The sequence below is a fragment of the Colwellia sp. 5_MG-2023 genome (assembly GCF_030547795.1).
GTDB lineage: Bacteria > Pseudomonadota > Gammaproteobacteria > Enterobacterales > Alteromonadaceae > Colwellia.
This window is the reverse complement of sequence record NZ_JAUOPW010000008.1, coordinates 1-115,343: the sequence shown is the minus strand read 5'-3', so window position 1 is coordinate 115,343 and position 115,343 is coordinate 1. Positions and strand designations below refer to the sequence as shown.

The 115,343-nt window shown below is 36.1% G+C and carries 108 protein-coding genes, 1 tRNA gene, 1 other RNA gene and 1 pseudogene (1 of these 111 running past the window's edge); 87 read left to right on the top strand and 24 right to left on the bottom strand.

Going from position 1 to position 115,343, the window contains the following annotated elements; all coding sequences use genetic code 11:
* The 3 genes from oadA to Q4496_RS08340 all read left to right on the top strand — a co-directional run.
* Positions 1 to 1,448 carry the 3' portion of a sodium-extruding oxaloacetate decarboxylase subunit alpha gene (gene oadA / locus Q4496_RS08350; RefSeq protein ID WP_215971417.1) on the top strand. The gene continues 331 nt to the left of window position 1, outside the view, so 1,448 of the gene's 1,779 nt are visible here — the last part of the coding sequence; its start codon lies off the left edge, out of view; the stop codon is at positions 1,446 to 1,448.
* A gap of 8 nt (positions 1,449 to 1,456) precedes the next feature.
* On the top strand, positions 1,457 to 2,587 hold the full coding sequence (locus Q4496_RS08345) for a sodium ion-translocating decarboxylase subunit beta (protein ID WP_215971416.1): 1,131 nt from the start codon (positions 1,457 to 1,459) through the stop codon (positions 2,585 to 2,587).
* 128 nt (positions 2,588 to 2,715) lie between these two features.
* Positions 2,716 to 3,540, top strand: a complete 825-nt coding sequence (locus Q4496_RS08340) for a M48 family metallopeptidase (RefSeq protein ID WP_303603008.1) — start codon at positions 2,716 to 2,718, stop codon at positions 3,538 to 3,540.
* A 22-nt stretch (positions 3,541 to 3,562) separates the two neighbouring features.
* Here the strand turns inward: Q4496_RS08340 and Q4496_RS08335 are convergent, their stop codons facing one another.
* From Q4496_RS08335 to Q4496_RS08325, 3 genes are all read right to left on the bottom strand, one after another.
* On the bottom strand, positions 3,563 to 4,936 hold the full coding sequence (locus Q4496_RS08335; RefSeq protein ID WP_215971414.1) for a sensor histidine kinase: 1,374 nt from the start codon (positions 4,934 to 4,936) through the stop codon (positions 3,563 to 3,565).
* A 55-nt stretch (positions 4,937 to 4,991) separates the two neighbouring features.
* A complete protein-coding gene (gene pdxH, locus Q4496_RS08330; RefSeq protein WP_215971413.1) occupies positions 4,992 to 5,645 on the bottom strand; it encodes a pyridoxamine 5'-phosphate oxidase in 654 nt (217 codons plus the stop codon).
* Positions 5,646 to 5,897: 252 nt separating this feature from the next.
* Positions 5,898 to 6,098 (bottom strand): PA3496 family putative envelope integrity protein, encoded by a 201-nt coding sequence (locus tag Q4496_RS08325; RefSeq protein ID WP_215971412.1) that lies wholly within the window; start codon positions 6,096 to 6,098, stop codon positions 5,898 to 5,900.
* A gap of 151 nt (positions 6,099 to 6,249) precedes the next feature.
* On the opposite strand from Q4496_RS08325, the gene Q4496_RS08320 reads away from it, so the two are divergent.
* On the top strand, positions 6,250 to 8,469 hold the full coding sequence (locus Q4496_RS08320) for a tRNA(Met) cytidine acetyltransferase TmcA (RefSeq protein ID WP_303610225.1): 2,220 nt from the start codon (positions 6,250 to 6,252) through the stop codon (positions 8,467 to 8,469).
* 23 nt (positions 8,470 to 8,492) lie between these two features.
* On the opposite strand, the gene Q4496_RS08315 is transcribed toward Q4496_RS08320, so the two are convergent.
* Together Q4496_RS08315 and Q4496_RS08310 are read right to left on the bottom strand one after the other, a co-directional pair.
* Entirely contained in the window at positions 8,493 to 8,732 is a 240-nt protein-coding gene (locus Q4496_RS08315) for a hypothetical protein (RefSeq protein ID WP_303610224.1), read from the bottom strand.
* Positions 8,723 to 8,935: a hypothetical protein gene (locus Q4496_RS08310; protein ID WP_252727320.1), complete on the bottom strand. Its 213-nt coding sequence runs from the start codon at positions 8,933 to 8,935 to the stop codon at positions 8,723 to 8,725. Before Q4496_RS08310 ends, Q4496_RS08315 begins: the two co-directional genes overlap by 10 nt.
* A gap of 154 nt (positions 8,936 to 9,089) precedes the next feature.
* Between Q4496_RS08310 and Q4496_RS08305 the strand changes: the two genes are divergently transcribed.
* From Q4496_RS08305 to Q4496_RS08290, 4 genes are all read left to right on the top strand, one after another.
* Positions 9,090 to 9,986: an ABC transporter ATP-binding protein gene (locus Q4496_RS08305; protein ID WP_303610223.1), complete on the top strand. Its 897-nt coding sequence runs from the start codon at positions 9,090 to 9,092 to the stop codon at positions 9,984 to 9,986.
* A 6-nt stretch (positions 9,987 to 9,992) separates the two neighbouring features.
* Positions 9,993 to 11,021, top strand: a complete 1,029-nt coding sequence (locus Q4496_RS08300) for an ABC transporter permease (protein ID WP_215971409.1) — start codon at positions 9,993 to 9,995, stop codon at positions 11,019 to 11,021.
* Positions 11,022 to 11,208: 187 nt separating this feature from the next.
* Positions 11,209 to 11,847 carry a response regulator transcription factor gene (locus Q4496_RS08295; RefSeq protein ID WP_303610222.1) on the top strand — a complete coding sequence of 213 codons (639 nt, stop codon included), beginning with the start codon at positions 11,209 to 11,211 and terminating at the stop codon, positions 11,845 to 11,847.
* Between the two features lie 78 nt (positions 11,848 to 11,925).
* Entirely contained in the window at positions 11,926 to 13,656 is a 1,731-nt protein-coding gene (locus Q4496_RS08290) for a hybrid sensor histidine kinase/response regulator (protein ID WP_303610221.1), read from the top strand.
* 136 nt (positions 13,657 to 13,792) lie between these two features.
* Here Q4496_RS08290 and Q4496_RS08285 read toward each other — a convergent pair whose 3' ends face one another.
* Positions 13,793 to 14,575, bottom strand: coding sequence for a hypothetical protein (locus Q4496_RS08285; protein WP_303610220.1), 783 nt, complete (start codon positions 14,573 to 14,575; stop codon positions 13,793 to 13,795).
* Between the two features lie 156 nt (positions 14,576 to 14,731).
* On the bottom strand, positions 14,732 to 15,112 hold the full coding sequence (locus Q4496_RS08280) for a hypothetical protein (RefSeq protein ID WP_215971405.1): 381 nt from the start codon (positions 15,110 to 15,112) through the stop codon (positions 14,732 to 14,734).
* A gap of 195 nt (positions 15,113 to 15,307) precedes the next feature.
* On the opposite strand from Q4496_RS08280, the gene Q4496_RS08275 reads away from it, so the two are divergent.
* Positions 15,308 to 15,640, top strand: a complete 333-nt coding sequence (locus Q4496_RS08275; RefSeq protein WP_303610219.1) for a PBPRA1643 family SWIM/SEC-C metal-binding motif protein — start codon at positions 15,308 to 15,310, stop codon at positions 15,638 to 15,640.
* Positions 15,641 to 15,716: 76 nt separating this feature from the next.
* On the opposite strand, the gene Q4496_RS08270 is transcribed toward Q4496_RS08275, so the two are convergent.
* Positions 15,717 to 15,793, bottom strand: a tRNA-Arg gene (locus tag Q4496_RS08270).
* A 97-nt stretch (positions 15,794 to 15,890) separates the two neighbouring features.
* Positions 15,891 to 17,066 (bottom strand): flagella assembly protein FlgT, encoded by a 1,176-nt coding sequence (locus tag Q4496_RS08265; protein ID WP_252727319.1) that lies wholly within the window; start codon positions 17,064 to 17,066, stop codon positions 15,891 to 15,893.
* Positions 17,067 to 17,300: 234 nt separating this feature from the next.
* Here Q4496_RS08265 and Q4496_RS08260 point away from each other — a divergent pair, with 234 nt between their 5' ends.
* Positions 17,301 to 17,948 (top strand): FlgO family outer membrane protein, encoded by a 648-nt coding sequence (locus Q4496_RS08260; protein WP_215971402.1) that lies wholly within the window; start codon positions 17,301 to 17,303, stop codon positions 17,946 to 17,948.
* A 16-nt stretch (positions 17,949 to 17,964) separates the two neighbouring features.
* A complete protein-coding gene (locus Q4496_RS08255) occupies positions 17,965 to 18,432 on the top strand; it encodes an LPP20 family lipoprotein (RefSeq protein WP_215971401.1) in 468 nt (155 codons plus the stop codon).
* A 134-nt stretch (positions 18,433 to 18,566) separates the two neighbouring features.
* Here the strand turns inward: Q4496_RS08255 and Q4496_RS08250 are convergent, their stop codons facing one another.
* The 3 genes from Q4496_RS08250 to flgA form a co-directional block, all read right to left on the bottom strand.
* Positions 18,567 to 18,998, bottom strand: a complete 432-nt coding sequence (locus tag Q4496_RS08250) for a flagella synthesis protein FlgN (RefSeq protein ID WP_215971400.1) — start codon at positions 18,996 to 18,998, stop codon at positions 18,567 to 18,569.
* A gap of 59 nt (positions 18,999 to 19,057) precedes the next feature.
* A complete protein-coding gene (gene flgM, locus Q4496_RS08245) occupies positions 19,058 to 19,363 on the bottom strand; it encodes a flagellar biosynthesis anti-sigma factor FlgM (protein WP_215971399.1) in 306 nt (101 codons plus the stop codon).
* A gap of 139 nt (positions 19,364 to 19,502) precedes the next feature.
* Positions 19,503 to 20,195, bottom strand: coding sequence for a flagellar basal body P-ring formation chaperone FlgA (gene flgA, locus Q4496_RS08240; protein WP_215971398.1), 693 nt, complete (start codon positions 20,193 to 20,195; stop codon positions 19,503 to 19,505).
* Positions 20,196 to 20,450: 255 nt separating this feature from the next.
* Between flgA and Q4496_RS08235 the strand changes: the two genes are divergently transcribed.
* The 18 genes from Q4496_RS08235 to fliD all read left to right on the top strand — a co-directional run bounded on the left by Q4496_RS08235 (position 20,451) and on the right by fliD (position 41,682).
* Positions 20,451 to 21,380: a chemotaxis protein gene (locus Q4496_RS08235; protein WP_303610218.1), complete on the top strand. Its 930-nt coding sequence runs from the start codon at positions 20,451 to 20,453 to the stop codon at positions 21,378 to 21,380.
* 39 nt (positions 21,381 to 21,419) lie between these two features.
* Positions 21,420 to 22,250 carry a protein-glutamate O-methyltransferase CheR gene (locus Q4496_RS08230; protein ID WP_215971396.1) on the top strand — a complete coding sequence of 277 codons (831 nt, stop codon included), beginning with the start codon at positions 21,420 to 21,422 and terminating at the stop codon, positions 22,248 to 22,250.
* Positions 22,251 to 22,566: 316 nt separating this feature from the next.
* Positions 22,567 to 22,962, top strand: a complete 396-nt coding sequence (flgB, locus tag Q4496_RS08225; protein ID WP_215971395.1) for a flagellar basal body rod protein FlgB — start codon at positions 22,567 to 22,569, stop codon at positions 22,960 to 22,962.
* Between the two features lie 2 nt (positions 22,963 to 22,964).
* Positions 22,965 to 23,384 (top strand): flagellar basal body rod protein FlgC, encoded by a 420-nt coding sequence (flgC, locus tag Q4496_RS08220; protein ID WP_215971394.1) that lies wholly within the window; start codon positions 22,965 to 22,967, stop codon positions 23,382 to 23,384.
* Positions 23,385 to 23,394: 10 nt separating this feature from the next.
* Positions 23,395 to 24,081, top strand: a complete 687-nt coding sequence (locus Q4496_RS08215) for a flagellar hook assembly protein FlgD (protein ID WP_303602993.1) — start codon at positions 23,395 to 23,397, stop codon at positions 24,079 to 24,081.
* Positions 24,082 to 24,190: 109 nt separating this feature from the next.
* Positions 24,191 to 25,486: a flagellar hook protein FlgE gene (gene flgE / locus Q4496_RS08210; RefSeq protein WP_303602992.1), complete on the top strand. Its 1,296-nt coding sequence runs from the start codon at positions 24,191 to 24,193 to the stop codon at positions 25,484 to 25,486.
* A gap of 233 nt (positions 25,487 to 25,719) precedes the next feature.
* The gene (locus tag Q4496_RS08205; RefSeq protein WP_303610217.1) at positions 25,720 to 26,493 is read left to right on the top strand and encodes a flagellar basal body rod protein FlgF; all 774 of its coding nucleotides are present in this window, start codon (positions 25,720 to 25,722) and stop codon (positions 26,491 to 26,493) included.
* A 45-nt stretch (positions 26,494 to 26,538) separates the two neighbouring features.
* Complete coding sequence (flgG, locus tag Q4496_RS08200) at positions 26,539 to 27,327, top strand: flagellar basal-body rod protein FlgG (protein ID WP_215971391.1); 789 nt, start codon at positions 26,539 to 26,541, stop codon at positions 27,325 to 27,327.
* A 45-nt stretch (positions 27,328 to 27,372) separates the two neighbouring features.
* The gene (flgH, locus tag Q4496_RS08195) at positions 27,373 to 28,080 is read left to right on the top strand and encodes a flagellar basal body L-ring protein FlgH (protein WP_215971390.1); all 708 of its coding nucleotides are present in this window, start codon (positions 27,373 to 27,375) and stop codon (positions 28,078 to 28,080) included.
* A gap of 70 nt (positions 28,081 to 28,150) precedes the next feature.
* Positions 28,151 to 29,233, top strand: a complete 1,083-nt coding sequence (locus Q4496_RS08190; RefSeq protein WP_303610216.1) for a flagellar basal body P-ring protein FlgI — start codon at positions 28,151 to 28,153, stop codon at positions 29,231 to 29,233.
* Positions 29,234 to 29,245: 12 nt separating this feature from the next.
* Positions 29,246 to 30,328 carry a flagellar assembly peptidoglycan hydrolase FlgJ gene (gene flgJ, locus Q4496_RS08185; protein WP_303610215.1) on the top strand — a complete coding sequence of 361 codons (1,083 nt, stop codon included), beginning with the start codon at positions 29,246 to 29,248 and terminating at the stop codon, positions 30,326 to 30,328.
* Positions 30,329 to 30,371: 43 nt separating this feature from the next.
* Positions 30,372 to 32,360 carry a flagellar hook-associated protein FlgK gene (gene flgK, locus Q4496_RS08180; RefSeq protein ID WP_303602990.1) on the top strand — a complete coding sequence of 663 codons (1,989 nt, stop codon included), beginning with the start codon at positions 30,372 to 30,374 and terminating at the stop codon, positions 32,358 to 32,360.
* Between the two features lie 10 nt (positions 32,361 to 32,370).
* Positions 32,371 to 33,585 (top strand): flagellar hook-associated protein FlgL, encoded by a 1,215-nt coding sequence (gene flgL, locus Q4496_RS08175; protein WP_215971386.1) that lies wholly within the window; start codon positions 32,371 to 32,373, stop codon positions 33,583 to 33,585.
* Between the two features lie 125 nt (positions 33,586 to 33,710).
* On the top strand, positions 33,711 to 35,162 hold the full coding sequence (locus Q4496_RS08170; RefSeq protein ID WP_303602988.1) for a flagellin: 1,452 nt from the start codon (positions 33,711 to 33,713) through the stop codon (positions 35,160 to 35,162).
* A 410-nt stretch (positions 35,163 to 35,572) separates the two neighbouring features.
* Positions 35,573 to 37,045 (top strand): flagellin, encoded by a 1,473-nt coding sequence (locus tag Q4496_RS08165; RefSeq protein ID WP_215971384.1) that lies wholly within the window; start codon positions 35,573 to 35,575, stop codon positions 37,043 to 37,045.
* 533 nt (positions 37,046 to 37,578) lie between these two features.
* Positions 37,579 to 38,985: a flagellin gene (locus Q4496_RS08160; protein ID WP_303610214.1), complete on the top strand. Its 1,407-nt coding sequence runs from the start codon at positions 37,579 to 37,581 to the stop codon at positions 38,983 to 38,985.
* Between the two features lie 154 nt (positions 38,986 to 39,139).
* Positions 39,140 to 39,547, top strand: coding sequence for a flagellar protein FlaG (locus tag Q4496_RS08155; RefSeq protein ID WP_215973365.1), 408 nt, complete (start codon positions 39,140 to 39,142; stop codon positions 39,545 to 39,547).
* 65 nt (positions 39,548 to 39,612) lie between these two features.
* Positions 39,613 to 41,682 (top strand): flagellar filament capping protein FliD, encoded by a 2,070-nt coding sequence (fliD, locus tag Q4496_RS08150; RefSeq protein ID WP_303610213.1) that lies wholly within the window; start codon positions 39,613 to 39,615, stop codon positions 41,680 to 41,682.
* Between the two features lie 119 nt (positions 41,683 to 41,801).
* Here the strand turns inward: fliD and Q4496_RS08145 are convergent, their stop codons facing one another.
* The 3 genes from Q4496_RS08145 to Q4496_RS08135 all read right to left on the bottom strand — a co-directional run bounded on the left by Q4496_RS08145 (position 41,802) and on the right by Q4496_RS08135 (position 43,029).
* Positions 41,802 to 42,188: a hypothetical protein gene (locus Q4496_RS08145; RefSeq protein ID WP_215973363.1), complete on the bottom strand. Its 387-nt coding sequence runs from the start codon at positions 42,186 to 42,188 to the stop codon at positions 41,802 to 41,804.
* Positions 42,188 to 42,586 (bottom strand): flagellar export chaperone FliS, encoded by a 399-nt coding sequence (gene fliS, locus Q4496_RS08140; protein WP_215973362.1) that lies wholly within the window; start codon positions 42,584 to 42,586, stop codon positions 42,188 to 42,190. Before fliS ends, Q4496_RS08145 begins: the two co-directional genes overlap by 1 nt.
* 110 nt (positions 42,587 to 42,696) lie before the next feature.
* Positions 42,697 to 43,029, bottom strand: coding sequence for a hypothetical protein (locus Q4496_RS08135; protein WP_252727507.1), 333 nt, complete (start codon positions 43,027 to 43,029; stop codon positions 42,697 to 42,699).
* A gap of 237 nt (positions 43,030 to 43,266) precedes the next feature.
* Here Q4496_RS08135 and Q4496_RS08130 point away from each other — a divergent pair, with 237 nt between their 5' ends.
* The 38 genes from Q4496_RS08130 to raiA all read left to right on the top strand — a co-directional run bounded on the left by Q4496_RS08130 (position 43,267) and on the right by raiA (position 81,376).
* On the top strand, positions 43,267 to 44,802 hold the full coding sequence (locus Q4496_RS08130; protein WP_303610212.1) for a sigma-54 dependent transcriptional regulator: 1,536 nt from the start codon (positions 43,267 to 43,269) through the stop codon (positions 44,800 to 44,802).
* Positions 44,803 to 45,028: 226 nt separating this feature from the next.
* Positions 45,029 to 46,318, top strand: a complete 1,290-nt coding sequence (locus Q4496_RS08125; RefSeq protein ID WP_303610211.1) for a PAS domain-containing sensor histidine kinase — start codon at positions 45,029 to 45,031, stop codon at positions 46,316 to 46,318.
* The gene (locus Q4496_RS08120) at positions 46,305 to 47,645 is read left to right on the top strand and encodes a sigma-54 dependent transcriptional regulator (protein WP_215973359.1); all 1,341 of its coding nucleotides are present in this window, start codon (positions 46,305 to 46,307) and stop codon (positions 47,643 to 47,645) included. The genes Q4496_RS08125 and Q4496_RS08120 overlap by 14 nt, the downstream gene beginning before the upstream one ends.
* A 236-nt stretch (positions 47,646 to 47,881) precedes the next feature.
* On the top strand, positions 47,882 to 48,244 hold the full coding sequence (gene fliE / locus Q4496_RS08115) for a flagellar hook-basal body complex protein FliE (protein ID WP_303601393.1): 363 nt from the start codon (positions 47,882 to 47,884) through the stop codon (positions 48,242 to 48,244).
* A 192-nt stretch (positions 48,245 to 48,436) separates the two neighbouring features.
* Positions 48,437 to 50,137 (top strand): flagellar basal-body MS-ring/collar protein FliF, encoded by a 1,701-nt coding sequence (gene fliF, locus Q4496_RS08110; protein ID WP_215973371.1) that lies wholly within the window; start codon positions 48,437 to 48,439, stop codon positions 50,135 to 50,137.
* Entirely contained in the window at positions 50,130 to 51,185 is a 1,056-nt protein-coding gene (gene fliG, locus Q4496_RS08105) for a flagellar motor switch protein FliG (protein ID WP_215973357.1), read from the top strand. The genes fliF and fliG overlap by 8 nt, the downstream gene beginning before the upstream one ends.
* Before the next feature lie 104 nt (positions 51,186 to 51,289).
* Positions 51,290 to 52,075: a flagellar assembly protein FliH gene (gene fliH, locus Q4496_RS08100; RefSeq protein ID WP_215973356.1), complete on the top strand. Its 786-nt coding sequence runs from the start codon at positions 51,290 to 51,292 to the stop codon at positions 52,073 to 52,075.
* A 60-nt stretch (positions 52,076 to 52,135) separates the two neighbouring features.
* Entirely contained in the window at positions 52,136 to 53,485 is a 1,350-nt protein-coding gene (fliI, locus tag Q4496_RS08095; protein WP_215973355.1) for a flagellar protein export ATPase FliI, read from the top strand.
* 99 nt (positions 53,486 to 53,584) lie between these two features.
* Positions 53,585 to 54,040, top strand: a complete 456-nt coding sequence (gene fliJ, locus Q4496_RS08090) for a flagellar export protein FliJ (RefSeq protein ID WP_215973354.1) — start codon at positions 53,585 to 53,587, stop codon at positions 54,038 to 54,040.
* A gap of 314 nt (positions 54,041 to 54,354) precedes the next feature.
* Positions 54,355 to 56,418, top strand: a complete 2,064-nt coding sequence (locus tag Q4496_RS08085) for a flagellar hook-length control protein FliK (protein WP_303610210.1) — start codon at positions 54,355 to 54,357, stop codon at positions 56,416 to 56,418.
* A gap of 130 nt (positions 56,419 to 56,548) precedes the next feature.
* Complete coding sequence (fliL, locus tag Q4496_RS08080) at positions 56,549 to 57,091, top strand: flagellar basal body-associated protein FliL (RefSeq protein WP_215973352.1); 543 nt, start codon at positions 56,549 to 56,551, stop codon at positions 57,089 to 57,091.
* A 124-nt stretch (positions 57,092 to 57,215) separates the two neighbouring features.
* On the top strand, positions 57,216 to 58,280 hold the full coding sequence (fliM, locus tag Q4496_RS08075; protein ID WP_215973351.1) for a flagellar motor switch protein FliM: 1,065 nt from the start codon (positions 57,216 to 57,218) through the stop codon (positions 58,278 to 58,280).
* Between the two features lie 54 nt (positions 58,281 to 58,334).
* Complete coding sequence (gene fliN, locus Q4496_RS08070; protein WP_215973350.1) at positions 58,335 to 58,742, top strand: flagellar motor switch protein FliN; 408 nt, start codon at positions 58,335 to 58,337, stop codon at positions 58,740 to 58,742.
* Positions 58,742 to 59,362 (top strand): flagellar biosynthetic protein FliO, encoded by a 621-nt coding sequence (fliO, locus tag Q4496_RS08065; protein ID WP_215973349.1) that lies wholly within the window; start codon positions 58,742 to 58,744, stop codon positions 59,360 to 59,362. The genes fliN and fliO overlap by 1 nt, the downstream gene beginning before the upstream one ends.
* A gap of 6 nt (positions 59,363 to 59,368) precedes the next feature.
* Positions 59,369 to 60,130 carry a flagellar type III secretion system pore protein FliP gene (fliP, locus tag Q4496_RS08060; protein ID WP_215973348.1) on the top strand — a complete coding sequence of 254 codons (762 nt, stop codon included), beginning with the start codon at positions 59,369 to 59,371 and terminating at the stop codon, positions 60,128 to 60,130.
* A gap of 29 nt (positions 60,131 to 60,159) precedes the next feature.
* Positions 60,160 to 60,429 (top strand): flagellar biosynthesis protein FliQ, encoded by a 270-nt coding sequence (fliQ, locus tag Q4496_RS08055; RefSeq protein ID WP_215973347.1) that lies wholly within the window; start codon positions 60,160 to 60,162, stop codon positions 60,427 to 60,429.
* Positions 60,429 to 61,211, top strand: a complete 783-nt coding sequence (gene fliR / locus Q4496_RS08050) for a flagellar biosynthetic protein FliR (protein ID WP_215973346.1) — start codon at positions 60,429 to 60,431, stop codon at positions 61,209 to 61,211. Before fliQ ends, fliR begins: the two co-directional genes overlap by 1 nt.
* A 300-nt stretch (positions 61,212 to 61,511) precedes the next feature.
* The gene (gene flhB, locus Q4496_RS08045) at positions 61,512 to 62,642 is read left to right on the top strand and encodes a flagellar biosynthesis protein FlhB (protein WP_215973345.1); all 1,131 of its coding nucleotides are present in this window, start codon (positions 61,512 to 61,514) and stop codon (positions 62,640 to 62,642) included.
* Between the two features lie 84 nt (positions 62,643 to 62,726).
* Entirely contained in the window at positions 62,727 to 64,829 is a 2,103-nt protein-coding gene (gene flhA, locus Q4496_RS08040) for a flagellar biosynthesis protein FlhA (RefSeq protein WP_215973344.1), read from the top strand.
* A gap of 114 nt (positions 64,830 to 64,943) precedes the next feature.
* On the top strand, positions 64,944 to 66,542 hold the full coding sequence (flhF, locus tag Q4496_RS08035; protein ID WP_303610209.1) for a flagellar biosynthesis protein FlhF: 1,599 nt from the start codon (positions 64,944 to 64,946) through the stop codon (positions 66,540 to 66,542).
* Positions 66,543 to 66,601: 59 nt separating this feature from the next.
* A complete protein-coding gene (locus tag Q4496_RS08030; RefSeq protein WP_215973342.1) occupies positions 66,602 to 67,444 on the top strand; it encodes a MinD/ParA family protein in 843 nt (280 codons plus the stop codon).
* Between the two features lie 79 nt (positions 67,445 to 67,523).
* Positions 67,524 to 68,243, top strand: a complete 720-nt coding sequence (locus Q4496_RS08025; protein WP_215973341.1) for an RNA polymerase sigma factor FliA — start codon at positions 67,524 to 67,526, stop codon at positions 68,241 to 68,243.
* A 57-nt stretch (positions 68,244 to 68,300) separates the two neighbouring features.
* Positions 68,301 to 68,684 (top strand): chemotaxis response regulator CheY, encoded by a 384-nt coding sequence (gene cheY, locus Q4496_RS08020; protein WP_159818383.1) that lies wholly within the window; start codon positions 68,301 to 68,303, stop codon positions 68,682 to 68,684.
* A 72-nt stretch (positions 68,685 to 68,756) separates the two neighbouring features.
* Positions 68,757 to 69,500 carry a protein phosphatase CheZ gene (locus Q4496_RS08015; protein WP_215973340.1) on the top strand — a complete coding sequence of 248 codons (744 nt, stop codon included), beginning with the start codon at positions 68,757 to 68,759 and terminating at the stop codon, positions 69,498 to 69,500.
* 13 nt (positions 69,501 to 69,513) lie between these two features.
* Entirely contained in the window at positions 69,514 to 71,643 is a 2,130-nt protein-coding gene (locus Q4496_RS08010; RefSeq protein ID WP_215973339.1) for a chemotaxis protein CheA, read from the top strand.
* Positions 71,644 to 71,674: 31 nt separating this feature from the next.
* Positions 71,675 to 72,808 (top strand): chemotaxis response regulator protein-glutamate methylesterase, encoded by a 1,134-nt coding sequence (locus Q4496_RS08005; RefSeq protein WP_215973338.1) that lies wholly within the window; start codon positions 71,675 to 71,677, stop codon positions 72,806 to 72,808.
* Entirely contained in the window at positions 72,801 to 73,547 is a 747-nt protein-coding gene (locus Q4496_RS08000; protein WP_215973337.1) for a flagellar motor protein, read from the top strand. The genes Q4496_RS08005 and Q4496_RS08000 overlap by 8 nt, the downstream gene beginning before the upstream one ends.
* The gene (locus tag Q4496_RS07995; RefSeq protein WP_215973336.1) at positions 73,544 to 74,551 is read left to right on the top strand and encodes a flagellar motor protein MotB; all 1,008 of its coding nucleotides are present in this window, start codon (positions 73,544 to 73,546) and stop codon (positions 74,549 to 74,551) included. Before Q4496_RS08000 ends, Q4496_RS07995 begins: the two co-directional genes overlap by 4 nt.
* 15 nt (positions 74,552 to 74,566) lie before the next feature.
* Complete coding sequence (locus Q4496_RS07990; protein WP_303610208.1) at positions 74,567 to 75,346, top strand: ParA family protein; 780 nt, start codon at positions 74,567 to 74,569, stop codon at positions 75,344 to 75,346.
* Positions 75,347 to 76,135: a chemotaxis protein CheW gene (locus Q4496_RS07985; protein ID WP_303610207.1), complete on the top strand. Its 789-nt coding sequence runs from the start codon at positions 75,347 to 75,349 to the stop codon at positions 76,133 to 76,135.
* Positions 76,136 to 76,229: 94 nt separating this feature from the next.
* Positions 76,230 to 76,724, top strand: a complete 495-nt coding sequence (locus Q4496_RS07980; RefSeq protein WP_215973334.1) for a chemotaxis protein CheW — start codon at positions 76,230 to 76,232, stop codon at positions 76,722 to 76,724.
* A 192-nt stretch (positions 76,725 to 76,916) separates the two neighbouring features.
* Positions 76,917 to 77,384: a DUF2802 domain-containing protein gene (locus tag Q4496_RS07975; protein WP_303610206.1), complete on the top strand. Its 468-nt coding sequence runs from the start codon at positions 76,917 to 76,919 to the stop codon at positions 77,382 to 77,384.
* 108 nt (positions 77,385 to 77,492) lie between these two features.
* Positions 77,493 to 78,263 (top strand): VacJ family lipoprotein, encoded by a 771-nt coding sequence (locus Q4496_RS07970; protein WP_215973332.1) that lies wholly within the window; start codon positions 77,493 to 77,495, stop codon positions 78,261 to 78,263.
* Positions 78,264 to 78,406: 143 nt separating this feature from the next.
* The gene (gene ribE, locus Q4496_RS07965; protein ID WP_159818403.1) at positions 78,407 to 78,871 is read left to right on the top strand and encodes a 6,7-dimethyl-8-ribityllumazine synthase; all 465 of its coding nucleotides are present in this window, start codon (positions 78,407 to 78,409) and stop codon (positions 78,869 to 78,871) included.
* Between the two features lie 10 nt (positions 78,872 to 78,881).
* On the top strand, positions 78,882 to 79,298 hold the full coding sequence (nusB, locus tag Q4496_RS07960; protein ID WP_215973331.1) for a transcription antitermination factor NusB: 417 nt from the start codon (positions 78,882 to 78,884) through the stop codon (positions 79,296 to 79,298).
* 35 nt (positions 79,299 to 79,333) lie between these two features.
* Entirely contained in the window at positions 79,334 to 80,299 is a 966-nt protein-coding gene (thiL, locus tag Q4496_RS07955) for a thiamine-phosphate kinase (RefSeq protein ID WP_215973330.1), read from the top strand.
* A 27-nt stretch (positions 80,300 to 80,326) separates the two neighbouring features.
* Complete coding sequence (locus tag Q4496_RS07950) at positions 80,327 to 80,800, top strand: phosphatidylglycerophosphatase A (RefSeq protein ID WP_303610205.1); 474 nt, start codon at positions 80,327 to 80,329, stop codon at positions 80,798 to 80,800.
* Positions 80,801 to 81,019: 219 nt separating this feature from the next.
* Positions 81,020 to 81,376 carry a ribosome-associated translation inhibitor RaiA gene (gene raiA / locus Q4496_RS07945; RefSeq protein ID WP_215973328.1) on the top strand — a complete coding sequence of 119 codons (357 nt, stop codon included), beginning with the start codon at positions 81,020 to 81,022 and terminating at the stop codon, positions 81,374 to 81,376.
* Between the two features lie 82 nt (positions 81,377 to 81,458).
* Here raiA and Q4496_RS07940 read toward each other — a convergent pair whose 3' ends face one another.
* Positions 81,459 to 81,617 (bottom strand): DUF2986 domain-containing protein, encoded by a 159-nt coding sequence (locus Q4496_RS07940; protein ID WP_215973327.1) that lies wholly within the window; start codon positions 81,615 to 81,617, stop codon positions 81,459 to 81,461.
* Positions 81,618 to 81,741: 124 nt separating this feature from the next.
* Between Q4496_RS07940 and dbpA the strand changes: the two genes are divergently transcribed.
* The 4 genes from dbpA (at position 81,742) to Q4496_RS07920 (ending at position 86,434) form a co-directional block, all read left to right on the top strand.
* Positions 81,742 to 83,178, top strand: a complete 1,437-nt coding sequence (dbpA, locus tag Q4496_RS07935) for an ATP-dependent RNA helicase DbpA (protein WP_215973326.1) — start codon at positions 81,742 to 81,744, stop codon at positions 83,176 to 83,178.
* A 47-nt stretch (positions 83,179 to 83,225) separates the two neighbouring features.
* On the top strand, positions 83,226 to 84,446 hold the full coding sequence (gene zapE / locus Q4496_RS07930; RefSeq protein ID WP_303610204.1) for a cell division protein ZapE: 1,221 nt from the start codon (positions 83,226 to 83,228) through the stop codon (positions 84,444 to 84,446).
* 277 nt (positions 84,447 to 84,723) lie between these two features.
* Entirely contained in the window at positions 84,724 to 85,572 is an 849-nt protein-coding gene (locus Q4496_RS07925) for a DUF2884 family protein (protein WP_215973324.1), read from the top strand.
* 94 nt (positions 85,573 to 85,666) lie between these two features.
* Positions 85,667 to 86,434 (top strand): tRNA-uridine aminocarboxypropyltransferase, encoded by a 768-nt coding sequence (locus Q4496_RS07920; protein ID WP_303610203.1) that lies wholly within the window; start codon positions 85,667 to 85,669, stop codon positions 86,432 to 86,434.
* A gap of 83 nt (positions 86,435 to 86,517) precedes the next feature.
* Here Q4496_RS07920 and Q4496_RS07915 read toward each other — a convergent pair whose 3' ends face one another.
* Positions 86,518 to 88,020 (bottom strand): CoA-acylating methylmalonate-semialdehyde dehydrogenase, encoded by a 1,503-nt coding sequence (locus Q4496_RS07915; protein WP_215973322.1) that lies wholly within the window; start codon positions 88,018 to 88,020, stop codon positions 86,518 to 86,520.
* A 132-nt stretch (positions 88,021 to 88,152) separates the two neighbouring features.
* On the opposite strand from Q4496_RS07915, the gene Q4496_RS07910 reads away from it, so the two are divergent.
* From Q4496_RS07910 to Q4496_RS07890, 5 genes are all read left to right on the top strand, one after another.
* Complete coding sequence (locus Q4496_RS07910) at positions 88,153 to 89,043, top strand: LysR family transcriptional regulator (RefSeq protein ID WP_215973321.1); 891 nt, start codon at positions 88,153 to 88,155, stop codon at positions 89,041 to 89,043.
* 40 nt (positions 89,044 to 89,083) lie between these two features.
* On the top strand, positions 89,084 to 90,004 hold the full coding sequence (locus tag Q4496_RS07905; RefSeq protein ID WP_215973320.1) for a DUF3014 domain-containing protein: 921 nt from the start codon (positions 89,084 to 89,086) through the stop codon (positions 90,002 to 90,004).
* 216 nt (positions 90,005 to 90,220) lie between these two features.
* Positions 90,221 to 90,317, top strand: an RNA gene (ffs, locus tag Q4496_RS07900) — signal recognition particle sRNA small type.
* Between the two features lie 70 nt (positions 90,318 to 90,387).
* On the top strand, positions 90,388 to 90,534 hold the full coding sequence (locus tag Q4496_RS07895) for a hypothetical protein (protein WP_303601383.1): 147 nt from the start codon (positions 90,388 to 90,390) through the stop codon (positions 90,532 to 90,534).
* Positions 90,535 to 90,902: 368 nt separating this feature from the next.
* Entirely contained in the window at positions 90,903 to 93,350 is a 2,448-nt protein-coding gene (locus Q4496_RS07890) for a diguanylate cyclase (protein ID WP_303610202.1), read from the top strand.
* Between the two features lie 180 nt (positions 93,351 to 93,530).
* On the opposite strand, the gene Q4496_RS07885 is transcribed toward Q4496_RS07890, so the two are convergent.
* Both Q4496_RS07885 and priC read right to left on the bottom strand, forming a co-directional pair.
* Positions 93,531 to 93,803 (bottom strand): late competence development ComFB family protein, encoded by a 273-nt coding sequence (locus tag Q4496_RS07885; RefSeq protein WP_215973292.1) that lies wholly within the window; start codon positions 93,801 to 93,803, stop codon positions 93,531 to 93,533.
* 94 nt (positions 93,804 to 93,897) lie between these two features.
* Positions 93,898 to 94,530 (bottom strand): primosomal replication protein PriC, encoded by a 633-nt coding sequence (gene priC / locus Q4496_RS07880; protein ID WP_215973291.1) that lies wholly within the window; start codon positions 94,528 to 94,530, stop codon positions 93,898 to 93,900.
* A gap of 639 nt (positions 94,531 to 95,169) precedes the next feature.
* Between priC and Q4496_RS07875 the strand changes: the two genes are divergently transcribed.
* The 9 genes from Q4496_RS07875 (at position 95,170) to maiA (ending at position 106,982) form a co-directional block, all read left to right on the top strand.
* Positions 95,170 to 97,800, top strand: coding sequence for a TonB-dependent receptor (locus Q4496_RS07875; protein WP_303610201.1), 2,631 nt, complete (start codon positions 95,170 to 95,172; stop codon positions 97,798 to 97,800).
* A 94-nt stretch (positions 97,801 to 97,894) separates the two neighbouring features.
* The gene (locus tag Q4496_RS07870; protein ID WP_303610200.1) at positions 97,895 to 98,854 is read left to right on the top strand and encodes a class I SAM-dependent methyltransferase; all 960 of its coding nucleotides are present in this window, start codon (positions 97,895 to 97,897) and stop codon (positions 98,852 to 98,854) included.
* A 174-nt stretch (positions 98,855 to 99,028) separates the two neighbouring features.
* Positions 99,029 to 100,519: a YcjX family protein gene (locus tag Q4496_RS07865; protein WP_303610199.1), complete on the top strand. Its 1,491-nt coding sequence runs from the start codon at positions 99,029 to 99,031 to the stop codon at positions 100,517 to 100,519.
* A complete protein-coding gene (locus tag Q4496_RS07860) occupies positions 100,516 to 101,622 on the top strand; it encodes a YcjF family protein (protein WP_303610198.1) in 1,107 nt (368 codons plus the stop codon). The genes Q4496_RS07865 and Q4496_RS07860 overlap by 4 nt, the downstream gene beginning before the upstream one ends.
* Positions 101,623 to 102,019: 397 nt before the next feature.
* Positions 102,020 to 102,832, top strand: a complete 813-nt coding sequence (phhA, locus tag Q4496_RS07855; RefSeq protein WP_215973287.1) for a phenylalanine 4-monooxygenase — start codon at positions 102,020 to 102,022, stop codon at positions 102,830 to 102,832.
* Between the two features lie 115 nt (positions 102,833 to 102,947).
* Positions 102,948 to 103,292 (top strand): 4a-hydroxytetrahydrobiopterin dehydratase, encoded by a 345-nt coding sequence (locus Q4496_RS07850; protein ID WP_215973286.1) that lies wholly within the window; start codon positions 102,948 to 102,950, stop codon positions 103,290 to 103,292.
* A gap of 157 nt (positions 103,293 to 103,449) precedes the next feature.
* On the top strand, positions 103,450 to 105,015 hold the full coding sequence (tyrR, locus tag Q4496_RS07845; RefSeq protein ID WP_215973285.1) for a transcriptional regulator TyrR: 1,566 nt from the start codon (positions 103,450 to 103,452) through the stop codon (positions 105,013 to 105,015).
* 295 nt (positions 105,016 to 105,310) lie between these two features.
* Positions 105,311 to 106,312, top strand: a complete 1,002-nt coding sequence (locus Q4496_RS07840) for a fumarylacetoacetate hydrolase family protein (RefSeq protein WP_303610197.1) — start codon at positions 105,311 to 105,313, stop codon at positions 106,310 to 106,312.
* A 28-nt stretch (positions 106,313 to 106,340) separates the two neighbouring features.
* Positions 106,341 to 106,982, top strand: coding sequence for a maleylacetoacetate isomerase (gene maiA / locus Q4496_RS07835; RefSeq protein WP_303610196.1), 642 nt, complete (start codon positions 106,341 to 106,343; stop codon positions 106,980 to 106,982).
* Positions 106,983 to 107,178: 196 nt separating this feature from the next.
* Here the strand turns inward: maiA and serA are convergent, their stop codons facing one another.
* From serA to Q4496_RS07815, 4 genes are all read right to left on the bottom strand, one after another.
* Complete coding sequence (serA, locus tag Q4496_RS07830; RefSeq protein WP_215973282.1) at positions 107,179 to 108,429, bottom strand: phosphoglycerate dehydrogenase; 1,251 nt, start codon at positions 108,427 to 108,429, stop codon at positions 107,179 to 107,181.
* Positions 108,430 to 108,723: 294 nt separating this feature from the next.
* Positions 108,724 to 109,380, bottom strand: a complete 657-nt coding sequence (gene rpiA, locus Q4496_RS07825) for a ribose-5-phosphate isomerase RpiA (RefSeq protein WP_215973281.1) — start codon at positions 109,378 to 109,380, stop codon at positions 108,724 to 108,726.
* A 119-nt stretch (positions 109,381 to 109,499) separates the two neighbouring features.
* Positions 109,500 to 110,138 (bottom strand): 5-formyltetrahydrofolate cyclo-ligase, encoded by a 639-nt coding sequence (locus tag Q4496_RS07820; protein WP_303610195.1) that lies wholly within the window; start codon positions 110,136 to 110,138, stop codon positions 109,500 to 109,502.
* Positions 110,139 to 110,207: 69 nt separating this feature from the next.
* A complete protein-coding gene (locus Q4496_RS07815; protein WP_215973279.1) occupies positions 110,208 to 111,731 on the bottom strand; it encodes a peptide MFS transporter in 1,524 nt (507 codons plus the stop codon).
* Positions 111,732 to 112,174: 443 nt separating this feature from the next.
* On the opposite strand from Q4496_RS07815, the gene tviB reads away from it, so the two are divergent.
* Positions 112,175 to 113,455: a Vi polysaccharide biosynthesis UDP-N-acetylglucosamine C-6 dehydrogenase TviB gene (gene tviB / locus Q4496_RS07810; RefSeq protein WP_303610194.1), complete on the top strand. Its 1,281-nt coding sequence runs from the start codon at positions 112,175 to 112,177 to the stop codon at positions 113,453 to 113,455.
* A 234-nt stretch (positions 113,456 to 113,689) separates the two neighbouring features.
* Positions 113,690 to 114,730 carry an NAD-dependent epimerase/dehydratase family protein gene (locus Q4496_RS07805; RefSeq protein WP_303610193.1) on the top strand — a complete coding sequence of 347 codons (1,041 nt, stop codon included), beginning with the start codon at positions 113,690 to 113,692 and terminating at the stop codon, positions 114,728 to 114,730.
* A 29-nt stretch (positions 114,731 to 114,759) separates the two neighbouring features.
* On the opposite strand, the pseudogene Q4496_RS07800 reads toward Q4496_RS07805, so the two are convergent.
* Positions 114,760 to 115,343 (bottom strand): annotated as a pseudogene (locus Q4496_RS07800) (IS982 family transposase); the annotation flags it as partial.

Genomic DNA, 115,343 nt, shown 5'->3' with positions numbered 1-115,343 from the left:
TTGATGTTTTCCGTATTTTTGATGCGATGAATGATGTTCGTAACCTTAAAACATCTATTAAAGCTGCAGTTAAAGTTGGTGCACATGCTCAAGGTACATTAAGTTATACCGAAAGCCCTGTACATACACTTGAAGGTTGGTTAACTATGGCTAAGCAACTTGAAGATATGGGTGCACACTCTTTATGTATTAAAGATATGTCAGGGTTGTTAAAACCATACAATGCCGCAGAATTAATTACTCGTCTTAAAGAAACGGTTGCTTTACCTATTGCGTTGCACTGTCATGCAACAACAGGGTTAAGTGTAGCAACTCAAATGAAAGCAATTGACAGTGATATTGATGTAATCGATACCTCTATTTCTTCTATGAGTATGACTTACGGCCATTCACCAACAGAAACAATTGCTTCTATTGTTGAGGGTAGCGCACGTGATACTGGTTTAAACATTGAAAAAATGGCTGAAGTTGCAGCTTATTTCCGTGATGTTCGTGAAAAATATGCTGAATTTGAAGGTAGTTTGAAAGGGGTAGATGCAAGAATATTGACGGCGCAAGTACCTGGTGGCATGTTAACTAACATGGAAAACCAACTTAAAGAGCAAGGTGCTGCAGATAAATTCGATGAAGTGTTAACTGAGATTCCTAAAGTACGTAAAGATTTAGGTTATATTCCACTCGTTACTCCAACATCTCAGATTGTTGGTACACAAGCAGTACTTAATATACTTACAGGTGAGCGTTACAAGTCTATTACAAAAGAAACTGCAGGCGTACTTAAAGGTGAGTATGGTGCAACTGCTGCTCCTGTTAATGCGGAATTACAAGCACGTGTGTTAGATGGTGATGAAGTCATTACTTGTCGTCCTGCTGATTTAATTGATCCAGAGTTAGATAAGTTATCAACAGAATTACAGCTGTTAGCTAAAGAGAAGAATATTGATTTAGCTAATGACGTTATTGACGATGTATTAACTTATGCTTTATTTCCACAAATAGGTTTGAAGTTTTTAGAGAACAGAAATAACCCGTCAGCATTTGAACCAATCCCAACAAAAGCAAGTGCTAAGACAGTTGAATCATCTGAGCCAAAAGATACAACAGCACCAGAAAGTTACGATGTTAGCGTTGATGGTAAAGTTTATAATGTTGTTGTCGCTCCAGGTGGCTCTATCGACTCGATTACATTACCAGCGGGTGATGATGCGATTAAACAGTCAACCTCTATTTCTGCTGAAGAAACGCTGAATGCACCACTTTCAGGTAATATATTTAAAGTACTTGTTAATGAAGGTGATTCTGTTGAAGCCGGTGATGTTGTCATCATTATGGAAGCCATGAAAATGGAAACAGAAATTCGTGCAGTTCATGCCGGTGTTATTACTAGTTTGCATACCAAAGAAGGTGACTCTGTTGCTGTTGGTGATGCTTTACTTAGCTTTTCGTAGAGGATCTTATGGATTCATTAACTAAATTATGGCTATCAACAGGCTTAGCTAACTTTGAGCTAGGGCAAGTCATCATGATGTTGGTTGGCTGTGGCTTGTTGTATCTTGCTATTGCAAGAAATTTCGAACCGTTATTACTCCTTCCTATGGGCTTTGGGGCTATATTAACGAATATTCCAGTTGCTGGGTTTTCTGAAGTAGGTGGCTTACTACACTATATTTATTATGCAGGGATAGATACAGGCATATTCCCATTAATAATCTTTATGGGAGTCGGTGCTATGACCGACTTTGGCGCCTTGATTGCGAACCCTAAAACTTTATTGTTAGGAGCGTCAGCGCAATTTGGTATTTTTGCTACGTTATTTGGTGCTATTGCTTTAAATGGTATACCAGGAATTGAGTTTAGTTTAAAAGATGCTTCAGCGATTGCTATTATTGGTGGTGCTGATGGACCTACAGCAATATTTTTGGCTTCAAAATTAGCACCTGAATTACTTGGCGCAATTGCGGTTGCAGCATATTCATACATGGCATTAGTACCTATTATTCAACCGCCTATTATGAAAGCTTTAACAACAGAAGATGAACGTAAAATTGAAATGGCGCAACTTCGTCCAGTAACGAAAGTAGAAAAAATTATTTTCCCACTGGGTGTGTTGTTAATGACTATTTTCTTTTTACCATCAGCAACGCCTTTAGTCGGGATGTTCTGTTTAGGTAACTTGATGCGTGAGTCGGGTGTGGTTGACCGTTTAAGCTCTACTTCGCAAAATGAGTTAATTAACATTACAACTATATTTTTAGGTTTAGGTGTTGGTTCAAAGTTAAGTGCAGAAGCTTTCTTAAATGTTCAAACATTGGGTATTTTAGGCCTTGGCGCAGTAGCTTTTTCTATCGGTACTGCTTCTGGGGTACTAATGGCTAAACTAATGAATAAGTTTTCTAAAGAGAAAGTTAACCCATTAATTGGTGCTGCTGGTGTTTCTGCGGTTCCTATGGCGGCTCGTGTTGCTAATAAAGTTGGTTTAGAGGCTAACCCTCATAACTTCTTGCTTATGCATGCTATGGGTCCAAATGTGGCTGGGGTACTTGGTTCAGCTGTAGCCGCAGGTATATTACTTGCTCTTGTAGGTTAAGCTTCCCTAATGCTATGTCTCCTTATGCAGAGATAAACTTGATTTATATTAAAAAAAACCGAGCATGTCTCGGTTTTTTTATGTGCAAATGCTAATATTAGTTTTTATCCAAATGATACCTAACCCATATGAAATATTTTCTTATTATATGTTTTGCACTTGTTAGTTTGTCAGGCTGTTCTACGTCTTCAACTGGCCGTAATCAAGTAGCGCTTTATTCTGATTCTGAGTTAAATAAAATGGGGGTAACTTCATTTGAACAAATGAAGCAAGAAATACCTATTAGTACAGACCGAGCAACTAATGACTTTGTCTTATGTGTTGCTGAAGCTATTATTGGCAATGTGCCAGAATCTGTATTTCCTGGTGAATGGGAAGTGGTTGTATTTGATTCAGCACAAGTAAATGCTTTTGCTTTACCTGGTGGAAAAATAGGTGTTTACACTGGTATTTTGAATGTTACAGAAGATCAAGATCAACTCGCTGCAATTATGGGACACGAAGTAGGGCATGTGCTCGAAAGGCACTCTAATGAGCGCTTATCTGCCAGTCAGCTCTCGAATGTTGGCTTAGCTGTTGCCACTATTGCGCTTGGGGCAAGCGACATTGATAATAAAGGGTTATGGGTTGCAGGTTTAGGGATCGGCGTTCAATATGGTGTTATTATGCCTTATAGCCGCTCCCATGAAAGTGAAGCTGATATTGTTGGCCAAGATTTAATGGCTCGTTCTGGTTTTGCACCCGAGGCTAGTGTTCAGTTATGGAAAAACATGTCGAAGTTGAATAGTGCGGAGTCACCAGAGTTTATGTCGACTCATCCATCAAATGAAACGCGCATTAAACAACTCACTGATCACTTAACCGTTTCTAAGCCTTATTATTTAGCTAAAAAAAGTGCTAATACGCTACCTAAATGTGTAAAACCTAATGTTATTCCAAAGCCCAAGAGTTAAACACTAAGGTTTATTGTATTGTTTATTGTCTCGGGAAGTTTATATGGAAGCAGGTTCCTTTCCCTAGGTTACTAGAACATGTGATATTTCCATGGAGTGATTGGGTTACTAAATTGTAAACGATATGCATACCTAAACCACTACCTCCTTGACCACGTTTGGTAGTGAAGAATGGTTCAAAGATTTTACCTAGATTTTCCGTTGGTATGCCACACCCAGAATCTTTGAATTGCATGTTTATTTGCTGATCTTTCTGTTCTATATTAATGGTGATTGTGCCACCTTTTTCTTGTTCAAAGGCATGAGTAATCGCGTTTATCACTAAATTGGTAATAATTTGTGCTATCGCTCCTGGAGAGGTTTTGATAACTAAATCATCAGGACTATTCAGATTAACTTGAATACCACTACGTGCTATTTTAGGACGTAAACTTGACAACACATCATTGATATAAGCTTTTAATTTGAACTCTCTAATTTCTTCATTTGATTGATCTATAGCGACTTCTTTAAAACCTTGAATTAAATCAGCGGCTCTATTTAAGTTTGATTGTAATAATTTTGAGCTAGCAGTAGCTGTTTCAACGTAGTTAACGAGCGCTTTTTTGGTAATATTGTCATTTTGATAAAGTTTATAAAAATCATTGGTCGCATCTTCTAAGTGTGATGATGCTGTAATGGTAATTCCTATCGGCGTATTAATTTCATGTGCTACCCCCGCGACTAAGCGACCAAGAGATGCCATTTTTTCTGTTTGAATTAATTGTTCTTGCGTATTTTTGAGGTTATTGATTGATTGTTCTAGTTCTATTGTTCGTTGTTTAACACGGTTTTCTAATTCATTCTTATTGTCTATTAATGCTTGATTAGTCTGTTTTATTTCTACAGCAATAAGCCAAGCAATATAGCTGATAAAGCTTAATATAATGATTAGTAAAATAGCGGAATGTATATCACTTTCTTTAGTCTCATTATGGATGTATCCCATCTCGTTTAGGTAACCAATAGATAAAAGGTTAATAGCAACTAAGATATAGAGAAAAAAAGCTAAACGATGGCTACCTTTTAGTAGAGATATCATTATAAGCGCAGGGAAAGCAAAGAGTATTTCGTCTCTTAAACCGTTATATATCCAAACAAAGGCAAGTAATATAACCGTTAAAAGTAAAAGAAGTATATTTGTGCCTAATTCAAGTTTATTTCTTTGGGCTAAAAAATAAACGGGCATGATGATAATAATAGTGAATATAATGGCATAGATTATTTGCTGGTTATCAGTAAATAAGTATTGTATGGCAATTATTGCGAGAGCAGATTGAACGGCCCAAAATAGTTTAATTAACCTATTTTTAGGTATGTTTAGTGAGTCGATATCTACCGGGGTTACTTTATCCATATAATACTTCTGTGTTTGAAAATCATATTACTAAATACGTTTAGTCAAAAGCTTGTTAAGGGTGTAGTTTAAAATTAACCCATTCATTGTTTTGTTTTTCAAAACACACACGATCATGTAAGCGGTTTGAGCGTCCTTGCCAAAATTCAATATATGTTGGTTTTACTCGCCAACCACCCCAGAATTCTGGATGTGGCACTTCGCCTGTCGCGTACTTATCACTAAAAATAGCCATTCGTTTTTTTAGTTCGTCGTCATCAGTTAATTTCTGGCTCTGCTTTGACGCCCAAGCACCTACTTGACTACCTCGATCTCGGCTATGAAAATAGTCTGCAGACTCTTGTGTTGAAACTTTTTCAACAGTTCCTTCAATGCGTATTTGTCGCTGTAATACATTCCAATGAAATAGTAAGGCGACTTTATCATTTTCATTCAATTCCTGACTTTTTCTACTGCCATAATTGGTGAAAAATACAAAACCTTGCTCGTCGAATTTTTTTAATAGCACCATTCGAGAGCTGGGTTGGCCATTGTGGCCACAAGTACTCACCGACACAGCTTCAGGAAGTAATATTCCTGACTTATTGGCATCTTCAAACCATTGCTTAAATAATGGGAAAGGAGTTGAGTTGGTAGGTATCTCAGGTAAAGGCAAGGCTACACCTTGCCCAAAAGTAAGTAAGCAACGAAGTTTTTCAAATAAAGTCATAAGGCTAATAAGTTATCTTTGAAATAAAATCTATGTTATCAGCATTTACAGTAAAAAAAAGTGATAATTTTCAATTGATAATGCTCATTTTAGTGACATTACCTATATTCATTATAATCAAATACTATATTGGCGGGGGGCCGGGCATTATGCTCTGGATTTATTCGTTGCATTATTGTTATAAAAGCGTCTTTATTTTTTATATAAAGACATGATATTTCTTGTTAATAAACTAAAGTTATTTTGGTGCAATTACCAATCATTTTCATCGTCTAATAATTCTTTTAGTCTTTTTTTCTCCATTAATTCATCGATACGTTTACGAGCGAGCAAGTTTCTTTGTGCTTGTTCTGCTGCTGTTTTTTCGGTGAGTTCAACTGACTCAATATCAATATTTTTATTGAGTGTTTCATCGTCGTCATTTATGTCATCTAAAAAGTCATCTTCTACCATTGTCTTCGCTCTTAAAAAAATCTTGTATTCAATATCAACATAGGGGGCTAATGATACTATTTCAAACTTTTTTTGGAAGAACTTTCTATTTTATTTTATTGGTGTGCTAGCAATTGCTTGATAAACTATTGGGCTATATAGAATTAATGATATGAACTTATCTTATATGCAAAGTCTCGATTTTTCTTCTTGGTTTAATTGTTATCAACAACAAGCGTTGATGTTAAATGAGCGCCGTCTAATTGTATTGGTGGGAGATAATGCTTGGTCGAATTCTATATTAAAAAGTATTGATAGTGCTGATGAGAAAAATAGTAGTGACAGTAAGTGGCTGATTTACGGTGATAGCGATAATATTGAAGCAAATATTGCTAAGCAGCGTTTTCGCGATAAATTAGGTAGCGAAAGCAATTTTGTCATTTTTCAAGATCCAGACTTATCTATTGATGCTTTTGCTTGTTTGTCAGGCACACTAGTGGCAGGCGGTATATTTTTTCTATTAATAAACGATAGATCACAGATAGCAGAGAGCCTTTTTTATCAGCGATTTTTTGACTTATTAAAAAGTTTTCCTGAACATGTGATTATTGAAAAAAACCAATTTGTATTACCTACTTTGCTACCAACGCAAACAACGGGTAATACATTTGAACGTAATGACTCTTTATTACCCTATAATTGTGTTACTCAAGAACAAGTACTTGCCGTTGATTCAATTATAAAGGTGTTTAAGGGTAAGCGTAATAAACCTTTAGTATTAACGGCTGATAGAGGTAGAGGGAAGTCTACTGCTTTAGCAATTGCGTGCGCCGAGTTGTTGAAATCGGCAACTAAAGAATATCACTTGCGGTTAGTTATTACGTCAGCAGATATAGAGTCATTAACCGTTTTCTTCAACCACTTGATTCGTTGCTTGCCTGAAGGCGAGTTTCAAAAGCGTAAGTTTACAATGTTACATGGTTCAGTTGAGTTTATTGCTGTTGACCAATTAATTAAACAACCGGTAAATGCTAGTTTGTTGCTAGTTGATGAAGCAGCGGCTATTCCTATCTATTTGCTCGAACAGTTATTGTCGAATAATTCGCGCTTGGTGTTTGCTACCACTATTCATGGTTACGAAGGGGCAGGTCGTGGCTTTACCTTAAAGTTTCAAGGTACGCTAGCGGCTCAATATCCTCATTGGCAAAGTTTACATATTAATGAGCCTATTCGATGGCGAATTAATGACCCACTTGAACAATTAGTTTTTGATGCCTGTTTGTTGAATGCTGAACTGCCAAGTATCGCGGAGGACTCATCAATAAATAGCTTGTCTTCGCTAGTATTTAAGCAATTTAGCGCGACTGAATTAGCCCACGACGAGTCATTGTTTAAACAAGTTTTTTCGGTGCTCGTGACTGCACATTATCAAACTAAGCCTAGTGATGTAAAAATGCTTTTAGATAATGAGCAAGTACAGCTTGTTTGTTTATTGTCTAAAGAATTAACGAAGCTAAATGTAGTCGCGGTTGCACTCTTAATTAATGAAGGTAGTTTCAACTCTAACTCTAACTCTAACTCTAACTCTAACTCTAGCGCTAGCGCTAGCTCAGATCCTATTGTTATCGATAGTGAATTAGTGAATGCGATTCAGCAATCTAAAAGGCGCTTAAAAAATCATTTTGTGCCGCAATCACTATTAACTCAATGTGGAATTGAATATGCCTTTGATTATCACTACATCAGAATAATGCGAATAGCAGTACATCCACAACTACAGCAGCAAGGCGTTGGCAGTTATTTTTTAGATAAAATAGAAAATTTTGCCGCATTACAAAATGTTGATTTTTTAGCGTCTAGTTTTGGTGCGACTAAGCCGTTACTTTCTTTTTGGCTAGTAAACTACTTTAAGTTAGCGCGTATAGGTTTCCAAAAAGATAAAGCAAGCGGTGAACAATCTGCACTCGTACTTAAAGCGTTGTCTTCAAAAGCTACGGTGGCACTTACGGATATAAATTCAACGTTCTACCGCAGTTTTGAATACCTATTAACAGATGAGTATAAGTATTTATCTGCCAAGTTAGTAGCATTAATCATGTGTAACTCACCTAAGTTAACTTGTGTTGAATTGAGCGAGCGTGATCAAGCAAATATTGTTGATTTTGCTAAGGGATATGGTCAGTATTCAAGTTGTGTTTTTAGTTTACATTTATGGCTGAAAATGGTTCTTTCTGATGTGAAATATGCTGAAGATCAAGACTTGCTAGTATTTATCAGTCGCATCTTCCAGAAACATAGCATTAATGATGTTTGTAACACCTATGGTTTTACTGGTAAAAAAGCGCTTGAACAATTTTTGAGAGCAAAAGTTAAACTATTATTAAGTCGTTAGCTGTTAATCAGTAGAATAGTTGATTAGCTTCTTGCCTGCCATTCCCAGAACTTTTTCATACTCAAATACTCACAGCGTTTATCATTACCGCTTTCCCCAGGCTTTTGGTCGCAAAGGTGAATATCTTCATGATGCAATAAGCGATCTACGTAATAATTGATTGTTTTAGCTAATCCGTAAGTTGGGTAGTCTTTATAGGTTTCAATTAAAATAGTTAACCAGCGTTCAAGCTGTAAAAATTCTCCAGAGGTTTTTAAGCGCATAGATATTGCTCCACATTTATTCCATCATCTGTACTGGCTGCTAATAAGGCTTGCCACAGAACTTTTTTGGCACTTGCGTTTAAGCATTTACAATCGCCACCGTGTAGTACTCCTGATTTAAGCAATTGATGTAACATATTACTTGATAATTCAACTTGAACCTTCGTGTCATTAATGTCGGCGCTAGAAATTTCAGAAGTCATATTTCATCCTTTAATGTACATTTTCTTAATCCTTAAAATAAACCAACTACAAATTAAATGCAAATGATAATTATTACTGTTTGTGAGAAATCTAATGTTTTTTTGAGTAAGTGCAGTACAATAAAGTTAAGAGCAGTATAAGGATCAATAAACTATGAGTGTTGCAATTTGTGTTGAGGCACTAACTAAGAAGTATAAAGATGTTATTGCGGTCAATAATATCAGCTTCAATGTTAAACAAGGTCATTGTTTTGGGCTTTTAGGGCCTAATGGTGCCGGCAAGACAACGACGATAGAAATTATGGAAGGAATTATTTCGGCTAGTTCAGGCTCAGTTGTTTATAAAAACCATGAGAAACAACCAAAAGAAGTCGATAATTATATTTCCCAGCAAATAGGAATTCAGTTTCAACATACCGCTTTACAAGACTTTTTAACTGTCAAAGAAACATTGAATTTGTTTTCTGCTTTTTATGAACATACATTATCGCAACAAAAAATTATTGAGCTCTGCGATTTAGGTGATTTTTTAGATCGAGATAATCGATTATTATCAGGCGGGCAAAGACAACGTTTATTACTTGCCTTAGCATTAATTAATGACCCTGAAATTATTTTTTTAGATGAACCAACAACGGGGTTAGATCCACAAGCAAGACGAAACTTTTGGCAATTAATAAAAAATATTAAAGCACAAAACAAAACTATTATTCTGACAACACATTATATGGATGAAGCTGAGCAGCTTTGTGATGATATTGTGATTATGGCTGAAGGGAAAGTTATTGAATCCGGCTCACCACAACAACTCTTAAGTAAACACTTTAAAGAAGTATTTATTTACTTACCAGCACAACAAGTTCCGGCCTCGCTAATTCAAACTTATCAATGGAAAATAGTGTCAGATAGGGTTGAAATTACTACAAGTAATGTCGAGCAAACATTATTAATGCTGATACAAAATCAGGTTTCATTAGAAGGCCTTCATGTAAAGTCTGCTAATTTAGATGATTTATTTTTACATTTAACTGGCCAGTCTTTAAGAGAATAGAGCAATATGAATATAAAGCGTTTTTATGCGGTGTTCAAAGCCCGCAACATTGAATTTTTTCGTGATAGATCATCGCTAGGCTGGAACTTAATATTTCCTGTGTTATTACTTATCGGTTTTTCGGTTATTTTTTCAGGGGATGGGCGTCCAGCATATAAAGTTGGCATTATTAATAGTGTGACCGAAGGCAAGGCTCAAGCAGAAAGTGTACAAGATTCATTTAAAAATATTCGGTTTATTGATTATATTAATTACGACACTGTAGAGCTTGCTAATAAAAAGTTAAGTCATCACACCATAGATTTAGTGATTGATGTTTCAACAAGCCAATATTGGGTTAATAACGAATCATCTAAGAGCTATCTAGTAGAAAAAATACTTAATGTCCCATTAAAAAACTATATCCGTTTAGAAACGGTAGGAAAAGAAATTCGTTATATAGACTGGGTATTACCCGGAATTTTAGGCATGAATATGATGTTTAGTTGTTTATTTGGTGTTGGTTACGTCATTGTACGCTACCGTAAAAATGCCGTATTAAAACGCTTAAAGGCAACACCTCTATCGGCTTTTGAGTTTGTCTCAGCGCAGTTATTATCTCGTTTATTTATCGTGATATTTATATCTACTGTAGTGTATAGCGGCTGTAACTTTTTATTTGATTTTTTAATGCTCGGTAGCTATTTCGATTTAATTATTATTGGCATGTTAGGCGCTTTTTGTTTAATCAGTTTGGGTTTATTAGTTGCTAGTAGAAGTAAAAGTGAAGAGCTTATTGGGGGCTTATTAAATCTAACTTCTTGGCCTATGATGATGCTTTCAGGTGTCTGGTTTAGCTTAGAAGGGGCACCATCAGCGTTAAAAACCGTAGCAGACTTTTTACCTTTAACACACTTAGTGGCTGGTGCTAGGCAAATAATTACTGAAGGCGCTACTTTAGGTGACATTAGTTATCATGTTACGAGTTTATTAGTGATGAGTGCGATATTTTTGTCTCTTGGTGCTTACTTTTTTAGTTGGAATACTGAGCGTTAACACAGTTGTATTATCTCCTTTGCCCAATTAATAATAAATTGGTAACTTGAACGTTTGATTATCATTAAATAATGATAATCAAACGTAATTTATTATAGGTTTTTGAACTTTTAATATTAAATTGCTATAAAAATATATATTCTAGCTTTATGTCTTTTATAGCAAACTTACCCATTAAGAATTTATAATGAAAATATTGAGCTTGGATGATCACCCTATCTTTAGCCAAGGGTTGAAAGCGTCTTTGTCTGCCTATATGCAGGAATGTGATATTACCTCAGCCTTAAATGCACAACAAGCACTAGCACTTTTAAAAAAAAATACCGACTTTGATTTGTTGATATTAGACTTATCCATGCCAGACATGAATGGTGTTTCTTTTATGAAATCACTTATCTCCAGAAAAATTGATATCCCTGTGGTGATTATGTCTGCAAAAGAAGATTTAGTGACCTTATCAGAGTGTTTAAGTCTTGGCGCATTAGGCTTTCTCCCTAAAACATGGACGGTAAATCAATTAAGTGAAGCATTAACTAAAATCATCAATGGTGAGATTGTTATTCCTGATCATATTGCCAACTCCTTAGCAATAATGTCGAAAAACTCCATAGAAAATACTCAGTCATCACTTAGCGAAAGGCAATTAGAAATATTGAAAATGGTACAGTCTGGGTTAACAAATGCAGGTATTGCTGCTGTTTTGTATATCAGTGAAGCAACGGTAAAGTCACATTTACAGCGAATATTCAAAATATTAGGCGCTAAAAATAGAATGGACTGTATCCGTAAAGCAGAACATTTAAGAGTACTGCCAGCGCTTAGATAAACTTATTGGAATTGGTATAACCAAGCTGATACTGAAAATTGAACAAAATAAATATCATTTTGATAAAGGCTATTAACATTGCTTACATTAGATCTTGAACAAAAAATAAATACAGAGTTAATTCAAAAAGAAAGTTTCTCTTTATACATGAAAGAAATGTTGAGGATTTACATAGGCTCTATCATTGTTGGTTTACCGCTTTACTACTTTATTTTTAAAGCGCAAACATCAGAAAATTCTATCAACATATGGTTTACCCTCGATGCCATATTATTGGTAAGTGTGCTCGTTACTTTTTATCTGTTTTATAAATATCCTGCTAAATTTAATCCTTCTTCTTGGGTAAACCTTAGCGATATTCCTCTGCTTATTTTTAGTGCATATATAGCTTCTGCTCCTTGGTTACTATTACATTCAGAAACTGATATTTATTTGTATACCATGCTTATTATGATCATTGCATTAACGGGAACGATAGCGCATGCACTTGCTTATTATTTTTATCGAGTAGTCTTTTTTTCGATATTGCCTTTATTATCATTGGTTATTAAGTTGTATATGATGGAAGTAGATCATGGTGTCGATATTTATATCGCATTAATTTTGGTTTGGACTGGGTTAATGGCCTTTTTCCATGGTGTTAATAAATCATTAATAGACGCAATTTTTTTAAAGTTTGAACATGTACAGGCACGAGCAAATGCTGAGCGACTTAATGCCGAAAAGTCGCAATTTATTGCGGCGGCAAGTCATGATATTCGCCAACCACTGCAAGCGGTTAATCTTATTGTGAATACGCTTAAGTCAGGAAATAGCAATCCTAAAGATGATGTATTATTTGAACGTTTAGAAAGTAGTGTTAATAGTATGTCTGAATTACTGAATAGCTTGCTTGATGTTTCTGAATTAGATGCACAGGTTATTATTCCTAAGCCACAGCATTTATGTTTAAGAACCTTCTTGGTTAAATTACAAGGAGAGTTTGAACCACTAGCCAAAAAGAAAGGAATTACTGTAGAGCTTGATGTTGAAGACTGCACGGTGTTGGCGGATCCTGTTTTATTAAAACAAGTATTAAATAATTTGGTATCAAATGCTATTCGTTATACAAATGTTGGCGGTGTTAAACTCTTTGTCACTAAAGATTCAGAGGGAGTTAAGCTTAGTATAAAAGATACTGGTGTAGGGATATGCGTCGAAGATCAAGAGGTTATATTTTTAGAGTTTCGACAACTGCACAATCCAGAACGTGATCAAAATAAAGGTTTAGGTTTAGGTTTATCTATTGTTAAACGCTTATGTGAATTGCAACATTGGCCGTTATCACTTAACTCTGAACTGGGCACTGGCAGTTGTTTTAGTATTAACATACCTGAGGGGGATAACAAGCAGGTTGAAGTTGCCGATATCGTTGATATGAATAAAAATTTGAGTGCTATAGATATCATTGTTATAGATGATCATGAAGGTATTCGTTTTAGTTTAAGCCATACTCTGGCGAATTGGGGCTGTAAAGTGCGCGCTTTTGAATCTGCAGAAGAGGCTTGTCGCGCCATTAACGGTTTACCTGATTGGGCTCCTAATTTACTGATATCCGATTATCGATTACGCAATCACAAGACAGGCATTGCGGCTATAAAGCAGGTTAAATTAACCTTAAATTATCCGATTAAATCAATATTAATGAGTGGTGATACCTCGCCAGAGGTAATAAAAGCGATAGAAGCCGAAGGCGTGAGTTGGTTACATAAACCGATTAAACCGGCAAAATTGAGAGTGGTGATTACACGAAAAATGAAAGATCTATAGTGACTTGATGACATTTCTTTTCTATTAAGCTTTTTCTATCAGTTTTTTCTACGAAGGTTTAGTCGCACTGAGAGGGGATAGTGAATTAACTGTCTCTAGTTGCATGAACGTTGCAACTAGAGACATTAAAAGCATATTAGTTATTTAATCTTAAGTATTCAAAAGCAAATAAACTTTTTCCAGACGTTTGATTATAGTATTGGCAGTATAGTTTTTCACCTTGTTTAGGGGCTAACGAACTTGTGTTAGCGTGAACGCTTAACATTGTTTTTCCTTTAGCCTTAAGTTTTTTATCCCATATACCGCTTCGAGAACTATTACTTCCTTCGGCGCATTCTTCTATCCCTTCAGAGTTACCACAATGAAGTAACATAGCTTTACCTGTGATAAAGTCTACGCTGTATGAATATTCATCTTTTCGTTCAGTTTCGCCTAATGCACCAGCACCAGGGTTAGCTGATCTAATACACTGCATAGACCAATCATTTGAATTACCTAATGCTTCATATTTTTTTGTGTCAACTTCCATATAAGCTACTTGACGTGATTCAAGTGAAGGTAAAATACAACCGTTAGTTAATTCGGCTGGCTTTCTATTTAACAAACCTGTACGTTTCTCTTTAGAAAACCCTTTCTGAAATGTATATGTACCTAGGTTACCTATTATTATATTTTCAGGTTTAAAATCAGTACAAGTCGTCATTGATGTTAAGCTTGCATCTGGTCCGCCTTCTAAACTTGGGCCTGCAACATTGCTAACACTAGCGCTTTCATTGGTTGATTTAGCCGTTTTCTGTACTTCTTTTTTAGCTTCACCGGTTAGCTTGTTTTTTAAACTACCAAAAAGGTCTGCATGAGCACTTGCAACGCTTAATGACATTGCCAAACCCATTAAAATAGATACTTTACTTAACTTCATTGTTTTATTCCTTGTTACTACGGGTAATTATTTCGAATAACTATATATAAATAAAAGTAGTATCAGGGAAAATTTCATACTTTAGTATGAACCTGATTATCATTATAGTTTTTTGTTTACATTAACTTTTATAAGAAATGATACTAATTGAAAAGATTAAGTTAGTGTTGCTAACCATTGCATAGCATCTTCTTCATTATCAAAATTCTTACTTTGTTGTGATTGTCTAGAAGGGGAGAGCAAGTTAATAATATCAAGAGTCGTAATAGAAGATATTACCATTGCTTTGGCAACTAAATTTTGCGTGTTTAGCCATTGATTATATTTTTCAAGTTCTTCATATGCCTCTGGAGTACCACCTAATACTTCCAGATTATTGATTAAAATAGAAAAAGGTTTTCCTTGAAAGGTATCAATTATTTGTTTTACACCAACAGTATACTTTTTCGCACCAAATTCGTTAAAAGCGCCTTCTAGCTTTACTATAATAATATTTTTATCAACAGTAATTGTTACTTCTCCGTGTTCTATCTCCATTATTATTAGGGCTCCTTGGTGCATTTATTGATGCTATGGTTTATTAACTGTAGTGTTATATTTGCTGTAATTCAAATATAAAAAATTGATAATAAAACTTATCATTAATTCAATAGTCGACTATTCACCGCGTTACGTTATACTGCCGCGATAAAATGAACGTATTAAATACAGAATTAAAATAGCGGAGATATTGTGCACAATTTATATTATAAAGGTCGAATTCACACTAGAGAAAACCATGTAAAAACAGGGTTTAAAAATGAACGCAATGCTAAGCTAGGGACAGAAAAAAATCCATTAACGCTAGTTGTTGGTAGTGAAATAAGAAAAACAGAAGTTGAGGCTATTGTTACGGAAAATAAATTTTATGCTAATATCAGTGTTGATGACTCTGTTGATGAGAATATTAGCGAGCTTGATGCAGTATTAAATACACCAAAGACGACTACCTTTGAGAAAACACCTAACCGTAACGATCCATGTTCGTGTGATAGTGGCAAAAAATATAAAAAGTGTTGTGGTTAAATACTACCCCTTTTATAGAATAAATAGTTTATTCGTTTTTTCGTCGTAGGTGTGTTTTTTAAATTTTTGATTTTTATGGCGCCTTTGAGAAGATTCGAACTTCCGACCTAGCGCTTAGGAGGCGCTTGCTCTATCCAACTGAGCTACAAAGGCGTTTTGAAGTGGTAAATTAATGACCTAACTTTATGGTGCATATTCTATTGCTTTATGAGCATAAAGTTAAGCTTTACCTTTGCTTTATATACTTTTTTTAATATCGTACTGCTACATCATTTATTTGAATATTATCTAGTAAATCATTATTCAACGTTTTTGCTGTTGCACTTTGTGATGTGAGTTTGGTTACTTTAACTTTATGAGGGCTAATATTGTAACCCGTATAGCTTTTTCCTTGTTGACTAACGAAAGTGCTACTATGGAGTAACGTGAACTCATCACCAATTTTCACGCCATGATTTTTACCTAAATTTATTGTAATTTGGTTGCCTTGGACTTGTATTATTTTTCCTTCATTCGGCTCACACATAACATTTTCGTCAATATCATTTATTGTTCGACTAAGTAAAGCATCAATCATATTACCGTAATCGCTCTGCCAAAAGGTGGTGGCGTGTACATCAATACTTCTTCTTTTATTGAAATCCCAAACCGCAGAGTCTTGGTAATTACCTTGCCATATTTGTTCGCCACTAAAACCATTGTATAAATAAAGGGTAAAATCGAAATTTCTAGGGTAGGTCGGTTGTTGCCATACTTTTAATGAATTTGTTCTTTGCTCTTGCAAAGACATATCGTTAATTTCACTAAAAAGAACATATTGGCTGTCGGTATTTTCAGCTAGAGAGATTGTGAGTTGTTTTATTTTTTCTTCATTGAAACTATTATTTAAACGCGAGAATTCTGTTGAGCTTTTAAGTAATAATTTACCCCCGCTATAGCTACTTTGATTTTTAAGTTTTTTATTTAGCTGTTTGATCATGGCGGAATCAATTTGATATATTTTGCCAAGGTTTGCGTGTTCTCTTTGAAGTAAGTGGCTTTTGGTGATCAAAATTGATTTTTTGTAATCTAACGAGAAACACTTTTTTTCTTGAGGAAAAATATCGGCACGTATAGTAACGCTAATCATATCGTTACTATGAAGCTCTTCTATTAATTCAATTGAATTCACACTGCCACTAGCACGTATACTTATTTGATCTTGAGTGAGCAACCCATTCACTACTTGTTGAATACTTGAAACGCTAGCACCAGCGACAAGTAATGCTTTTTTTAACGCATTTTCCATTGCCTTAGTTCGCGCTACTTCAACCGAGTCTTTAGCTGTTGATGCATAGCCTTGAGCCTCATACCATTGTGCATTAGTAATAGCGCTAGTTACCATTAAGCTGATAGATAAAATGATTTTTTTAGATATAGTATACATATACTCTCTCATGAAAATGAAAAGCCTGTTTTAGGCATAGTGCAATTTACAAGGAACTTTACTATAGAGCTTATGCACAATGTGTGCCTGTTTATTTTAACTAACCTTGTACTTGAAGCTTAATTGGCTTGAAATGTGCATTGTTTTATAGCAATAAATAATCGAATAGATAAAAAGTTCATTGCTTAAGCTAGCGAAATATAGCATAAATGTTGAATTATTAAGGGGTTCACTATGATAAAGTGGCTGATACCATTACTGCTGCCGACTCTTTTATCTTGTAGCAATACAGTAAAAGAAGATAACTTTTATAAGATAAAGCAAACAGATAAAAGTGAGATAGATAGTTATAACTTACCTAAGCATGCCATTAATGATTTAGTAAAAGGTTTAGCGTATCAAATGTTAGCAAATAGTAGTTTTGTTAACGCGAAAACGCCGGTGGCTGTTGCTTCGTTTGTGAATTTAGAGGATCTTGAGTCAACTAATTGGCTAGGAAATCAAATAGCAGAAAGCTTTGTGCATGAATTACAGAGTCATGGTTTGGTCATTATTGACTACAAGGCTACAGGTCATATTCGTGTTACAAAAGCAGGCGACTATGTTTTTAGTCGTGATTGGGAAGAGCTTCCTGAACGTCAGATTATTGACTATGTAGTCACAGGAACTATGATGGAGCAAGAAGACGGGATTATCGTTAATGCACGTATGATTGGCATTCAATCTCATGTTGTTGTTGCTACAGCACAATCTTTTATTCCTAAATGGGTTGTAGGTGCAGAAAAAAATCATGGTGAACATGTCATAATGAAAGACGGTATGATGATTCGCAGTAATCATAAATTAATTAAAGAGCAGCGCGCTGTTGCTATTCAACAGTAATTTAAGAGGTGAAATAATGATAAATGCACGCTTTAAAATAATAACTGCTGTTGTAAGTTTACTGTTTATTGCTTCTTGCACAAGCATGTACGATAAGCATGTACAATGGCAAGTAGTTGAACCACAAGTATTTCCTATTATTCACGGTATTGGTTACGCACCAATAAGTTTACAAAAATCTGATAACAAAACTCAACGGATGCTAATGGCCATTAAAGCGTCGAAAATTGCCGCTTATTCAGAGTTAGCAGAGCAAGTTTATGGGCAACAAATTAGTAGTTCAACAACTATGGCTGATATGTTAATTGAAAATCAACAATTAGTTTCATCTATAAAAGGCTTAATTAGAGGCGCTAAAGTCGTAAAAAGTTATCCGGTAGGGGATACTTATACAACAGAATTACAGCTTGATTTCAAAGACGTGTATGAAATATATCAAGCAAATTTACAGCGAAAAGAAATTAAGAAGGTCGAATACTTTTAAACGTAGGGTACACTCGATTCAACCAAGCTTCATTATAGAGGCTTGTTTTGTATTAATGAAATATTGACTTGAGGTTATTTTGAGTCAGTTATTCTAATAGCTAATAATTTGAATAACTGAAGTATATGACTTATCTAAGCTTTCATCTCTATGCTGCTTAATCCACCAGATTTCTTACCTTTACTATCATAAGTCATTGATGATTTATTGTTATTTTCTAATAACGTTGTTTTCATACGCTGAACAGCTAGCTGAGATTGCGCTATTATTTGGCCATTTATTTTGTTTTTTTGTTGGCAAAGGTGTAATAGATCTTCAATTTCAGTGAGTTTTTCATCAAGAACCCCGGCTTTTTTATCTATTGAGAAAGCTTGGTTAAGACTAATTTTTTTATCTAAATCTTGAATAGCAACCAACAATAAGTTTTTTTGCTCACTAATTTCTAGTAATGCGTCAGGTTGATGTTGCTGTAAAATAAGTTTTTCACTACTAATAATTTGCTCTAGTTCTTGTAATTGAGCAAATTGTTGAGAAATTAACTCTATTGATTGAGGGGAAGCTGACATTAAGTACACCTTTATTATAGCAAAGGGTGATTATCACCCAGTCCCACGGTTATATCAAATTATAACGTAAATTCAAACTTAGCCATGCTAGCAGCAAGCTTTTGCGGATCTATTTTATACTCACCAGAGGCAATTGTTTTTTTCAGCTCTTCAATTTTCTCTTGATTGATCACAGGTGCATCAGCTGATTTTTTTTGTAATTCTTTGAACTGTTGCGCTTGTGGCGTCAAGGAAACAGAGTCGCGAGCAACATGTTTAGTTTGTGGGCTATGTGCTGTAGTTTGAGCCACATCTTGTTTAGCATGAGACTGCTTATTTTGGTTGATCTGTGCTTGGTTATTTAAGTTATTGATATTTATAGTCATAATATTACCCTACGGTAAAAAGTTCTTCTAAAGTTTATTCATTAACTTTATATCGGCAAAAAGTAAGATAACTTAAATAAAATACACTAAAAATTTTAGGGTAAAATAATTTCCGACGGTAAAGATTAGATCTTAAAAATTATAGGTTAATAGTAACCTGATTAACAGCACTAATTTGAGGCTTAATTATTCGACCAGAACGTGAGTTTTTAACCTCAATCTGTTCATGTAAATTACCTGAGCTTAGTGCAGTACCTTTTGTTTTAATTAAAAAGTTATCGTTTTTTGCAATAATAGTAATAACGTCTCCTTTACAAACTAAACATATGTTTGATTTAGTAATGGTGCGTTCATTGCCGATTCTTTTTTCTGCTTTACTACCCAACACTGAGTTTATATCGGTAATCCTCTCACCACGTATTTTGTTTGTGGCAATGTAATCTATTGCAATATTCTCTTTAGTGAGCACTTCACCTTTCTCAATCGTACTCGTTGTAACAACAACTGCAAAGGTTCTTTCAATTTTAGCAGGTAAGTATAATTGCCAAGGAGTTGCATCATCACAAGTTATATTAACATTAACATTCCTACGATTGGTATTTTCAGGTATATTTGCTTTAATAGGTACTTGGCAAGGTTTTATTATTATTCTTGTATCTATATTGGTAACATTAAAGGATATTCGTCCATCAGCTGGCGCAGGTATATTGGCTTCTAGGTATTTTTTTGCAAATGACTCTATATAAGCTCTATCCCATGTTGTCGCTAAACTGATGGAGGGTAAAAGCATTAATAAGCAGATAAAAGAAAGATAAACGATACTTGTACGCATGATTTTTTGCCATATATTTTTAGGTTAATTCAAATACTCGACTATGCTCTTAACTAGGGTAACATAGTTATTGGCACATTAAGTTTATACTATGAGTATATTAATTATATTCATTACTTATAATATAGTGACATACTAAGCATCAGTTTTTTGTCACTTATTTTGACATACAGTAAATACAATCAAGAATTGTGCCTTTTTGTTCTATTCAATATAGGATTAATGATAGCGCTCTTGATTATAAATGAGGTTTTTATGGCAGGTATATTAGACTCGGTCAATCAGCGAACACAATTGGTTGGTCAAAATAGATTGGAATTACTACTTTTTAAATTGGTAGGTCGCCAACGTTTTGGAATTAACGTTTTTAAAGTAAGGGAAGTATTACAGTGTCCTAAATTAACCATGATTCCTAAACAAGACTCTTTTATTAAAGGGGTTGCTCATATTCGTGGACAAACTATTTCAGTTATTGATATGAGTAAAGCTATTGGTGGGCCAGCGATAACGCAAACTGAAGATTCTTTTATTATTATTGCTGAATATAATCGTAGTATTCAAGGCTTTCTAGTGGCAGGTGTTGAGCGGATTGTTACGTTAAGCTGGAAAGACATGATGCCACCTCCTGAAGGAACAGGGAAGTCTAGCTATTTAACTGCTGTTACTGAAATTGACAATCAAATGGTTTCTATTTTAGATGTAGAAAAAATATTGAATGAAATTAGCCCTGTTTCAACTGATTTAAGTGATGGTGTTGTTGATAAAAGTGTGGGCGAAGATCTCGGTGAACGAATAGTGATGATAGCGGATGATTCAACCGTGGCACGTAATCAAGTAAAAAGAGCATTAGAGCCATTAGGTATTAAAATGGCGTTAGCAAAAAATGGGCAAGAGGCATTAGAGCAACTCATTGCTATTGCTGAAACGTGTGAGCATAGCATTACTGAGAAAGTAGCTTTAATGGTTTCTGATATCGAAATGCCAGAAATGGATGGCTATACACTAACCGCTGAAGTGAAAGGTAATGAACGTATGGCTAAAATGCCAATTATTTTGCATACATCACTGAGCGGTGTGTTTAACAATGCCATGGTTCAAAAAGTTGGTGCTGATGATTTTATTGCTAAATTTCATCCAGATGAACTAGCAACAGCGGTTAAAAAGTGGCTAAACCATCCATTATAAAAATAGTCACCATATAAAATAAATTAGGAAGTAGTACTAGTGTCAGTAAGACAACTTGACGATAAAAGTTATCATCAATTTAGAGTTTTTTTAGAGCAACAGTGTGGCATTGTACTAGGTGAAAGTAAGCAATATCTAGTTAAAAGCCGCTTAGCTCCGTTAATGAGCAAGTTTGGTGTTAATTCGCTTGGAGAATTAGTGACTCGAACGTTGTCACCCGTAGAGCGACAACTACGAGCTGCAGTGATCGATGCCATGACGACTAATGAAACACTATGGTTTCGTGATGATTACCCTTTTAAGCTATTAAAAAGTAAAATATTGCCCGAATTAGCTCAACGTAAAACGCCTGTCAAAATTTGGTCAGCAGCGAGTTCGTCTGGGCAAGAAGCATACTCTATTGCGATGTCAATTTTAGAGTATCAAAAAAGTAATCCTGGCAGCTTCTCAAGAGGTATACAAATTATTGGTACTGATATTTCAAGTACTATGCTGGAACACTGCAAATATGGCCATTATGATTCACTTGCGTTAGCACGTGGTTTGTCTGAAGAAAGAAAAAGACAGTTTTTTGAAAATGGTGATAATGGCATGCTGAAGGTAAAAGATGAAGTGAAAAAAATGGTAAGTTTTCGCCCGCTTAATTTACTTAATAGCTATAGTTTGATGGGACGTTTTGATGTTGTTTTCTGTCGAAATGTGCTGATTTATTTTTCAACAGAAATCAAAACTCAAATAATAAGTCAAATTCATGGCACTTTGAATGAAAGAGGGTATTTGTTTTTAGGTGCTTCGGAATCACTTTCTGGATTAAATGCTGATTTTGAGATGCTGCGTTGTAACCCAGGTATTATTTATCAAAAAAAATAAAAAGGGAATAATCTCCTTTTATTATTAATGTGCTGTAACCACTATAGTTGTGAAATTTACAATAAATAGAAGTTAGATAAACTTCACAACTTAGTATTTACTTAATCTACAACCTGCTATTTCACTGGATATTAACTTTACAAACCACATACTCCCCCCTTATTTATCCCTGCAACATACTTTCATTGCTTAATACTTTTTTATTTACTACTAGTAAGGTCGTTGGCAGCAATTTACTTTCTTTTTAATTTGTATCATCTTTATTGGCATAATTATTGAATGACTCAATGTTAAATATAATTAATGGTGAGTTATTATGGCTATTAGCTTTGATAAAGGTTTTGAACTTCACGCAAAGGGAATGCTTTTGCGATCTCAGCGAGCGGAAGTGATCGCTAGCAATATTGCTAATGCTGATACCCCTGGTTATAAAGCAAAGGGCATGGACTTTCAAAAAGCGATGCAACAAGCTGGTCAACAACAAATTGGCATGAGTAAAACTCACGCTAAACACTTTGATGTGCGTACTGAAATAAATAATAACATTGCTTTTCGCAATCCAGATCAGCCCGATACCGGAGACGGTAACACGGTAGATGTACAAGTGGAACGAAACTTGTATCTAGAAAACACATTAGAGTATCAAGCTGGGGTTCAGTTTCTTAACGGAAAAATAAAAGCCCTGAAAAATGTCATCTCAGGAGGTGCTTAATAATGAGCCTTTTTAACGTATTTAACATCACAGGTAGTGGTATGAGTGCGCAGTCAATGCGTTTAAATACCACGGCAAGTAACATTGCTAATGCTGACAGTGTTAGTTCAAGTGTAAGTGAAACATATCGTGCTAGGCATCCAGTTTTTGCCGCTGCTATGCAAAAAGCTGCCGGGGGACAAGAAAGTAGTGTTGGTGTACAAGTATTAGGGATAGTTGAAAGTAACAAACCTCTAAATGTTGAATACGCACCTGAACACCCTATGTCAGACAAAGACGGTTATATTTATAAACCTAATGTTAATGTTATTGAAGAAATGACCAATATGATTTCTGCGTCTCGTTCATATCAAACTAATGTGCAATTAGCAGAGTCAGCAAAAAACATGTTAACTAAAACACTGCAACTTGGTCAGTCATAAGGAGTAGGAAATGGAAACTGTTAGTGGTACAAATGGCCTTGACTCTCTTTATTGGCAAAAAGAAGAATATGAAACTGCTGATAGTGGTGGCAATGGCATGCTCACACAGGCTGATTTTTTTGCGTTGTTAACACAAGAATTAGCAAACCAAGATCCAACCGAACCTGCAGATAACAATGAAATGATCTCTCAAATGACCGCATTCTCTACAACAGACGGTGTAAGTCAGTTGAATGAATCTTTTGCTGGTTTTGCTAGTTCGATGACTTCAAGTCAAGCCTTACAAGCCTCATCTTTGGTAGGTCGAAGTGTTTTAGTTGAAGATAATGTTTTTGGCATGAGCGAAGGCGATTCAGTTCAAGGGAAAATAGTTACTACTGAGGCGGCAAGTAATATCACTATTTACGTTGAAAACGTTGCAGGTGAAATTGTTCAAACGGTACCTGTTGGCGATATGGCTGAAGGTGGTGCCGCCTTTACTTGGGATGGCCAAACGTCTGAAGGGGAAGCCGCAACTACTGGGGCTTATCGTTTTAGAGTTGTTGGTCTTGTTGATGGACAAGCGTCTGAATTGCAAGCAATGACTTATCGTAAGGTAGATAGTGTTACGCTTGCCGGTTCAAACGGTATTGTACTTAATCTTAATGGTGGTAGTGCGATGAAATTAGAAGATGTAGTTGAAGTTGCAGAAGGTTAATTGATTGGGGCAAAACTCAACAAAAAGATAAATTTTACAGGTTAGCATTAGAATGAATTAGAATGAAATGTAGCCTAATAAAGCAATGAATTTTTAAGAGGATTAAATTATGTCATTTAATATAGCATTAAGTGGGTTAAACGCAGCACAAAAAGATTTAGATGTTACGTCTAACAATATAGCTAACGTTAATACCACGGGCTTTAAAGAATCGCGTGCTGAATTTGTAGATGTATATGCAACATCTTTATTGTCATCAAGTAAAACAAAAGTGGGTGATGGTGTCTTAACATCTGAAGTTGCTCAACAATTCTCACAAGGTAGTATCGCTTTTACGACTAACTCGCTTGATTTAGCAATTACGGGGAATGGTTTCTTTGCAACAGTACCTGATATTGGTAGCTTAGAAACATCTTATACGCGAGCGGGTGAATATAAATTAAATAAAAGTAACTTTGTTGTTAACTCGGCTGGCGAATATTTGTTAGCGTTTGATGTTAACTCAGACGGCTCGTCTTCATCGGTTGCCTTAAGTACTGCATCACCACTACAAATACCTACTTCATCAGGTGCGCCAACCCCAACCAGTGAAGTAGACATCAAAATGAACTTACCTGCAAGCGCAGAGATTATTACTGCTCCTTTTGATATAAATGATAGTTCAACATTTTCAGAGTCAACCGCATCCAACATTTTTGATTCGCTAGGTCAAAGTCATATTGTGACGTATTATTTCGCAAAAACAGCGGATAATACTTGGGATATGTATACAGCAGTAGATGGTGACTTAGTCGATATACCAGGCGGGCCAGTTAATAATGGTGCTGGTATTAATGGAGCACAATTAGTGTTCAATTCTAGTGGTGGTTTTACAAGTCAAGATCCTGCTTTGATTGAAACGGCAGCATTAGGTGGAGCTATATTAAACAATGGCGCAGATCCTCTTCAACAAATAATTATTGATTTTAATTTAGGTGTATCTGGTGAAGAACCAACACAATGGACAGGTGAATTTTCACTTAATGGATTAGAAGACGATGGTTTAGCGGTTGGTCGATTAACCGGTATTGAGATAGGTACTGATGGTTTAGTAGAAGCTACCTATAGTAATGGTACGGCAGAGGCTTTAGCACGTATAGCATTAGTGAGTTTTGCTAACGAACAGGGCTTAACTCAAATAGGTGGTACATCTTGGAAAGAAAGTATTACTTCTGGTGACCCGATAGCGGGTGAGGCGGGCTCGGGTACGTTTGGTGAAATTAACTCATCAGCCTTAGAACAGTCAAATGTCAATCTAACCACAGAGTTGATTGATTTAATTTCAGCACAACGAAACTTCCAAGCTAACTCTCGTTCGTTAGAAGTGGATAATGATTTAAATAATACTATTTTACAAATTAGATAGTTAAGCAGTGATTTTATTTTAACTGTTGTATTATTGAACAAAATTATCTTTAAGCTGCTAGCTCTCGATGACTATGTTATTGGGGGCAGCAGCTTTTTCTTTTATTCTCTTATCTATTTCCTCTATATATTTCTTTTCAAAGTGCAGAAAAACATAGCATAAACTTCTTAATACATCTTTGGCATTGTCCTTGCATTTATTAACGTAACAATTTTTATTTTCTGGAAACCATTATGGATAAGATGCTTTATGTCGCCATGAGCGGTGCCAAACAAAATATGCAGGCGCTAGCAATTAACGCTAATAACCTCGCAAATGCCAAAACTACAGGCTTTAAAGCTGATTTAGCACAAGCGCGAACCATGCAAGCGTTTGGTGAAGGTCAACCAACACGTGTTTTTGCCATGACTGAACGCGCAAGCCAAAATTTTGACTCTGGCTCTTTATTAACGACTGGACGCCCGCTTGATATCGCAATCAAAGGCGACGGTTGGTTTGCTGTACAGACGCCGCAAGTAATGAATAGTGCCGTTGATCCTTTTGGACAAAGTGAAGCTTATAGTAGGCAAGGACATTTACGTTTAACAGAAAATGGCACCTTAGAAACGACCAGTGGTGAAGTTGTATTAGGAGACAATGGTCCTATTATTGTTCCTTTACCGGTTAGCAATATTCAAATCTCATCTGATGGAACTATTATGGTTCAGCCTGAAGGGGCGCCAAGTAGTGTACAGGAAGAAATTGGCCGCATTAAATTAGTTGACCCTGATGTTCGTTTATTAGAAAAAGGCGCTGATGGCCTATTTAGACGTAAAGATGGTCAAGCAGAACTGGCTAGTGTCGATGTACAAGTCCAAGGCGGTGCTCTTGAGTCAAGTAATGTTAATCCTTTGTCTGAAATGACAGACATGATCGCATTACAAAGACAATTTGAAATGCACTTAAAATTAATGAAAACAGCAGAAGAAATTGATTCAAGCAGTTCTTCATTATTACGTGCATTCTAGTCTTAAAGAAATGCATGAAAGCAATAAAATTTTTAGAGGTGATGTATGAACCCAGCATTATGGATAAGTAAAACAGGTTTAGACGCTCAAACCAAAGATATCGCAGTTATTTCTAATAACTTAGCGAATGCCAGCACTGTTGGTTTTAAAAAGAGCAGAGCAGTATTTGAAGATTTGCTTTACCAAAACATAAACCAACCAGGTGGACGAACGGCTAATGATAGTGAAGCACCTTCAGGTTTAATGCTAGGTGCAGGTACTAAAGTTGTTGCTACGCAAAAAATCCATACGCAAGGCGATATGCTAACAACAGATAATTCGTTAGATCTTATGATTCAAGGTGAAGGCTTCTTTGAAATTTTGTTACCTGACGGTTCATCTGCTTACAGCCGTAATGGTCAATTTACCATGGATGAAGAAGGTAATATGGTTACGCCAGGCGCTGGTTATGCGTTACAGCCACAGATTACTATCCCTGAGGACGCAATCAGTATTGTCATCTCACAAGACGGTGAAGTGTCAGTAACACAACAAGGCCAGGCAGAGCCTGCGGTAATTGGACAAATTAACACGGTTAATTTTGTTAACCCAACAGGGCTTGAGCCAATAGGACAAAACTTATTTACTGAAACCGCTGTAAGTGGTGCTCCACAAGAAGGTATTCCAGGTCTAGAGGGCTACGGTATGCTAGTGCAAGGCGCTTTAGAAACCTCTAACGTAAATACTACCGAAGAGCTGGTGAACTTAATCGAGTCTCAACGTGTTTACGAAATGAATTCGAAAGTAATTTCTGCTGTTGATGAAATGTTAAGTTATATCAACCAACAACTGTAATTTATTTTTAGTTTAAACAGGTAGGAAATAAGGTAGGAGGCAATAATGAAAAACAAACTATACAAATGTAGCTTTAATTTAATTGTAATGATGTTAATAGCGCTGTTAAGTGCTTGTAGTAACACTGTGGAATTAAGTAAAGTCTTACCTAATGATCCTGATTTTGCGCCTATTTTACCTGAGGAAGAAGAAGCAGCAATTATTCCGACAGGTTCGTTATTTAAAGCAAATTACGTTAACAATATTTATTCTGATTCTAAAGCACACCGTACTGGCGATATCATTTCGGTGATCTTAAGTGAAAGTACTCAAGCAAATAAAAATGCGAAAACAGAGCTGAAAAAAGAAAACAGCAGTGAGCTTGATACTGTTATGGGCTTAGGTGGCAATCCATTTACACTTAATGGTAATACATTAGAATTTGGCTTGAATCAAAACTCTAACTTTAAAGGCGATTCAAAAGCTGATCAGGGTAATAGCTTAAGTGGTGATATTTCGGTACATGTTTTAAAAGTTCTTCCTAACGGTAACTTAATGATACGTGGAGAAAAATGGCTTACGTTAAATAATGGCGATGAATACATCAGGTTAACAGGTGTTATTCGTCCTAAAGATATCAATTCAAACAACACTATTTTATCAACCAAAGTTGCTAATGCTCGCATTCAATATGCTGGTACTGGTAGTTTTGCCGATGCCAACGAGCAAGGTTGGTTAACTAAATTCTTTAATAGTTCATGGTGGCCATTATAGGTGTGAACTATCCTGCTGAGTTATGAAAAATTTGTCAGTAGATAATCCTATAATTAAAAAAGGTAATATTATGAAAGCAGTATTTACAATTATCATTATGTTGATGGCCTTTTCCAGTCATGCGCAGCGTATTAAAGATTTAACTGATGTTGCAGGCGTACGATCTAATCAACTTGTTGGTTATGGATTAGTGGTGGGGTTACCGGGGACAGGTGAGCAAAGTCCTTTTACCGAGCAAAGCTTCAAAACAATGTTAAGTAATTTCGGAATTACTATGCCTGAAGATCTTAAACCAAAGATTAAAAACGTCGCTGCTGTCGCTGTTCATGCAGAATTAACAGCTTTTGCCAAAGCAGGACAAACTATTGATGTAACTGTTTCCAGTATGGGGAGTGCCGAAAGTTTACGTGGTGGTACATTATTACAAACCATGATGATGGGGCTTGATGGTAATGCTTACGCTGTCGCACAAGGCAGTTTAGTGGTCAGTGGTTTAGGTGCTGGTGGTCTTGATGGTTCAAAAATATTAGTAAATACACCAACTGTAGGGCGTATAGCCAATGGCGCGACAGTTGAACGTGAAATTAAATCACCTTTTTCAATGGGGGATCATATCACTTTTAATTTACATAAATCAGACTTTACCACGGCCAAACGACTGTCTGATACTATTAATGACCTTATTGCGGGCTCAGCAAAAGCAATTGATGCAACGTCGGTACAAGTAACAGCACCAAGAGATATTGCTGACAGAGTTAGTTTCTTGTCGGTATTAGAAAATTTAGAATTTGAACCTGCATCACCTGCCGCTAAAATTATCGTTAATTCTCGTACAGGCACTATTGTTATTGGATCTGAAGTTCAATTACTTGCTGCGGCTATTACCCATGGTGGTATTACGGTTACGATAAATGAAGTGCAAAATGTCGTACAACCAGGGGCTTTTGCCGAAGGCGAAACTGCAATTGCTAACGAATCTAGTGTTAATGTTACACAAGAAGATGCACGTATGTTTGTCTTTGAACCAGGCGTATCGCTTGATACCTTAGTGAGAGCCATAAATGAAGTTGGTGCAGGGCCAGGTGATGTTATGGCTATTTTAGAAGCGTTAGATCAAGCGGGCGCAATTCGCGGCCAGCTTATCGTTATTTAACGGTAGAAATATATGGCTGATAATTTAATAAACTCCTCTAACTTTGAGCAATCGAGAAACTTTCTAGAGCTGAATGGCTTGAATGCTATTCGTCAGCAGTCGAAAGAAACCGATGGTGACAGTAAAAAAGCAGCCTTACAAGAAGCCGCACAGCAGTTTGAAGCTATTTTTATGCAAATGCTATTGAAAAGCATGCGTAAAGCACAAGATGTGTTGGAATCTGACAGCCCTTTTAACTCTGAATCAACAAAGTTTTACCGAGACATGAACGACCAACAAATGGCGGTCGAATTATCTTCAAATGGCTCGTTAGGGCTAACTGATCTTATTGTTCGTCAGTTAGGTGGTGGTGATGATAATTTTACCCCAAGAACGGTATTACGTAATGATGCTAATCTTGAAAATATAAATTTAACGCGTGAACCTGCTAGTACTCATTTACCTAATGCTAATCCTTTTGCAATATTCTCTGAAGATAATCAATCTGCTGGAAGTAAAGCAACCTCAAATATAGCGACACAAACATCAAATGATAGTTTGAGCCAAGCGCCATTTAGACCATTAAAAATGACGACAGAGGGACCATCAGGTGACGATAAAAGCGTCAATTTTTCAACGCCATCGTTTGCCGAGCCTAAAGATTTTGTTACTGCTTTAATAGAGCCAGCAAAAAAAGTAGAAGAAAAAATAGGGGTACCTTTCCAAGTTGTTATTGCTCAAGCCGCACTTGAAACTGGTTGGGGACAAAAGATAATTAAAGATCAGCAAGGCAGTAGTTCAAATAATTTATTTAATATAAAGGCTGATAATCGCTGGGATGGCGAGCATATTCAAAAAGATACTTTAGAATTTGAACAAGGTGCCATGGTAAAAAAATCAGCACCATTTAGAGCTTACGAATCGCTTAATGATAGTTTTAATGATTACGCTAATTTTCTGACCAATAACGACAGATATCAAGGTGCATTACAAAACTCTGGCAATGTGGAGCACTTTTTGCAAGGTTTACAGCAGGCAGGCTATGCGACCGATCCACAATACGCCAATAAAATAATGGCAACGCTTCGTACAGTCTCAAATTTAATCACCAAATAAATATAAATCGTAGGCTACTACGGTAAATGTTGAGACTATCATTATGTCAGTAAGTTTATATCAAAGCGGCGTGAGTGGCTTGTCAGCAGCCCAACAACAGTTGGCTACTACAAGCAATAACATTGCTAATGTAAATACTGAGGGCTATAACCGACAGCGTGCTGAACAAGATGCATCAATGGGGTTAGTCACCGGTGGTAATTACATTGGTACTGGTACTTATGTTCAAGACATTACCCGAGTATACGATGAATTCTCGTACAAAGAACAAACGCTCAGTCAAAGTAATTTAAGTAACGCTGATTTATTTGATAGGCGTTTAACACAGCTTGATCAAATTATGAATACCGGCGGTGGTGCTGTTGTTACTTCTTTAGAGAACTTTTATCAAGCAGTTAATAGTATTGCAGATAATCCTGGCGATGCTGGTTTACGTAGCATAGTACTTAATCAAGCCAATATTTTAAGTAACGATTTTAATGAGTTGAGCGATACTTTTGATAAAATGACAGATGCAGTAAATGGTGAGATTACACAAGTTGCGACTAGAATCTCTGAGATTTCATATGAATTAGCTAAGTTGAATGAAACTATGGCGCATTCACAAGGTGTCTCAGGTCAACCTAATGACTTACTTGATAAACGTGATCAATTAATTACAGAACTAAGTAGTTATACAAAAGTGACCACGCTCGAAGATCAGTATGGTGTTCAAACAGTAATGATCGGCCAGGGTACAACGTTAGTGGCAGGAATTACCCCTTTTACTTTGCAAGTTAATGTTGGTGATCCTGATGTAAAGCAAACACAAATAAGTTTAGTGAGTGGTGCTATTAGTGTATCGCTTGATGCTCAAAAGTTAGGTGGCTCATTAGGGGCTAATTTTGAATTTAGAGATGAAGATTTAAGAGAGATAGGAGTAGAAATTGATCGTTTAGCTATGGCCATTTCTTCAACATTGAATGACACGCAAGCCAGTGGTTTAGATTTAAATGGTCTGCAAGGTGCCAACATGTTCACTGACATCAATACTACTCAGCTACAGCAAAGTAGAGTGTTATCGCCTTCTTCTAATACCGGTACAACATCAGCACAAGTTACTATTAATGACGTGTCATTAGTAACAACTGATGAGTTTGAAGTACGTTTTGATGGTACTGATTTTACAATACACAATTTAACTACAGGTGGTAGCGAAAATTTAGGCCCTCCAGGTGGGGGAACCCCTGCAGGCACACATACCCCGACTAATCCAGATTATGGTTTTTCATTTGTGGAAACTGGTACACCGGTTGCTGGAGATGTGTTCATTATCGAGCCAACAAGAAATAGTGCGGCATTAATGCAAACAACACTAACTGATGGTACAGGCATTGCTGCAAGTAGTGCCGTTGCTGTTACAGCAAGTACTAATAACGTTAGTGATGGCACAATAGCAATAACCAATGTGATAGACCCAGAAGTTGCGAGAACTTACGACGTCACCGTTGATGTTTATGAAAGTACACCTGGTACTTTTAGCTATCGTGTTTATGACAGTAGCACACCACCACCTGCACCTACGATTGCTTCAGGTAGTTATGTTGCTGGTGCTAGTGCAACGGTTGATATTCCGTCAGGCTCACCTGTTTTTCAAATTGAAATTACAGGAGACCTTGCTGGTGAAGGTGTTAATGCTCGTGAAACCTTTACGATAGGTGATGCATTTGGTGTTGGTAATGCTACACACGCTCTTGCTATGGCAAAAACACAAGAAGAAGGGGTTACTGACGGAGGCGAAGAAACTTTTAGTCAAAGTTTGGCTACGTCAACTGCTGTTGTTGGGGCGAAAGCGAGTAATGCAGAATTAGTCGCAGATACTGCGCAAGCATTATACACACAAGCTTATAATAGAAACCAAGCAACATCAGGCGTTAACCTTGATGAAGAAGCCGCTAATCTTCTGAAATTTCAACAGGCTTATCAAGCGGCATCACAAATAATTACTACGGCAAATACTATTTTTGACACCATTTTAGCTGCCGTAAGGTAAGGAGTTTTTCATGCGTGTATCTACAGCTCAATTTTACTTTCAAAGCTCTCAGATGATGAGCCAAAAAACATCGGAAGTAAGTGATCAAATGGCACATATATCGAGTGGTTTACGTGTACATACTGCGAAAGATGATGCGGTTTCTTATGGCACATTATCAGGTTTGAAAGATGATTTAGCTAATATTGATAAATATAAACGTAATATTATTATGGCTGAAAGTGACAATAACTTACAAGAAGTTGTTTTTGCTGATGCCGAGCTCGTGTTAAACCGAATAACAGAAGATCTGTTATTGGCTAATAATGGTCGTATGTCTACTGAAGACTTACAAACGTTAGCAAATCAATTAAAAGATAGTTTTGATCAATTACTTGATATCGCTAATACACAAAATGAAAATGGAGACTATATATTTGCAGGTTTCCAGAATAATTTACAACCTTTTAGTCAAAATACTGACGGCTCGGTTGTTTATAGTGGCGACACCGGTATAAATGAATTGCAAATATCTAAAAATATTACCATAGAAACCAATCAAACCGGTGATGCAGCTTTTTTAAACATTGCAAATGCTATTGGTGACTTTACTGCTGATTATACTACGAATACTTCAGGAGTCGCTGTTGAAAGTGCCAAAGTTGCTGATCGCAATCTATATAACGCAGCGGTTACACCACATGATTATACTTTCTCTTTTGATGCCGTTACCAATGATTTAACGGTAACAGATAGTAGTGGCGGCATTGTTTTTCCTGCTGCACCTTATACTGCGGGGCAAACTATTACCTTTGATGGCGTTGACGTAACGTTAAGCGGCAATCCATTGCCGGGTGATAGTTTTGTTATTAGCGAAGAAGAAGAGATTAGTATTTTTGAAACCATTAGCGGTGCCATTGAGTGGATGGAACGTGGTGTGGTATCAGATGATCAAAACCCGGAGCAACATCAAGTAGATTACAGCACATTACTTACTCAAGTTAATTCAGCTACAAGTCATATGACTTCTAGACGGGTAGATGCTGGTGTTCGTTTGCAAGTGCTTGAAACTCAAGAAAACAGGCATCTAGATACTGAGTTGGCCACAACGACAAATTTAGGGCAATTGCAAGATTTAGATTACGCAAAAGCTATCTCAGAATTTGAGCAATCACAAATAGCCTTGCAAGCTTCTCAGCAAACGTTTACCACTGTGCAAGGTCTAAGTTTATTTAACTATATTTAATTAAATATATTAATTTTTTAAAACTGGCATTATTTATGCTTCATTCTTAATCAATAATAGAAAGTACCAGTAAGAGGCTTGCAGTACAAGCTTCTAATAAATAATTGACACATTAGGAGTTTATTATGGCTTTATCAGTAGTCACGAATACAGCATCAATTAATGCACAACGTAACCTAACTAAATCTGGCGATGGACTTGCGACTTCAATGCAGCGTTTATCTTCAGGTATGCGTATTAACAGCGCTAAAGATGATGCTGCGGGGATGCAAATTGCTAATCGTTTAACGTCACAAGTAAATGGTTTAGGTGTAGCACAACGTAATGCTAACGACGGTATTTCAATGGCGCAAACGGCTGAAGGTGCGATGCAAGAGTCGTCAGCTATTTTACAGCGTATGCGTGATTTAGCCTTACAATCAGCAAATGGTTCGAATGGCGCTGAAGATAGAGCAGCCCTGCAAAAAGAAGTAGGTGCGCTACAACAAGAATTAACTCGTATAGCTGAAACGACTAAGTTTGGTGCTACTAGTTTACTTGATGGTAGCTTTGGTACGAAACAATTTCAAGTTGGTGCCAATGCCAATGAAACTATTAATGTTTCTTTAGGAAATATGGCAGCTGATGCGATTGGTGCTTATGAAGTTAATGATTCTGCAACTGTGCTAGGTAATGCGGCTACTGCAACAGGGCTATTATCGGCAACTACAGGCGCTGTTGCTACGGCAGATTTAAACATTAATGGTACTGATATTCCTAATGCTGGTGTAACAGGTAAAGGTGCTGCGGAAATAGCGGATACGATTAATGACGCATCTGCAGGCGTAATAGCTACAGCTAAATTAGATGTAACCCTTGCGGGCTTAACTTCAGCTGATGATAGTACCTTAACTTTTCAAAAAGCAGGTAGTGCTGTAGATACCTATGAATTAGCAAGCTTTGGTGGTGATTTAGATCGTCTAGCTGAAGAGATGCTAGCGGATGGGTATGATGCCATTGTTGAAGGTGACACTTTAGTCGTTAAAGCAACAGACGTTGATGGTATTCAAATGTCGGGTACCGCAGGTACAGCAACATTAGCAAATAATGCTACTGGTGGTGCTGCTGTAGCTGGTGGTGCAACTAATAATGATATTAGTATATCATCTACGTTAACGTTATCATCATCTCAAAAAATTGGTATGTCGGGTACTGATGTTGATGACATTATGGCAGAAGGGACAACTATAACGGCTACTGGTGGAACAGGCGTTCTAACAACTGTAGAGGACCTTGATATATCAGGAACGACTTCTGCAGGTGCACAAGATGCAATAACCGTAATTGATGCTGCTTTAGCACAAATTGATAGTTCACGAGCCGCTTTAGGTGCGGTGCAAAACCGTTTTTCTCATACTATCAGTAATTTAGCTAACGTTGCAGAAAACGTATCAGCATCACGGAGTCGTATAGAAGATACTGATTTTGCCGCAGAAACAGCGACCATGACTAAGAATCAAATACTGCAACAAGCGGGTACAACTATGTTGTCACAAGCTAACCAAATACCTCAAGCTGCCTTGACATTACTCGGATAATATTGATGTTATTCCTATACAATTGTGAGTATTTAAAACTATAAATTAGCAGTTTATTTGATTTATTTATTGAAAGGAAACCTTATAAGGTTTCCTTTTTTGCTTTATTTGATAGCAAAAAATAATCAAAATATACTTAATTATTCATGACTTGCCAATTATTTGACTTTAATAACCGTCAGATAAGAGTATTCCATACATACCGATCTAATATGCTTTTACTTTCTAATAATATCTATGCATGCTGTTGTTTTTTATGTGTTTTATTTTTTGTTTGTCACCTGGGTTAAGGTTGGCTTACTTCTTGAATTACTTAAATAAAGAACAAAAGTAAGTACGTTCAGTAAATAAAAAGGTAAGGAGGCTTTTACTATTAATAAGCTTCTAACGATAATTAGTAGGAGTTTATTATGGCTTTATCAGTAATCACAAATATTTCATCACTTAACGCCCAAAGAAATCTAACTAAATCAGGTGATGGCTTAGCAACATCTATGCAACGTTTATCTTCAGGTATGCGTATTAATAGCGCCAAAGATGATGCGGCTGGTATGCAAATAGCTAACCGATTAACGTCACAAGTAAATGGTTTGGCGGTAGCTCAACGTAATGCTAACGATGGTATTTCAATGGCGCAAACTGCTGAAGGTGCAATGCAAGAATCATCAGCTATTTTACAACGTATGCGTGATTTAGCTTTGCAATCAGCGAATGGTTCAAATTCTTCAGATGATAGAGATTCATTACAAAAAGAAATAGGGGCTCTACAACAAGAGCTGACACGTATCGCTGAGACGACAAAATTTGGTACAACGAGTTTGCTTGATGGTAGCTTTGGCACTAAGCAATTTCAAGTAGGTGCTAATGCGAATGAAACTATCAATGTTACTTTAGGTAATACAGCTGCAGATGCTATTGGTGCTCATCAAATTAACGGGGCTGGTACCTCAGCTACGGCAACAAATAATATCGGTGATGCTGAAGCGTCTTTATTAGCAGCTAATATGGGAACATCAGGAGATACTTGGAATATTAATGGGACAGATGTATCTTTTAATGGTGGTGATGGTGCTTCTACTATCGCTGCAAATATTAATGATGAATCCACAGGTGTGACAGCTCAAGCTGTATTAACCACTCGCATACAGGGCTTATCCGCTTCCGATTCAGGCACATTTAACATTTATAAGGAAGGTGCTATTGAAGATACATTTGAGCTAGCTTCATACGGTGGTGATATGGAGCGCCTTACTGAAGATCTACAAGCGGCTGGTTACAATGCTGTATTTGATCAAGATTTAAACTCTGGATCTGGTGGTATAGATGTTATCGCAACAGATATCGATGGTTTTGAGATTACCGCTTCTCCTACGGGTACTGTAGAAATGGGGCCAGCAGGTGCTTTACTAGCATCAGGAACTGGCGCTTTATCCCACTCTGCAGAACTGCATTTATCATCAGCAGAAAAAATTGGTATCTCAGGTACTACTGTTAATGAAATTCTTGGGCAGGGTTTTGATGGTAACAATATTGCAGCTAGTGGTGGGGCAAGTGCTTTAAATTCGGTAGAAGATATAGATATTTCAGGTGTTACTGCAGTTAACTCTCAGGCAGCTATTGAAGTTATAGATGCTGCATTAGCACAGATAGACTCGAACCGCGCGGGCTTAGGTGCGGTACAAAATCGCTTCACGCATACTATTAGTAACCTAGCGAATGTTCAAGAAAACGTTTCAGCGTCTAGAAGTCGTATTCAAGATACTGACTTTGCACAGGAAACAGCTGTAATGACCAAAAACCAAATACTACAACAAGCAGGCACCACTATTTTAGCGCAAGCGAATCAGATACCACAAGCGGCGATTAGTTTACTAGGTGGATAAGTTAAATAGGGAGATGCATTAAAATATTGTAGAAGGGCTAGGTTTGACAAACTTAGCCTTTTTAATATTCGTCGTTCCGTAGTTGTAAAGCCTATCATTCCGTAGATTACTTAATACGGAATCCCACGCGTGTGGTCGTATAATCTGTGAAATATTGAACCGAAAAGACTACGTAGTATAACGATTAAGATTCTAAATCGAGTTCAGAATGACAAGTGAGAGTTTAGGCGGAAAAGAACGCCGTCATTCTTAGGTGGCTTAATACAGGATCTGATAATAACAATTAATAAAATAATACATTCCGAATAAAAATTAAATTATTTATCTTTATTTAACAATGTATTAATTCCTTATTTGTTTTTTTATCATTTTTTTCATAAAAAAAAACATCAAGTTAATTTTAGCTCAGCCGTTAACATATTTAGTACAGAGCTGCTTTGGTTAATTTGTTTGTAACTTTCTTATGGGTTAATTAACAGCTTCTGGTTAATACAACTAACTAAATCATTACATTATGTAATCAGGAGTTCATCATGGCTTTATCAGTAATTACGAATAGCTCGTCAATTAACGCACAACGTAACTTAAGTAAATCAAGTGAAGGTTTGGCTACATCAATGCAACGTTTATCTTCAGGTATGCGTATTAATAGCGCAAAAGATGATGCTGCGGGTATGCAAATTGCTAACCGTTTAACTTCTCAGGTTAATGGTTTAGGTGTAGCGCAACGTAATGCTAATGACGGTATTTCAATGGCGCAAACAGCTGAAGGTGCAATGCAAGAATCGTCAGCTATTTTACAACGTATGCGTGATTTAGCCTTACAATCAGCTAACGGCTCAAATGGTGCAGATGACCGTGCCGCGCTTCAAAAAGAAGTAGGTGCACTGCAACAAGAATTAACCCGTATTTCTGAAACCACTAAGTTTGGTGCTACAGCATTGCTTGATGGTAGTTTTGGTACAAAACAATTCCAAGTAGGTTCAAATGCGAATGAAACCATTAATGTTTCGTTAGGTAATATGGCAGCAGACTCTATAGGAGCTTATGAAGTCACAGGGGGAGGTACAGCAGCAGCAGCAGCGACAAATCTTGGTGATGCAGAAGATGCAACTCTTGCTAGTAACCACGGCACTACCACAGATAATTGGAGTTTAAATGGTAAAGCAGTAGCTATTGCTACTGGTGATGGTGCTGCTGATATTGCAGATACTATCAACGCAGCTGCGACAGGAGTTACCGCTACTGCCTCTCTAGAGGCAACATTAGACAATTTAGACTCAGCTTCTGGTGGTGATTTAAAAATTGGTGGGGATACCTATGACTTAGCGACTTATGGTGGCGATGCAGCACGATTAGCTGAAGATATGGTTGCAGATGGTTATGATGTTGTTGAGAGTGGTGGTAGTTTAACGATTAAAGCGACTGGCGTTAACGGTATTGAGCTTGAAGCTTATGCTACAGGAACTGCAACATTAAGCGGTGGTACTGCAGCGGGTGTTCAGTCGGTGTCTTCTGAACTACATTTATCTTCACCTGATAAAATTGGTGTGTCGGGTGCTTCTGTTAATGAAATATTAGGTGGTAGTATGGCTGCAACAGGTGGTACAGCTGCCTTAACGTCAGTTGAAGATGTTGATATATCTGGTACAACAAGTGTTGGTGCACAATCTGCAATACAAACTATTGATGCAGCGTTAGCACAAATTGATAGTCAACGTGCTGATTTAGGTGCGGTTCAAAACCGTTTTAGCCACACTATCAGTAACTTGTCTAATGTAGCAGAAAATGTATCAGCGTCACGAAGCCGTATTGAAGATACTGATTTTGCTTCAGAAACAGCAACAATGACGAAAAACCAAATATTGCAACAAGCAGGTACTACTATATTGGCTCAGTCTAACCAATTACCACAAGCTGCATTAAGCCTTCTTGGTTAATAAATGGAAAATTTTGATTATACTTAAATGACGAAAGGGAATGGGTCTCAGCTCTTTCCTTTTCGTTTTGATAAACTGATCACGATAATTTATACTGATTCTTACGGTAAGTTGTTCATTGTAAAAGTACGTGGTGATTTAAAAGGAGTATGCTATGAATGTCCAAAATGGTAATGACCTGGGGTTAACAGGTTTAGCGTCAGAATATAAACGTACTAGTGATACAATTACCCAAAAGAATGCAATAGACCAAAGTACTGGTGAAACTATTACTGAAGATAAGCAAGTAAATAATACACAAAAATTATCAGAAAATATTGTTGATCATGAGCCCCTAAATGTTGAACAGTTAGATAAGGTGGCTCAACAATTGCAAGATTTTATAGGTGATTTAAATCGAAATATAAAATTTGTGGTTGATGAAGATTCTGGCCGAGATGTTATTAAAGTTATCGATAAGACTTCAGGGGATTTAATTAAACAATATCCTTCTGAAGAAGTCTTAACCTTAGTCTCAAAACTGTCAGAGATGGTTGGTGGTTTTGTTGATGCAAAAGTTTAATTAATTTTTAGTTAAATTTTACGTGCAGTATATTCTCAATTTTATAGGTTAAAGGAGAAATTTTCATGACAGGTATTTCATTTACCGGGATAGGATCTGGCCTTGAAGTCTCTACTATCGTAGATGCAATGGTTAGTGCTGAAAGTGTGCCTTATGAGTCGAGAATGGCTACGCTGCAAGGTGCATATACTACCGATATATCTGCAGTGGGGGCGCTAAAGTCAGCTTTAGAAGATGTGACCGCATCTTTTGGAGCTCTTGGTGATGAAGATGAATACCAACAGCGTACTATTTCAGGGCGAGATGATTTTGTTAGTTTATCATCAGATAAAGAAGCTGAAGTAGGGAATTATTCTGTAGAAGTTTTAGCTTTAGCTACCCAACATAAATTGTTGTCTTCTGCTATTGATGGCGATGAGGCGGTAGGAGAGGGAACCCTTTCATTTGCGTCAGGTGATAATACTTTTGATATCGTTGTTTCTGATACGGATACGTTGAGTGATATTCGTGACGCGATTAATGATAGCAGTAGTAATTCATCTGTTAGCGCAACTATTATTACTGACTCGTCAGGTCAGCACCTTGTGTTAAATAGTAAAAAAACAGGCCTAGATAATGCCATTACGGTCAATGCTACTGAACAAAGCAATAAATTAACCTCAGTCGCTGGGTTTACTTCAACTGATACTGTCGGCTCTGGTACATTATCTTTTGCTTCAGGTAGTAATAATTTTGATATTGCTGTTGGTGCTACCGACACGTTGTCAGATATTGTAACAGCTATTAATGATAGTGAAGATAATACCTCAGTTGTTGCTAGGATTGTTACCGATGGTACTGGCCAACATTTAGTGTTTAATTCTATTGAGCCTGGAACTGCTAACGCGGTTACTGTTACTGCTGCTGATAGTGATGGTAGTAATGGTGATTTAAATGGTATTTCTCAGTTTGCATCTGTAAATATGGATGTGCCAAGTGTCAGTAATAGCGATATGACAGGTTTATCTCGATTATCTTCAGATACTACAAACAAATTAACCTCAGTGAATGGTTTTGATTCAAACGATACCGTAGGATCTGGTACATTATCATTTAGCTCTGACGGCAATAGTTTTGATGTAAATATTAGCGCAACAGACAAATTAGATGACATTGTTGATGCGATTAATAACAATGGTGACAATACCTCTATTAAAGCGAGTATTGTCATTGATGATGCTGGTGATGAACACTTGATGTTTAGTAGTCGACAGTCAGGTGATGTTCACGCTATTACGGTAACCGCACTAGATGATGATGGTGACGATAATGACATGTCAGGTATATCGCAGTTTAGCTCTGTTAATCAAACTGCGACCGCAAATATTGGACATATGTCAGAGGTTGATGCAGCCGCAGATGCATCAATTATAATTGATGGTACTATTGCTGTTACTAATAGTGAGAATACTTTTAAAGATGTTATTGATGGTGTGACTATTACTGCGAATAAAGTACATGATGTTGGTGATGATATTAGTAGAATAACAATTACCGAAGATAATGATAATGTAGCTGCAGGCATTAACACTTTTGTTGAAAGTTTCAATGCTTTAGTTGCTTTAAGTGATCAATTAGGAAGTTCAAGTGAAAGCGGCGGTGGTGCTTTATCAGGTGACTCTTTACTTCGTGGGGTTATGACTAAAATTCGTAGCCAATTCAATCAAGCATTTGATTCAGGTAATGACACTACGTTAACGTTATCACAATTAGGTATTCGTACCGAACGTGATGGAACACTAAGTTTTGAGCAAGATACGCTTGATGATTTAATTGAAGAGTCTCCTGATAGGGTACAAACATTTTTTTTAGGAGCTGAAGGCGATAATGGCTTTGTTAATAATATGGATGAGTTTCTTGGCTTTTATACTGACAGTGACGGTATAATACAACAACGAATGGATGGAAAAACAGCTCAATTAGATAAGTTAGACACTGAATATGAGGCTTTTCAGTTAAAAATGGAGTCATTAGAAGCAAGATTGTTATCACAATATAATGCGATGGACCTTATTGTCGCACAGCTGAGCTCAACTGGATCATATTTACTAGCCCAATTAGAGAATATGCCTGGAGTCGTTAAATCTAGCAGCTAGCCTATAGTTAATAAAGCTATGAGTTAATCAGTACTATTATTCTGAGAAACACTACTAGACACTTTACTTTTAAAGTGTTTATTGGTGTTTTTTTTTCAGTGTGATTTAGTTGATTATAATTAATATTTATTATAAAGATCTCTTACTTTACTGCTTTTTTTTAGTTTTGTTACTTGTGTTGCTAATGCTTGCTTATTCTTTTGTGATAACGAGGTTAATTTTTGATCTAAGGTGATCATCTCATTAATCATTGTTAGTTCGACGCTAAGTTGCTTTTGTGTGTAGTTTTCAAATAACTGGCTAATAAGTGCTTGACGTTTAGCGAGCAAATTAAGTAATTGTTCGCTGTTTAGTTGATATTGAACTTCATTAATTGATAGATTATCAGTTAATATATTTTCATCATTTGACGTAATTGTATTCTTTACTTGAATTTCAAGCTGCAACAGTGCTTGTCGCGATATTTCTACAATGTTTTCAAGGCGAGTTTTTAGTTTATTTGGCATTAAAAACTGACCTTGCCTTGTTCTTCTGGAGGTATTGAGTCCCAACCTGATTTTATTGGAATAATAATAAGTGCTATTTCATTTAATAATTCAATATCGTTATTTGTGCTCGCTTCAAATAATTTTTCAGAGCTAAATGTATATAAAGCAGATAAATTTTCTGAAATATCACCACCTTGACTATGGTCAAGAGACCCCTCTAAAACACCTAGAATAGCAATAGCATTTGATATTTGAGCACCTTTTTTGGCATAGTCTTTTTGAGCGATAGCACCTTTAGCAGTTGCAATATTGTCCAATAATTTTTGAAACAACATAGCAACTAATTGATAGGGTGTTGCTTCTCCTGCATTACTTACCGTTGTTTGCTGGTATTTTTTTAGTGAAACATGGGCCATTACTTACTCCAAAGATAATAACACTGACTAGGTGTTAAATAATAAATGTACATTTTGTAAGTCAACCGATATATTTTTACATGTTGCATACATTTTATACATATTCTACATTAGTTACTTTCTATAGCGTTGTTATTTACAACAACTGAAAGTCCCTCGTGTTGCGCTTTTTTAAATGCTTCTATTAATATAGCATGGTTTATACCTTCAATATTTTCAATAAGGCCATTATCGGTAATTTCAATGTTATCCCAGCCTCTATCGACAAGATATTTTTCTATATCGGCTAATTGAGAATTTAAATCATCTTTCTTTACAAATATATTAAAGCCATATCGACTGCCTTGAACATGCTCGTTATTTGTTAACATATACTCAGCACTACCATTTAAAATTAGCATTTTACTTTCCATTAAGTTAATAGGTTTATCATCACTATTCATATATTGTGCCAGTATTTTTTGACAGTTAATGATAAGCCTAAAAATTTTTAATAAGTAGCAGTTAAGTTAATACTTATTATCGGCTGAATGTATATTTTCTAAATACATTTATTTATTTAATCGATTAACTAAGTGACAAAATAATGACTTCTAGTGTCAATTTTTTGTTGCCTATTTAATACTAGTTGATAGAATCATGAATAGTATAATTCTAATCGGTATAATTAACAGTTGCTTATGAACTCAATACATCATACTCAAGGTCACAAAAAAATCCTTATTATTGATAATGATGTGGGTAGATCTCATCAAATGGCAACAGTATTGTCCTTTATTGGTGAACATTTTATACAATGTCCTCCAAATATCATAGAAGAGTGTCTTAAAGAAAGTGAGTATATATTAACGATAATTCTTTCTGGGGATGTGTCATCTGAAACCATAAAGTTAGTTGAAAATAACCCTAAGATACCTTTTCTGTTACACGATGTTGTCGATGCTAATATTTTAGATGGTTATTTTAATGTTATTGCGAGCTTGACTATGCCGTTAAACTACGCCCAATTAACTGAACTTATCCATCATTGTCATCAATACCACAATAAATTACCCCGAACAGGGCCTAAGCTTAATTCGAGTGCTTTATTTCGCTCCTTGGTGGGTACAAGTAAGTTAATGAATGATGTTCGCTTTTTAATTGAACAAGTGGCAAGAAATCCTGCAAGCGTGTTGGTACTTGGTGAATCAGGAACAGGGAAAGAGGTGGTTGCACGTAATATTCATGATTTGTCTGAACGTGCAAATGGCGCTTTTGTCCCTGTTAATTGTGGTGCTATTCCTGCTGAATTATTAGAAAGTGAGTTGTTTGGGCATGAAAAAGGAGCTTTTACTGGCGCAATTTCAACACGAAAAGGTCGTTTTGAATTGGCTGAAGGCGGTACTTTATTTTTAGATGAAATCGGCGATATGCCACAACCAATGCAAGTGAAGTTATTGCGTGTTTTACAAGAGCGTACTTTTGAACGTGTTGGTGGTAGTAAAAGTTTAAGAGCAGATGTGCGTATTATTGCAGCAACCCATCAAAATTTAGAAGATATGATTAAAACTGGTGACTTTCGCGAAGATTTATTTTATCGCTTAAATGTTTTTCCTATTGAAACACCAGCATTACGAGAACGAAAAGAAGATATTCCTCTATTATTAAAAGAGTTACTTGCTCGCTTTGAACAAGAGCAAAAAAGAACAGTTCGTTTTACTGATAAAGCTATTGAGTCATTAATGGAACATTCTTGGGGAGGGAATGTTCGTGAATTGTCTAACCTAATTGAACGTATGCTAATTATGTATGGTGATCAAATTGTCGACGTAGCTGAATTACCGCAAAAATATCAACATATTGATGCCGAAGTATATACACCTGAGTATCCAGAAGAACTACGAGAAAGAGAGGCTATTAATGAGTTATTTGCTGGCTTCGATTACGAGGATGATAACGATGACGATATCACCGATAAAGATGGTATTGATGGCCTTAATCAAAGTGAAACTCAGACGTTAGTAGCCGAAAATCATAACGCTATTTCAAATGCGAGTGTCTTGCCAAACGAAGGAGTCAATCTGAAAGAATACCTCGCTGAGTTAGAAGTATCACTCATTTCTCAGTCCTTAGTTAAACATCAATATGTTGTAGCACGTGCCGCAGAAACCTTAGGCATGCGCAGAACAACTTTGGTTGAGAAAATGCGTAAATATAATTTACATAAACCGGGCTAACTATACTGCTAATGCAAACTGTTATAGATGAAATTTGGCCCCTTCATGTGTTTTTAAATAACAGTTTAAACTCGGAATAACCTTACGAGTCAAGCTAATGCCAATCATTTGACAGTGTGGTTTTAGTAAAAATAACACTTTAAGGTATTGATAAATAATAATAAAAACTGTGGCACGTATAATGCTTTAGTCAACGTGATATAAATTTATTTTGGACGTTGATTTTATGGCACTTGCACAGCATTTTATTGCTAATAATGGTTTTAACTCTGTAAAAATCCCACTGCCAACGAATGCATTGGCAGACTCAACTTTATTAGAAAAAGAGGCTTTTCCTGGCGAATTAGCGTCATTACGAGCGCAATTGTCTCAAAATAAGTCTACTCCAAATGAAGTTAACCCACAAAAAAAAACACACCCTGGCCTAAACTTTCTGCAACAAAAAAATCGACATTCAAATTACACTGAAATGGCTGATCAGTTGATTGAAATGATGCCGACCGGTTTGGTTATGCTTGACGGTAATGGTGTGGTTGTAAAAATTAATAAAGTGGCTAGAGCTTTACTTGATGAACCTATTTTAGGACAACCTTGGTTTAGTGTGATTGCTCGTTCGTTTAAACCTCGTGCCGATGATTGGCATGAAGTATCTCTTAAAGATGGTCGTCGTGTTAAATTAGAGATAGCGAGTTTAGGTGAACAACCAGGACAGTTAATCATGATAACTGATTTAACTGAGACCCGCTTATTACAAGATAAAGTCGGTCAAATGCAACGACTGTCATCATTGGGGCGAATGGTCTCAACTTTAGCTCATCAAATTAGAACACCACTTTCTGCAGCTATGTTATATAGCGCTAATTTATTGAATAAAAGTATTTCTGATGAGTCTCGTGTTAGTTTCCAAGAGAAGTTAAGTTCACGGTTGCATGATTTAGAGCAGCAAGTTAATGACATGCTGTTATTTTCTAAAAGTGGTAATGAGCAAGTTGTTAAATCGTTGTCAGTTAATGAGCTGATTAATGATGCAACCCAATCAATGGATGCATTAATTATTAAAGCGAACGCGAAACTTAATATTCACTTACCTGATAATGATCATTTTATTTTAGCGAATAAAAATGCGTTAACTGGTGCCATTCAGAATCTAATTCATAATTCATTACAAGCAACAGATGCAAACAAAGTTAAACAACCTGTGATTAACATTCAAATTTATAGTCAGCATAATACTGTTTATATTAGTGTTAAAGATAATGGCGCAGGTATTAATACTAAACATATCGATAAAATATTTGAACCATTTTATACCTCTAGCCATAAGGGAACAGGGCTTGGGTTAGCGGTAGTGAAATCAGTTATGGAAGCACATCAAGGTAAAGTTAATTATTTAAGTAAGCCGGGAGAAGGCGCACATTTTTGTCTTAAATTACCGTTACTAAATAAGGCTAGTGAAACACAATATGAATCAGTACAAAACATAAACCAACAGGAGAAGTCTCATGAGTCATCATAAAATATTGGTTGTTGAAGATGATGCTGGTTTACGAGAAGCATTGATTGATACTATCACATTAGCTAATTATCAATGCATTGAAGCCGATTCAGCCGAAAGTGCGTTGCTTTTATTGAAAAACTATAGTGTTGATATTGTCATTAGTGATGTGCAAATGGGTGGTATGTCAGGACTTTCTTTATTAAAAAATATTAAAAAAAATCATCCTAATTTACCGGTATTATTGATGACAGCCTATGGCACTATTGATGATGCTGTTGAAGCAATGAAACATGGTGCTTGTAATTATATTGCTAAACCTTTCTCGCCAGAAGTATTGTTAAATATGGTAAGCCAATATATACCATTATCAGAGATTGATAAAAATACGCCGATTGTTGCGGATAAAAGCAGTGTTGAGTTATTAAGTTTAGCACGTAAAGTTGCCACAACGGAGGCATCGGTTATGGTGCTTGGTCCTAGTGGCTCAGGTAAAGAAGTGTTAGCGCAGTATGTGCATAATAATTCACCTAGATCTCAACAACCTTTTATTGCAATTAACTGTGCTGCAATTCCTGAAAATATGCTAGAAGCCACTTTATTTGGCTATGAAAAAGGCGCTTTTACCGGAGCAATTCAAGCGTGCCCTGGAAAATTTGAACAGGCACAAGGAGGGACAATCTTACTTGATGAAATCACCGAGATGGATTTAGGCTTACAAGCTAAAATTTTACGTGTATTGCAAGAGCGTGAAGTAGAGCGTTTAGGTGGTAGAAAAACAATAAAATTGGACGTGCGTGTTATAGCAACGAGTAATCGTAATCTTAAGGAATCTGTCAAACAGGGTGATTTTAGAGAAGATTTATATTATCGTTTAAATGTTTTCCCGTTAACTTGGCTGCCTTTAGCACAACGTCCAGATGATATTATACCGTTGGCTCAGCATATGGTGGCGAGTTACTGTCAAAAAACTGGCGAACAAGTTGCTGAATTTACAGCGGCAGCCCGAAGTAAATTAAATGCCTATAGTTGGCCGGGTAATGTACGTGAACTGGATAACGTTATTCAAAGAGCTTTAATTTTACAAAGCAATCAAGTGATTGATGCAAATAACTTAATGATTGAAAACTTTGAAACATCAAGTGTTAATGAAGTTGATAATATTATTGCACCTGAAGATAAATTAGGTAGCGAATTAAAGCTGCAAGAAAATCAAATTATTCTTGATACCTTACAAGCTTGTCACGGTAGTAGAAAAGAAGTTGCTGAACGTTTAGGTATTAGCCCGCGAACCCTGCGTTATAAAATTGCCAAAATGCGCGATTCAGGTATTAAAATTCCTGCATAAATTATGTTTTCTATTTTCAATGTCAGCTGTTCATTTAGGCAGCTGACGTTATTTTGTCTTAAACACCCCTCATTCTTAATTATTCTATATTTTTAACCTATTGTTTTAATTTGGTTTATAATTATCTTGTCTGTGTATTCTATATTTGCAATCTATTGGCACTATGCTTGCAGAATTACTAGTTATATATAATTTTTATTGCGTTATAGCAAAAAATTGACACAAGTGAGACTACTATGGACATCAGTACTAATTCTTTATTCGCACAAATGCAAAGTATGTCATTACAAGCGTCTGGTAATAGGATTCCAGCCGTTGGTGGTGATATGGAAGGTATGCCAGGTGTTAATTCAGCAGGGAAAATTAACTCATCAAGTAATGATTTTGGTAATTTACTCACTGATGCATTAAAAACAGTTCATGAATTACAGCAAGATACCGGTGCTAAAAAAATGGCTTTTGAAATGGGAGATCGCAGTGTTTCGCTAGGTGATGTCATGATTGCATCGTCAAAATCTGGTATTGCTTTAGATGCTACAGTTCAAGTACGTAATAAATTTGTTGAAGCATATAAAGAAATTATGAGCATGCCAGTGTAATTTAAGCGGATCAAATAACCAATAGCGGCGTTGCTTTCAATCGCAATAGGCCAGCTATTACTCATTCAAGCGCCTTGCTCTTGATGATTTACTCTCACTTAAATGTGAGTATGAAAAATAAATAGCAGTAGTAAGCGGAGAAGTAAAGTGGCAGATACAAATTCAATGGTAGCAACAGATAATAATAGTTCCATGATTGCCAATGATTATGGTGATGATAACGCTATTGAAGAAAAAAAATCAGGCTTTGCCGCTGCTTTAGGTAATGCTGATACCTTACGTCAAATCACCTTAGTTGTCGCGCTATCAATCTGTTTAGCTATTTCTGTTTTTGTCATTATCCTCGCGAACGAACCTGAATACCGCTTTTTAGCGAAGCAACCTACAGAGCAACTTATTAAAACAATGGATTTTCTTGATGCCAATAAAGTTGATTATCGTCAAGAAAATAACACTCTCTCAGTACCAACCGATGAATATCAAACCATAAAGTTATTATTAGCCCGCGAAGGTTTATCAGCTGAAGCGACAGAAGGCGAAGATATGGTAATGCAAGATATGGGCTTTGGTGTTAGTCAACGTTTAGAACAAGAACGTTTAAAGTATGGTAGAGAACAACGCATCGCTAATACTATTGAAGAATTACAAAGTGTTTCACGCGCGAAAGTATTACTTGCTATTCCAAAAGAGAATATTTTTGCTCGCCGCGAGAAAAATCCTTCAGCGACAATAGTACTGACTTTACAGCGAGGACGTTTACTTTCGGCTGAAGAAGTTGATGCTGTTGTTGATATTGTTGCCTCATCAGTTCAAGGAATGAGTCCTAATCGTGTAACGGTAACAGATCAAAATGGTCGTTTATTAAATTCAGGCAGCCAAAATTCAGTGTCTGCTCGTTCGCGTAATGAATTAGATATTGAACAAAAGCGCGAACAAGAATATATGGATAAAATTTCTAATATACTCATTCCTATCGTTGGCCTAGGTAATTACACTGCGCAAGTGGATGTAACCATGGATTTTACCAATGTAGAAGAAACCGCTCGTCGTTATAACTCTGATTTACCTGCGCTGCGCAGCGAAATGAAAGTTGAAGATAGCACTATTGGTGGTTTATTAGGTGGTATTCCTGGTGCTTTAACTAACCAACCACCACTTGAATCAAGCATTCCAGAAGATGCAGAAGGTCAACAGGTGAAGTCAACACCAACCAGAAAGCATAGTGAATCAACTAAAAATTATGAACTTGATGAGGCGATCAGTCACACCAAACAGCAAACAGGGGTTGTTCGCAGAGTGAGTGTGTCAGTCGCACTTGATTATGTTGATGGCGTCGCACCTGCAGTTGACCCTGAAGCTGAAGAAACAGCCGTTGCAGCGGTTGCTAAAATACCAAGAAGTGTTGCTGAAATAGCTTCTATTCGACGTTTATTACAAGGAAGTATTGGTTTTGATTTACAAAGAGGGGATGTTTTAGAAGTTATTACTATTCCTTTTAATCGTATTGATCTTGGTGAAGCAGATGTGTTGCCAATGTGGGAACAGTTATGGTTTTTGAAATTATCAAAACTTCTGATGGCGGCTGTAGTAATTATAGTGCTAATTATGGCTGTTGTTCGTCCGATGTTGAAACGTTTAATTTACCCAGATAGTTCACCAGATGATTATGGCGATAAATCCCTTGATAGTCATATAGATCTTGGTGATGAAACCATGGATATGCTAACGTCAGACTTCGATGCAGGTAATGTTGGTTTTGCTCCTGATGGTAGCTTACAATTACCAGACCTTCATCGTGATGAAGATATATTAAAAGCGGTTCGAGCATTAGTTGCTAATGAACCTGAATTGTCGTCTCAAGTAGTTAAAAGTTGGTTGACCGAAGATGAGTGATGAATTAAACACAGGCGGAGAGCTTACCGCAACAAAACCAAGTTTTGATATTAGTAAATTAGAAGGCAGTGAGAAGGCTGCGATTCTATTGTTAAGCCTATCTGAAGAGGATGCTGCACAAATATTGAAGCATCTAGAGCCTAAGCAAGTACAACAAGTCGGTACTGTTATGGCGGCAATGGAAGACTTCACACAAGAGAAGATTACCGCAGTACATAAACAGTTTATTCATGATATTCAAAACTTTTCTACTATTGGTTTTCAAAGTGAAGATTTTGTTCGTAAAGCCTTAACGGCCGCTTTAGGTGAAGATAAAGCTGGCAATCTCATTGATCAAATTATTATGGGCGGGGCGTCAAAAGGTTTAGACTCTTTAAAATGGATGGACTCTAAGCAAGTGGCAAATATTATAAGAAATGAACATCCCCAAATTCAAACGATTGTACTGTCTTATTTAGCACCAGAGCAATCTGCTGAAATTATGAGCCAGTTTACAGATAAAGTGCGTTTAGACTTGATGATGCGTATTGCTAACTTAGAAGAAGTACAACCTGCCGCACTTCAAGAATTAAATGAGATTATGGAAAAACAATTTGCTGGCCAAGCAGGTGCTCAAGCAGCCAAAATGGGTGGTTTGAAAGCTGCAGCAGATATCATGAATTATCTTGATACTAACGTTGAAGGTACACTGATGGACTCGATGCGAGAAAACGACGAAGAAATGAGTCAACAAATTCAAGATTTAATGTTCATTTTTGAAAACTTAGCAGATGTTGATGATAGAGGCATGCAGGCAATTTTACGAGAAGTTGAACAAGACGCGCTAATGAAAGCTATTAAAGGTGCAGATGAAGCTCTCAGAGAAAAATTCCTTAGTAATATGTCGAAACGTGCTGCTGAAATGCTAGTAGATGATCTTGACGCAATGGGGCCTGTACGTATTAGTGAAGTAGAAGTTGCACAAAAAGAAATTCTTGCCGTTGCTCGTCGATTATCTGACGCAGGTGAAATTATGCTTGGTGGTGGCGGTGGCGATGAGTTCTTATAATTGTCATTGATGATAGTAAAATACTTATTTGCTGTTTGGGCTTTATACTTATTTGATTTATTAAGTATTCGTTTAACAAGTTACCAACCCGTTTTGAGAAAAATATGAATAAAACATCACCCCGCATTATAAAAGCAAAAGAATCAGAAGAATTAGATGTTTGGTCTTATCCAAATGTGCAAGCAGAAGTGGTTGAAAACCAAGAAAGTCATACGAATGCTTTAGGAAAAAAGAGCACATGGCGCTTTGAACCGCCAGAAGAAGAAATTGAAGAGCCTGAGCCGCTTACCGCAGAAGAAATTGAAGAAATAAGACAAGCAGCACATGATGAAGGCTTTAGTCAAGGCAAGGAAGAAGGGTTTGGCAAAGGTTATGAAGAAGGCAAAGCACAAGGCATTGAAGAAGGTACTATTCAAGGTATTGAAGTAGGTACAGAGCAAGGTTTAGCTCAAGGTAAAGAAACGATTGACACGTTAAGTGACAATTGGAAAAGTTTAATTGAACAGTTAGACAAGCCCTTAGCGAGTGTTGAAAAAAATATAGAAGAACAACTGCTAAATTTAGTTGTGCAATTAACAGAAGCTGTTGTTTTACAAGAAGCTAAAACCAATCCCGATATTTTGATGGCTGCTATCAATGCCGGTATCAAATCATTACCTAGTAATGAATCTACAACGCAAATATATTTAAACCCTGAAGATATTAAACGCGTAGAACAGCAGTTTGGTGCATCTCACATTCAAGAAAGTGGATGGAAATTGCTGCCGGCACCACAATTAAGTGTCGGAAGCTGCCAAATAGAAAATAGCACTTCTAACATTGATTTACAGATGAAGTCTCGTTTAAAGCAAGTATTGGAATCTTTCTTGCAGGATGCTTTACATCAATAATTTTTTGACTAGTTAGGCGTAAGTAAATTTACGCTTTTATCTCATGTTGAAGGGTAAATAATGGTCGATAGCCAACGTATTAGTGATAGATTAAAAAACAGTCAAAAATTTATACACCCATTTAAAGAGCCTGTTGCTGGTCGCCTAGTACGTGTTGTGGGTTTAACCTTAGAGGCTGTTGGTGTAAAAGCGCATATAGGTAGCCAATGTTTAGTTGAAACCGCTCATGGTGATTTATTAGCCGAAGTTGTTGGTTTTGCACAAGAGATAACTTACCTTATGCCGGAAGAGAGCCTGCGTGGTGTGTTACCCGGTGCTAGGGTACTTCCAATATCAGCTAAAATGCACCTTCCTTTGTCAATGAATTTACTTGGGCGAGTAATTAACGGCATAGGAAAGCCGCTTGATGGGAAAGGACCTATTACAAATGATGATGACTATAAATTAAATACTAGCCCTATTAATCCTTTATCACGTCGAGCCATTACTGAACCACTTGATGTTGGTGTACGCTCAATTAATAGCTTTATTACCGTTGGTAAAGGCCAGCGTATGGGGTTATTTGCAGGCTCAGGTGTTGGTAAAAGTGTACTCATGGGTATGATGACACGAGGAACAACAGCTGACGTTATTGTCGTTGGCTTAGTTGGAGAGCGTGGGCGAGAAGTAAAAGAGTTTATTGAAGAGATCTTAGGTGAAGAAGGGCGCGCTCGCTCTGTTGTGGTCGCTGCACCGGCAGATAACTCTCCTTTAATGCGGTTAAAGGGTTGTGAAACCGCAGTACAGATAAGTGAATATTTTCGCGATCAAGGATTAGATGTTTTACTACTTTTAGATTCATTAACTCGATACGCGCAAGCACAACGAGAAATAGCGTTAGCAGTGGGAGAGCCTCCTGCAACAAAAGGTTATCCACCGTCAGTTTTTTCTAAATTACCACAACTTGTTGAACGAGCTGGTAATGGTGGGGAAGGGCAAGGATCAATTACTGCTTTTTATACCGTATTAACAGAAGGTGATGATCTGCAAGATCCTATCGCTGATGCCTCTCGTGCTATTTTAGATGGCCATATTGTCTTATCGCGAGAACTTGCAGATGCAGGACATTATCCAGCTATTGATATTGAAGGGTCAATTTCTCGTGTAATGCCAATGGTCACTAATGTTGAACATCAACAACTAGCCCGTCAGCTGAAACAGATTTATTCTGTTTATCAACAAAACAAAGATTTAATTGCTATCGGTGCTTACACTAAAGGAAATGATCCTCGGATTGATCAAGCGATAAATGTTCAGCCAGTTATTAACTTTTTTTTACAACAACAGATTCAAGAAGTAATACCTTTTGAACAAAGTGTACAGCAATTACAAGAAATAATAGCTGCTGCTACGGCTAATGCGAAGCGTTAATTAAAAGAATTAATTGAGCGCGTTAAGTCTTAGCATTAAATGTTCAAGACTAATAAGTTAAGTATCTTCAACATGCTAACCGTTTAAGGAATACATATTATGGCGGCAAATAATAACAAGCAGTTACTCACGCTATTAAAGTTTGAGCAAAGTAAGGAAGAGAAGGCGGAGAATGCACTGCGCAATGCTGAAAATGATTATCAGCAAAATTTAACTCGCTTACAAAGTGTGTCTGATTATCGATTAGAATATATGTCGCGTTTAAGTGAACGAACAGCGCTTGGCTTGGATAGCGCTACTTATAATCACTATCATGCTTTCATTAATAAGCTCGATAATGCAGCAGAACAAGTTAAAATTGCGATGAATCAAGCTAAAGCGTTAGTTGAACAAAGTAAAGAGTTGTGGATCAAACAAAGACAAAAAGTACAGGCTGTCGAAATGCTTACTGATAAGCGTAATGCAGCGTTAATGAAGATTGAAAGCAAGAAAGAACAAAGTATGTTTGATGAAATATCTACCCAACAATTTTTACGTCGAAAATCGAATTATTAATCGAGTTGGACATACTTATTAGACTCGATAAAACGTGTACCTTAAATTGCAATTTATACGCTAATTTTGACCTAGGAGTTTAATCCTAAATAACAAACGGTAGTAAGTTTGCGTAAGTGAATATTCAAGCGATAAAACTAGCGTCATCACTACTAAAATTATTTGTACACTATATTCACTCGTTATAGGCATTTTAAAGCTAACTGGAATGATTATTGCTTATCTAAAGCTGTTAAGGAGTTTTTTCTTAATTTATAGTTTGGTTAAAGTGTCGTTATACTTTAGTTATATCAATTTTAGCAATTGGGGCTATTATGCAACAACTCAATGTTTTATCCATGAAAGTATCACAAGGTATCGAAAATAAAGACGATGCAGGTGCTTTAAATTCCGCTTCACCAAAGGATAAATTTTCCCAGCATATAGACATACAGCTCTCTAAAAATAAGCAACATACTAAGTCTGAAAATAATCCCCCTAATGATAGAATCGTCTCTAATGAAAAAGCTTCTTCGAAAACGAGTAAGCCAGCTATTGAGCAAAAAAATATAAGTAGGGATGATAAAATCCAAGATAGATCCGAATATCATCAGGCTGTAGTTGATAACGCTGATCCGGCAACAAATATGCAAGAAGTTGCCGCTCTTGGCAATCAAGATGAACCTGATACAAGTATAGTAAATGCTGATGATAAAAAAATTGTTGATGAATCAGAATTACTTATGACTTTTTTAACAAAGGTTGATCAAACGCTAGTGACTGAGGCTTCTTCCGATAAAGCAGTGCCTTCAATAGTGGATGCTTCAGCAGTGAATGTTAATGAAATGCCTGACGAGAAAACAACAAAACTTAATACTGAAACATCTTTAAAAAACAAAGGTTTATCGACTGGGTTGTCAAGTGTTGCTAAGGCTGTTTCCTCAACCACAGAGGTGAGAACGGATGCTATTCAAGGACCAGATAAGTTAATTAATTCATTAATTTCTGAAGATAAAAACCCAGAAATTGGTAAAGGGAGTAACATTAACGAAAATATTATGGCTAATCAGGCGAGTAGTACACTATTAATTGATGGTGAAAGTCCAACTGATGAAACGTTGGCTACAGAAAAATTAGTGAATAGTGCTCAAGATAAAGTGAGTAAGGGGAGTGCTAATAACCTAGAAACTGATTTAACTAAATTAGCTGAAAAAAATGTTATGGCTAATAATAAAATAGCAGAACAAGTGGAAATAAATCCTCAGGATGAAAATACCTCTCCTCAGAAGTTTGTAGATACAGCTATAGCAAGCCAAAGTACAATACCAGTAGGCACTGAAGTAAAAAGCGATAATTTACAGCAAAACCTTATGACGGCTAGCAAAGAAGTTAACCCGAATAATATCAGTGGATCGGTAAGAGAGGTGTTAGGAACTTCAATTGGAGCTGATGATGGTAGCGACAGTGAAGTAAAATCAACAATTAATGAAAAGCTAATGAAAACTGATAATGGGGTTAGCGTTTTAAAAAATGAGTTAACCACAGCTGAAGTTGATACTGTTGTTGAAAGTAGTAAAACTCAAAGTGGCATAGTAAAAAATAATGATAATTTAACTTCACAGGTTATCAATAAAAATGCAGTGCCTACTAATTTAGGACAAGCTTCAGTTGCGTCTAGCATGGAAGAAGCTAGTACGTTTGAGCCTGAAGAAGTCTTGAATGAACAGTCAATTGATAAACTTATTGGGCAAAATAAAATAGTAGATGCTGATGGTAATAAGAGCGTAAATAATAAGGCTAGTACTACAGCAGATATTATTGAACCGAATAATCGTAGTAATTTTATTGGTGAGGCGAGTAAGACAACACAAGATGCTTACGATAGAGTAGAGCAACAATCATCTGATGCATTGGCATTAACAGCCAATGGCGAAGTAGTACAAAGTCAAAAAACTAACATCCAATTACATCAGGAAACTATTTCAATTTTTAGACGAGATTTTGCCGACGCAGTAAAAGATAAAGTGATGTTAGTTATTTCACAAAAATTACAGCAATTTGATATTACACTCGACCCGCCTGAATTAGGTAACGTGCAAGTAAGAGTTAACTTGCAAGGTGAACAAGCAACTGTTAATTTTGTTGTTCAAAATCAACAGGCTAAAGAAGCTTTTGAGCAAAACATGCATAAGTTAAGAGATCTATTAGCTGAACAAGGTGTTGATGTTGGAGATGCGAATGTTGAGCAACAGTCTCAGCAATCAGATGCTGAAGCAAGTAGTGGAGGTAACCACAGTCAATTCTCACAAAACACGGCAGATGCTAGTGATGTGGTAGAACATAGTTTATCAGCTAGAATATCGGATACCTCAACTAAAGTTATCGATTATTATGCATAAAAAAAATATATGAATAAAATTGCAGATAAATTAGGCTAAATATCACTAAGTTGATGAAAACACATTGGCTAGAGTGCTATTCAAGGATATAGTTTACTAATGTTTACTAATAAATAGCTAAAGGTAAGTTATGGCTGACGAAAAAGGTAAAAAAAACGAACTAGAATTAGATGGCGGCGGCAAAAAGAAAAAAATGATCATTATTATTGCGATCATAGCCGTAGTATTAATCGCTGGTGGCGGCTATTACTTTTTTATGGGGAACAATGGAGGCGATACATCAGAGCAAGCTAAATCTAGCCAAGGCTCCTCTAATGAAGCTAATGCTGATGAAAATGCACCTGCTCAAGTTGGTTCAGCACTTTATGTTCCTATGCCAAGACCATTTCGCTTTAATATTCCAGGTGCTACTCGTGATCGTTTTATTGAAATACGTGTACAATTGTTGGTTCGAGGTGCTGATAATGAAGAGAATGCTAAAATGCATATACCTTTAATTGAAAGTACTTTATTAAATATTTTTTCACAAGCCAATGCTGACGATTTAGCAACTAGTGTAGGTAAGGAAGTATTGAAAGATCAATCACTTTCTGCAGTACAACTAGTAATGAAAGATCTTAAAGGAAATGAGACGGTTGAAAAAGTTCTGTTTACCGGCTTTATAATGCAATAATTTTTTGAAAAAGCAGCGAATAATTGGCTGCTAGTTTACAATGACAGTGACCGTTGATAGTGTTCATATGAATGTATATTAACTAGGTTAAATGAAGCCAATATGGGCGAAAAGAGTATGACGCGTGAGTGATTTATTATCCCAAGACGAAATTGATGCGCTTTTACATGGTGTTGATGATGTTGAAGAAGAACAAATAGTTGAAGATTCCCCAACTCGAGAGGATGGCAGTTCTGACTATGATTTTTCTTCGCAAGATCGCATTGTTCGTGGTCGTATGCCGACGTTGGAAATGGTGAACGAACGGTTTGCTCGTCATATGCGTATTAGCTTATTTAATATGATGCGTAGAACCGCTGAAGTATCGATAAACGGCATTCAAATGATAAAGTTTGGTGAATATATACATACTTTATTTGTGCCTACAAGTTTAAACATGGTACGTTTTCGTCCCTTAAAAGGCACTGGCCTTATTACCATGGAAGCACGCTTAGTTTTCATTTTAGTTGACAACTTTTTTGGCGGAGATGGTCGCTATCACGCGAAAATTGAAGGTCGAGAATTTACTCCGACCGAGCGTCGTATTATTCAAATGTTATTAAAATTAATTTTTGAAGATTATAAAGAATCTTGGTCGCCTGTGATGGATGTTTCTTTTGAGTATTTAGACTCAGAAGTGAACCCATCAATGGCAAACATTGCAAGCCCAACAGAAGTGGTTGTTATCAGCTCTTTCCATATTGAGCTTGATGGTGGAGGAGGGGATTTTCATATTGCTCTGCCTTACGCAATGCTTGAGCCTATTCGAGAATTACTTGATGCGGGTGTGCAAAGTGATAAAGAAGATACAGATATGCGCTGGTCTAAGGCATTGCGTGATGAAATTATGGATGTGCCTGTTGCACTAAATACTAAATTTTTAGAAGTAGACATACCATTAAATCAGTTAATGGAGCTACAAGCAGGCGATATTATTCCGATAGAAATGCCTGAATATATTACGGTCTTAATTGAAGACTTACCTACCTTTAGAGCTAAGCTAGGCCGTAGTCGTGAAAATATAGCGTTAAAAATAGAAGAAAAAATTAAACGTCCTGAATCTGTTAAATCGGAATTAACTATTTTGACTAAAGGCGGCAAGCGCCTTGACAGCGACGCAGAACTGGAACTTTTAGAAGATGATTTGTAATACTTATCGGGTATAGAACATTAATTGTAAAGAATTGACATTGAGGCAAGCGGTATGAGCGATGATAATGAAGAAGATTTAAGTATGTGGGATGAGGCATTAGATGAGCAAGCTGAAGCGTCTGCAGAAAAAGCTAATCAAGCAAAAAAAGTTGAATTAGAAGAATTGACCGAAGACGAAAGACCAATCACAGGTGAAGAAAAACGTAAGCTGGATACTATTTTAGATATTCCAGTGACTATCTCTATGGAAGTTGGTCGAAGTAATCTTAGTATTCGAAATTTATTACAGCTTAATCAAGGCTCTGTGGTTGAGCTAGATCGCGTAGCTGGTGAAGCACTTGATGTTTTGGTTAATGGTACCCTGATAGCTCATGGTGAAGTTGTGGTGGTTAATGATAAATTTGGTATTCGTTTAACGGATGTAATTAGTCAGATAGAACGAATTAAGAAGTTAAAATAATGGTTAAAATAATCGTTTTATTTTTTTGTGCTTTGGTTGTGTTTACTCCGGTATCTTTTGCACAAGAAGTGACTGATAATAAAGTTTTTAATAAGACATCGAACAGTGAGGAAACTTCTCAGGTTGATCTTGAAGTGGGTAAAAAGAGTGAGATTGAAAATGCTGAAAACGTAGATTCAGCGAATGTAAACGAAACGGCCGTTACAGAAAAAGCGCCAGAAGTCGGTAAACATGTTAATTCAAACCTTGATGTTGGCAGCATGATTATGTCTTTATTAATGGTGTTGGCATTAATTATTGTTAGTGGTTTTGTTTTAAAGCGTTTTAATCTTACACAACAAAACTCAAATCGATTAAGTATTATTGCCAACTTATCTTTAGGTGCTAAAGAAAGAGTGGTTGTACTTCAAATAGGTGAAGAACAATTGGTTTTAGGTGTTTCTGCGCAGCAAGTATCTTTACTTAAAACGTTAGATAAACCGCTAGAGGTGCAAACAGGAAAAGCTGTAGCTTTATCTAGCGGTGTCCTGTCTTTTCTTCAGAAAAATACAGTTAAAACAGAAGGTCATAGTAGTATCACGACTAATGAAACAATACATAACATCAAAAATAATAAATAAGTGACTATGAAAAAAATTGCCTGGTTGGTTTTATTCTCATTGTTAGTATCAACATTAAGTTTTGGTGCTTTTGCTGCTGAAGATTTATCAATGTCAGCTTTAAAATTAACAACGAATTCTGATGGCTCTCAAGAGTATTCAGTAACGTTGCAAATTTTAATGTTTATGACAGCGTTAAGCTTTATTCCTGCGGCTGTTATAATGATGACCTCTTTTACACGTATTGTGGTTGTGATGGCCATACTTCGTCAAGCTTTTGGTTTACAGCAAACGCCATCAAACCAGGTGATTATTGGTTTAACGTTATTTATGACGCTCTTCATCATGACACCTGTTTACAATCAAATAAATGAAGTGGCAATTCAGCCCTATATTGCAGATCAATTAACTTCTGTCGAGGCTATTGATAAAGGTAAAGTTCCATTAAGGGCCTTTATGCTTGAGCAAACCCGCTTAAAAGACTTAGATACTTTAGCTTCAATGGCTGGAATTGAAGCTGTTGACCAACCTACTGATTTACCCATGAGAGTTATTATTCCAGCGTTTATTATTAGTGAATTAAAAACAGCTTTTCAAATAGGCTTTATATTATTTATTCCTTTTTTGATTATTGATTTGGTGGTTGCGAGTATTTTAATGGCGATGGGAATGATGATGCTCTCACCTATGATTGTTTCACTCCCCTTTAAATTAATGTTATTTGTTTTAGTGGATGGCTGGAATTTAGTTATTGGTACTATTGCAACCAGTTATGGGTTAGGTACTTAGCATATATTAGTTATATAAGAGAATATAAGATGGGACCAGAAGTCTTTGTAGATATATTAAGAGATGCTTTGTTACTAGTAATCCTTCTCGTAAGTGCTGTAATTTTACCGAGTTTATTTATCGGCTTGCTTGTAGCTATATTTCAAGCTGCAACATCAATTAATGAACAAACATTAAGCTTTTTACCTCGTTTAATTGTTACATTACTCGCCGTTATTTATGGCGGTCATTGGGGGGTACAAAAACTGATGGATTACACCTTCAGATTAGTTGCTAGTATTCCAAGCGTTGTAAACTAATGGAGTTCACCGAGTCAATTGTTAGCCAATATATTGCAGATTTCATTCTTCCTTTCACTCGTATTTCTGCTTTAGTGATGATGATGGTTGGTTTAGGTGCTCGTACTATTCCGACTCGTATTAAGCTATTTTTATGTGTGGCGCTTACCATCGCAATTATGCCCGCAATACCGCCGACTAATGTCGAACAACTCTTATCTCTTACTACTTTCTTATTGATAGGGCAGCAAATACTTATTGGTATTAGTTTAGGTTTTATAACCGTGATGGTCGTTGATACTTTTACTTTAGCAGGCCAAATAATTGCCATGCAATCAGGTTTAGGTTTTGCTTCATTGGTCGATCCGGCTAGTGGTATGAACGTACCAGCGGTTGGTCAGTTTTTCTTAATATTATCCACATTACTCTTTTGGACTATGGATGGTCATTTAGCTTACTTGCAATTTGTAGTAGCGAGTTTCGACACCCTTCCTATTGGTAATGAACAGTTCGCCAGTGTTAAATATCAAGAAATGGTACTATGGGGAAAATGGATGTTTGCAACGGCTTTATCACTTTCGTTAGCGCCTTTAACGGCGATGTTGTTAATTAATTTTTCATTTGGCGTGATGACTAGGGCCGCACCACAGCTTAATATATTTGCAATAGGGTTTCCTATTACTATGATGGCGGGCTTATTGATTATGTGGTTAACCTTTGGTAACTTCCTTACTCATTTTGAATTACAATGGCAAAGAGCATTAGACTTTAGTTGTTACTTAATTGATTGTGCTGGGCCATAATATCAAATAAGTACAGTTATTTTGTGTTGGGCTAATAAACCCTTTCTCTAGCCACTATTTTTTGACTTAATCGTGAAATTTACTTGTCATAAATTAGCAATTAACGCGAAGTTTTCGTCGTGTTTTCTGAACTAAAGTAACAAACGCGTAAGCTGGCGTATAATAAAAGTAGTCATATTAAAAGTTTTAAGTAATAAAAAATATCTTAAATCAAGTTCAGGTTAGTTAAGGAATTTTATATGGATGTGAACTATAGTGAACTTGTATACTTAAAGCATTATATTTTTAGGGTAGTACTGCATGGCTGAGTCAGATAGCGGTGAAAAAAGTGAAGAGCCAACGGCAAAAAAGCTCACTGACGCACGAAAAAAAGGTCAAATAGCCCGATCCAAAGATCTAGGTACCATGTTTGTTTTAGTTGGAAGTGCCTTTGCTCTGATGGTAATGGGGAGCTCCTTGGTTGATGCTTTATCAAGCTCGATGAAACGCTTGTTTTCATTAACGCGTAATGAAGCGATGGATCCACACGCTATAGTAGGCGTTATTTATAGTGCAACAAACAATATTATCTTCCCCGTTCTAGCTATTTTTTTTATTATTATGGTCGCTGCATTCATTGGCAATACCATGTTGGGGGGGATGGCTTTTTCTTGGGAAGCTATGGCACCAAAAGCAAGTCGACTTTCGCCACTTGCTGGCTTTAAACGTATGTTTGGTGTCCAAGCAGGCGTTGAATTAGTAAAATCTATTTTAAAGTTTTTTGTTGTCTTTATTGTCGCTTTTTTATTACTTAAAGGGCTTTTTTCACAAATTTTAGGGCTTAGTTTAGAAGCTATACCGTTAAATTTTGGTCATGCGGTAAATATGTTATTGTGGATGTTTTTAGCGTTAGCGCTATCTATTGGTCTTATTGTTGTTATAGACGCACCCTATCAAGTTTGGAATCATACACGCCAACTTAAAATGACTAAGCAAGAAATTAAAGACGAATATAAAAGTACTGAAGGTAACCCTGAAATTAAAGGGCGTATCAAGCAAACACAATATGAAATGTCGCAACGACGGATGATGGGCGAAGTACCTAATTCAGATGTTGTCATCACCAACCCTACCCATTATAGCGTGGCATTAAAGTATGATGCTGATATGGGAGGAGCACCGCAACTGGTAGCAAAAGGTATAGATGAAATGGCAATACATATTCGCACCATTGCCAAAGAACATGACGTTGAAATTGTTCAGTCACCGGCTTTAGCAAGATCGTTATATTATACTGCAGAGGTTGATCAAGATATCCCTGAAGAGCTATATGCAGCAGTAGCACAAGTACTAGCATTTATTTTTCAACTTAATGAACATAAAAAAGGGCGAGGTAAAAAGCCTATCCCTATCGCTAAAAAATTACCTATTCCCGATGAGTTTAAATATTAAAGTAGTACTGTCTTACCTTTTGGTATAGCTTTTGCAATTCCATCGTTAGCGTCAAAAATTCATCATAAAGAGCAGCAGTATCAAATGCAATTAACCGCCTTTTTCAATAAATTCGATAAAAAAAAATTATCTCATATTTCAGGACTAGGTACGCCTATTTTAGTAATGGCTGCTCTTGGTATGGTTATTTTACCGATGCCAGCTTGGTTACTGGATGTACTTTTTTCATTTAACATTGCATTATCTTTGGTGGTGTTATTAATCACTGTTTATACGCTTAAGCCTTTAGAATTTGGCTCCTTCCCTTCCGTTATTCTTATTGCAACCATACTTCGCTTAGCACTTAATGTTGCCAGTACTCGAGTGGTTTTACTTGAAGGGCATGAAGGAACAGATGCTGCTGGTAAAGTTATTGAAGCTTTTGGCTCTGTTGTTATTGGTGGCAATTATGCCGTTGGCTTAGTTGTATTTCTTATCCTAATTATTATCAATTTTGTTGTAGTAACTAAAGGTGCGGGACGTATTGCTGAAGTTACAGCGCGTTTTACGCTTGATGCTATGCCAGGTAAACAAATGGCAATAGATGCTGATTTAAATGCTGGCTTTATCAATGCAGAGCAAGCAAGAGAGCGCCGCATTGAAGTAACCAGTGAAGCCGACTTTTATGGTTCGATGGATGGTGCAAGTAAATTTGTTAAAGGCGATGCTGTAGCAGGGATTTTAATTTTATTCATCAATATTATTGGTGGGTTAGTGATTGGGATGGTTCAGCATGACCTTAGCTTTAATGAAGCTGTTGAAATATATACTTTATTAACCATTGGTGATGGTTTAGTGGCGCAAATTCCAGGGTTACTGCTTTCTGTAGCAACTGCAATTGTAGTAACGCGTCAAAATACCTCGCAAGACATGGGTGAACAAGTAAGCAGCCAACTAGGACAAGAGAAATCACTTTATATTGCAGCAGGCGTTATGTTTGTTATTGGTATTATTCCTGGAATGCCACATTTTGCATTTTTACTGTTTGCTAGCGTTATTGCTGCATTCGCTTATTTTGGTAGCAAGCATAAAATTACTAAAGCCATGGCATTAGAAAAAGTGGCAGAAGAAGCACAAGTACAAAGTCAGCAAAAAGAAGAAGAAATTAAAGAATTGGGTTGGGATGATGTTAATCATGTTGATGTTATTGGTTTAGAGATTGGTTATCGATTAATTCCGTTAGTCGATAAAGCACAAGGTGGCGAATTACTTAGCCGAATTAAAGGTGTGCGTAAAAAGTTATCACAAGAATTTGGCTTTTTGGTGCCTGCTGTTCATATTCGTGACAACCTAGATTTAGATCCTAATAGTTATCAAATCTCATTAATGGGTGTCACCGTTGGAAGTGCAGAAATACGACACGACCAAGAATTAGCGATTAACCCTGGGCAGGTTTTTGGAAAGCTTGATGGTGTACCAACTAAAGATCCTGCTTTCGGGTTAGATGCTGTTTGGATTAAGCAAGATCAACGAGAGCAAGCACAAACATTAGGATATACCGTGGTTGATTCTGCGACTGTTTTAGCAACTCATTTAAGCCAAATTCTAACAAATAATGCTGCTCAACTGTTAGGCCATGAAGAAGTACAAAATCTTATTGATATTCTAGCTAAAACTTATCCTAAGCTCGTTGAAGGCTTTATTCCTGATACATTATCTCTGGGCACCGTTGTTAAGGTATTGCAAAGTTTAATGAATGAAGGTGTTGCTGTCCGTGATATGCGTTCAATTATACAAACACTTGTTGAGTACGGTCCTAAAAGCCAAGATGCAGAAGTTCTAACCGCAGCGGTAAGAATTAGCTTACGTAAATTTATTATTCAAGATCTGGTCGGATCGGCACTTGAAATACCTGTCATAACCTTGGCGCCTGAGTTGGAACAAATGTTGCATCAGTCTATGCAGATGGCTGGAGATGATGGTGCGGGTATTGAACCTGGTTTAGCTGAACGTTTACAAAAATCATTAAATGAGGGTGCTCAGCAGCAAGAATTAGCCGGTGATACCCCAATTTTATTAACATCCGGTATTTTACGTTCAGTGTTAGCTAAATTTGTAAAATATACCATACCAGGCTTAAGGGTTATTTCTTATCAAGAAATACCTGATGATAAACAAATTAAAATTGTAAGTGCTATTGGGCAGTAACTAATAATTTGGGTAAATAAAATACCAAATAAAAAGTAACGAGCAGCATAAGTATCGAGCATGATAAGTTGCAGAGTAAAGTTTAGTCGCTCGTAGCTAAATAAGGAGTTAACTGTGAAAATAAGACGTTTTGTTGGCAAAGATATGCGTAGCGCATTAGCACAAATTAAAGAAGAATTAGGCGTAGATGCCGTAATCATGTCTAATAAAAAAATACCTGAAGGTGTTGAATTGATGGCTGCAGTTGATTACAGCCAATCAGCGCCAGTAAGTGCACCTTCTCCACAGGTTAATCCTTCTACAGTTAATGAAAATAACCGTGAAATACAAAATGATACGGTTAATATTCAAAGTGCTGAGGCAACAAATATCGCTGTACCTGAAGCACAGGTAGGTCATAATATCGCCAACAGTACTACCGAGCCTGTTGATAGTTTGTCAGCACTGTTAAGTCGGCAGGTTCAACATCATTCATCGAACCAACAATCTAATGATCAGTCTGAGCAAGCTTATGCTCAACAGGGGCATATTCAGCAGAATAATCAAGTTGTGAGTGAAGACGAGAATATTGAAGATCAATTACGTAATTTTACTCAACGCTTACGTCATTCAAAGCCTGATGGAACAATTCCTGCACCAGAAGTAAATCATAATAATGAGCATGCTCAGTTTGAAGGGCACACTTCATTAGAAGCTGAACAAATGGCTGAAAAATTACAGTCAGTCCCTTTGTCAGAACATGATGTAGATGCAAATAGTCATGTTAGCCAACAAGATTTTGATAAAATGCAACAAGAGATGGCTTCAATAAGAAAGTTACTTGAACATCAAGTATCGGGTCTTATGTGGCAAGATATGGCGCAAAAAGAGCCTCAACGTGCTGTGTTAGTTAACCGTTTATTAGGGTTAGGTTTAAATGAACAAATTGCTGATCAAATAGCAGGTTATGTTCCTTCTAAATACCATGATGAACAAGCTTGGCAACAAGCGACTAAGTTAATTGGTGAACAACTTAATACGACGCAAAATGATATAATTCATCGTGGTGGTATTGTTGCATTAGTTGGTCCTACAGGCGTAGGGAAAACAACAACAATTGCTAAGCTAGCAGCACGTTTCTCTCAAGTTCACGGCCATGAGCAAGTTGCTCTTATATCAACGGATACCTTTAGAATAGCGGGTTTTGAACAACTGGCTACTTATGGAAAAATTATTGGTTGTCAAGTTAAGTTAGCAAAAGATAGCCAAGCATTAGACTTGTTGCTTGAACAGTTTTCTCAAAAGAAATTAATTTTAATTGATACTGCCGGTATGGGGCAAAGAGATATACGTTTAGCCGAAAATTTAGCTAATTTAGTATCTAATGCTAGAGTGAGAATAAGAAATTACTTAGTGTTAGCTGCTAATAGCCAGCAGCAAGTTATGCAAGAAAATGTTGATCGCTTTAAAAAAGTACCACTATCGGGTTGTATTTATACTAAACTTGATGAAAGTGTGAGTGTTGGCGAAATAATTACAACTTCAATTCAAAATGGCCTGCCAATAGGTTATCTTACTGATGGACAAAGAGTTCCAGAAGATATTAAAGTTGCAAATGCTGAGAAATTAGTTACGCTTGCAGATAAAATGGCAGCAAACGCAGCAAAGAAGAATGCAGCTTATGTTCAACGTACAGCAAGACCAATGCCGATAACGCCAGCGGTGGCGATATAGATGTATTTTAAATTGCAGTATTTTTAGTTAAAATAAAGCGATAATATAAGAAGTAATAAATGGCAGATCAAGCGAGCGGCTTAAGAAAAATGCAAGACTTAAAAAAAGTTAAAGTAATAGCAGTTTCTGGTGGTAAAGGTGGCGTTGGTAAAACCAATGTTTCATTAAACACGGCTATAGCCCTTGGACAGCAAGGGAAAAGAGTATTAGTGCTAGATGCCGATTTAGGGTTGGCTAATGTCGATGTGATGTTAGGGTTAAGAGTAAAACGAAACCTTTCTCATGTATTATCAGGTGAATGTGAGCTTGATGATATTATTATTACAGGCCCCCGTAATATAAAAATCATACCGGCTACTTCTGGCTCTCAATCGATGGTTGACCTTACTCCTGCTGAACATGCAGGGTTGATTCGTGCTTTTAGTGAAATGAATACTCAATTTGATGTACTGATCGTTGATACTGCAGCCGGTATCTCGGATATGGTACTGAGTTTTACTCGAGCAGCACAAGACGTAGTCTTAGTTGTTTGTGATGAACCCACGTCAATTACCGATTGTTATGCATTAATGAAACTATTAAGCCGTGATCATAATGTATTCAAATTTAAAGTTGTTGCTAATATGGTTCGTACACCTAAAGAAGGGCAACAATTATTTTCCAAACTAACGAAAGTAACTGATAGATTTTTAGATGTAGCACTGGAGTTAGTTGGTGTTATTCCATTCGATGAAAATATTAGAAAATCAGTACGCAAACAACAAGCCATTGTTGAAGCTTTTCCTAACTCACCAGCAGCAATAGCGTTTAAGGAATTAGCAAAGAATGTTAATAGCTGGCCTATACCAAAACAAGCATCAGGTCATTTAGAGTTCTTTATTGAACAGCTACTCGATTACTAATATCTCGTTCATATTGTGTTATCAAGTAACTGATATAAATAATAAATATATAAAAATATTTTGGTGGGAATAGCAAAAAGTGGCAAAAACTAAAGCCTATAACAATTTAATTGATAAAACTGTGTTGCTTGAACAGCATACAGTGTTGGTTAAGCGAATTGCTTATCATTTACTTGCTCGATTACCGGCAAGTGTTATTGTTGATGACCTAATTCAATCAGGAATGATTGGTTTATTTGAAGCTGCAAATAACTTTGATAACACTAAAGGCGCTAGTTTTGAAACTTTTGCTGGCATCCGTATTCGAGGTGCTATGCTAGATGAAATACGCCGTGGCGACTGGACTCCTAGATCAGTACATAAAAATAGCCGCATGGTCAGTGAGGCAATTAAGCAATTAGAGGCAACATTAGGCAGAGATGTTACTGATATAGAAGTTGCTGAAAAACTTGAAATTTCATTAAATGAGTATCATCATATACTTAGTGAGGTCAGTTCTGGTAAAATACTCGGTATCGAAGACTTAGGAATGAGTGAAGATGCACTGAAGTTTGATGAAACTTATCACGGTGATGATCCGTATCAAAGTATCGAGCATAGTGCCTTTAAAGAAGGGTTAAGTGAATGTATTAGTTCTTTACCTGAACGTGAAGCTCTAGTACTGTCTCTATATTATGATGAAGAATTGAATTTACGTGAAATTGGCGCTGTACTCGATGTTAGTGAATCTCGGGTTAGTCAAATTCATAGTCAAGCAATGCATCGATTAAAAGCACGTATGCAATCTTGGCAAAATTAAGTAGAATTATAACTGTGTTAACCTATAAAAATTTTGAATGTTTCGCCGGAGGGTGCCTTGGATAAAAATATGAAAGTGCTAGTTGTTGATGATTTTTCAACAATGAGACGTATAGTAAAGAATTTGTTACGCGATTTAGGCTTTACAAACATTCAAGAAGCGGATGATGGCAGTACTGCCTTACCTATGCTTCAAAATGGTGATTTTGACTTTGTTGTAACAGATTGGAATATGCCAGGAATGCAAGGTATTGATTTGTTGAAAGCTATACGTGCAGATTCACGTTTAGCCCATATCCCAGTATTATTAATTACAGCTGAAGCGAAAAAGGAACAAATCGTTATGGCAGCTCAGGCTGGTGTTAACGGTTACATTGTTAAACCTTTTACGGCTGCAACACTCAAAGCTAAATTAAATAAAATTTTTGAACGTCTAGGTTAATTTTATTTAGACTAGCTAGTTAAAGCTACTTCAGAAAATTGATTAATTTAACTTAAGTATTAAGGACTTTGCATGAGTATGGCAATGGTGGGGCGTGTTTCTTTGGAGCAGGCTAAATCTTTAGTTGAACTTTTAGAAACAGGACAACAAGAAAAAGCTGATGCACTTGTGGCAGCGATTCAAAACCCAATTAACTCTGAACTATTTGCAGAAATAGGTAAGTTAACTCGTCAATTACATGACTCTTTAACAAATTTTCAGTTAGATTCTCGATTAAATGACTTAGCAACAGCTGAAATTCCTGATGCTAAAGAGCGTTTGAATTATGTGATTACTCGTACTGAAGAAGCTGCAAATAAAACGATGGATGCAGTTGAGTCTATTTTTCCAGTAATTGAAGATATTTCTAGTCAAGTTAGTGCAGTTAAACCTGCATGGTCTAAACTAATGAACAATGAGATAGATTTAAAAGAGTTTAAAAGTTTATGTGTTGATATTGATAGCTTATTAATTACGACAGGTAAAGAGACGGCTCATATTCATGGTTTGATGACTGATGTATTAATGGCTCAAGATTTTCAGGACTTAACAGGACAAGTTATTCGTAAAGTCATTGATTTGGTACGTGAAGTTGAAGAGAGCTTAATTAACATGTTGACGGCATTTGGTATTTCTTCAGAAGATGGACAGACTAAATCAGCGCCTAAAGTCGGTGATAACTTAGTTGAAGGGCCAATAGTTAATAAAGAAAAAAGAAATGATATTGTTGAAGATCAAGATGATGTTGATGATCTTTTATCAAGTTTAGGTTTTTAACGGGAGTTAGTGAATGTCATTTGAAGCAGATGAAGAAATTCTACAAGACTTTTTAGTCGAAGCGGGTGAAATACTCGAGCAGCTTTCGGAGCAACTCGTTGAACTTGAAAATGATGTTGATAATGCCGATTTACTTAATGCAATTTTTCGAGGTTTTCATACAGTTAAAGGTGGCGCAGGTTTTCTGGCTTTAAATGACCTTGTTGACGTTTGTCATGGTGCAGAGAATATATTTGATTTACTGCGTACTGGGCAACGTAAAGTAAATTCAGAGTTAATGGACACTATTTTATCAGCGCTTGATACTATCAATGATATGTTTGCGTTAGTGAAAAATAGAGAGGCGCTAGTACCTGCTGAAGCTGAATTATTAGCAGAATTACACCGTTTAAGTCAGCCAGAAAGCGCTGAAGCTTCTATCCCTGAAGCCCCCATCCCTGAAACTTCTCTCCCTGAAACTGAATCTGTAGATAATACAAGCTCTGATTTAGACGGGGATATGAGTGAAGATGAGTTTGAACGCTTACTTGATGAGTTACATGGCAGTGCTAGTCATTCATCTGCACCTGAACCTGCAGTTAAGCCGCCTGTTACTCCAGAGTCAAGTGATGAAATTTCTGACGATGAATTTGAGTCGTTATTGGATGAACTTCATGGTCAAGGAGCATTTTCGTCAGAAGTAAAAGAGACATCTTCTTCTATTGTAAATAATTCATCTGATGAAATAAATGATGATGAGTTTGAAAGCTTACTTGATGAATTGCACGGTAAAGGTAATGCGCCTAAAGCTAGCAGTGCAGCTTCAGTTGCGCCAACTCAACCTTCTATGGCAAAGCCTACTCCCGTGACAACAAATACGGAAAGTTCAAAGCCAGCTGCTACAGCAGAAGTAAAACCAGCGGTAAGTAAGCCACCAGTAGCTAAGAAAGCAGCGCAACCATCAACACCTCAGGGTGAAACAACCGTGCGTGTTGATACTAAACGACTTGATAAAATCATGAATATGGTTGGTGAGTTAGTATTAGTTAGAAATCGCTTAACAAGCCTTGGGTTGACGTCTGATGATGAAAATTTAACCAAGGCTGTTTCAAATCTAGATGCCGTTACCACCGACTTGCAAGGTGCGGTAATGAAAACTCGTATGCAGCCTATTAAGAAAGTTTTTGGACGATTTCCTCGGGTTGTACGAGACTTAGCTCGTAGTCTTAATAAAGATATACAGTTGGTGTTGGAAGGAGAAGACACGGATTTAGACAAAAATTTAGTGGAAGCTTTAGCGGATCCTTTGGTGCATTTGGTTCGTAACTCTGTGGATCATGGGATTGAGATGCCTGATGTGCGCCAAGCTCAAGGAAAGCCACGTCAAGGTACTGTTACGTTATCAGCCTCTCAAGAAGGTGATCATATCCTGTTAACCATTAAAGATGATGGTGCGGGTATGAATGCTGAAAAGTTAAAAGAAATAGCGATGAAACGTGGTGTATTAGACGTCGATACCGCCGCAAGAATGTCAGACAAAGAAGCCTTTAGTTTGATTTTTGCGCCTGGCTTCTCAACCAAAACAGAAATTTCTGAAGTATCAGGGCGTGGCGTTGGTATGGATGTTGTTAAAACCAAAATCACCCAATTAAATGGTGCTGTTGATATTGATTCTGAGATGGGTGTAGGCACAATTTTAGAAATAAAAGTGCCACTGACGTTAGCAATATTACCAACGTTAATGGTTGTTGTTGGTGAGCAAACATTTGCATTACCTCTTGCGGCAGTTAATGAAATATTTCACTTAGATTTAACTAAAACAAATAGTGTTGATGGCCAGTTAACTATTATTGTTCGTGAAAAAGCAATTCCATTATTTTATTTAGATCAATGGCTTGTCAAAAATTATGAAAATAAAAGCCGAGAACAAGGTCATGTTGTAATAGTGCAACTAGGAAACCAACAAGTTGCTTTTGTTGTTGATCGATTAATTGGGCAAGAAGAAGTGGTTATTAAGCCACTAGATAGATTATTACATGGAACTCCAGGTATGGCGGGAGCAACTATTACCAGTGATGGTGGTATTGCGTTAATTATAGATATCCCTAATATGCTAAAATTTTATGCTAAAAAATCGCCAGTAAATAGAAAGTTGCACTCATAAAATAGACTAATTATAAAGGTAGATGAAGTAAATGACCTATAAAGTACTCGTTGTTGATGATTCAAGTTTTTTTAGACGACGAGTCACTGATATTTTAAATAAAGATCCACAGCTAGAAGTTATTGATGTTGCTGTTAATGGACAAGAGGCGGTAGATAAAGCTCTTTTACTTAAACCTGATGTCATTACTATGGACATCGAAATGCCTGTTTTGAATGGTATTGATGCAGTAAAAAAAATAATGGCGCGATCGCCTACCGCTATTTTAATGTTTTCTTCACTAACTCATCAAGGGGCCAAAGCCACTCTAGATGCTCTCGAGGCAGGAGCCTTAGATTTTTTACCTAAAAAATTTAGTGAAATAGCACAAAATAGTGATGAGGCGGGTAGTCTATTACGACAACGTGTAATTCAACTCGCAAAAAAAGGTGGTGTATCTAGACGTCATCTATCAAGAGAACGCACTACACTAGTAAATCGTAATATAAGCAGTAAAGTACCGGCTGGTACTCGAAAGCCGATTGTACCTGAAACTCCTATTAGTAGTCAGAAACAAGCCTCATCGCTTAAAACTTCTTCTGGAAAAAAATATAATTTATTAGCAATAGGTACCTCTACAGGGGGACCTGTAGCATTACAAAAAATATTAACGCAATTACCTCAAGATTTTCCATTGCCAATTATTTTAATTCAACATATGCCGGCAACTTTTACTAATGCATTTGCTAGTAGGTTAAACTCTTTATGTAAAATTAACGTAAAAGAAGCAAGTGATGGCGATACGCTTATGCCAGGTTGTGCATATTTAGCACCAGGTGGCCGTCAAATGATTATTACGGGTAAAGAGCAACATGCCAAAATTAAAATCATGGATGATACCTCTGAAAAAATCACTTTTAGACCGAGTGTGGATGTGAGTTTTGGTTCTGCAGGTAAAGTATTTGGTGGTAATGTCTTAGGTGTTATCTTAACAGGAATGGGGGCTGATGGTAGAGAAGGTTCTCGTATGTTAAAAGCGAGTGGTTCTACAATCTGGGCGCAAGATGAACAAAGTTGTGTCGTATATGGTATGCCACAAGCGGTAACAGTTGCAGGTATTTCTCAATTATCTCTACCTTTAGATGCTATCGCGAGCTCTATTCTTAAGGAAATAAGGCATGGATAGGCTCAGTATTGCTGGACTTTTACTTGCTTTATTTGCTATTTATTTAGGTTTCATGCTTGATGGCGGCTCTATCGGTGCATTATTTGAGTTACCTGCATTGATTATTGTTGTTGGTGGTACTGTAGGGGCTGTTATGTTGCAGTCTTCAAGTCGTCAATTTTATCATGCGTTTTCCTTATTAAAGTGGGTATTTACTCCGCCTACCTATGATATTGATGAAGGAATAAAAAAAATTGTTCTTTGGGCGAGTAAGTCCAGAGAGAGTGGTTATTTATCGCTTGAAATTATAGCACTTGATGAAGAGGATAGTTATACCCAAAAAGGCTTGAATTTACTCGTTGATGGAGCTGATATTGAAGATATACGTGTGTCTCTTGAGCTAGATTTAGATTTATATCGAGAGCATAATTTACGCTCAGCAAATGTTTTCGAATCGATGGGCGGCTATAGCCCAACTATTGGTATTCTTGGTGCTGTATTAGGTTTAGTACATGCAATGGGGAACTTAACTGAGCCCGAAATGCTTGGGCAAGGTATTGCTACTGCGTTTATTGCTACTATTTATGGCGTTGGTTTTGCTAACTTAATTTATCTGCCGGTTGCCAATAAGATAAAAGAAATCGTTCATCAACAAACTATGTATAGAGAAATGATCTTTGAAGGGTTGATCGCCATTGCTAATGGAGAAAACCCACACGCGATAGAAAATAAACTTTCAGCGTTTAGGTTAGAGCAGTGAAACGATTGCGTAAAAGAAGGCATAACGTAGAACACGATAATGTTCATCGTTGGTTGGTTTCTTATGCTGATTATATGACGCTTCTTTTTGCATTATTTGTCGTGTTATATGCAATGGCAATGGTAAATGATAAAGCTTTTGAAAGTATTACAGAATCAGTTGGCCATGTTTTTCAGGCAAATGATAAAAAAATAAAAAATCGAGGACATGGCGACGATATCCTTGATGTTAATACGAGTAAATCTAATAAAATATTATTTGGAAATGGGATAGTCGAAGAAGCGGGTCCTGAGTTATTTGATGATGAGAAAGATTTATTAAATATTTCAGCTGAACAACTCGGGAGTAATTTAACATCCTTAGAAGCTGATTTACACACAGCACTTTTTGATCTTATAGAGTCAGGATTTTCTCAGGTAAAAATTGATGGTGATTGGTTAGAGATAGAACTTAATAGTGGCTTATTATTTCCGAGCGGTTCATCTTCTGTCACTAATACTGCGTCTAATATCTTAGGTATTGTTTATGATGTTATTGGCGATGTTAATAACTTTGTTAGAGTAAGAGGCTATACTGATAATCAAGCAATTAACACTGAAATCTTTTCATCTAACTGGGAGTTATCTGTTTTTCGGGCAACGGCTATTTTACGTGAATTGGAAAAGATAGGAGTTAACCCTGCTCGTATGGCGATAGAAGGCTATGGGCAATACTCACCGAGTGCCGATAATACTACAGCTGAAGGACGAGCACGGAATAGAAAAGTTGTGATTGCGGTTTCGAAATATGGTTTGAAAAAAGTAGAAGCATTGGCAGCACCTAGTAATTCGATTGAAGAAGTTAAAGATAAAATGAACGTTGTAGAGGCAAATGGTAATACAGGTAAAGTCCAAGTTATTCAGTTGCCCGGTGGAGGGATCAGAATTACAACACGAAATAATAATGAGAGCTCTTCAGAAGACAAGATTCAACAAAGCAATAATCAACAAAATGATGATAATTAAATATAGGAATAACTATTGGAAGTTTGGGCTGTAGCAAATCAAAAAGGCGGTGTGGGCAAAACAACAACTACTATTGCTTTAGCTGGTCTATTAGCTGAGTGTGGTAAAAAGGTATTACTTGTAGATACAGACCCACACGCTTCTTTAAGTTACTATTTTGGTATTGAATCTGAAGATTTAGACTTGAGTGTTTATGATTTATTCGTTCAAGTTGCATCTAAAGAGCAAATACTACAAAGTTTATGTCCAACACAATATAGTAATATTGACATATTACCGGCAACTATGGGCTTAGCAACCTTAGATCGCTCATTAGGTGCCAGAAATGGTATGGGGTTAGTGTTAAAAAAGGCAATGTTAAAATTGTCGCAAAGTTATGATTATGTGTTGATAGACTGTCCGCCTATTATAGGTGTGCTTATGGTTAATGCATTAGCTGCGTCAGATAGAATAATAGTACCAGTACAAACAGAGTTTTTAGCATTGAAAGGCTTAGAACGTATGGTTAAAACTATGGATATGATGGCAATAGAACAAGGGAAACCCTTTAATTATACTATTGTGGGAACAATGTTTGATAAGCGAACTAAAGCATCACTCTTAGCTTATAAACATTTACAGAAAACCTATCCAAATAACATTTGGCCAAATATTATCCCTGTTGATACAAATTTTAGAAATGCAAGTTTAGCACAGAAAGTCCCCTCACATTATTCACCAAATTCTAGGGGTGTTTTTTCCTATAAAAATTTATTGGATTATTTATTGAAGCCAGCGCAAAGAAGTATCAAATAGATGTCAAAATCATTAGCAGCTAGTAAAAAAGTTATGAAAAATTATCTGTCAGAATTATTGACAGATAAGCCTCCTATGGAAGATAGCAGTAGACATGATTTACCGGAAAGAAAGGATAGTAAATCAATTGAAGAACAACGGTTAGAAAATCTGCTAAAGAATGTTAATGCTGAATTAAATATTAAAGAAACGAGTGTTTCAACAACAAAGAGTTTAAACAAAGTAATTGATACTAAAAAAATATCAATTGATGAAGGAACTCCAGAACAACGTCAAGATACCATAGTTGCACAAAAAAGCTCAGCTAGTTTACCTCCACAAGAAGATAAAACTTATCGTGATGGTGATTTTCAGGCATTGTTTTTTAATGTTGGTGGTTTAACTGTTGCAGTGCCGTTAGTTGAATTAGGTGGTATTCATCCGATAGAAAAAACAACGGCACTAATGGGAAAACCTGAATGGTATAAAGGTGTAATGTTGTATCGAGATGAAAAAATTAATGTTGTTGATACTGCCTTATGGGTAATGCCCGAAAAGTGCGATGAAAAGATGAAAGATTCATTAAATTACCAGTATGTGATCATGCTAGGAAATAGTGCTTGGGGTTTAACAGCAGAAAATCTAGTTGATACCGTTGTTTTAAAGCAAGAGGAAGTAAAGTGGTTAGATGCACCAAGTAAGCGACCTTGGTTAGCTGGCTTAGTAAAGGATAAAATGTGCGCCTTACTTGATGTAAATTCATTAATTCAATTACTTAATGATGGTAGCGGAATTCATCAAGATGATTAATAATGTCATTAGTAAGCTTTAATCGACAAATACGAAATAATAATTAACTTAAAAGATAAGTTAAAAAGTCTTAAATAATTGAGGGGCAAGTGGTATGTCTGACGAAAAACGCAGTTTAAGCGGTAAAAAAGGTGAAAATGATGAAGTACTTCAATGGGTAACGTTCAAATTAGAGAATGAAACTTATGGTATTAACGTTATGCAAGTACAAGAAATTCTACGTTACAGTGAAGTAGCGCCTGTACCTGGAGCTCCAGTTTATGTACTTGGAATCATTAATTTACGTGGTAATGTTGTCACTGTGATTGATACTCGCTCTCGTTTTGGTTTAGAGCCTAGTGATGTTACTGATAATACTCGTGTCGTTGTTATTGAGTTAGAACAACAAGTGATAGGTATATTGGTTGATAGTGCTTCCGAGGTTGTTTACCTTAAAGCCTCTGAGATTGATGATGCACCGAATGTAGGTAATGAAGAGAGTGCTCAGTTTATACAAGGTGTATCTAATCGTGATGGTGAACTACTTATTTTAGTCGATTTAGATAAACTATTATCAGATGAAGAGTGGGATGAACTAAAACAGTTCTAATCGTTTTTTGAACGTCAGCAGGTGAGTATGTGCCAAGATATTGGTTTATTCAGTATCTTACATTTTACTTCCTGTTAACCATATTCTTTAATAAATTATTTTGCATTGGTGAATGGTAACACTTGTTTAATTACGTTTTTTGGAAATTACTCTTATTATGATTGTTATACAGACCCGTAAGTTAGCCTATTTATGTCTTTGCTAGCAGTGCCTATTATTGCCATCGTTGCACTTGTTATTAGTATCTTATGTTTGGTTATTATTTTTGTTTTAATAACCCGGCACAGCACTAAGTTTGCTGTTTATGAGTCTCAATCGCAAGCGCATGAATTACTCGTGAATAGCTTGCAATCAGCCAACGATGATTTAAATACGAAGATACGTAATCTATCTCTACAGCAAGAAAAATCATTAACTGATAACACATTTGTATCTAAGCAGTTAGAGCATAGAATTAAGGCTATTCAATCTCAATTGAACTCCCAACAAGATCTTATCTCGCAATTACAAACTGATAAAGGTGATGATAAATTCTACTCTCGAGCAATAAAGTTAGCGAAGATAGGTGCTGATATTGACGAAATCGTAACTGAGTGCGAACTTCCTTACGCCGAGGTTGAAATGTTAATCTCTGTTTATCAAAATAAAGCTAAGGGCTAGTGTTTTCTGAAATAAAAACAAGTTAAACTAGTTCTCTTTATACCTATACCTTTATTAATATTTCTTTACTCATATTAATTAGCATTAACATGGCAAGGAACAATCCTCGTGAAAGACGCTTTAAGCCACTCTATTAGAATTTTATTTTTACTTTCTTTTTTTATTTTATCTGGATGTTCAACTACCCCTTCAGCTCAGGAAGGTTTAAGTGATCCAAGAGATCCTCTAGAGTCTATCAATAGGCCTTTTTGGACTTTTACTTGGGATTATGCCGATAAGTATGTTGCTAAGCCGTTGTCTGAATTTTATACCACCAATATGCCCATTTTTTTACGAACGGGCTTACATAATATGGCATTAAATTTAAATGAACCTGCAAGTATTATTAATAACTTACTACAATTAAAAATGGAAAATGCCGCTAAAGCAACGGGACGCTTTGTACTCAATTCTACTATAGGTTTATTTGGTTTTTATGATCCTGCAAGTGATTTTGAATGGTCTACTGAACAAGAAGAGTTTGGTGAAGTATTAGGAGTTTATGGTGTCGGAGATGGCCCATACATTGTTATACCCGGGCTTGGTCCTAGCTCTGTTCGAGAAGAAGTAGGTGATTACGTCGATCGTTTATATTGGCCTTTAGCTGTTATTGATTTTTGGCCAAATGTAGTGCGTTTAGGGATTATCGGTTTAGAAAGTCGATCGTCAATAAAAGATCAAGAGCAGTTACTGGAAAATTCTACAGACTCCTATGAGTTTATTAAAAATGCATACTTTCAAAATATGAATTATCGTGTGTATGATGGTAATCCCCCCATCGTTATTGATGAAGATGAAGAAGCTGCAATAGATGCACTTTTAGATGAATTTGAAGATTAACATTAAAAAGTTATAAACATATACCGAAGTTAGCCGTAATTTGTTAGAATTGCGGCAATTTTTTACTCTTATCATTTGATTGGCTTCTTGTTAACAGAAAATAGCACAGTCAATTTGATATAAACTTTATTGGAAACAGTTAGATGAATATTATTGAAGGTTCATTTCAAGCTAAAGGCAAAAAATTTGCCATTGTTGTGTCGCGTTTTAATCACTTTATAGTTGATAGCTTACTTGATGGTGCAGTTGATGCACTTAAGCGTCACGGTAGTGTTGCTGATAGTGATATTACTATTGTTCGTGTGCCAGGTGCTTACGAATTACCATTAGCAGCTAAAAAACTTGCTAAAAAAGGTGATTTTGATGCAATTATCGCCATTGGTGCTGTTATTCGTGGTGGTACGCCACACTTTGATTTTGTTGCTGGTGAGTGTAACAAAGGTTTAGCACAAGTTTGTTTAGAATCAGAAATACCTGTTTCTTTTGGTGTTATTACAACTGATTCTATTGAACAAGCTATTGAACGTGCTGGAACTAAAGCGGGTAATAAGGGTGCAGAAGCAGCTCTTGGCGCATTAGAAATGGTTAACGTTCTTTCTCAAATTTAGGATACATATTGTGAAACCTTCTCCTAGAAGAAAAGCACGTGAACTAGCGGTTCAAGCTGTTTATTCATGGCAAATTAGTCAAAACTCAGTTAATGACGTGGAACTTAATTTCATTTCAGAAAATAGCAAACGTCGTTTTGATATTGAATACTTTCAACAACTTTTACGTGGTGTAACGGGCAATATAGCTGGATTAGATCTTGCCATTTCGCCACATGTTGATAGACCAATTGATGATATTGATCATGTTGAAAAGGCAATATTACGTGTTGCTGTATACGAATTAAGTGAATGCCAAGACGTACCTTATCGCGTGGTCATTAATGAAGCGATTGAATTAGCGAAATTGTTTGCTGCTGATGATAGCCATAAATTTATTAATGGCGTTTTAGATAAAGCTGTAAAATTAATTCGCCCTCAAGAGTAATAAATCTTTATGCCAAAGAGTAAATAGTTAGTGCTATGAAAGAATTTGAACTCATAAAAGAATTCTTCACCAAGCAAGCAGTACAAAGAAAAGACGTACTTCTTGGAATAGGTGATGATTGTGCAGTAGTTTCTTGTACTAAAAATCAAAAAATTGTTGTCACTACGGATACGTTGGTTGCTGGCGTTCATTTTCCTTTAGGTACCGCAGCGAGAGCTATTGGTCATAAAGCTGTTGCGGTAAATTTATCAGATATTGCTGCGATGGGTGCAAAGCCTAGTTGGATATCATTAGCTATTACTGTACCTGAAGTGAATGATGAGTGGCTTACTGATTTTTGCTCAGGTGTTTTTGAGCTTTGTGAATTCTATAATGTAGAGCTTATTGGTGGTGACACTACGCAAGGGCCATTAAGTATAACGATAACAGCACAGGGGTTAACGGCTGAAGATCAATATTTAACGCGCTCTGGTGCTAAAGCCGGTGACTGGCTTTATGTTACCGGTGACTTAGGCGATGCTGCTTTAGCGTTATTACATCTCAAAGAAGGTGTTTTAACGGATAGCGAAGCTATTGAACATGTTCAAAGAAAATTAGATTATCCAAGGCCACGTGTACTTGCAGGTCAAGCTTTACGTGAATATGCTTCAGCGGCAATAGACATTTCTGATGGCTTACTTGCTGATCTAGGACATATCTGCCAAGCTTCAAATGTTGGTGCAAATGTTGTTTTAGATGCTATTCCCTTATCTGAAACTATGAAAAAATCACAATTGTTTGAAGATGCGGTGGAGTTAGCACTTAATGGTGGCGATGATTATGAATTATTGTTTACCGTTTCTGAAGATAAAAAAGTCGGATTAGAAACTGCGTTATCTCATACAAGTACTTCGGTCACTTGTATAGGACAAATAAATGCATCGCAAACTATTTCTACTACATTGAATAATAAACCAGTAGCAATTAAAAGCTCAGGTTTTCAACATTTTTCTTCACAATAAATAACTTCTAATAGCGTCGGCATAACTATGAAAAATTCCCAATCAAAGGTTTTGTTTGATCTTAAACAACCGGTTCAGTTTTTGGCTTTAGGGTTTGGTAGTGGTTTAGCCCCTAAAGCACCGGGTACTTTTGGTACCTTAGCAGCAGTTCCGCTTTTTTTACTGTTAGCATTGTTAACACCAACATACTATTTAGCTGCGGTAATTGTTATGAGTGTCGCCGGTATTTATATCTGTGGTAAAGCGGCAAATGATGTAGGAGTTCATGATCACCCAGCCATTGTATGGGATGAATTTGTTGGCTATTTTATAACAATGTTTATGGTGCCTGTCAGTTGGCAAACTGTTTTAGTTGGCTTTTTATTATTTCGAGTCTTTGATATTTTAAAACCTTGGCCTATTTCTTTTATTGATAAGAAAATGTCAGGTGGGGCGGGTATCATGTTTGATGATATTCTAGCAGGTATATTTTCTTTAATTATCATGCATTTAATCTTTTAATTCTACACTGTGTTTTTACTTACAATTTCTTAATCTAGATCAATAGCAATTATCCTGATTTTAAGCTACTTTTAAATAGAGGGTAAATAAAAATAACTAGGCAGAGGTTGTTTTTTATTTTTATGCCCTCAACTATTTATTAAGACGTTACATTTTACAACGTTTAATCTCAGCTTTACTTCACAGTACTGTTTAAAGTAAATGTTAAAAGGAATACCTATGAAAATAAATCTTTCTGGTCACCACGTTGAAATTTCTGCTTCAGTAAAAGAAGACATCGATGCAAAATTTTCTAAAATTGCAAGTCATTTTCCAACATTAATTGCCTTAGACGTTATCGTGTCTAAAGAGCATAATCAACATCAGGTTGAAGTAACAACAAACTATGAAGGTGGACGTATATCAGTAAAAGGAATTGATGATGTAATGTACCCAGCCATTGCCAGTGCAATTAAAAAACTTGATGCGGCCTTAAAACATCGTAAAGGTCAGTTAAAAGCTAATTTACATGAAAAACCTCAAAGTACAGCGCCAGAAATAGCACATGAGAAAGTGCAAGAGATGAATTTATCATAATCGTATAACGTAATATTAATAAATTTAAAACTAGAAAAGCTGTGAAATAATTCATAGCTTTTTTTTTGACTATTTTGATGGCTTAACTTTCTTCAGTTTCTTTTGAAGCTGCTTCTTCTAATGCCAATTTTTCTCTTTCTGCTTTAGATATATAACGAGGCTTATTACTGGTATGTAATTTAGCATTCGCTTTTTTTTGCTTCTTTTTTAGTGTGTCATTAATTTTCTTTTTACGATTCATAGTTTATTCTTTCGTGTTAAATAGCTGAAAAGGTCGATTGCTGTTATTATGCGCTTATTCACTTTCCCTTGAAAGTTTATTATATCTTAAATTATTTCAATTTGAACAATACAGAGGCACAACCTTGAGCGAAACAACTACTAACGGCAAAGGCTCATTAGCTTTTTCTTCACTAAACCTGCATAAAGATTTAGTGCAAAACTTATCTTCTCTTGGCTATCAAGAAATGACGCCAATACAAGCACAAAGTTTACCTGAAATGTTAATGGGTAAAGATGTTATTGCTCAAGCTAAAACAGGCTCAGGTAAAACCGCTGCTTTTGGTTTAGCTTTACTAGAAAAACTAGAAGTTAAACGTTTTAGAATTCAGTCTATGATACTTTGCCCTACGCGCGAATTAGCAGATCAAGTAGCAAAAGAAATTCGTAAACTTGCCCGCGCAGTACATAATATAAAAGTACTTACGCTATGCGGTGGCACACCATTTGGTCCTCAAATTGGCTCATTAGAACATGGTGCTCATATTATTGTAGGAACGCCTGGCCGAATTGAAGAACATGTCATTAAAGGCACACTCAAGTTAGATGATTTAAACTTATTAATACTTGATGAAGCCGACCGTATGTTAGAAATGGGCTTTGAAGCAGCACTTGATAATATTGTTGAGCGCACGCCGCTTGATCGCCAAACCTTGCTATTTAGCGCAACTTTTCCGAAACAAATTCAAGCGATCAGTGAAAGTATAATGACTGAACCAGTGATTATAAAAGTGAGCACTGAGGAAGATCAATCTAATATATCGCAAGAGTTCTTCCATGTTGAAGATGACATAGAACGATTTGAAGCACTACGCTTAATACTGCTTGATAACCCAGTAGAGTCTACTGTTATTTTTTGTAATACCAAAAAAGAGACCCAAGCCGTTTGCAATAAATTACATGATGATGGCTTTAGCGTTTTAGCATTACATGGCGATTTAGAGCAAAAAGACAGAGATCAAACTTTATTACGCTTTGCTAATAAAAGTGCTGCCATATTAGTGGCTACTGATGTTGCAGCTAGGGGGTTAGACATAGACTCTCTTGACTTAGTTGTTAACTATAATATAGCACATGACAGTGAAGTACATATTCACCGTATTGGCCGTACAGGTCGTGCTGGAGCGCAAGGTAAAGCGGTGTCATTGTTCAGTGATAAAGAAAGCTACAAAGTAGGGTTAATTGAAGATGAACTTGAACAAGTCATCAAACCAGGTTTATTACCTTCTGCTGAAGTGCTAAATAATGTTAGGCCACAAGCTAAAATGGCGACGATACAAATTGATGGCGGTAAAAAGCAAAAAGTTCGCCCAGGTGATATTTTAGGCGCATTAACAGCTAAAAATACTGAAGGCAAAAATGGCGGTGTTGAAATCACTGGCAAAGATGTAGGCAAAATCAGTGTTTTAGATATTAGGTCTTATGTTGCGGTAGATAAAAAAGTGTTAAAAAGCGCATTAAGAAAGTTATCAATGGGGAAAATGAAAGGACGAACCTATAAAGTACGTCACTTAACGGTATAGAAAACTACCCCCATAAACATAAGCTTATAGAAAATAGCCGTTATATTTTGCTCAAACAATATCAACAATTAATTAAGCAACAGGTGCTTTATGAAGACAAAGCACAATCCTCAGCTGTTGCTGCACTAGATTTGTTATCTAAACAACTAGTGCAAATTAGTAATGAACGAAAATCGTGTCATCCACAAAGCTTCTTAAGTACTATATTTGCGCGTTTACCCCTTTATAAAATATTGAGACATAAACCAATCTCTGAAGGGGCTATTCCTCAACTTAAAAGTTTATATTTGTATGGCAGGGTAGGTCGAGGTAAAACAATGTTAATGGACATGTTTTATCAAAATATTCCTATTAAGCATAAGAAGCGCATTCATTTTCATCGTTTTATGGAAAGTGTTCATCAACAGCTAAATAACCTTGCTACACAACAATCATCTTCTGGTCAGAAAGTGAATGTAAATCCACTCGCCTATATTGCAAAGTCTTGGGCAACTGATATTGAATTACTGTGTTTTGATGAGTTTTTTGTGAGTGATATTGGTGATGCAATGTTACTTTCAGGGCTATGCCGTGAGTTATTTTCCTTAGGTATAACACTGGTGTTTACATCTAACTGCAAGCCGGAAGAACTTTATCGTAATGGTTTACAACGAGAGCGATTTTTACCGACGATCGATTTGATTAATCAATATTGCCAAATACTATCCGTTAATGGTGATACAGATCATCGATTAACCGATGCTGTAGTCGTAGGCTACAAAAATTATTATTTTAGCAATGCTGATGGCGAACAACTTCTTGCGAAACGTTTTAAGGCATTATGTCATGGTTTACCTACACTTTTAGACAAAGAGATTATTATTAATAATCGAAAAATTAGTTATCGGGCTAAAGCAGATAAATATATTTGGTTCGATTTTTATGATCTTTGCTCTGGGCCTCGAAGCCAAAGAGACTACATTCAATTGTCAGATAAGTTTGCAACAGTATTAATAAGCGATGTTCCACAATTTTCTGGTGAACTGGTACCTGCGGTATTTTCAGGCGTAGAAGATAGTTATCAACGAAGTGGCGTATTAATGGGGAGTTTACGACACTTAGATGATGAAGCTCGTCGCTTTATCGCACTAGTTGATGAATTTTATGATAGAAAAGTACAATTAATTATCAGTGCCGATGTTGATATAGTGGACCTTTATCAAGGACAGCAGCTAAGTTTTGAATTTCAACGTTGCCAGTCACGGTTGTTTGAAATGCAAAATTATTGATTTCCTGTCGCTATTAGTCTGCTAAGTGTTAACTAAAATTTAATTGCTAATATTTAGCTTTTTTTACTAAATATTATTGTTTCTATTAAAAAATTACTTTTCACATATTTCTATGTTATTGAAAAATAATTAATTAAACTTGGCATCACTCTTGTAGTATTAAAATAAAGGCTAACAGAAAAGCGTTAAATAATAACGTAAAAATAAACGCTTAGAACATGTGCTAATAGCAGATGCTAATTAAAGCACTAACCGAAATTGCATAGAAGGTATCATCATGATAAATAAATTATTGTTAACAATTAAATCACCAAAAACACTTATTGCTGCAACATTGCTCTCATTATTTTCATCAACAGCACTGTATGCGCATGACTCTTGTGATGTTGATTTAAAGGCAGGCTTAACAATTAATGAGACAAAACTTGAATTCTTCGAACCAAAAAAGAAAGAGAAAGTTTTATATGTTATTGATAAGCAATATAACTTAACCGTTGGTGGAAAAAATATTTCGCTGAACTCTGAGCAACAAGCGTTAGTAAAAAAATACGCGACTGATATTCGAAATATAGTACCGCAAGTAAGGCTTATTGCTATTGAAGGTGTTGATCTTGCGTTAGCTGGTGTTGATTTAGCATTTAATCAACTATTAGGCGAAGGCAATGAAGTTGGCGCTGATTTAACTCAAGAGCTTTCTTCACTTAAAGCAGAGGTCGCTGAGCGCTTTACCATTAAAAATGGTTTTACTATTGGTGAAGATGGCGTGAAAGACGATGAACTTTTTGGCGCTGATATCGAACAACGTATTGAGTCAGCAGTAGAAAAAGCGGTGATGAATTCAATGGGAAATTTACTGGTTGCTCTGGGACAGGAAATGATGCTTTCAGGCGGCGATAGCAATGATTTTGAAACTCGTATGGAAAATTTTGGCGAAACTATTGAATATGAAATGAAATCAGGTGCTGAGAAAATTGAGCGTAAAGCTGATAGCTTGTGCGCAGCTGCTATTGAAATAGATCAACTTGAAGAAAAGCTAAGATCGAATATTCCATCTTTAGCTGATATTAATGTTATTACGGTTAACACTGTAAAAATTGATGATAAGCAAGAGAAAAAGTTAATGTAATTATCGTTTTTAACTTTAGGCGTTTTATATTTATTATTTCCAAGGCTTAGTAATGTTATCATTAATAAGCCTTTTCATTTTTATTTAATCCTTCATGCACGCTGTTCATCAATTACACCTATTTAGAAAAAGCTTAAGTACCACCACATATAAAGCACGAGGACAGCGAGTTATACGCTGTGAACTCTGCCGCTTAGCTAAGCAATATTGCATTTGCACTATTGCCCCAGCCAAGGGCACTGTGAAAACCAATGCAGGCTTCCTACTGTTGATGTATGACACTGAAGTATTAAAACCAAGTAATACGGGAAAGTTGATAGCTGATTTAATTCCTGATACTTTTGCTTTTTTATGGTCACGTACAACCAAAAATGACGAATTACAAGCAGTGCTTGATGATGAGCAATGGCAACCTTTTGTTGTTTTTCCTCAAGAATATGCTGACGATAACCGCGAAGTTAATTCTAATACTGTGGTATGTGATGAAGGAAAAAAACCTTTATTTATTATGCTTGATGGCAGTTGGCGAGAAGCTAAAAAGATGTTTCGAAAGAGTCCTTATTTAGATAAGTTTCCTCTTGTTTCTTTTGATCCCAAAAGCTTGGTTGATAACTTATCATCACCTGTCGGCAACGACTCTCGTTATACCGTGAGAAAAACTGAATTAGAGCATCAATTTTCAACGGCTGAAGTTGCCGCTAGAGTACTTGATATGTTTGGTGAGAAAGATAACGGACATTTACTTGATTTATGGTTTGATGTTTTTAATTATCAATATCAAAAAAGTGTTTGCCAACGTAATAAAGGTAATTCAAGTGCTATTGAGAACTATCAAAATTTTCTACAAGAAGGCGATATTTAATAAAGTAGAATGAATAACGGATAACAAAGCTTTATGTTCGTTACCCGTTACCCATTAATTATTGATTATTAGTTGTTTGAAACTTACTTCATGCTAATCGTTGAGTGAATTTCAGAGCCATCTTGATGGTCTGGTTCGAACCAACGAGCGGTTACTGATTTTGTATAAGTCCAAAAGCTGATTACTTGCTTACCGTTAGGTCCTAAATCACCTAATTTAGAGCCACGTGAGCCGGTAAAGCTGAAATAGGCTACTGGTACAGGAATAGGTACGTTAATACCCACTTGACCAACATCTATTTCATTTTCAAATTTTCGTGCTGCCCAGCCAGAAGAAGTAAACAAAGACGTGCCATTACCATTTGGATTGGCATTAATTATCTCAATCGCTTCATCTAATGTTTCAGCTTCTAATACACATAAGGCCGGACCAAAAATTTCTTGAGTATAAATGTCCATATCGGTAGTTACATTAGTAAATAAGGTTGGTCCGACAAAATTGCCGTTTGGATAACCTTCAACCTGACAATTTCTACCGTCAATTAGCATAGTAGCACCTTGTTCAACGCCGCTGTCGAGTATGCTAATAATACGAGCTTTAGCTTGTGGTGAAACAACCGGGCCTAAATCGGCATCTCGTTGCGTACCTGGGCCAATTTTCATTTGTTTTGCTCGTTCAACAATTTCAGGTAGCCAGTTTCGAGTTTCACCTACTAGAATTGTTACAGGGTTAGCCATGCAGCGCTGTCCTGCTGCACCAAAGGCTGAACCAAGTAAATCATTAATAGCACGATCTTTATTTGCGTCAGGCATAATGACCATATGGTTTTTAGCACCCATCATAGATTGGGCACGTTTACCGTGTTTAGTCGCATGGTTATATACGTGTGTACCAACACCAGTTGAACCAATGAATGACACTGCTTTTACTGGCTCAGCTTCAATTAATTGATTAACGACATCAGCATCACCATGAACAACATTCAATACACCGGCTGGAATACCTGCTTGAAGTGCTAATTCAACAAGTAGAATTGTTGATGAAGGTGCTTGTTCTGATGGTTTTAAAATAAACGTATTACCACAAGCAATAGCAGGTGGGAACATAAACGATGGCAGCATTAATGGAAAATTAAATGCGGTAATGCCTAAACCAACACCAATTGGCTTATTCAATGTATAAGTATCTACGCCTGATGCTGCGTTATTCGCAATTTCACCTAATTGTAAACGGGTAATTGAGCAGGCATTTTCAATAGCCTCTAATGAACGACCAACTTCGCCTTCAGCATCTGGGAGTGTTTTACCATGCTCTAAAGTAACTAACGCAGCAAGCTCTTGAGTATTCTCTCTCACTAATTGTTGAAAATTCAACATGATACGCATACGGTTAGTTAAAGAAACCTTAGACCAACTTTTAAAAGCTTCAGCAGCACTTGCAACTGCAGCGGCAACCTCTTTTTTGGTTGCTATAGGTACTCGGGCAACTACTTCTTGTGTAGCAGGATTTAAAACGTCTAACCAAGTATCTGTAGTAGAACGAACTTTTTCACCATTGATGATCAGAGGAATCTCTTTAACAGTCATGACAGTCCTTTTTTCAAGTAATTTATTTTAATTGGTACTAAAGTAATCTTTTAACATTTACTGAGCAATACGCATAAATGCAGTAGCTATTGCATTTTTGCAAGCAGTTGTTTTTGTTGTTATGATTAAATAATGAACTGGGATGATATAAAATTATTTTTAGAGGTCGCGCGTAGCGAGCGTTTATCTATAGCGGCTAAGCGTTTGATGATTGATGCATCAACGCTCTCTAGACGTGTGCATAAGCTAGAAGAAAATTTAGCCACAAAATTATTTGAACGAACTGTAGATGGGCATGTCTTAACGCATGATGGTAAAAAGCTATTACAATTTGCTCGACGAATGGAGCTTGATGCTGTTCAGGCATTCGATGAAATAAAAGAGCAAAAAGATTTAAATAGCGGTCGTGTTCGTATTGGTGTCACTGAAGCGTTTGGTAATTGTTTTATTGCGCCTAATTTAACAAAACTTAAACATGAATTCCCTAATATTCAAATAGAGCTAGTACACTTTGCCCGCTACGTAAAAATAAGCCGAAATGAAGCAGATATTGCAATCGCTGTTGAAAAGCCAAAGAGCACTTCAACAATTATTACAAAACTTTGTGACTATCAGTTGCAATTATACGGGCATGCAAGCTATCTTAAAGAAATAGAAGGAAATGTAGAATTTAGTCAACTATCTAAATATCAATGGGTTAGTTATGTTGATAACCTTTTATTTACTGAACAACTCTCTTATTTAAAAGAGTTAAGTGCAGATATTAAACCTAGTTTTCAAAGTACAAGTATTACGAGTCAGTATAGTGCAATAAAAAGCGGACTAGGTATTGGTATTTTACCTTGCTTTCTGGCTGAACAAGATGCTAGCTTAGTTAAACTTTGTAGTGATGAAATTAAATTAGTGCGTAGCTTTTATCTAGTAACACACCCAGAAAGTAAACGTTTATCTCAGGTAGAAACAGTGTGGAAATATTTGAAAGTATTAGCACAACAAAATAAACAATTGCTTATGCCAGAATGAGCTAATAGTCTAAGTAAATAACAAATAAGTAAAGGTGAACATGGACAACTCAAATCAATCTCCAGGTGACAACTCTCAAGGTACTTTCAAAAAAACACCTTGGACTCTTATCGTTTTTATTATCCTTGTCATTATTGCTATTGGCTTTGCATGGCAATATACCGGCAATAAACCGGCGCCTGTTGTCGTTGTTGAAAAGCCGATGCCAACACCCGTTATTGAGCCAGAGCCTGAAATGATAGTAACTGAACCAGTACAAGAGCCAGAGCCATTTGAAATTGAAGAGATAGTTGAAGAGGTCGCGCCAGTAGAAGTGCAATTACCATCTTTGGATAAGAGTGATGACTGGTTAAAAGTGAAATTACCAGAAATTACTTGGCGAAAAGAGTTACTTACTCTTATTGTTGGTGAAGATATGATTCGTCGTTTTGTTGTCTTTACCGATAACTTTGCGCAGGGAATCGTTGCTTACGAGCATAGCCCATTTATATTGCCTAAGATAAAGTTTTCACCTGAAGCTGATAGCGCTAGTTTACAAAATATAAATGGAGGGGTGGTAGCAGCACCACAAGATGTTTTGCAATGGAGCGAGAGCTCTAGCGAACGTTTTAGTTTGTATGTTGATTTACTTCGTTCGATGGACAGTGACACCTTAGTTCAGTGGTATGAAGAAATAAAACCATTGGTAAATGAAGCCTACAGTGAATTAGGCTATGAAGATGACTTTACTAATACCTTACAAGACGCCATTACACGGGTTTTGGATATGGAGTTACCTAAATCATCAATGGCCTTGGTTCACCCAAGTGTTATGTATAAATTTGCAGATCCTGAGCTTGAAGCACTACCTGACTCGGATAAATTATTATTGCGCTTAGGTAAGGAAAACCTTTTAGTAATAAAATCTATTTTATTAGAGATACATGAGAAGTTGGCTCAACAAAAAAATGGTGTTAATTAGGAAGTAAAAAATCAATTTACATTAATAGCAATTACTTTACTAAAAAGAGAGTGTTTAAGGTTAATATTTAGATGTTTGCACAAAAAACACCCAAGCAGTATAAGGTTCTTAGAAAATAACTAAGTAGTGCTTGCATACATCGATTTGATTAGCGATAATTCGCGCCACTTAAGCAATCTAAATATTTATCTTTGTTTAAGATCATTATGGTGACCCTTTTGGTCCCCTCGCAATGATACTCTGTGAACTCGGCCAGGTCCGGAAGGAAGCAACCGCAGCAGACGACTCATGTGCCGAGGTGTGGCTATTAGGGTTGCCACCCAATCTAAGAAATTCAATGACTTACACCACAAAAAAGCGTAACTGCTACAATTGGTGCTACAATGAAGTCAGCAAATATCCCTCATTTATACATCCGCAATGGTATTTATTACTATCGAAATAATTCATCTTGGAAATCTTTAAGAACACGTTGTAAAAAAGAAGCCTTTAGAAAAGTCAGTCATATTTTGTTTGATGCTGTATTTTAAATGTTGAGTTTCAATAAATAAATTTTTTAAGCTGAGCTCAGGTAAGTTAGTATTATGCGTTTAAATAATGAGGAGGTATGAAGCAAGAGGCAAAAATATTCAGGTTAAATCGAGAAATTCAATTTCAAATAACTCATAAGTAATATCAACTCCTCATCATTAAGTGGTAAAAGTCACTGAAGTTGCTTATTCACAATTCATAAGTAGTGAAACTATATTCGTAATTAGTTCAATTTCATGAATAAAAATAAAATTTATATAAGCATTTTTATTTTTAGAGTGTTAATTCGACATCACACAATATATACTTTATCGATTAACATAATTATGGATAGCCCTGTTAACGGGTAAGATTTAGGCGATCATATATGATGCTGTTCTCTACTTTAAATCGATTACCTTCGGTTATTTTTACTTGGCAGAGTGAGCCTTTTTATATTTTAATGATTTTTAAAAAACATTATTGTTTAATTTGTAAGTACACAATATGTTTATTTTTAGTTGGTATTCTACTTTTTTGTTCTAATACAGCTTACTCAGCAGAAAAAAACTCATCGATTTCTACTATTGATAAATATACTGATAACTCACCGGAATTAGCGCTTTTAAAGCAAGCCAAATCACTTAAATATAAAGATAAAAAACAAAGCACGGCATTAGCTAACGAAGCACTCTTGTTATCGCAAAATAATAAAAATCATCGTTTGAGTGCACATTCACATTATTTATTAGGCGAACTGGCGCGCGACTCAAAAGATATTGAACAGTCGTTATATCATTTTTTAGAAGCTACTATTCTTTACAAAAAAATTAATGAGAATAAGCGCTTAATTAGTTCTTCGGTTGATTATGCTACTATGCTTATTTTGGCTAGACGATATGATGAAGCAAATAAAATACTTGATGAATTACTTCCTTTAGCTGAAAAATCCAAACAAGATTTATCCATAGCGCTTATTCTCATAACCAAAGGAGCTGGTTATTATGAAAAAAAGCACTATAACGATGCTATTGAGCAATATTCTCAAGCGCTAAAGTATCTTAAAGCAGATGATAAAATTGTACAAAGACATCTTGGCGAAACCTATAAAAATCTAGCTCAGTCGTACAAACGACTGAGGAATAGAGAAAAAACGGCATTTTTTTATAGAAAAGCGTTAGATGTATTTACTGCTTTACAAGATAAAAAATTAATGGCACGTACGTTGAATACACTTGCAGAGGCGGAGCGCTACCTTGAAAACTACGTTGTTGCGTTAGAATATTCAGTCCGTGGTTTAGAAATACATGAGCAAATCGAGGATCCTGCTGGGCGTGCCAAAGCGCTGATAGGCGCGGGCATAATTTATCGCAATATTGGTCAATATGAAAAGTCGTTGACCGCTATTTATGAGGCTTACCTGTACTTCACTAAAATTAAAGATTTTAGCAGTATGGGAAAAGCATCCAATCAAATGGGTCTTATATACACTCGATTGAAGCAATTCGGACAAGCCCGTTCGTTTTATCAGTTTACTATTGATTTGCCTGAAGAACAGATTGAGACAAAAACGCTTGCTTCAGCATTAAGAGAGTTGGCAGTGATTGATTTAAATGACGAAAAGTATCAATCTGCTCATGTTATGGCGAAAAAAGCTTATAAAATTTACCAAAAGGAAAATGATTACCTAAAAGGCTCCACTTCGGCACGCATCATCGGCAATATTTATCGAGCACAGCAAGAGAATAGTCAGGCTATAGCGTATTATAGAGAATCGTTGGCGCAAGCGATTAAAGGAGGTAATGAGTTATATCAAATTAAAGCGCAAACACCATTGGCAGCGCTGCTTAGTGATATGAATAGTGATGAAGCCGTTAGTTTACTAAAAAAATCATTAGAATTGTCGACTAAAATCAACACAAAATATCAGACGTTATATGCCTATCGAGAGCTTAGAAAATTAGAAAAGAGAAGAGGGAATATTGCAGAGTCATTAGGTTATGCTGAAAATGAAATAGCACTATCTAAAGTTATTCAAGATGAAAGAGAGGAAGAAGAATTAGTTTTAGCTAAAGCTAATTTGTATTCACATAAAATGGAAGAAGAGCTGAAATCGTTAAAGAAAAAAGTAAGACTTGATCAGCTTCAATTACTTAAGAAAAATACTGAAATTGAAATAGCTGCGCAAGCAAGAATTATTTCTGAATTAGAGCTTACTAAAAATAAATATGCCAGTGTTGCATTAGCTTCGTTATTGGTTATTTGCTTGCTTGCCGTATTATTTATATATAAAAGGTTTGTCGATTCAAACAAACGAAATAAAGAACTAGATTATTTAGCAGCTCGCGACCCACTGACTAATTGCTATAATCGTCGAATTTTATTTGATTTTATGAATAGAGATTTTGTCGATACTACAAGGCTTAGTGAATATTGCATTCTTATGGTAGATATCGATCATTTTAAGGAAGTAAATGATAGTTATGGACACAGTACGGGAGATTCTGTGCTTAGTGCTGTCGCTAATATTCTACAAAATAGTGTGCGTCAAAATGACATTGTTGCACGTTTTGGTGGAGAAGAGTTCTGTATTGTTTTACCTGGAGCTCCAAAAGAGCAAGCAATGGATATTGCTGAAAATATTCGTCAAAAGGTTGAGGCTAGTAGCTTTAACAATATTTCTGTTACCTGTAGTTTTGGTGTTGCCTCCATTAAATTTAATGCTAAAACACCATCAGAATTAATTGAACAAGCAGATATAGCACTCTTTAAATCAAAATCTCTAGGGCGCAATCAAGTTAGCTTGTGGGAAAAAACCTTTAAACCTAAGAATTAACAACTGGCTAGGTTGATGCTTTAATTAATTCAGAGCTAGAAGTGTTATTAAACATTAGGTTATAGTGGGGATTTTACAGATATAAGAGCGTTAAATCTTTGAGCTAACTTTAATTTAATAAAGGATCATATTTATATCGTCAATACCTAGATTCGCTTCCCTATATTAATATTTTTAAATTTAATCATTATTTGAGTGTTGCATATTCATAAATTCAAGAGATTTTGTTATGGCCACTTTTACTTTTGATTCCATTTCAAAGCGCTCAGATGCAGGCAAGTAAAAAGCCATATCAACTTCATGACGAATATAACGAGTAGGTAGTTGATTTAATACAACGCATGTAAGATCTGCAATAAAATCTTCATCATATTTTTCATCAAACTTAGATAAAGTAAAATGTTGCATTACTAATTTTTCATAATAATTATGGATGTCATCAGATATTTTCATAGTTGCCTTCTTATTATTAATTTATTAGTCTCTAATATTAACCTTAGATTTATTTATATGCCATTCTTATTAGTATGAAATAAGGTAATAAATTTTAACGTTTTTCAGCAAACTCTATATCACGTTCAATTGCTGAAATTGCTTGACGACAACGGCCAAGGCGTTGATGTAAAGCAAGTACTTCCATTGATATTTTTTCGCTTTCATGGTTTTTACACCGTAACCGCGCATTTTCTCGCTCACTAAGCATATCCATTAAACGTCGTTCAAATTCATGATGTTCGTTTAATTTTTGATACAGCTGATGGCTATTTAACATAATGTTTTTAGTGAGTGCGCTGTATTTGTTCGCTTGTTTTTCTTTTGCTTTTTTTATACGAACTTTTTTGTTTGCATCAAAACTTAAGGTGGCAGCCTGGTGCATCACAGCATTTGATTGTAATGCAATAGATATAGCAGATATTTGCTGTTCGATTTGTAGTAACACTAATCTTGAAAGCTCTACTTTATTGGCTGCAACTAAACGAGAAAATTCTGATATTTTTCGTTTAGTTTCTTTTATATATGGAATAAATTGATCACTTTGACTAACAAATAGCGTTGATGAAAATAAATTGTTATTTTCAATTAAACGGTGTGCTTTGCGTTGTGTATTTTGTATATCTGTTTGTTTAGCTTTCGCTTCGAGTGTTTCTAGTAACACAGACAAACGCTCAATAGAGTTCATTATTTAACCTAGTGTAAGAGCCGCAGCAAATTTCATTGTCATTGTAGCACTTGAAATGGGAATGATTTTATAAAAATAAGTCTTTTATATTACTAACCCTTATAAAAGCTAAGAAGAAAAAGTTGGCTTTTGTAATCATATATTTACAGTTGGGTGTTTTATTGTTTTTAGTTGTTGATTTTATTATGTTATTTTTTATTTTGGATGGAAATATTTGGAATTGATTAATTAGGTATAAATAAATGGCATTGTTTTAAGTTGTTGTTTTTAAGTTGTTATTTGTTCTTGGTGATAAATATTATTTTTAAAATTTAAAATAATATTTATCTTTTTATGAAAAGGTTCAGTTAAAACAATAATAAAAGCAAATGCCATTAAGTAACTGTTTTATAGTGATTTATTGTTGAATTCTCTGTTTTTCCTGTTTTTTTTTATGTTACTTAATATGTCTGAATGTGAAAAACCTTACCAAATGGTTATAAATGGTATTGACGGTATGAGCTGATACCGTTTAATATCATAAGCGACAGATCAGGTCATACGACTCGTTCAAAAAAGTTTACGGGGCAAAATAGTCTCGAAACGTATAAAAAACAAACAAATAACAAACCAATCACAAATGTGATCCAGGGAGTAAACATGTATAACAATAGCAAATTAGCTAAGGCAATTCGTCTAGCTATGATGTTTGGTGCTGCGGCAACAGCATCAATTTCAACGTCAGCATTTTCTGCAGAAGACGGCGCTGAAGAAGTAGAGCGAATTGCAGTAACAGGTTCTCGTATCAAGCGTACCGATTTAGAAGGTTCAATCCCTGTTACAGTTATTGACCGCGCGGCAATTGATTTCTCAGGTCAAACTTCAGTATCTGATTTATTACGTAATACTAGTTTTAACTCTGCAGGTTCTTTCCGTCCACAATCAGGTAGTTCTGCGCAAGGTATTTCTCAAGTTAACTTACGTGGCTTAGGCTCTGAACGTTCTTTAATCTTAGTAGATGGTCGTCGTTTACCTAAATCTCCATCAACAGGTAATTCACAAGATTTAAACTCTATCCCTATGGCAGCGGTAGAAAGAATTGAAATATTATCTGATGGTGCTTCTGCGGTATATGGTTCTGATGCTATTGCCGGTGTTATTAACATTATCACTAGAAAAAACTTTACTGGTGCTGAGTTACGTTTAGGTGCTTCAGACGTTAGTTTACCAAAAGAAGGTGGCGACCGTGAAGAGGGCTCTGCTGTATTTGGTGCTTCAACTGATAAAGCTTCTGTTATTGGTGGTGTTTCTTGGAATAGCCGTGACATTATTTATGAAAATGCTTACGATTGGGTTCAACCAGGTGCGTCAAGTTTTGGTGCAAACTGGACAAGACCAGCAGGTTACTTAAGTGAAGATGATGCGGGTGGTTTAAGTTCAATTCTTTCTGCTGCAGAATGTGACGGCTTACAAGATTTCTTTATGGCTGGTGATGACTTTTGTGCATATAACTTTAACGCCACAAATGCTAACGAAGCATCAACAAGTAACACATCTGGCTTCCTAAAAGCTGAATATGAAATTAATGATGACTGGAAAATATTTTCTCATACATTAATCTCAAAAACTAAGTCGTTTGGTCGTTATGCACCAACATTAAATGATGCTGGTGATGGCGCATTTATGTCTGCTGATAGCCCAAATAACCCAACTAACCCAGATAGCCCATTTTATGAACCATCTGCTACAGGCCAAGGTGCTCAAGAAATTGGTTTCCGTCATCGTTTTGCTGCGTTAGGTAACCGTGATAATGAAGTTGATAACTGGTCAACTGACTTTTTAGTTGGTGTTGAAGGTAGCATTGGTGATGTTTTTGTTGATTTTGGTGTACGTAAAAACCAAACTAAAACTTATGAAATTGGTCGCGGTTACTTAATGGGTTCTAATGCTCGTGTTGCTATTGATAGCGGTGCATATATGATTAACGACCCATTCGGCACTCGTTTTACTACTGATGCAGAGAAAAGTGAGTATGCTACATTATTATCTGGTTTAAATGTAACTACATCACGTATTGGTACGTTTGAACAAGAAGAAGTTTTCGGCTCTGTTGCATTTGATGTAATGGAAATGGATGGCGGTACATTACAAGCTGTTGTAGGTGCTGAATATCGTAAAGAAGACTACTCTGATACTTATGATTCATTATCAGAAGCTGGTCAAGTTGGTGGTTCTTCTGGTAACAGTGCCGGTGGTGGTCGTAATTTGAAGAGTGCTTATTTTGAAGCTTTACTTCCTGTAATGGAAGATCTAGAGATTACAGTTGCAGGTCGTTATGATAGCTACTCTGATTACGGTAGCGATTTTTCTCCTAAAGTTTCTGTAAAATATGATGCAACTGATAACTTAGTACTACGAGCATCATACGGTGAAGGTTTCCGTGCGCCAACACTAGATATTCTTACTCAGAAACCAGCGCCTGATAACCCAAGTGTTTCAGATGATCCATCATGTCTTAACTTAGGTTTAGCAGAAGGTTGTGATGTTCAAGTAAGTGCAATTACTCTTGCTAATGCTGAAATGGGTTCTGAGTCTTCTAAGCAAATCTCTTTAGGTTTAGCTTACCAGCCAACTGATTGGTTAAACTTCTCTGCTGATTACTATGAAATTGAAATTGCAAATATGATCCGTTTCTTCGGTTCAGAAACAATTCTTACTCGTGAGCAAACAGGTGACCCAATTCCTGTTGGTTTAGGTGTAACTCGTTTAGCTAATGGTGGTATTGATTTAATTACTCAAGGTTACGCAAATGAAGGTAAATGGGAAATCAGTGGTCTTGATTTAAACCTAAATACTACTTTTGATTTTGGTAATGCTGGTACTTTAAGACAAACATTACAGTTTAGTCATCAGTTTGAGAGCGTTATTGATGGTGGTCGTAACACTATTAAAGATACTGGTGAACCACAACAACGTGCTACACTAAGCAACAGTTACTCATGGGATAACTTAGACCTAACATGGAACATGAACATGATTGGTTCTCAGTATGAAGATGTAACACAAGTAGATGGTGGTGGTGTTGAGCGTACTGGTAATATTGCTACTTGGATCACGCATGATCTTCAAGCAACTTATAGCTTATCAACAGGCACTAAAATTTCGATTGGTATGCAAAATGCGTTTGAAAAAGAACCACAGTTAAGCAGCTACGATGGTCGTAATTATAACTTCGACTTATATGACGCTTATGGACGTGTTACTTATGTACGTTTATCTCAAACGTTCTAAAGATAAGTTAGCATGAACTTTTAGTTAATTAAAAGTTGTACTAAAATAAAGGTGGGTATTATACCCACCTTTTCTTTTTTGATAGGTAGAGAAAATGCAACATTGGAGTACTTATTGGTCATCAACAAAGTCACTTAATAGTTTTGCAGAAGGAGAGCACAAGCAAGGATACGTTGGAGTAATAGCTGATTACTGGCATAATAAATTTCAACAACTCCCTAGTTCAGCAAAAATATTAGATATAGCGACAGGAAATGGTGGACTTGCTGTTTTAGCCAAAGAATTTAATCCTCACTTTACTGTTTATGGCTCTGATGCCGCAGTTATTAACCCTCTTTCTAAGTTTACCTCTTCAGATTCTGTTTATAATACCCTTAAAAATATCAAGTTTTATGGTGACATGCCATCAGAGAAATTAGCTTTTAAAGACCAAGAATTTGATGCTGTTATTAGTCAATTTGGCTTTGAGTATGCCGCGCAAAATGCTGCAATATTAGAAGTTAACCGAATTCTAAAACCTAATGGAAGTTTTATCGCTTTAATTCATCATGAATCATCATTTATTACCGACGATTGTAAAGTTGGTATTAATATCATTAATAGATTATCAGCAAACAACGGCTTATTAGATGGTTTACAAGATTTTGCAAACTTATGTGAAACAATTAAAGACAAAAATAACCCAACATTAGCGCAGCAAACTCAATTTCAGAAAAAAAATAAAGATTTATTAACCTTATTTAAAGAGCTACAGGGTGCTTGTAATGACCAAGCGCAATTAGATTGGTTCAACTTACTAGCCAAAGAGTTAGTACCTGTCATTATGAACTGGAAGCATATTGATAGAGAAAGCGTTGCCACTATAGTAGCCAATACGTTATTTTTTAGAAAACGCTTAGAGGATCAAGTTGATGCTGCTTTCTCAATACTGGATGTTAATCAAATAGAAGCAACGGCAAAAAATCACTTCAACTCGTTTAACGTGACGTTAATTGAGCACGATTTGGGTAAGTTATGCTGGGCAATTCAAGCAACTAAAAATAAAGACATGTAAACTATTTTACATCAAACTTTTGATAAGAATCAGTTTCAATTAAATAGCTAAAGGATAATTTTAAATACGTACTATTTAACTGTTATTTTTATAAAAAAGTGATTATGATAAAATCACTTTATGATTTGTACTTTGACCATTATTCTAGATATTCATTTAGTCAATATCTAGAATATGCGGAGCAGCTTTATCAAACGATTAGATAAATTAAAAAATAAAGCCGGTGAAATACTCAATCGTACGTTTGATCAACATATCAACTTAGCGGTTACAGGCTTAAGTAGAAGTGGTAAAACAGCGTTTATAACGTCGTTAGTTAATCAACTTATTACTGAAGGGAATAACAGTAAACTAAGCTTTTTTGATCCTGTGCATAATGGAAATTTTATTGCTGCTAAACGCATCCCACAAAAAAATTTATCAATTCCACGTTTTGATTATGATAAAGCAATAACTTCGCTCACTAATGAACCTCCTTCATGGCCTGAACCAACCCATGGTATTAGTGAATTACGCCTTGCTATTCGTTATCAACCTCAGAAATCAGTGTTAAAGTATGCCGCTGATATGGCGACACTTACGCTTGATATAACTGATTACCCAGGAGAGTGGCTACTTGATTTACCTATGCTCAAACAAACTTATGAGCAATGGTCTGAACAAACGCATGCCTTATTAACAGCGTCACCGCGTCTAGAGTTCTCTCAGGGCTTTCTAACCAAGGTTGCTAGTATAGATCCGTTTGATGAAGCTGATGAGGAGTTATTAGCGCAATTATCTAAAGAGTACACTGACTTACTGCACGCATTTCGTTATCAATTAGGGCTTAGTGTTATTCAACCAGGACGATTTATTTTACCTGCTGAATTAGCTGGAGCACCTATTTTAGAATTTTTTCCTTTTCCAAACTTAACAAATATTGATGGAAATGATTACCAGAATGCCAGTGATAATAGTTTTATTGGGATGTTAAGAGCCCGATTTATTGAGTATAAAGAAGAAGTGGTTAAAAAATTCTATCGGCAGCACTTTTTACGATTTGATCGACAAATTGTTTTAGCTGATTGTTTGACGCCATTAAACTCATGCTCTAATAATGGTGGCGCAGAAGGCTTTGCAGATTTACAACTAGCCATTGATATGATTTTAGAAAGTTATAGTTATGGTAAATCAGGTTTGTTTTCGCGTTTATTTTCTCCAAAAATTGATAAGTTACTTTTTGCCGCGACCAAGGCAGATCACGTAACGGGTGAACAACATGCACCTATGGTGTCGCTATTTAATGAGTTGATTTTTCAAAGTAAACATAACCTAAATTTTGAAGCTATTGAAATGAAAACGCTCGCGATAGCATCAGTGAAAAGTACCACTTCAGGTAAAAGTTTCCATAAAGGACAGCAGGTTTCCGTTATTCAAGGCTATACAGATCATAGCAGCACTAATCAAAGCTCATTAAATGACGAAATTACGCTAAAAACGAGGGAAAAAATTACATTATTTCCTGGCTCTGTTCCAGAACATTTACCAAAAAAAGAATTTTGGCAAGCGTGTGCTTTTAACTTTATCAATTTTCTCCCTATGAATGGTTTGAAAAAAAACCAGCCTTTACCGCATATTCGTATGGATCAAGTATTACAATTTTTGTTAGCAGATAAAATGATATGACCCAAATAAATAATAGAACTGATGAAGAAAATCATCAGCAACAAATTCTTTTTTCTGAGAGCGAATTATCAGAACAACAGAGCTCTCAAGAGGCAAAAGAAACTGAAAGTGGCGCACAGGTCATTTTTGATAATCAAGATTATTTACCTATCGATGAGGTTAGTGAACTGCCGACAGTGCTGAAAAATAGCTCATCAGATAGTCTTTCTTTAGAAAATAACAAAAGCCGCCCTCGTTGGTTATGGCGCATAGTTTTTACTCTACTTACTGTCATTATTGGAGTGGAGGCGGTTGATTTTTTTATTAATGGTTTTGAAAAATCGCCTATTATTACAAGTATTTATGCTGTTATTTTATCTTGTTTAATCATTATTACGTCTTCTACGGTTTTTAGTGAGTGGTCTAAATTAAGGCAATTTAGACGCAGAGAAGTATTAAAGAAAGAAGCAAGTCAGCTATTGCTAAGGAGTGATAGCTTAAAAGGATCTTCATCAGAGCCGTTAAATGTAGAAAACTTTTGTCAAAAAATAACTGAAAGTCTCCCTTGCGATCTTATCTCGGATAATGAAAAATCTCAGGTTTGGCAGGATGCATTAAATGATCAATATTCAGATAGCGAACTATTACAACTTTATTCACGGTCGGTATTATCAAAAGTTGATGAGAAAGCGATGGCTGAAATTGCACGATTTTCAACTGAAGCTGTGGTTTTAGTTGCTCTTAGTCCTGTTGCTATTATAGATATGTTAATTATTGTATGGCGAAACTTTAGGATGATAAATAAAGTCGCAGGTTTGTATGGTTTAAAATTAGGATATTGGAGCCGTATTAAGTTGATTAAACAAGTGTTTATTAACATGGTCTATGCTGGAGCTAGTGAATTAATTGCTGATTTTGGCAGTGATATGATAGGTGCTGATTTGCTTGGAAAACTTTCAGGGCGTTTAGCACAAGGACTCGGTGCAGGTATGCTAACAGCTCGATTAGGTGTAAAAACTATGCAGTTATGTCGCCCAATTCCTTTCGAAGACAAGCCTAAACTTGCGCATGTGCGAAAAGAAATGCTGACGACGATTAAAAACCTTATTAGCCAAAAAGTTTAATTTGTAAGTGTTAGTGCATTAACCGTGAGCTAATCATGGTCAAATTAATGTCATTGACTCTCTAACTCCACCTTACCTTTTGTTTAATGTGAATTCTAACTATGCTAGAAGGAGAGTAAGGTGGAATTCTAATTGAGGTGCCTAAGGTTACTCTATCGGCTTGCGTTCGCCGAATCCTTTACTTAGCTTAAACTCTGTAACTAGTACTGTTTCAGTTATCTATAGCCACTATTCATGGCTGTTTTATACTTAAAGTCATTATATTTGTAATAATTAGTTTACATTTTAAACAGATAGGTGTTTTTTGTTAAGTTTATACCACTTCCCTTTCTCTAATATCATGCCTTAAGATGAATATAACTAAAGGGGTTCCCGTATAGAAAAGAAGGTAATAACAATGACAAAATCCACAAGGTATACTTCGAAAGATGCTGACGAACAGGGGATGATTCATTGGTCTGCAAAAGAGAATAAAATATGGAACACACTAATTACCCGACAACTTGTACATATAAAGGGTAAGGCTTGTGATGAGTATTTGGTCGGGTTAGAAAAGCTGCAATTACCATTAGACAGAATTCCTCAATTAGGTGAGGTTTCTAAAGTGTTATTAGAAACAACCGGCTGGCAATGTTATCCCGTTCCAGCGTTAATTGGTTTTGGTGAGTTTTTTAAGCTTTTATCAGAAAAAAAATTCCCAGTGGCAACCTTTATTCGTAAAAGTGAAGATTTAGACTATATACAAGAGCCTGATATTTTTCATGAAATATTTGGACACTGTCCTTTGCTAACTAATCCATCATTTGCAAATTATACTCAAGCCTATGGCAAGATGGGGTTAAACGCGACGAAAGAACAACGGCTATTTTTAGCTCGCTTGTATTGGTTTACTATTGAGTTTGGTTTGCTTAGTACATCTCAAGGCTTAAAAATTTATGGTGGTGGAATTTTATCTTCACCTAGTGAAACTCAGTATGCATTGACCAATGAAAATGTGGAGCGAAGAGCGCTTAGTAAGAATAAAGTACTCGACGTTTTAAGAACACCATATCGTATTGATATTATGCAGCCAGTTTATTTTATGCTAAATAGCGTAAGTGATTTAGATCGCATTAGAGAATTGGATGTCGATGAAATTTTGCAGTTAATTGAAGAAGCTAAATCACTTGGTTTATTCGAAGCTAAATTCCTACCTAAAGAAGTCGCTTAGTATATATTGGTCAGTTAAGTAACTATTAATTAGCTAGTTAATTGATAGTTTGCGTCTAGCTAACAAATATGGTTTCAAAATAGTTAAATAATAGTAAACAATTAAGGAATATAAAATGAGTAATGAATTATCAATACAGCAATGCGAAGCATGTCACAGTAGCGCACCTCAAGTTAGTGACGATGAATTGAAGAGCTTATTAAAGCAAATTCCTGATTGGGTACCTCAAGTGCATAATAAGGTGATGATGTTAGAGCGTGAATACAAGTTTAAAAACTATAAATTGGCGTGGGCATTTGCTAATAAGGTGAGTGAATTAGCTGAATCTGAATTTCACCATCCTGCTATTTTACTTGAGTGGGGTAAAGTGAAAGTAACTTGGTGGACACATGCTATTGGTGGTTTGCATAAGAATGATTTTATTTGTGCAGCAAAAACTGATCAATTATTATCAGATTAAATTTATTTTTCATATCTTAAATTCCAAATATTATTCCTCTTTGATATAAAGTGGAGCCTTGTGATATATAAAAGCCTTAATAATATCTATTATTAAGGCTTTTATATTGTAAAAAATAGTTTACAATAAGTTTTTTGTATTTGAAAAGGTTGTATAAATGCGCTTGGAAATTACGTGCCATGACCGTGTTGGTATGGGGCAAAAAGTATTAGGGATTTTTGTTGAACATGGAATTAATGTGCGAGGTATTGAATTAAAGCAGCCAGGCAGAATCTTTATCAATATACCTGATTTAGACTTTTCAGATTTACAAAAATTTATGCCGCAATTGCGTTTACTAGAAGGAGTAGGGGACGTACGAACAGCACCTTATATGCCATCAGAGCGTGAAAGGAATGAATTAGTAACACTCATCAAAACTTTTCCTGATCCTTTTATTTCCTTAGATGTTAAAGGCAACATTCGTATAGTAAACAATATTGCAGCTACTATTATGGGTTGTGATAATGATGAAAGTGTTAAAGGTCAGCATGTAAGTCAATGGCTGAAAGGTTTTAACTTTACTCGCTGGTTAGACAGTGACGATGTGTTAGCACAAACTTGCCGTTTGAAATTTCAAGGTGAGGACTTCGTGGCAGATATAATGCCAATTAATGTTGCTAGCGAGGACGATACTGAACACAACAAGCAGATTTTAGCCGGGGCAGTATTAATATTAAAGTCAGAAGCTCGTTTAGGTCAGCAGATTAATGCATTTAAACAGCCGAGCGAAAATACCTTTTCAGGAATACAAGCTAGAAGCACGAGTATGAGAAAAGTGATTAGAGAAGCTAAGCGCATGTCTTTACTTGATTCTTCTATTCTTATCATTGGTGAAACAGGTACAGGTAAAGAGTTATTAGCAAGAGCATGCCATGCTGCGAGTGAGCGTGCTGATCAACCTTTTATGACTTTAAATTGTGCTGCTTTACCGGATGATGTCGCTGAGTCTGAATTATTTGGTGTTGGTGAAAAAGATCAAGTTCAGGGCAAACGTGGAATTTTTGAGCTTGCTGATAATGGAAGTGTTTTTCTTGATGAAGTGGGAGAAATGTCAACCAAGCTACAAAGTAAGTTATTACGTGTTATTCAAAATGGTAGTTTCAGAAGGGTCAATTCAGAACAAGAGGTTACCGTCAATGTTCGTATTATTAGTTCTACCAACAAAGATCTGCTTCATTTAGTATCGCTTGGAGAATTTAGAGAAGATCTTTATTATCGTTTAAATGTTTTTGGTTTAAATATTCCACCACTACGTGAACGAAGAAGTGATATTTTACCATTGACCGAGTTTTTTATTGCTCATGCTGGGCAGCGTATTGGTCGAGTAAATTTAAAATTAACGCCAGAATGTCGAGATTTTATTGAACATTATCCATGGCCAGGTAATGTGAGGCAGTTAGAAAATGTGTTAACCCGAGCAACCTCATTGCTAGAAGGTGATGAAATCGAAATAAGTCACCTTCAGTTGCCAGCATATACACGTGAACATGGTTATTTAGAACAAGAATTTGAAGGGACACTTGATGCTGCAGTAAAAGGGTTTGAAGCTGATCTATTGCGTAAGCTATACCCTGCTTATCCAAGCACAAGACAGTTAGCGAAGAAATTAGGTTTAAGTCACACAGCCATTGCTAATAAATTACGTGAATATGACATCAATAAAAAAACAGTAAAAATTTAGCCTCAATAACATAACAAAAATAGTGAAATACCTTTGTCAGCATATAAGCAAACGTAAGGAATTGTATACTGACAAAGGATAATCGATCTTATATTAATGATATATAACCTCCTCATTAAGCTCATTTAACCGCGATGAATAGAAAATACCGCGTTGCCATGCAAGTGGCAAAATACCTGTAAAGAATTTCTTCCAAAGCTTGCCGCGCTCTCTTTTATAATTACTTGTCGATTTTAGCTAAATATTCATAGAATTAGTCTTCTCTGATCATTGTCTTTTTACGAAAAGGTTTTCCATGAAATTAGCTACTCTTAAAAATAATACGCGCGACGGCCAACTCGTTGTTGTCAACCGTAATCTGACTAAAGCGATTGCGGTACCTAATATTGCTGTTACATTGCAAAATGCACTAGATAACTGGCAAGAGATAGCACCTAAATTAGCATTAGTTTATCGCCGTTTAAATGAAGCTGTATTCAATAGTGATATGACAGGTATGATTGATTTTGAACAAGCTAATTGTGAGTCACCATTACCTCGTGCTTATCAATGGGCTGATGGCAGTGCCTATGTAAATCATGTAGAGCTAGTTCGTAAAGCACGTAATGCCGAAATGCCAGAAACCTTTTGGACAGACCCTTTAATGTATCAAGGGGGTTCAGATGCTTTTATTGGGCCTTATGATGATATTAATGTTGCATCTGAAAGCTATGGAATTGATTTTGAATCGGAAGTAGCAGTCATCACTGATGATGTTCCAATGGGAACTTCGTCAGAACAAGCTGCAAGCCATATTAAGTTATTAATGCTGGTGAATGATGTATCCTTGCGTAATTTAATTCCCGGTGAATTAGCTAAAGGATTTGGCTTCTTTAGCTCAAAACCTTCAAGTGCCTTTTCTCCTGTTGCGATTACACCTGATGAATTAGGGGCTGCATGGGATGGTAAAAAACTACACTTATCTTTAATCACCCATTTGAATGACACATTATTTGGGAAACCAAGTTGCGGTGTTGATATGACGTTTGATTTTCCTACCATTGTTGCTCATGCTGCAAAAACACGGCCTTTGTCTGCGGGCTGTATCGTAGGCTCAGGTACTATTTCTAATTACGATCGTTCGGCTGGTTCAAGCTGTTTAGCGGAAAAACGTATGTTAGAAATTGTTGCCAATGGAGTTGCTAGTACTGAATTTATGAAGTTTGGCGATAAGGTACGTATTGAAATGTTTGATGACAATGGTGATAGTATCTTTGGGGCTATTAATCAAAAGGTTGTCAAATACAAAATGTCATAAATAAAGGCATTAGAAAGTAGGGGGTATTATGAAGCTTTATGGTTATTGGCGCTCAACGGCAGCTTATAGGGTACGAATAGCTTTGTACTTAAAAGGAATTGATTTTGAATCTGTGCCAGTACATTTAGTTAAAAATGGTGGAGAGCAATATAAGGATGATTATACTGCCATTAACCCTAACCAATTAGTGCCTACCTTAATTGATGATGATTTGACTTTACATCAATCATTAGCAATTATCGATTATCTTGAATCGGCAAAATCAGGGGTATCATTATATCCTGATTGCATAAAAGATGTGGCTAAAGTGAGGGCTTTTGCATTAAATATTGCTTGTGAAATTCACCCATTAAATAATTTACGTGTTCAACAATATTTAGTGGATGAACTTAACTTACTAAGTGATGCTAAATTAGCGTGGATTAAGCATTGGATGGTTATTGGCTTTAATGCGATAGAAAAGCAGCTTATCCATACGTCGGGTTGCTATTGTTTTAAAGATCAAATAACTGTAGCTGATATTTGTTTAATACCACAAGTGTATAACGCTAATCGTTTTAATATTGATATGAATCATTTTCCCTATATAAACCGAGTAGTAGATAATTGCAGTAAACTTGAAGCCTTTCAATTAGCATTACCTGAAAATCAGGCTGATGCACAGCTATGATGCTGTTTATGATGTTGAGTCATCTGCACCATGCTAAGTATGTTACTTTAAATTGATAGTCGGCTTAATGAGTTTAGTGAAATAATGATTAACGAAAGAAAAGCCTAGTAACTCTATTTGTATTTTTTAAAGGGATTATACTGATAATGGTTGGATTCTAATCGTGGTTAACGAGATTAGAATCCAACTTGATAAATTAATGCAATATTCTTGCTTTAATTGTGCCATCAATCGCTTTTAATGCTTTTAATGCTTGTGCACTATCAGATGATTCAATATCAATAACCACATAACCAATTTCTGAATCTGTTTGTAAATATTGTGCAGCAATATTTATATTATTTTCAGCAAAGGCTTGGTTAATTTTTGTTAAAACGCCTGGTTGATTATGATGAATGTGTAGTAAGCGGCTTGTACCTGTTTCTCCAGGTAAAGAATGCTCCGGTAGTGATACTTCAGGGAAGTTAACTGCCGATAAACTTGAACCATTGTCAGAATATTTCGCTAATTTACTTGCTACTTCTAAACCAATGTTTTCTTGTGCTTCTTTTGTACTACCACCAATATGTGGTGTAAGAATTACATTATCAAAACCACGTAATGGTGATACGAATTCATCATCATTACCTTTAGGCTCAACAGGGAATACGTCAATGGCAGCACCTGCTATTTTTTTGTCTGTTAATGCTTGTGCAAGTGACTCTATATCTACAACGGTACCGCGAGAAGCATTAATAAAAATCGCGCCTTTTTTCATCGCAGTAAACTGTTCTGTACCTATCATATACTGTGTTTGGGGTGTTTCTGGCACATGTAAACTAACAACATCAGCTTCACTTAACAATGACTTTAAGGAAGATGATTGGCTTGCATTGCCTAAAGGTAATTTAGTTTCTATATCATAAAACTTAACACGCATACCTAACGTTTCAGCCAGAATACCAAGCTGAGTTCCAATATGGCCATAGCCAATGATACCGAGTGTTTTTCCGCGAGCTTCAAAAGACCCTACCGCAGACTTCAACCATTCACCACGGTGTGCTTTTGCACTTTTTTCAGGAATACCACGTAGCAATAATAAGGCTTCACCTAATACTAATTCTGCAACAGAACGGGTATTAGAAAAAGGCGCATTAAATACTGGAATGCCACGTTTTTTAGCTGCTTTGACGTCAACTTGGTTTGTGCCGATACAAAAGCAGCCAATAGCAACAAGCTTTTTAGCGTGGGTGATAACTTCAGCAGTCAACTGAGTACGAGAACGGATACCAATAAAATGCACATCAGCTATTTTGGCAATTAAATCATCATTCGAAAGTGATGTTTTAATATACTCAATATTCGAATAACCTTTCTCCTTTAACTCATCAAGTGCGCTTTGATGCACACCTTCAAGTAAAAGGATTTTTATTTTGTCTTTTGCTAATGATTTTTTGCTTGTTGTCATAAGGTATGGCTTCACTTATTTAAGTTAGAATTACATTGTTAGTAAAAAAGTCAGTTAAATAAAAGTCAGCTAAATAAAACGTTTAGATGGCTAGATATCTATAATTCCAATAAGATAACATATAGCGTATAAACTCTAAAGAAAATATTTGAGTAAACAAATTAAGTGTTTGATTATTATGTTTATTTATCTGGTTACTTAGCTTAATTAGTTAGATGAATGACTAATTAAGCTTGTGGATACTATTTTTATTATTACATTAAAACTAATAAATCAGGTCTTAAGTGTATGATATTATTTGATAATTTCAATTCCGTCATTACTACCAAGGATCAGTACATCAGCACCTCGTGCTGCGAATAAACCGTTAGATACAACACCGACAATAGCATTAATATCAGCTTCTAACTTTTTAGCATCAGTAATTTTTAAGTTATGTACATCAAGAATAACATTGCCATTATCGGTAATAACACCTTGACGATATTCGGGGTCGCCGCCTAGCTTTACTAGTTGCCGAGCAACATAGCTACGCGCCATAGGTATCACTTCAACTGGTAATGGGAAGGTACCTAATATGTCAACTAACTTTGAATCGTCAGCGATGCAAATAAATTGATTGGCAACAGCGGCAACAATTTTTTCTCTTGTGAGTGCAGCACCACCACCTTTGATCATGGTTAAATACTTGTTAACTTCATCAGCGCCATCAACATAAACATCTAAAACGCCTACATTATTAAGATCAAATACCTCAATGCCATGTGCTTCCAAACGTTTAGTCGACTCATCAGAGCTGGAAACTGCACCTTCAATATCATCTTTAATCGTTGCTAAAGCGTCAATGAAGTAATTAACAGTAGAGCCAGTACCAACACCAACAATAGTGCCTTCTTTAATAAATTCTAATGCTTTATATGCTGCTGCTTTTTTCATTTCATCTTGTGTCATGAGTTTGCCTTATAGGAGTATAGCTATTTTAGTATTTCATTAATGCGCAGATTATAGCAGTCGCTTGTTAAAAAGACAGTAATAGCAACCTATACTAAGTTGGTAGCCTTAAATTGAACTTACTTATTTGGTTTTTTACTCTGTGCGGCAGTTGTAAAATTGAAAGCTCGGGTGGGGGTAATTATTTTGGGTAATGGAATATCCCAAGCCTCTACAGGAATGGTGTCGACTTGCTGGCAATCATGAGCAAGCCCAATTGGAGAGAACTGATGTTGTTGCCAATTAGCAAGTGTTCTATCGTAAAAACCTCCACCCATACCTAACCGAGCGCCTTTATTATCAAAGGCAACTAACGGTGTGAATAAAAGATCAAGTTGGGCTAATGGGCAAATTTTATCGACTGCTAGTTTGGGCTCCAAAATACCATAGCTATTTTGTATCATTGTGCTATTTTCTTCATACAATAGGAATAGCAAATGACCAGAACAAAAGGGATGTAAAACGGGTAAATAAATGTGCTTTTTTTTCTGCCAGCACCAATGAATAAAAGGCTGTAAGTCTAACTCACCGTCATTGGCTAAATACAAAGCAATATGTTGAGACTCTTTTACAAAAACACTATTTTTGAGTGTTGATAATAAAGCTAGTGCGGCACTTTCTTGAAATGAACTAGTCAGTTCTTTTCTTCTATCGCGTATTATTTTTCGAATCGAGTTTCTAGTGTCATTTGAGGGGGAGATTAATAAAGATTTAGTCATCTTATATTTCTTAATTGAAAATAAAAGTGGGTGTATTTAAACACCCACTGAATGCTAAATAAAAGTTAATTAAGCATTATTACTTGCTACATTAGCGTTGTGTTTTACTTCATTTTCATCTGATGCATTTTCCCAGAATCTAGATTTAAAACCTATTAATAAAACAATCAAACCAATACTAATAGTAAACAAGCTAATCTGTATGTATAACGCAGGTATTTGAGATACATTATTTGGATCGTAATTACCCGCTAATAAACCTGAAATAATATTTCCGATAGAGTAAGTTAACACAAAAATACCCATCATTTGTCCTGCAAAGCGTTTTGGTGATAATTTACTTACCGCGCTCAAAGCTACAGGGCTTAAACATAGTTCACCAACAGTATGTAAGAAATAAGTGGCAACTAACCAATAAGGCGCAATTTTCATTCCTGACGCTGCATATTGTGCTGCAAAAAACATAACAATAAAGCCACTACCCATAATAATTAAACCTACAGCACATTTTATGCCGTAAGAAGGGCTTACAAGCCTTTTTCCTAAATTAATCCATAAGGCAGCGAAGAAAGGAGATAATAATACGATAAAGATAGAGTTTAACGATTGAAACCATCCTGTTGGTATTTCAAATGAACCAACAATACGATCAGTATAATCACGTGTAAACAAGTTCATTGAAGAGCCTGCTTGCTCAAAACCAGACCAAAAACAAGCTGAAGCGACACAAATAATAAGTAGCGCTATGAGTTTTTTCTTCTCCGCAACAGTTAAAGAGCCCCCGAAATAAATAGTAGCATAGTAAATAACGAAAATAGCAGAAAAGGCAACCGCAACATATTGTGCAATAGTTACCGGTACAATAGTAACAATACCTTGAAATACTGCATAAGTTAATGCAGCCAAGCTAGCTAAGAATATGGCGATAATTGTCCAGCTTAATTTCTGTGCTTTTTTTGATAAAGGATACACTGGACTTGCGCCAACACCATTAAGGTTAGGTGTGGTAATTTTGTATTGAATTAAGCCTATAGCCATACCAACAGCTGCAGCACCAAATGCCCAGTGCCAACCTTGATTTTCCATTAAATAGCCACAAACACCGTAGCCTATAATTGATCCTATGTTAATGCCCATGTAGTAGATAGCGTAGCCACCATCACGACGAACATCTTTGTCAGAATATAGCTGACCAACCATAGCGCCAATATTCGGCTTTAATAGTCCGGTTCCCAATACAACAAAAATCAAACCAATAAAGAATGAATAATCGTTAGGAATAGCTAAAATAATGTGGCCGATCATAATAATAATGCCGCCATACCATACGGCTTTTTGTCCGCCCATTAACCTATCAGCAAGCCAGCCACCAGGAAGCCCCATAAAATATACACAACCTGTATATAACCCATAAATTGCGGCTGCAGAAGCAACGGTTAAGCTTAGACCACCCTCTTGTAACGTTGCCGTCATAAATAAAACAAGTAGCATGCGCATGCCGTAATAACTCATACGCTCCCACATTTCTGTAAAAAAAAGCGTTTTAAGGCCACTAGGCTGACCAAAAAAATCTTTTGCTGGTTTTGATGACATAAAATTGTCCTAATTTTCATTATTATATTAAGTAGAGATACTTGCGTAAATGTACACGCTGCCTAAAAAATATAAACGGCAAAAAAAGTGTACAATGTGCTTTTATACCTGTGCTTTAGTTTAAAGGCAAGTTTGTACTGCGAACAAAGCACTTCTTAATCGGTGTTGTGTAGCGAAATCTTTCCTAGAATACAGAATAAACTATTTAAAGGGGAATCGCTTACTACTTGTTAACAATATTTCAATCATGTGGAGTTTAAGCAGTAACATGCATGAGTTTGAAGTTGTTTGACTATAAATATACTGTTAAACTTTTGTTATTATTACGCGTAATGAAATGTGAAATAAGTTTATTAAGCATCATTGGGCATAGTTTCAGCACTAGCAACCCTTTATAGTTGCTAGTTAGTGGAATTTAATACAATTTTAAATGGAATAATTCAATGTCAATTACATTAAGTGAAGTAAAAATAGCAATTATTGGTTTGGGCTATGTCGGCTTACCCTTAGCTGTAGAGTTTGGGAAAAAATACCCAACTCTAGGCTTTGATATTAACACCAAGCGTGTAGAAGAATTAAAGCAAGGTCACGACTTCACTTTAGAAGTATCAACAGATGAATTAGCTGACTCAGCTTTTATTTCATACTCTTGTGATGTAGAAGCATTAAAATCGAGTAATGTTTATATTGTTACAGTACCAACACCGATTGATGAACATAAACAGCCTGATTTAACACCGCTTGTTAAGGCAAGTCAAATGCTTGCGACTGTTATCAAGAAAGGAGATGTTGTTATATATGAGTCAACAGTTTATCCCGGCGCTACTGAAGATGTTTGTATTCCACAAATAGAAAAGAATTCAGGGTTAGTGTTTAATAAAGACTTTTTTGCAGGCTATTCACCTGAGCGTATTAACCCAGGTGATAAAGAACACAGAGTAACAAATATTTTAAAAGTGACCTCTGGCTCAACAAATGAAATTGCTGAGTTTATCGATCAGTTATATGGCTCAATTATTACTGCAGGCACATATAAAGCATCAAGTATTCAAGTTGCAGAAGCAGCAAAAGTTATTGAAAACACTCAACGTGATTTAAATATAGCGTTAATAAATGAACTTGCGGTTATTTTTAATAAACTGAATATCGACACTGAAGAAGTATTAAAAGCTGCAGGAACGAAATGGAATTTTTTACCTTTCCGTCCTGGTTTAGTTGGTGGGCATTGTATTGGTGTTGATCCTTATTATTTAACACATAAAGCGCAATCGATAGGATACAATCCAGAAGTTATTCTGGCAGGTCGTCGTATTAACGATGGTATGGGCGCTTATGTCGTTTCACAATTAGTTAAAACAATGATTAAACGTAATATTGGTGTTAATGGTGCCAATGTGTTAGTTATGGGCTTAACGTTTAAAGAGAATTGTCCGGACGTTCGTAATACTAAAATTGTTGATATTTTATCTGAACTTGCAGAATACGATACTAATGTTGATGTTTATGATCCTTGGGTTAACCCAAGTGAAGCAAAAGAGGAATACGGCGTAGAGCTAATAGATAAGCCTAAAGTATCTCATTATGATGCTGTTATTTTCGCTGTCGCTCATAATGAATTTAAAGCATTATCAAATGATAATATTAAAGGTTTAATGAAAACAGATCATGTTATTTATGATTTGAAATATATGCTTGATCCTCAATTAGCCGATATTCGTTTATAAACTAGATAAATTTTCATTCTTTAGATGTTTCGTTCCTTCTTTATAAGGTAGTTAATTCGAAACATTTAAAGATGAATAATATGAATAATAAGATCCTGAATCAAGTGCAGAATAAAGGTGTTGTACATTAAACTTACTGAATAATAATCACGTCTTTACCATCTTATTTTCGTCATTTCGTATGTGTTTAATGCGAAATTTAACAATCAACTTTATTAATTTCAGGTTTACTTTATGACTCGTTATCAAGAAATAAAAATACAATTAACATCTGCACCTAAAACATGGTTAGTCACTGGTTGTGCAGGCTTTATCGGCTCTAACTTATTAGAAACTTTATTACTATTAAATCAGAAGGTAGTAGGGTTAGATAATTTTGCTACAGGGCATCAACATAATTTAGACGAAGTTAAAGGACAAGTTTCTGCTGAGCAATGGCAAAACTTTACCTTTATTGAAGGTGATATACGTAGTCTTGATGATTGTAAAAAAGCTGTTGGTATCATTGATAAAAAAGTTGATTATATTCTTCACCAAGCCGCATTAGGATCTGTACCACGTTCTATTGCTGACCCTATTTTAACTAACTCAGCTAATATTACAGGCTTTTTAAATATGTTAGTTGCAGCTAAGGAAGCTATGGTGAGTAGCTTTGTTTATGCAGCTTCTAGTTCAACTTATGGTGATCATCCTGCATTACCCAAAATAGAAGAAAATATTGGTAAACCATTATCACCTTATGCTGTTACTAAGTATGTAAATGAACTCTATGCGGATGTTTTTAACAAAACTTACGGACTCAATGCTACGGGGTTACGTTACTTTAATGTTTTTGGGAAACGACAAGATCCGGATGGAGCTTACGCAGCTGTTATTCCTAAATGGACTGCTGCTATGATTGAAAATCAAGACGTTCAAGTTAACGGCGATGGTGAAACAAGCCGAGATTTTTGTTTTATCGAAAATGCAGTACAGGCAAATATTTTAGCGGCAACAGCACCTGACAGTGGCAAAAACCAAGTTTATAACGTTGCTTTAGGTGATAGAACCACGTTAAACACCTTATTTGACAGTTTAAAGAGTGCGTTACAAACTAATGGAGTCAAATATCTAAAGTCACCAGTATATCGTGATTTTAGGGCGGGTGATGTGCGTCATTCGCAGGCTGATATTTCAAAAGCAAAATCAATGATAGGTTTTGAGCCTGAATTTAAAATTCAACAAGGCATTGATAAAGCAATGCCTTGGTATATTGAATTCTTGTTGAATAAGTAAAGTCACTCTTTAGTTAACCTCAGATCGGGTTAAGCCCTAACCATAGCATTCTTCTCTACGTCACTAATATTAAGGGTTGGCTTATTTTCTTAAGGCAATAAGCCACTAAACCTGCCAGTAAATTCAACATAAAACTATTAGGGCTACGATGACGCGAATGCTCTATTTGAGATATATTCTTCAATTGATCATTTATCGTTTCAATAATAAACCGTCTAGATAACATTGCTCTATCCCATAACGACATAGCTTTGGCTTTCATATTACGGCGCACGGTTGTTATCAAATCAACTCCTTTTTCCTTCAAACCAACTGTTAATTTTTTGCTTATATAGCCTTTATCTGCATATAACTTCCCTTTTAAGTTTTTAGCTAAGGCTAATACGGGCTTTGTGTCGTGAACATTGCCAGTAGTTAATTTAGCCTCAACTATTTCACCTCTAAAGTTAGTGACTAAATGTAGTTTGAACCCATAAAACCAACCCATTGTTCCTTTGCCCCGTTCGGCTATACCGTCAAATGTTTTATGTCTAGGAATTCTTAAGTTATGGCATACTTTTATGCTTGTAGAGTCAATAAATTCAATACCTGTAGACTCACCTTTAAGTATTGA

Coding starts and splice junctions, on each gene's coding strand:
- flgL (WP_215971386.1), top strand. CDS start 32,371: ATGCGTGTATCTACAGCTCAATTTTACTTTCAAAGCTCTCAGATGATG.
- Q4496_RS08325 (WP_215971412.1), bottom strand. CDS start 6,098: ATGGTAGAAGATGACTTTTTAGATGACATAAATGACGACGATGAAACA.
- flhA (WP_215973344.1), top strand. CDS start 62,727: ATGCAATTAACCGCCTTTTTCAATAAATTCGATAAAAAAAAATTATCT.
- Q4496_RS08215 (WP_303602993.1), top strand. CDS start 23,395: ATGGAAACTGTTAGTGGTACAAATGGCCTTGACTCTCTTTATTGGCAA.
- flgJ (WP_303610215.1), top strand. CDS start 29,246: ATGGCTGATAATTTAATAAACTCCTCTAACTTTGAGCAATCGAGAAAC.
- flgH (WP_215971390.1), top strand. CDS start 27,373: ATGAAAAACAAACTATACAAATGTAGCTTTAATTTAATTGTAATGATG.
- Q4496_RS07895 (WP_303601383.1), top strand. CDS start 90,388: ATGAAGTCAGCAAATATCCCTCATTTATACATCCGCAATGGTATTTAT.
- Q4496_RS07985 (WP_303610207.1), top strand. CDS start 75,347: ATGTCAAAATCATTAGCAGCTAGTAAAAAAGTTATGAAAAATTATCTG.
- Q4496_RS08120 (WP_215973359.1), top strand. CDS start 46,305: ATGAGTCATCATAAAATATTGGTTGTTGAAGATGATGCTGGTTTACGA.
- Q4496_RS08010 (WP_215973339.1), top strand. CDS start 69,514: ATGTCATTTGAAGCAGATGAAGAAATTCTACAAGACTTTTTAGTCGAA.
- Q4496_RS08295 (WP_303610222.1), top strand. CDS start 11,209: ATGAAAATATTGAGCTTGGATGATCACCCTATCTTTAGCCAAGGGTTG.
- serA (WP_215973282.1), bottom strand. CDS start 108,429: ATGACAACAAGCAAAAAATCATTAGCAAAAGACAAAATAAAAATCCTT.
- Q4496_RS08255 (WP_215971401.1), top strand. CDS start 17,965: ATGATAAATGCACGCTTTAAAATAATAACTGCTGTTGTAAGTTTACTG.
- Q4496_RS08285 (WP_303610220.1), bottom strand. CDS start 14,575: ATGAAGTTAAGTAAAGTATCTATTTTAATGGGTTTGGCAATGTCATTA.
- Q4496_RS07920 (WP_303610203.1), top strand. CDS start 85,667: ATGCACGCTGTTCATCAATTACACCTATTTAGAAAAAGCTTAAGTACC.
- rpiA (WP_215973281.1), bottom strand. CDS start 109,380: ATGACACAAGATGAAATGAAAAAAGCAGCAGCATATAAAGCATTAGAA.
- maiA (WP_303610196.1), top strand. CDS start 106,341: ATGAAGCTTTATGGTTATTGGCGCTCAACGGCAGCTTATAGGGTACGA.
- Q4496_RS08015 (WP_215973340.1), top strand. CDS start 68,757: ATGAGTATGGCAATGGTGGGGCGTGTTTCTTTGGAGCAGGCTAAATCT.
- fliF (WP_215973371.1), top strand. CDS start 48,437: ATGATTGCCAATGATTATGGTGATGATAACGCTATTGAAGAAAAAAAA.
- Q4496_RS07870 (WP_303610200.1), top strand. CDS start 97,895: ATGCAACATTGGAGTACTTATTGGTCATCAACAAAGTCACTTAATAGT.
- phhA (WP_215973287.1), top strand. CDS start 102,020: ATGACAAAATCCACAAGGTATACTTCGAAAGATGCTGACGAACAGGGG.
- Q4496_RS07915 (WP_215973322.1), bottom strand. CDS start 88,020: ATGACTGTTAAAGAGATTCCTCTGATCATCAATGGTGAAAAAGTTCGT.
- Q4496_RS08165 (WP_215971384.1), top strand. CDS start 35,573: ATGGCTTTATCAGTAATCACAAATATTTCATCACTTAACGCCCAAAGA.
- Q4496_RS07860 (WP_303610198.1), top strand. CDS start 100,516: ATGACCCAAATAAATAATAGAACTGATGAAGAAAATCATCAGCAACAA.
- fliL (WP_215973352.1), top strand. CDS start 56,549: ATGGCTGACGAAAAAGGTAAAAAAAACGAACTAGAATTAGATGGCGGC.
- Q4496_RS07840 (WP_303610197.1), top strand. CDS start 105,311: ATGAAATTAGCTACTCTTAAAAATAATACGCGCGACGGCCAACTCGTT.
- Q4496_RS08315 (WP_303610224.1), bottom strand. CDS start 8,732: ATGCGCTTAAAAACCTCTGGAGAATTTTTACAGCTTGAACGCTGGTTA.
- Q4496_RS07865 (WP_303610199.1), top strand. CDS start 99,029: ATGCGGAGCAGCTTTATCAAACGATTAGATAAATTAAAAAATAAAGCC.
- fliH (WP_215973356.1), top strand. CDS start 51,290: ATGAATAAAACATCACCCCGCATTATAAAAGCAAAAGAATCAGAAGAA.
- flgC (WP_215971394.1), top strand. CDS start 22,965: ATGAGCCTTTTTAACGTATTTAACATCACAGGTAGTGGTATGAGTGCG.
- Q4496_RS07805 (WP_303610193.1), top strand. CDS start 113,690: ATGACTCGTTATCAAGAAATAAAAATACAATTAACATCTGCACCTAAA.
- Q4496_RS07950 (WP_303610205.1), top strand. CDS start 80,327: ATGAAAAATTCCCAATCAAAGGTTTTGTTTGATCTTAAACAACCGGTT.
- Q4496_RS07910 (WP_215973321.1), top strand. CDS start 88,153: ATGAACTGGGATGATATAAAATTATTTTTAGAGGTCGCGCGTAGCGAG.
- Q4496_RS08005 (WP_215973338.1), top strand. CDS start 71,675: ATGACCTATAAAGTACTCGTTGTTGATGATTCAAGTTTTTTTAGACGA.
- fliO (WP_215973349.1), top strand. CDS start 58,742: ATGGTTAAAATAATCGTTTTATTTTTTTGTGCTTTGGTTGTGTTTACT.
- Q4496_RS08305 (WP_303610223.1), top strand. CDS start 9,090: ATGAGTGTTGCAATTTGTGTTGAGGCACTAACTAAGAAGTATAAAGAT.
- Q4496_RS08335 (WP_215971414.1), bottom strand. CDS start 4,936: ATGGATAAAGTAACCCCGGTAGATATCGACTCACTAAACATACCTAAA.
- Q4496_RS08345 (WP_215971416.1), top strand. CDS start 1,457: ATGGATTCATTAACTAAATTATGGCTATCAACAGGCTTAGCTAACTTT.
- Q4496_RS08340 (WP_303603008.1), top strand. CDS start 2,716: ATGAAATATTTTCTTATTATATGTTTTGCACTTGTTAGTTTGTCAGGC.
- thiL (WP_215973330.1), top strand. CDS start 79,334: ATGAAAGAATTTGAACTCATAAAAGAATTCTTCACCAAGCAAGCAGTA.
- fliG (WP_215973357.1), top strand. CDS start 50,130: ATGAGTGATGAATTAAACACAGGCGGAGAGCTTACCGCAACAAAACCA.
- Q4496_RS08170 (WP_303602988.1), top strand. CDS start 33,711: ATGGCTTTATCAGTAGTCACGAATACAGCATCAATTAATGCACAACGT.
- Q4496_RS08260 (WP_215971402.1), top strand. CDS start 17,301: ATGATAAAGTGGCTGATACCATTACTGCTGCCGACTCTTTTATCTTGT.
- Q4496_RS08160 (WP_303610214.1), top strand. CDS start 37,579: ATGGCTTTATCAGTAATTACGAATAGCTCGTCAATTAACGCACAACGT.
- fliI (WP_215973355.1), top strand. CDS start 52,136: ATGGTCGATAGCCAACGTATTAGTGATAGATTAAAAAACAGTCAAAAA.
- fliP (WP_215973348.1), top strand. CDS start 59,369: ATGAAAAAAATTGCCTGGTTGGTTTTATTCTCATTGTTAGTATCAACA.
- raiA (WP_215973328.1), top strand. CDS start 81,020: ATGAAAATAAATCTTTCTGGTCACCACGTTGAAATTTCTGCTTCAGTA.
- fliR (WP_215973346.1), top strand. CDS start 60,429: ATGGAGTTCACCGAGTCAATTGTTAGCCAATATATTGCAGATTTCATT.
- Q4496_RS08030 (WP_215973342.1), top strand. CDS start 66,602: ATGGCAGATCAAGCGAGCGGCTTAAGAAAAATGCAAGACTTAAAAAAA.
- tyrR (WP_215973285.1), top strand. CDS start 103,450: ATGCGCTTGGAAATTACGTGCCATGACCGTGTTGGTATGGGGCAAAAA.
- Q4496_RS08300 (WP_215971409.1), top strand. CDS start 9,993: ATGAATATAAAGCGTTTTTATGCGGTGTTCAAAGCCCGCAACATTGAA.
- Q4496_RS08250 (WP_215971400.1), bottom strand. CDS start 18,998: ATGTCAGCTTCCCCTCAATCAATAGAGTTAATTTCTCAACAATTTGCT.
- Q4496_RS07885 (WP_215973292.1), bottom strand. CDS start 93,803: ATGAAAATATCTGATGACATCCATAATTATTATGAAAAATTAGTAATG.
- pdxH (WP_215971413.1), bottom strand. CDS start 5,645: ATGACTTTATTTGAAAAACTTCGTTGCTTACTTACTTTTGGGCAAGGT.
- Q4496_RS08310 (WP_252727320.1), bottom strand. CDS start 8,935: ATGACTTCTGAAATTTCTAGCGCCGACATTAATGACACGAAGGTTCAA.
- Q4496_RS07890 (WP_303610202.1), top strand. CDS start 90,903: ATGATGCTGTTCTCTACTTTAAATCGATTACCTTCGGTTATTTTTACT.
- Q4496_RS08135 (WP_252727507.1), bottom strand. CDS start 43,029: ATGAATAGTGATGATAAACCTATTAACTTAATGGAAAGTAAAATGCTA.
- Q4496_RS08125 (WP_303610211.1), top strand. CDS start 45,029: ATGGCACTTGCACAGCATTTTATTGCTAATAATGGTTTTAACTCTGTA.
- Q4496_RS07980 (WP_215973334.1), top strand. CDS start 76,230: ATGTCTGACGAAAAACGCAGTTTAAGCGGTAAAAAAGGTGAAAATGAT.
- Q4496_RS08265 (WP_252727319.1), bottom strand. CDS start 17,066: ATGTATACTATATCTAAAAAAATCATTTTATCTATCAGCTTAATGGTA.
- flhB (WP_215973345.1), top strand. CDS start 61,512: ATGGCTGAGTCAGATAGCGGTGAAAAAAGTGAAGAGCCAACGGCAAAA.
- flgE (WP_303602992.1), top strand. CDS start 24,191: ATGTCATTTAATATAGCATTAAGTGGGTTAAACGCAGCACAAAAAGAT.
- flgK (WP_303602990.1), top strand. CDS start 30,372: ATGTCAGTAAGTTTATATCAAAGCGGCGTGAGTGGCTTGTCAGCAGCC.
- fliJ (WP_215973354.1), top strand. CDS start 53,585: ATGGCGGCAAATAATAACAAGCAGTTACTCACGCTATTAAAGTTTGAG.
- fliD (WP_303610213.1), top strand. CDS start 39,613: ATGACAGGTATTTCATTTACCGGGATAGGATCTGGCCTTGAAGTCTCT.
- Q4496_RS08190 (WP_303610216.1), top strand. CDS start 28,151: ATGAAAGCAGTATTTACAATTATCATTATGTTGATGGCCTTTTCCAGT.
- tviB (WP_303610194.1), top strand. CDS start 112,175: ATGTCAATTACATTAAGTGAAGTAAAAATAGCAATTATTGGTTTGGGC.
- Q4496_RS08130 (WP_303610212.1), top strand. CDS start 43,267: ATGAACTCAATACATCATACTCAAGGTCACAAAAAAATCCTTATTATT.
- Q4496_RS08145 (WP_215973363.1), bottom strand. CDS start 42,188: ATGCCAAATAAACTAAAAACTCGCCTTGAAAACATTGTAGAAATATCG.
- Q4496_RS07905 (WP_215973320.1), top strand. CDS start 89,084: ATGGACAACTCAAATCAATCTCCAGGTGACAACTCTCAAGGTACTTTC.
- Q4496_RS07820 (WP_303610195.1), bottom strand. CDS start 110,138: ATGACTAAATCTTTATTAATCTCCCCCTCAAATGACACTAGAAACTCG.
- Q4496_RS08320 (WP_303610225.1), top strand. CDS start 6,250: ATGAACTTATCTTATATGCAAAGTCTCGATTTTTCTTCTTGGTTTAAT.
- Q4496_RS07975 (WP_303610206.1), top strand. CDS start 76,917: ATGTCTTTGCTAGCAGTGCCTATTATTGCCATCGTTGCACTTGTTATT.
- Q4496_RS08280 (WP_215971405.1), bottom strand. CDS start 15,112: ATGGAGATAGAACACGGAGAAGTAACAATTACTGTTGATAAAAATATT.
- fliS (WP_215973362.1), bottom strand. CDS start 42,586: ATGGCCCATGTTTCACTAAAAAAATACCAGCAAACAACGGTAAGTAAT.
- flgM (WP_215971399.1), bottom strand. CDS start 19,363: ATGACTATAAATATCAATAACTTAAATAACCAAGCACAGATCAACCAA.
- Q4496_RS07940 (WP_215973327.1), bottom strand. CDS start 81,617: ATGAATCGTAAAAAGAAAATTAATGACACACTAAAAAAGAAGCAAAAA.
- flgG (WP_215971391.1), top strand. CDS start 26,539: ATGAACCCAGCATTATGGATAAGTAAAACAGGTTTAGACGCTCAAACC.
- ribE (WP_159818403.1), top strand. CDS start 78,407: ATGAATATTATTGAAGGTTCATTTCAAGCTAAAGGCAAAAAATTTGCC.
- fliN (WP_215973350.1), top strand. CDS start 58,335: ATGAGCGATGATAATGAAGAAGATTTAAGTATGTGGGATGAGGCATTA.
- priC (WP_215973291.1), bottom strand. CDS start 94,530: ATGAACTCTATTGAGCGTTTGTCTGTGTTACTAGAAACACTCGAAGCG.
- flgB (WP_215971395.1), top strand. CDS start 22,567: ATGGCTATTAGCTTTGATAAAGGTTTTGAACTTCACGCAAAGGGAATG.
- flgA (WP_215971398.1), bottom strand. CDS start 20,195: ATGCGTACAAGTATCGTTTATCTTTCTTTTATCTGCTTATTAATGCTT.
- Q4496_RS07875 (WP_303610201.1), top strand. CDS start 95,170: ATGTATAACAATAGCAAATTAGCTAAGGCAATTCGTCTAGCTATGATG.
- Q4496_RS08000 (WP_215973337.1), top strand. CDS start 72,801: ATGGATAGGCTCAGTATTGCTGGACTTTTACTTGCTTTATTTGCTATT.
- Q4496_RS08085 (WP_303610210.1), top strand. CDS start 54,355: ATGCAACAACTCAATGTTTTATCCATGAAAGTATCACAAGGTATCGAA.
- Q4496_RS08155 (WP_215973365.1), top strand. CDS start 39,140: ATGAATGTCCAAAATGGTAATGACCTGGGGTTAACAGGTTTAGCGTCA.
- Q4496_RS08235 (WP_303610218.1), top strand. CDS start 20,451: ATGGCAGGTATATTAGACTCGGTCAATCAGCGAACACAATTGGTTGGT.
- fliQ (WP_215973347.1), top strand. CDS start 60,160: ATGGGACCAGAAGTCTTTGTAGATATATTAAGAGATGCTTTGTTACTA.
- Q4496_RS07925 (WP_215973324.1), top strand. CDS start 84,724: ATGATAAATAAATTATTGTTAACAATTAAATCACCAAAAACACTTATT.
- Q4496_RS07815 (WP_215973279.1), bottom strand. CDS start 111,731: ATGTCATCAAAACCAGCAAAAGATTTTTTTGGTCAGCCTAGTGGCCTT.
- Q4496_RS07850 (WP_215973286.1), top strand. CDS start 102,948: ATGAGTAATGAATTATCAATACAGCAATGCGAAGCATGTCACAGTAGC.
- fliE (WP_303601393.1), top strand. CDS start 47,882: ATGGACATCAGTACTAATTCTTTATTCGCACAAATGCAAAGTATGTCA.
- Q4496_RS08205 (WP_303610217.1), top strand. CDS start 25,720: ATGGATAAGATGCTTTATGTCGCCATGAGCGGTGCCAAACAAAATATG.